The 113982-nt window shown below is 63.0% G+C and carries 103 protein-coding genes (2 of these 103 cut by a window edge); 30 read left to right on the forward strand and 73 right to left on the reverse strand.

Annotated features, from left to right (window positions below; genetic code table 11):
* From recA to J3A71_RS23155, 3 genes are all read right to left on the reverse strand, one after another.
* Positions 1–965 carry the 5' portion of a recombinase RecA gene (recA, locus tag J3A71_RS23145; protein ID WP_016485237.1) on the reverse strand. It extends 103 nt beyond the left edge of the window, so the window shows 965 of its 1068 coding nt (coding positions 1–965); its start codon is at positions 963–965; the stop codon falls past the left edge of the window.
* Between the two features lie 103 nt (positions 966–1068).
* The gene (locus J3A71_RS23150; protein ID WP_191087338.1) at positions 1069–1551 is read right to left on the reverse strand and encodes a CinA family protein; all 483 of its coding nucleotides are present in this window, start codon (positions 1549–1551) and stop codon (positions 1069–1071) included.
* 54 nt (positions 1552–1605) lie between these two features.
* Positions 1606–2673, reverse strand: coding sequence for a hypothetical protein (locus tag J3A71_RS23155; protein ID WP_209953323.1), 1068 nt, complete (start codon positions 2671–2673; stop codon positions 1606–1608).
* 187 nt (positions 2674–2860) lie between these two features.
* Here J3A71_RS23155 and mutS point away from each other — a divergent pair, with 187 nt between their 5' ends.
* Together mutS and fdxA are read left to right on the forward strand one after the other, a co-directional pair.
* On the forward strand, positions 2861–5434 hold the full coding sequence (gene mutS, locus J3A71_RS23160; RefSeq protein ID WP_024717685.1) for a DNA mismatch repair protein MutS: 2574 nt from the start codon (positions 2861–2863) through the stop codon (positions 5432–5434).
* A gap of 140 nt (positions 5435–5574) precedes the next feature.
* Positions 5575–5898: a ferredoxin FdxA gene (fdxA, locus tag J3A71_RS23165; protein ID WP_016485233.1), complete on the forward strand. Its 324-nt coding sequence runs from the start codon at positions 5575–5577 to the stop codon at positions 5896–5898.
* Positions 5899–6480: 582 nt separating this feature from the next.
* On the opposite strand, the gene rpoS is transcribed toward fdxA, so the two are convergent.
* The 8 genes from rpoS to J3A71_RS23205 all read right to left on the reverse strand — a co-directional run bounded on the left by rpoS (position 6481) and on the right by J3A71_RS23205 (position 13785).
* Entirely contained in the window at positions 6481–7488 is a 1008-nt protein-coding gene (gene rpoS, locus J3A71_RS23170) for an RNA polymerase sigma factor RpoS (RefSeq protein ID WP_003252351.1), read from the reverse strand.
* Positions 7489–7596: 108 nt separating this feature from the next.
* Complete coding sequence (locus J3A71_RS23175) at positions 7597–8454, reverse strand: peptidoglycan DD-metalloendopeptidase family protein (RefSeq protein WP_209953324.1); 858 nt, start codon at positions 8452–8454, stop codon at positions 7597–7599.
* Positions 8455–8693: 239 nt separating this feature from the next.
* On the reverse strand, positions 8694–9332 hold the full coding sequence (locus tag J3A71_RS23180; protein ID WP_015269209.1) for a protein-L-isoaspartate(D-aspartate) O-methyltransferase: 639 nt from the start codon (positions 9330–9332) through the stop codon (positions 8694–8696).
* Between the two features lie 35 nt (positions 9333–9367).
* Positions 9368–10117 carry a 5'/3'-nucleotidase SurE gene (gene surE, locus J3A71_RS23185; protein WP_016485231.1) on the reverse strand — a complete coding sequence of 250 codons (750 nt, stop codon included), beginning with the start codon at positions 10115–10117 and terminating at the stop codon, positions 9368–9370.
* Entirely contained in the window at positions 10105–11163 is a 1059-nt protein-coding gene (gene truD / locus J3A71_RS23190; protein ID WP_016485230.1) for a tRNA pseudouridine(13) synthase TruD, read from the reverse strand. Before truD ends, surE begins: the two co-directional genes overlap by 13 nt.
* Positions 11160–11633 (reverse strand): 2-C-methyl-D-erythritol 2,4-cyclodiphosphate synthase, encoded by a 474-nt coding sequence (gene ispF / locus J3A71_RS23195; protein WP_016485229.1) that lies wholly within the window; start codon positions 11631–11633, stop codon positions 11160–11162. Before ispF ends, truD begins: the two co-directional genes overlap by 4 nt.
* 176 nt (positions 11634–11809) lie before the next feature.
* On the reverse strand, positions 11810–12664 hold the full coding sequence (gene fghA, locus J3A71_RS23200) for an S-formylglutathione hydrolase (RefSeq protein WP_209953326.1): 855 nt from the start codon (positions 12662–12664) through the stop codon (positions 11810–11812).
* Positions 12665–12672: 8 nt separating this feature from the next.
* Positions 12673–13785, reverse strand: a complete 1113-nt coding sequence (locus J3A71_RS23205; protein WP_016485227.1) for an S-(hydroxymethyl)glutathione dehydrogenase/class III alcohol dehydrogenase — start codon at positions 13783–13785, stop codon at positions 12673–12675.
* Between the two features lie 107 nt (positions 13786–13892).
* On the opposite strand from J3A71_RS23205, the gene J3A71_RS23210 reads away from it, so the two are divergent.
* On the forward strand, positions 13893–14789 hold the full coding sequence (locus J3A71_RS23210) for a LysR substrate-binding domain-containing protein (RefSeq protein ID WP_023048356.1): 897 nt from the start codon (positions 13893–13895) through the stop codon (positions 14787–14789).
* A gap of 34 nt (positions 14790–14823) precedes the next feature.
* Here the strand turns inward: J3A71_RS23210 and ispD are convergent, their stop codons facing one another.
* The 23 genes from ispD to rpsB form a co-directional block, all read right to left on the reverse strand.
* Complete coding sequence (gene ispD, locus J3A71_RS23215; protein WP_023048357.1) at positions 14824–15531, reverse strand: 2-C-methyl-D-erythritol 4-phosphate cytidylyltransferase; 708 nt, start codon at positions 15529–15531, stop codon at positions 14824–14826.
* The gene (gene ftsB / locus J3A71_RS23220) at positions 15528–15809 is read right to left on the reverse strand and encodes a cell division protein FtsB (RefSeq protein WP_016485224.1); all 282 of its coding nucleotides are present in this window, start codon (positions 15807–15809) and stop codon (positions 15528–15530) included. Before ftsB ends, ispD begins: the two co-directional genes overlap by 4 nt.
* A 168-nt stretch (positions 15810–15977) precedes the next feature.
* Positions 15978–17267, reverse strand: a complete 1290-nt coding sequence (eno, locus tag J3A71_RS23225) for a phosphopyruvate hydratase (protein ID WP_016485223.1) — start codon at positions 17265–17267, stop codon at positions 15978–15980.
* Between the two features lie 153 nt (positions 17268–17420).
* A complete protein-coding gene (gene kdsA / locus J3A71_RS23230; RefSeq protein WP_209953329.1) occupies positions 17421–18266 on the reverse strand; it encodes a 3-deoxy-8-phosphooctulonate synthase in 846 nt (281 codons plus the stop codon).
* Positions 18267–18269: 3 nt separating this feature from the next.
* Positions 18270–19898: a CTP synthase gene (locus J3A71_RS23235; protein ID WP_016485222.1), complete on the reverse strand. Its 1629-nt coding sequence runs from the start codon at positions 19896–19898 to the stop codon at positions 18270–18272.
* Positions 19899–20168: 270 nt separating this feature from the next.
* Positions 20169–21452 (reverse strand): tRNA lysidine(34) synthetase TilS, encoded by a 1284-nt coding sequence (gene tilS, locus J3A71_RS23240; protein WP_016485221.1) that lies wholly within the window; start codon positions 21450–21452, stop codon positions 20169–20171.
* Positions 21453–21584: 132 nt separating this feature from the next.
* Positions 21585–22532, reverse strand: a complete 948-nt coding sequence (gene accA / locus J3A71_RS23245; RefSeq protein WP_024717683.1) for an acetyl-CoA carboxylase carboxyl transferase subunit alpha — start codon at positions 22530–22532, stop codon at positions 21585–21587.
* Positions 22533–22639: 107 nt separating this feature from the next.
* Positions 22640–26164: a DNA polymerase III subunit alpha gene (dnaE, locus tag J3A71_RS23250; RefSeq protein WP_191087335.1), complete on the reverse strand. Its 3525-nt coding sequence runs from the start codon at positions 26162–26164 to the stop codon at positions 22640–22642.
* A gap of 210 nt (positions 26165–26374) precedes the next feature.
* Positions 26375–26998 carry a ribonuclease HII gene (gene rnhB, locus J3A71_RS23255; RefSeq protein ID WP_209953331.1) on the reverse strand — a complete coding sequence of 208 codons (624 nt, stop codon included), beginning with the start codon at positions 26996–26998 and terminating at the stop codon, positions 26375–26377.
* 1 nt (position 26999) lies between these two features.
* Entirely contained in the window at positions 27000–28127 is a 1128-nt protein-coding gene (lpxB, locus tag J3A71_RS23260; protein ID WP_016485217.1) for a lipid-A-disaccharide synthase, read from the reverse strand.
* 1 nt (position 28128) lies between these two features.
* Positions 28129–28905 (reverse strand): acyl-ACP--UDP-N-acetylglucosamine O-acyltransferase, encoded by a 777-nt coding sequence (lpxA, locus tag J3A71_RS23265; protein WP_016485216.1) that lies wholly within the window; start codon positions 28903–28905, stop codon positions 28129–28131.
* Positions 28902–29342 (reverse strand): 3-hydroxyacyl-ACP dehydratase FabZ, encoded by a 441-nt coding sequence (gene fabZ, locus J3A71_RS23270; protein ID WP_008094893.1) that lies wholly within the window; start codon positions 29340–29342, stop codon positions 28902–28904. The genes lpxA and fabZ overlap by 4 nt, the downstream gene beginning before the upstream one ends.
* A 114-nt stretch (positions 29343–29456) precedes the next feature.
* Complete coding sequence (gene lpxD, locus J3A71_RS23275) at positions 29457–30512, reverse strand: UDP-3-O-(3-hydroxymyristoyl)glucosamine N-acyltransferase (RefSeq protein WP_016485215.1); 1056 nt, start codon at positions 30510–30512, stop codon at positions 29457–29459.
* 1 nt (position 30513) lies between these two features.
* Positions 30514–31017, reverse strand: a complete 504-nt coding sequence (locus J3A71_RS23280) for an OmpH family outer membrane protein (RefSeq protein ID WP_012270843.1) — start codon at positions 31015–31017, stop codon at positions 30514–30516.
* Positions 31018–31061: 44 nt separating this feature from the next.
* Positions 31062–33422: an outer membrane protein assembly factor BamA gene (bamA, locus tag J3A71_RS23285; protein WP_096425675.1), complete on the reverse strand. Its 2361-nt coding sequence runs from the start codon at positions 33420–33422 to the stop codon at positions 31062–31064.
* A gap of 73 nt (positions 33423–33495) precedes the next feature.
* Entirely contained in the window at positions 33496–34848 is a 1353-nt protein-coding gene (gene rseP / locus J3A71_RS23290) for an RIP metalloprotease RseP (RefSeq protein WP_016485213.1), read from the reverse strand.
* 70 nt (positions 34849–34918) lie between these two features.
* A complete protein-coding gene (ispC, locus tag J3A71_RS23295) occupies positions 34919–36109 on the reverse strand; it encodes a 1-deoxy-D-xylulose-5-phosphate reductoisomerase (RefSeq protein WP_209953333.1) in 1191 nt (396 codons plus the stop codon).
* Positions 36106–36921 carry a phosphatidate cytidylyltransferase gene (locus J3A71_RS23300; RefSeq protein ID WP_016485211.1) on the reverse strand — a complete coding sequence of 272 codons (816 nt, stop codon included), beginning with the start codon at positions 36919–36921 and terminating at the stop codon, positions 36106–36108. The genes ispC and J3A71_RS23300 overlap by 4 nt, the downstream gene beginning before the upstream one ends.
* Positions 36921–37676, reverse strand: coding sequence for a polyprenyl diphosphate synthase (gene uppS / locus J3A71_RS23305; protein ID WP_016485210.1), 756 nt, complete (start codon positions 37674–37676; stop codon positions 36921–36923). Before uppS ends, J3A71_RS23300 begins: the two co-directional genes overlap by 1 nt.
* 15 nt (positions 37677–37691) lie before the next feature.
* Entirely contained in the window at positions 37692–38249 is a 558-nt protein-coding gene (frr, locus tag J3A71_RS23310) for a ribosome recycling factor (protein ID WP_016485209.1), read from the reverse strand.
* Positions 38246–38989 (reverse strand): UMP kinase, encoded by a 744-nt coding sequence (pyrH, locus tag J3A71_RS23315; RefSeq protein WP_012270836.1) that lies wholly within the window; start codon positions 38987–38989, stop codon positions 38246–38248. Before pyrH ends, frr begins: the two co-directional genes overlap by 4 nt.
* 179 nt (positions 38990–39168) lie before the next feature.
* On the reverse strand, positions 39169–40032 hold the full coding sequence (gene tsf / locus J3A71_RS23320) for a translation elongation factor Ts (RefSeq protein WP_016485208.1): 864 nt from the start codon (positions 40030–40032) through the stop codon (positions 39169–39171).
* Between the two features lie 185 nt (positions 40033–40217).
* Entirely contained in the window at positions 40218–40955 is a 738-nt protein-coding gene (gene rpsB / locus J3A71_RS23325) for a 30S ribosomal protein S2 (protein WP_016485207.1), read from the reverse strand.
* Positions 40956–41300: 345 nt separating this feature from the next.
* Here rpsB and map point away from each other — a divergent pair, with 345 nt between their 5' ends.
* The 3 genes from map to dapC are packed head-to-tail and all read left to right on the forward strand — an operon-like array spanning position 41301 to position 46054.
* The gene (map, locus tag J3A71_RS23330) at positions 41301–42083 is read left to right on the forward strand and encodes a type I methionyl aminopeptidase (protein WP_016485206.1); all 783 of its coding nucleotides are present in this window, start codon (positions 41301–41303) and stop codon (positions 42081–42083) included.
* 41 nt (positions 42084–42124) lie between these two features.
* Positions 42125–44827, forward strand: a complete 2703-nt coding sequence (locus J3A71_RS23335; RefSeq protein ID WP_016485205.1) for a [protein-PII] uridylyltransferase — start codon at positions 42125–42127, stop codon at positions 44825–44827.
* 30 nt (positions 44828–44857) lie between these two features.
* Positions 44858–46054 carry a succinyldiaminopimelate transaminase gene (dapC, locus tag J3A71_RS23340; RefSeq protein ID WP_016485204.1) on the forward strand — a complete coding sequence of 399 codons (1197 nt, stop codon included), beginning with the start codon at positions 44858–44860 and terminating at the stop codon, positions 46052–46054.
* A 119-nt stretch (positions 46055–46173) separates the two neighbouring features.
* Here the strand turns inward: dapC and J3A71_RS23345 are convergent, their stop codons facing one another.
* The gene (locus J3A71_RS23345; protein WP_023047678.1) at positions 46174–47820 is read right to left on the reverse strand and encodes a Na+/H+ antiporter; all 1647 of its coding nucleotides are present in this window, start codon (positions 47818–47820) and stop codon (positions 46174–46176) included.
* A 333-nt stretch (positions 47821–48153) separates the two neighbouring features.
* Between J3A71_RS23345 and J3A71_RS23350 the strand changes: the two genes are divergently transcribed.
* The 4 genes from J3A71_RS23350 (at position 48154) to J3A71_RS23365 (ending at position 51257) form a co-directional block, all read left to right on the forward strand.
* Positions 48154–48501, forward strand: a complete 348-nt coding sequence (locus tag J3A71_RS23350; RefSeq protein ID WP_031311924.1) for an ArsC family reductase — start codon at positions 48154–48156, stop codon at positions 48499–48501.
* Between the two features lie 31 nt (positions 48502–48532).
* Positions 48533–49567 carry a 2,3,4,5-tetrahydropyridine-2,6-dicarboxylate N-succinyltransferase gene (gene dapD / locus J3A71_RS23355; protein WP_023047675.1) on the forward strand — a complete coding sequence of 345 codons (1035 nt, stop codon included), beginning with the start codon at positions 48533–48535 and terminating at the stop codon, positions 49565–49567.
* 77 nt (positions 49568–49644) lie between these two features.
* Complete coding sequence (locus J3A71_RS23360) at positions 49645–50850, forward strand: cysteine desulfurase (RefSeq protein ID WP_096425672.1); 1206 nt, start codon at positions 49645–49647, stop codon at positions 50848–50850.
* Positions 50847–51257 carry a SufE family protein gene (locus J3A71_RS23365; RefSeq protein ID WP_016485198.1) on the forward strand — a complete coding sequence of 137 codons (411 nt, stop codon included), beginning with the start codon at positions 50847–50849 and terminating at the stop codon, positions 51255–51257. Before J3A71_RS23360 ends, J3A71_RS23365 begins: the two co-directional genes overlap by 4 nt.
* A gap of 49 nt (positions 51258–51306) precedes the next feature.
* Here the strand turns inward: J3A71_RS23365 and tcdA are convergent, their stop codons facing one another.
* The gene (gene tcdA, locus J3A71_RS23370; RefSeq protein WP_161775553.1) at positions 51307–52116 is read right to left on the reverse strand and encodes a tRNA cyclic N6-threonylcarbamoyladenosine(37) synthase TcdA; all 810 of its coding nucleotides are present in this window, start codon (positions 52114–52116) and stop codon (positions 51307–51309) included.
* A 119-nt stretch (positions 52117–52235) separates the two neighbouring features.
* On the opposite strand from tcdA, the gene J3A71_RS23375 reads away from it, so the two are divergent.
* From J3A71_RS23375 to J3A71_RS23390, 4 genes are all read left to right on the forward strand, one after another.
* Complete coding sequence (locus J3A71_RS23375; protein WP_060517537.1) at positions 52236–54827, forward strand: glycosyltransferase; 2592 nt, start codon at positions 52236–52238, stop codon at positions 54825–54827.
* 201 nt (positions 54828–55028) lie between these two features.
* Positions 55029–56180, forward strand: coding sequence for a succinyl-diaminopimelate desuccinylase (gene dapE / locus J3A71_RS23380; protein WP_016485195.1), 1152 nt, complete (start codon positions 55029–55031; stop codon positions 56178–56180).
* A complete protein-coding gene (locus J3A71_RS23385; protein WP_016485194.1) occupies positions 56180–56992 on the forward strand; it encodes a putative RNA methyltransferase in 813 nt (270 codons plus the stop codon). Before dapE ends, J3A71_RS23385 begins: the two co-directional genes overlap by 1 nt.
* A gap of 17 nt (positions 56993–57009) precedes the next feature.
* Positions 57010–57387, forward strand: coding sequence for a hypothetical protein (locus J3A71_RS23390; protein ID WP_095115726.1), 378 nt, complete (start codon positions 57010–57012; stop codon positions 57385–57387).
* A 122-nt stretch (positions 57388–57509) separates the two neighbouring features.
* Here the strand turns inward: J3A71_RS23390 and J3A71_RS23395 are convergent, their stop codons facing one another.
* Positions 57510–57719, reverse strand: a complete 210-nt coding sequence (locus tag J3A71_RS23395; protein ID WP_003252255.1) for a cold-shock protein — start codon at positions 57717–57719, stop codon at positions 57510–57512.
* 232 nt (positions 57720–57951) lie between these two features.
* Between J3A71_RS23395 and plsB the strand changes: the two genes are divergently transcribed.
* The 3 genes from plsB (at position 57952) to J3A71_RS23410 (ending at position 61636) form a co-directional block, all read left to right on the forward strand.
* Complete coding sequence (gene plsB / locus J3A71_RS23400) at positions 57952–60438, forward strand: glycerol-3-phosphate 1-O-acyltransferase PlsB (protein WP_016485192.1); 2487 nt, start codon at positions 57952–57954, stop codon at positions 60436–60438.
* 76 nt (positions 60439–60514) lie between these two features.
* Positions 60515–60913 (forward strand): YbaY family lipoprotein, encoded by a 399-nt coding sequence (locus tag J3A71_RS23405; protein WP_016485191.1) that lies wholly within the window; start codon positions 60515–60517, stop codon positions 60911–60913.
* Positions 60914–60946: 33 nt separating this feature from the next.
* Positions 60947–61636: a DUF4197 domain-containing protein gene (locus tag J3A71_RS23410; RefSeq protein ID WP_016485190.1), complete on the forward strand. Its 690-nt coding sequence runs from the start codon at positions 60947–60949 to the stop codon at positions 61634–61636.
* A 134-nt stretch (positions 61637–61770) separates the two neighbouring features.
* Here the strand turns inward: J3A71_RS23410 and J3A71_RS23415 are convergent, their stop codons facing one another.
* The gene (locus J3A71_RS23415) at positions 61771–64836 is read right to left on the reverse strand and encodes an efflux RND transporter permease subunit (RefSeq protein WP_016485189.1); all 3066 of its coding nucleotides are present in this window, start codon (positions 64834–64836) and stop codon (positions 61771–61773) included.
* 6 nt (positions 64837–64842) lie between these two features.
* Positions 64843–65943: an efflux RND transporter periplasmic adaptor subunit gene (locus tag J3A71_RS23420; RefSeq protein WP_070086572.1), complete on the reverse strand. Its 1101-nt coding sequence runs from the start codon at positions 65941–65943 to the stop codon at positions 64843–64845.
* 166 nt (positions 65944–66109) lie between these two features.
* Here J3A71_RS23420 and J3A71_RS23425 point away from each other — a divergent pair, with 166 nt between their 5' ends.
* Entirely contained in the window at positions 66110–66751 is a 642-nt protein-coding gene (locus tag J3A71_RS23425) for a TetR/AcrR family transcriptional regulator (protein ID WP_209953335.1), read from the forward strand.
* A gap of 321 nt (positions 66752–67072) precedes the next feature.
* Positions 67073–68008, forward strand: a complete 936-nt coding sequence (locus J3A71_RS23430) for an IS110 family transposase (RefSeq protein ID WP_016489612.1) — start codon at positions 67073–67075, stop codon at positions 68006–68008.
* A 234-nt stretch (positions 68009–68242) separates the two neighbouring features.
* Here the strand turns inward: J3A71_RS23430 and J3A71_RS23435 are convergent, their stop codons facing one another.
* Positions 68243–69019, reverse strand: coding sequence for a class I SAM-dependent methyltransferase (locus J3A71_RS23435; RefSeq protein WP_016485186.1), 777 nt, complete (start codon positions 69017–69019; stop codon positions 68243–68245).
* 103 nt (positions 69020–69122) lie between these two features.
* On the opposite strand from J3A71_RS23435, the gene J3A71_RS23440 reads away from it, so the two are divergent.
* Positions 69123–69743, forward strand: coding sequence for a hypothetical protein (locus J3A71_RS23440; protein ID WP_016485185.1), 621 nt, complete (start codon positions 69123–69125; stop codon positions 69741–69743).
* A 2-nt stretch (positions 69744–69745) separates the two neighbouring features.
* On the opposite strand, the gene J3A71_RS23445 is transcribed toward J3A71_RS23440, so the two are convergent.
* The 7 genes from J3A71_RS23445 to ppc form a co-directional block, all read right to left on the reverse strand.
* On the reverse strand, positions 69746–70435 hold the full coding sequence (locus J3A71_RS23445; protein ID WP_209953337.1) for an extensin family protein: 690 nt from the start codon (positions 70433–70435) through the stop codon (positions 69746–69748).
* Positions 70435–71265, reverse strand: a complete 831-nt coding sequence (locus tag J3A71_RS23450; RefSeq protein ID WP_016485183.1) for an isocitrate lyase/phosphoenolpyruvate mutase family protein — start codon at positions 71263–71265, stop codon at positions 70435–70437. Before J3A71_RS23450 ends, J3A71_RS23445 begins: the two co-directional genes overlap by 1 nt.
* Positions 71266–71293: 28 nt before the next feature.
* Positions 71294–72163 (reverse strand): DUF72 domain-containing protein, encoded by an 870-nt coding sequence (locus J3A71_RS23455; RefSeq protein ID WP_023049120.1) that lies wholly within the window; start codon positions 72161–72163, stop codon positions 71294–71296.
* Positions 72164–72166: 3 nt separating this feature from the next.
* Positions 72167–72457 (reverse strand): hypothetical protein, encoded by a 291-nt coding sequence (locus J3A71_RS23460; protein ID WP_016485181.1) that lies wholly within the window; start codon positions 72455–72457, stop codon positions 72167–72169.
* A 131-nt stretch (positions 72458–72588) separates the two neighbouring features.
* Positions 72589–73263 carry a tRNA (adenosine(37)-N6)-threonylcarbamoyltransferase complex dimerization subunit type 1 TsaB gene (tsaB, locus tag J3A71_RS23465; RefSeq protein WP_060517544.1) on the reverse strand — a complete coding sequence of 225 codons (675 nt, stop codon included), beginning with the start codon at positions 73261–73263 and terminating at the stop codon, positions 72589–72591.
* 211 nt (positions 73264–73474) lie between these two features.
* Positions 73475–74125: an adenylate kinase gene (gene adk, locus J3A71_RS23470; protein WP_016485179.1), complete on the reverse strand. Its 651-nt coding sequence runs from the start codon at positions 74123–74125 to the stop codon at positions 73475–73477.
* A 257-nt stretch (positions 74126–74382) separates the two neighbouring features.
* Complete coding sequence (gene ppc, locus J3A71_RS23475) at positions 74383–77010, reverse strand: phosphoenolpyruvate carboxylase (protein ID WP_016485178.1); 2628 nt, start codon at positions 77008–77010, stop codon at positions 74383–74385.
* Positions 77011–77175: 165 nt separating this feature from the next.
* Between ppc and J3A71_RS23480 the strand changes: the two genes are divergently transcribed.
* The 3 genes from J3A71_RS23480 (at position 77176) to J3A71_RS23490 (ending at position 79052) form a co-directional block, all read left to right on the forward strand.
* Positions 77176–77520 (forward strand): pilin assembly protein, encoded by a 345-nt coding sequence (locus J3A71_RS23480; protein WP_102689602.1) that lies wholly within the window; start codon positions 77176–77178, stop codon positions 77518–77520.
* Positions 77521–77796: 276 nt separating this feature from the next.
* A complete protein-coding gene (locus tag J3A71_RS23485; RefSeq protein ID WP_014592166.1) occupies positions 77797–78210 on the forward strand; it encodes a DUF4398 domain-containing protein in 414 nt (137 codons plus the stop codon).
* 50 nt (positions 78211–78260) lie between these two features.
* On the forward strand, positions 78261–79052 hold the full coding sequence (locus tag J3A71_RS23490) for an OmpA family protein (RefSeq protein WP_016485176.1): 792 nt from the start codon (positions 78261–78263) through the stop codon (positions 79050–79052).
* A gap of 140 nt (positions 79053–79192) precedes the next feature.
* Here the strand turns inward: J3A71_RS23490 and J3A71_RS23495 are convergent, their stop codons facing one another.
* From J3A71_RS23495 to J3A71_RS23565, 15 genes are all read right to left on the reverse strand, one after another.
* Positions 79193–79519: a hypothetical protein gene (locus J3A71_RS23495; RefSeq protein ID WP_016485175.1), complete on the reverse strand. Its 327-nt coding sequence runs from the start codon at positions 79517–79519 to the stop codon at positions 79193–79195.
* On the reverse strand, positions 79516–80439 hold the full coding sequence (locus J3A71_RS23500) for an alpha/beta hydrolase (RefSeq protein ID WP_209953339.1): 924 nt from the start codon (positions 80437–80439) through the stop codon (positions 79516–79518). The genes J3A71_RS23495 and J3A71_RS23500 overlap by 4 nt, the downstream gene beginning before the upstream one ends.
* The gene (locus tag J3A71_RS23505; RefSeq protein ID WP_016485173.1) at positions 80411–81688 is read right to left on the reverse strand and encodes a flavohemoglobin expression-modulating QEGLA motif protein; all 1278 of its coding nucleotides are present in this window, start codon (positions 81686–81688) and stop codon (positions 80411–80413) included. Before J3A71_RS23505 ends, J3A71_RS23500 begins: the two co-directional genes overlap by 29 nt.
* Before the next feature lie 154 nt (positions 81689–81842).
* Complete coding sequence (locus tag J3A71_RS23510; protein ID WP_016485172.1) at positions 81843–82391, reverse strand: hypothetical protein; 549 nt, start codon at positions 82389–82391, stop codon at positions 81843–81845.
* A gap of 29 nt (positions 82392–82420) precedes the next feature.
* Entirely contained in the window at positions 82421–83125 is a 705-nt protein-coding gene (locus tag J3A71_RS23515) for a TetR family transcriptional regulator (RefSeq protein ID WP_016485171.1), read from the reverse strand.
* Positions 83126–83331: 206 nt separating this feature from the next.
* A complete protein-coding gene (gene lysS, locus J3A71_RS23520) occupies positions 83332–84834 on the reverse strand; it encodes a lysine--tRNA ligase (protein WP_012270790.1) in 1503 nt (500 codons plus the stop codon).
* 93 nt (positions 84835–84927) lie between these two features.
* Positions 84928–86023, reverse strand: a protein-coding gene (gene prfB, locus J3A71_RS23525) for a peptide chain release factor 2 (RefSeq protein ID WP_096425666.1) whose coding sequence is annotated in 2 segments (ribosomal slippage) — positions 84928–85950 and positions 85952–86023 — 1095 coding nt in all. Because the reading frame shifts where the segments join, the coding sequence is not laid out codon by codon here.
* Positions 86024–86146: 123 nt separating this feature from the next.
* Positions 86147–87151 (reverse strand): Wsp signal transduction system regulator diguanylate cyclase WspR, encoded by a 1005-nt coding sequence (gene wspR, locus J3A71_RS23530; protein ID WP_016485169.1) that lies wholly within the window; start codon positions 87149–87151, stop codon positions 86147–86149.
* 51 nt (positions 87152–87202) lie between these two features.
* On the reverse strand, positions 87203–88216 hold the full coding sequence (wspF, locus tag J3A71_RS23535; protein ID WP_095115735.1) for a Wsp signal transduction system protein-glutamate methylesterase WspF: 1014 nt from the start codon (positions 88214–88216) through the stop codon (positions 87203–87205).
* Positions 88213–90513: a hybrid sensor histidine kinase/response regulator gene (locus J3A71_RS23540; RefSeq protein WP_209953341.1), complete on the reverse strand. Its 2301-nt coding sequence runs from the start codon at positions 90511–90513 to the stop codon at positions 88213–88215. Before J3A71_RS23540 ends, wspF begins: the two co-directional genes overlap by 4 nt.
* Complete coding sequence (locus J3A71_RS23545; protein WP_016485166.1) at positions 90510–91175, reverse strand: chemotaxis protein CheW; 666 nt, start codon at positions 91173–91175, stop codon at positions 90510–90512. The genes J3A71_RS23540 and J3A71_RS23545 overlap by 4 nt, the downstream gene beginning before the upstream one ends.
* A complete protein-coding gene (locus tag J3A71_RS23550; RefSeq protein WP_070086569.1) occupies positions 91172–92446 on the reverse strand; it encodes a CheR family methyltransferase in 1275 nt (424 codons plus the stop codon). Before J3A71_RS23550 ends, J3A71_RS23545 begins: the two co-directional genes overlap by 4 nt.
* Positions 92443–92949: a chemotaxis protein CheW gene (locus tag J3A71_RS23555; RefSeq protein ID WP_016485164.1), complete on the reverse strand. Its 507-nt coding sequence runs from the start codon at positions 92947–92949 to the stop codon at positions 92443–92445. Before J3A71_RS23555 ends, J3A71_RS23550 begins: the two co-directional genes overlap by 4 nt.
* A gap of 5 nt (positions 92950–92954) precedes the next feature.
* Positions 92955–94577, reverse strand: coding sequence for a methyl-accepting chemotaxis protein (locus J3A71_RS23560; protein WP_209953342.1), 1623 nt, complete (start codon positions 94575–94577; stop codon positions 92955–92957).
* A 241-nt stretch (positions 94578–94818) separates the two neighbouring features.
* Positions 94819–95502, reverse strand: coding sequence for a tellurite resistance TerB family protein (locus J3A71_RS23565; protein ID WP_060517554.1), 684 nt, complete (start codon positions 95500–95502; stop codon positions 94819–94821).
* Between the two features lie 216 nt (positions 95503–95718).
* On the opposite strand from J3A71_RS23565, the gene ydcS reads away from it, so the two are divergent.
* The 5 genes from ydcS (at position 95719) to J3A71_RS23590 (ending at position 101183) form a co-directional block, all read left to right on the forward strand.
* Entirely contained in the window at positions 95719–96870 is a 1152-nt protein-coding gene (ydcS, locus tag J3A71_RS23570; protein ID WP_023049204.1) for a putative ABC transporter substrate-binding protein YdcS, read from the forward strand.
* Positions 96871–97000: 130 nt separating this feature from the next.
* Positions 97001–98032: an ABC transporter ATP-binding protein gene (locus J3A71_RS23575; RefSeq protein WP_096425660.1), complete on the forward strand. Its 1032-nt coding sequence runs from the start codon at positions 97001–97003 to the stop codon at positions 98030–98032.
* Between the two features lies 1 nt (position 98033).
* Positions 98034–98945 (forward strand): ABC transporter permease, encoded by a 912-nt coding sequence (locus J3A71_RS23580; protein ID WP_016485159.1) that lies wholly within the window; start codon positions 98034–98036, stop codon positions 98943–98945.
* Positions 98935–99741, forward strand: coding sequence for an ABC transporter permease (locus tag J3A71_RS23585; protein WP_016485158.1), 807 nt, complete (start codon positions 98935–98937; stop codon positions 99739–99741). The genes J3A71_RS23580 and J3A71_RS23585 overlap by 11 nt, the downstream gene beginning before the upstream one ends.
* 17 nt (positions 99742–99758) lie before the next feature.
* A complete protein-coding gene (locus J3A71_RS23590; protein WP_209953343.1) occupies positions 99759–101183 on the forward strand; it encodes a gamma-aminobutyraldehyde dehydrogenase in 1425 nt (474 codons plus the stop codon).
* 116 nt (positions 101184–101299) lie between these two features.
* On the opposite strand, the gene J3A71_RS23595 is transcribed toward J3A71_RS23590, so the two are convergent.
* From J3A71_RS23595 to J3A71_RS23605, 3 genes are all read right to left on the reverse strand, one after another.
* Positions 101300–102406 (reverse strand): NADH:flavin oxidoreductase/NADH oxidase, encoded by a 1107-nt coding sequence (locus J3A71_RS23595; RefSeq protein WP_209953344.1) that lies wholly within the window; start codon positions 102404–102406, stop codon positions 101300–101302.
* Positions 102407–102880: 474 nt separating this feature from the next.
* Complete coding sequence (gene recJ, locus J3A71_RS23600) at positions 102881–104590, reverse strand: single-stranded-DNA-specific exonuclease RecJ (protein WP_145913296.1); 1710 nt, start codon at positions 104588–104590, stop codon at positions 102881–102883.
* Between the two features lie 8 nt (positions 104591–104598).
* Entirely contained in the window at positions 104599–105141 is a 543-nt protein-coding gene (locus J3A71_RS23605; RefSeq protein WP_016485154.1) for a YaeQ family protein, read from the reverse strand.
* A 131-nt stretch (positions 105142–105272) separates the two neighbouring features.
* On the opposite strand from J3A71_RS23605, the gene J3A71_RS23610 reads away from it, so the two are divergent.
* The gene (locus J3A71_RS23610; RefSeq protein ID WP_023047322.1) at positions 105273–106472 is read left to right on the forward strand and encodes a CaiB/BaiF CoA-transferase family protein; all 1200 of its coding nucleotides are present in this window, start codon (positions 105273–105275) and stop codon (positions 106470–106472) included.
* 21 nt (positions 106473–106493) lie between these two features.
* On the forward strand, positions 106494–107369 hold the full coding sequence (locus J3A71_RS23615; protein WP_016485152.1) for a TIGR02285 family protein: 876 nt from the start codon (positions 106494–106496) through the stop codon (positions 107367–107369).
* 172 nt (positions 107370–107541) lie between these two features.
* Here the strand turns inward: J3A71_RS23615 and J3A71_RS23620 are convergent, their stop codons facing one another.
* From J3A71_RS23620 to rplS, 8 genes are all read right to left on the reverse strand, one after another.
* Complete coding sequence (locus J3A71_RS23620) at positions 107542–107823, reverse strand: DUF3509 domain-containing protein (protein ID WP_016485151.1); 282 nt, start codon at positions 107821–107823, stop codon at positions 107542–107544.
* A gap of 78 nt (positions 107824–107901) precedes the next feature.
* A complete protein-coding gene (locus tag J3A71_RS23625) occupies positions 107902–108321 on the reverse strand; it encodes a response regulator (RefSeq protein ID WP_023047323.1) in 420 nt (139 codons plus the stop codon).
* 131 nt (positions 108322–108452) lie between these two features.
* The gene (gene thrC, locus J3A71_RS23630; protein ID WP_095115749.1) at positions 108453–109862 is read right to left on the reverse strand and encodes a threonine synthase; all 1410 of its coding nucleotides are present in this window, start codon (positions 109860–109862) and stop codon (positions 108453–108455) included.
* Between the two features lie 60 nt (positions 109863–109922).
* Positions 109923–111227 carry a homoserine dehydrogenase gene (locus tag J3A71_RS23635; RefSeq protein ID WP_016485148.1) on the reverse strand — a complete coding sequence of 435 codons (1305 nt, stop codon included), beginning with the start codon at positions 111225–111227 and terminating at the stop codon, positions 109923–109925.
* Positions 111228–111310: 83 nt separating this feature from the next.
* Positions 111311–112054 (reverse strand): thioredoxin fold domain-containing protein, encoded by a 744-nt coding sequence (locus J3A71_RS23640; protein ID WP_016485147.1) that lies wholly within the window; start codon positions 112052–112054, stop codon positions 111311–111313.
* 153 nt (positions 112055–112207) lie between these two features.
* Positions 112208–113104 (reverse strand): site-specific tyrosine recombinase XerD, encoded by an 897-nt coding sequence (gene xerD, locus J3A71_RS23645; RefSeq protein ID WP_016485146.1) that lies wholly within the window; start codon positions 113102–113104, stop codon positions 112208–112210.
* 172 nt (positions 113105–113276) lie between these two features.
* Positions 113277–113687, reverse strand: a complete 411-nt coding sequence (locus J3A71_RS23650) for an acyl-CoA thioesterase (protein WP_016485145.1) — start codon at positions 113685–113687, stop codon at positions 113277–113279.
* 128 nt (positions 113688–113815) lie between these two features.
* Positions 113816–113982, reverse strand: the final stretch of a protein-coding gene (gene rplS, locus J3A71_RS23655; protein WP_003252148.1) for a 50S ribosomal protein L19. It continues 184 nt past the right edge of the window; the window shows 167 of its 351 coding nt (coding positions 185–351); its start codon lies beyond the right edge, outside the window; the stop codon is at positions 113816–113818.

The raw sequence follows: 113982 nt of genomic DNA on the forward strand, positions 1-113982 counted from the left end.
ATCTGCTTCTCGATCTCGGCACCAATAGCCGGGTTCTCGGCCAGGTATTTGGCAGCGTTGGCTTTGCCTTGACCGATCTTGTTGCCCTGGTAGGCGTACCAGGCACCCGACTTCTCGACCAGGCCTTGAGACACGCCCAAGTCGATGATCTCGCCGTTACGGTAAATACCTTTGCCGTAAAGAATCTGGAACTCGGCCTGACGGAACGGCGGCGAGACCTTGTTCTTGACGATCTTGACGCGGGTTTCGCTGCCGACCACCTCGTCGCCTTCCTTGACCGCACCGGTACGGCGGATGTCCAGACGCACCGAGGCGTAGAACTTCAGAGCGTTACCACCAGTGGTGGTTTCCGGGCTGCCGAACATCACGCCGATCTTCATACGGATCTGGTTGATGAAGATGACCAGGCAGTTGGCGTTCTTGATGTTACCGGTGATCTTGCGCAGCGCCTGGGACATCAGACGAGCCTGCAGGCCCACGTGCATATCACCCATTTCGCCTTCGATCTCGGCCTTCGGCACCAGCGCAGCCACGGAGTCGACGATAATCACGTCAACGGCGTTGGAGCGCACCAGCATGTCGGTGATTTCCAGGGCCTGCTCACCGGTGTCCGGCTGCGAGACCAGCAGGTCGTCGACGTTGACGCCCAGTTTGCCGGCGTACTCAGGGTCGAGGGCGTGTTCGGCGTCGACGAAGGCGCAGGTGGCACCGTTCTTCTGGGCTTCGGCGATAACCGACAGCGTCAGTGTGGTCTTACCCGACGATTCCGGGCCATAGATCTCGACGATACGACCTTTTGGCAGGCCGCCGATGCCCAGCGCAATATCTAGGCCCAGCGAGCCGGTGGAAATGGCAGGAATGCCTTGGCGCTCGTGATCACCCATGCGCATGACCGCGCCTTTGCCGAATTGGCGTTCGATCTGACCCAGGGCCGCAGCCAAGGCGCGTTTCTTGTTGTCGTCCATTGAAATCCTCACGTGTTCGACTTGGCCCTGATGGCCGGAATACCTGTATAAGTAGCCAGTATTATTCCACAGGCAGGCGCTCGCGCAAACCCCTGTCGTCGATTTACTCGGCGCCAAGCTGTAACAAGCCGTCTAACGCGGCGATCACCGTCTGTCGGCGCACGGCTTCGCGGTCACCGTCGAACTGGCGGCGCTCGCTGAACACGCGGTTGCCATCGCCCCAAGCCAGCCACACGGTACCTACCGGTTTGGCTGGCGAACCACCATCCGGCCCGGCCACACCGCTTACCGCCACGGCAAAGCGGGCGCCGCTGGCGGCCTGGGCCCCTCGGACCATGGCTTCGACCACTTCCTGGCTGACTGCACCAACCTGGCCGAACAAGGCGGGGGGCACGCCCAGCAGGCGGGTTTTCTGGGCGTTGGAATAGGTCACGTAGCCCACCTCGAACCAGGCCGAGCTGCCAGATATACGGGTGATGGCTTCGGCAATGCCACCGCCGGTGCAGGATTCGGCGGTAGCCACCTGTGCGTTGAAACGACGCAAGTGTTCACCCAGGCGGGTGGCAAGTGTGGTGATCGGGTCCATGTCAGGCTCCTGGAAGGCTACCCTCTACCCTATCACCGTGCCGCGGCCCGTGGCTCAGGAAACCTTCAGGCTCTCCCGGGCAATTTCGCTGAACGCACGCTCGTCACGCCGCCCCAGGCGCGGCAGCCCTGCTGGCCAATCCTGGTTCCAGTCGATACCACCTTGCTTGCGCATGTCATCAATCGCCGAACGCCACCAGATCACCTTGCAGGCACGCTGGTAGTCGTCGCCGCTCATCACACTGCCGTAAAGCAGCTTACGGCCGATGCCACGCAGCTCCCGAGGCACACGCTTGAGGCTCCATTTTACCGAGAGCCGCGCCAGCCACGAAGGGACAGGGCGATGTGCCGGCACCTTGAGGGCCAGCCTTGGCATCTGTGGATGGAAGCCTTCGCCGTGCCTGGCAAAGAAAATTTCCAGGATGGCATGCACGTACTGCTTCATCGCGAAGTAATGGCTGATCACGCCACGCGCTTCATTGACCTGCGCCCCGTGCAATTCGAAGGAAAAGGCAATCTGTTCGATGGTGTGGAGGTCACCGGTATAGGGTGTCCAGGCATCGATGCGCGGGATGGCGCGTTCAGCAATGCCGACATTGCAGCGGGTGAAGCCCATGACACCGCTGTTGCACAGCCGCAAATCATCGGCCGGCGCACTTCCTGCCTCGGCGAGCCCCGCGCTGAAGCGGAGGTAGTCGCTGCTGCGCAAAGCTTCGGCCCAGCTTGTTTCCACCTCGTCGACCAGAAATTGTCCGGCATCGACCTGACTGAACAGCTTCAGCGGCGATTGCAGGAACACCGTATCGGTATCGATAAACACAGTTTTTTCCGCCCACTGCCCCGCCTGGGCAATGGCGCAGGCCTTGCGCCGGTGGGTGTAGCCACCGTCACCGGTCCAGGCCTGCAGGGTCTGCTCATCCAGCGTGATCACTTCCACCGGCCAACCGACAAAGGCCTGTGGTTGGTCGGTAAGCACACGGATCACCGGCAGCTCTGCCGGGTTGCAGCGCGCCACGGCGGTGAGGATGCTGAGTTTGGCCTCCAGCTGATAGATCCGGCGCTCGCCGTACAGGAGGTAGATCAGCTGTTGCTTAACATAAGGGACAGGGCTGGACACATTCATCGTGCACGTCATGGCTACAGGCGTTCGTCGAGGGCCGCGCATTTTAGAGGCTAACGCCGCACAGCTCCACCATTGCCCGCCAGGCTGCGCGCACATGCCCCGAAGCCTGCGCCTGCATCGCAACAAAAAAGCCTGTACCATTGCCGGTTTACCATCGCCAACCAGATCACCCGCTGTAAGGCCCTGAATGTCAGATCTTTCCGCACACACCCCGATGATGCAGCAGTACTGGAAGCTGAAAAACCAGCACCCGGACCAGCTGATGTTCTACCGCATGGGCGACTTCTACGAAATCTTCTACGAAGACGCAAAGAAGGCCGCAAAACTGCTGGACATCACCCTGACCGCGCGCGGGCAGTCGGCCGGCCAGTCCATCCCCATGTGCGGGATTCCGTTCCATTCGCTGGAAGGCTACCTGGCCAAGCTGGTCAAGCTGGGCGAATCGGTGGTGATCTGCGAACAGATTGGCGATCCGGCCACCAGCAAGGGCCCCGTGGAGCGCCAGGTGGTACGCATCATCACCCCAGGCACCGTCAGCGACGAGGCGCTGCTGGACGAGCGCCGCGACAACCTGATTGCCGCGCTGCTCGGTGATGAACGCCTGTTTGGCCTGGCGGTGCTGGACATCACCAGCGGCAGTTTCAGCGTGCAGGAAATCAAAGGCTGGGAAAACCTGCTGGCCGAGCTTGAGCGCCTTAACCCTGTCGAACTGCTGATCCCAGACGATTGGCCACGTGACCTGCCCGCCGAAAAACGCCCCGGTGCCCGCCGCCGTGCGCCATGGGATTTCGACCGCGATTCGGCACGCAAGGCCCTGTGCCAACAGTTCGCGACCAAGGACCTCAAGGGCTTTGGCTGCGACAAGCTGACCCTGGCCATCGGTGCCGCCGGCTGCCTGTTGACCTACGCCAAGGAAACCCAGCGCACCGCCCTGCCGCACCTGCGCAGCCTGCGCCATGAGCGCCTGGACGACACGGTCATCCTCGATGGCGCCAGCCGTCGCAACCTGGAGCTGGACGTCAACCTGGCGGGTGGGCGTGACAACACCCTGCAATCAGTGGTCGACCGCTGCCAGACCGCCATGGCCAGCCGCCTGCTGAGCCGGTGGCTGAACCGCCCGTTGCGCGACCTCAAGGTTCTGCAAGCACGCCAGGACTCGATCCGCTGCCTGCTCGACAGCTACCGCTTCGAGAAGCTGCAGCCACAGTTGAAAGAAATTGGCGACATCGAGCGTATCCTCGCCCGAATCGGCCTGCGCAATGCCCGCCCACGCGACCTGGCGCGCCTGCGCGATGCATTGGGCGCCCTGCCCGAACTGCAAAACGCCATGACCGAGCTGGAGGCGCCGCACCTTGCGCGCCTGGCAGCCATTACCGGCACCTACCCGGAGCTGGCCAGCCTGCTGGAGCGGGCGATCATCGACAACCCGCCGGCGGTGATCCGCGACGGCGGCGTGCTCAAGGCCGGCTATGACAACGAGCTGGACGAGCTGCTGGCGATCAGCGAGAACGCCGGCCAGTTCCTGATCGACCTGGAAGCCCGGGAAAAGGCCCGCACCGGCCTTGCCAACCTCAAGGTCGGCTACAACCGTGTACACGGCTACTTCATCGAGCTGCCCACCAAGCAAGCCGAGCAGGCACCGGGCGACTACATCCGCCGTCAGACCCTCAAGGGCGCCGAGCGCTTCATCACCCCCGAGCTGAAAGTGTTCGAGGACAAGGCGCTGTCAGCCAAGAGCCGCGCTCTGGCCCGTGAGAAGATGCTCTACGACGCCCTGCTGGAAACCCTGATCAGCCACCTGGCGCCGCTGCAGGACAGCGCTGCCGCCCTGGCCGAACTGGACGTGCTCAGCAACCTGGCCGAACGTGCGCTGACCCTCGACCTGAACTGCCCGCGCTTCGTCGACGAGCCGTGCCTGCGCATCGAGCAAGGCCGTCACCCGGTCGTGGAGCAGGTACTGACCACGCCGTTCGTGGCCAACGACCTGGGCCTGGACAACAGCACGCGCATGCTGATCATCACCGGCCCGAACATGGGCGGTAAATCCACCTACATGCGCCAGACCGCCTTGATCGTGCTGCTGGCGCACATCGGCAGTTTCGTGCCGGCGGCCAGCTGCGAGCTGTCGCTGGTCGACCGCATCTTCACCCGCATCGGTTCCAGTGACGACCTGGCCGGCGGGCGCTCGACCTTCATGGTCGAGATGAGCGAAACCGCCAACATCCTGCACAACGCGACCGAGCGCAGCCTGGTGCTGATGGACGAAGTGGGCCGCGGCACCAGCACCTTCGACGGCCTGTCGCTGGCGTGGGCTGCGGCCGAGCGCCTGGCTCAGCTGCGCGCCTATACGCTGTTCGCCACTCACTACTTCGAGCTCACCGTGCTGCCGGAAAGTGAGCCACTGGTGGCCAACGTGCACCTGAATGCCACCGAGCACAACGAACGCATCGTGTTTCTGCACCACGTACTGCCTGGCCCTGCCAGCCAGAGCTACGGCCTGGCCGTGGCACAACTGGCCGGTGTGCCGGGTGTGGTGATCCAGCGTGCCCGGGAACATCTGGCGCGCCTGGAAACCACCAGCCTGCCGCATGAACAAGCCCCGGCGGAAAAGGCCAGGGATGTGCCACAGGTGCCGCACCAGAGCGATCTGTTCGCCAGCCTGCCACACCCAGCCATCGAGAAGCTGGGCAAGCTGCAACTGGACGACATGACCCCGCGCCAAGCTATCGAAATGCTATATCAACTAAAGAACCTGTTATAACGGCGCCCACTACAAGCTGGTAGAATCCGCCGCGGTTTGCTGGTGCTGCAGGTTATTAGCCTGGCCTGCAGCCACATACCTGTAAACCGCGCGGCCCTGAGAGGAAGGGCCGCCGCCGTCGCCTGAGGAGAGAACTAGAAATGACCTTCGTCGTCACCGACAACTGCATCAAATGCAAATACACCGACTGCGTGGAAGTCTGTCCGGTGGACTGCTTCTACGAAGGCCCGAACTTCCTGGTCATCCACCCGGACGAGTGCATTGACTGCGCACTGTGCGAACCGGAATGCCCGGCGCAAGCCATCTTCTCGGAAGACGAAATCCCTGCCGGGATGGAGAACTTCATCGAGCTGAACGCCGAGCTGGCGGAAGTCTGGCCAAACATCACCGAGCGTAAGGAAGCCCTGCCTGACGCTGAAGAGTGGGACGGCAAGACTGGCAAGATTGCAGACCTGGAGCGCTGATAGCGCCCGGACACGGAAAAGGCCCCTCGGGGCCTTTTCTGGTTTTTTACGGGCAAAAAAAAGGGGCGGTTTGACCCGCCCACATTTTTTCCGTAGTCCCTGCTTGTCCCTAACATCATCCTGATGAAATCGCTTCTTGCGACGTCCTTGGCCTTCGTCCTGAAAGCCTGTGCATGTCCCTGTGCACAGTTCGAATATTAGCGGGTTGCGCCGGCCGGGCAAGCGCGAAACCTCACAAGGTATTGCTGGGGACACATTTCCTCACAGCCGAATAAGTCATGTTTTTCAATGGCTTGGAAAAATGCACAGGCTGGAAGCGACAATGATGTACTGAGGCTTGCATAGATAGCTTACAAAACAAGTAAGAAAAGGCTTACACGCAATGTTACTGAGGTAGCGCAGTACACATTAGCTATCTGTTTACCCGGCAGATTTTGGGCCTGCTTTGCAGCCCATTCGCAGCACAAGGCTGCTCCCACAAGAGACCGTGATTGCCCGGATGATCGCGTATCCCAACATTTTCAAATGACACACACAAAAACGCCCCGAGGTCATCGGGGCGTTTTGGGTGACAGGCCTTCGCTACTGGAACAAAGACTCGCTGGACAGGCCGTTCTTCTCAAGGATCTCGCGCAAACGCTTGAGCCCCTCTACCTGGATCTGCCGTACCCGTTCCCGGGTCAGGCCGATCTCCAGCCCCACATCTTCCAGGGTGCTGCTTTCATGCCCACGCAGGCCAAAGCGACGCACCACCACTTCCCTCTGCTTGTCAGTCAACTCGCCCAGCCACTGGTCGATGCTCTGCGACAGGTCGTCATCCTGCAACAGTTCGCACGGGTCGGTGGGGCGGTCGTCGGTCAAGGTGTCGAGCAGGGTCTTGTCCGAATCCGGGCCAAGCGACACGTCCACCGAAGACACCCGCTCGTTCAGGCCAAGCATGCGCTTGACCTCGGCGACTGGCTTTTCCAGCAGCGTGGCGATTTCTTCCGGTGAGGGTTCGTGGTCGAGTTTCTGGGTCAGCTCGCGTGCGGCGCGCAGGTAGACGTTCAGTTCCTTGACCACGTGGATCGGCAGGCGGATGGTGCGGGTCTGGTTCATGATCGCCCGTTCGATGGTCTGGCGAATCCACCAGGTCGCATAGGTCGAAAAACGGAAACCACGCTCCGGGTCGAACTTCTCGACCGCACGGATAAGCCCCAGGTTGCCCTCCTCGATCAGGTCGAGCAGCGACAGGCCGCGGTTCACGTAACGACGGGCAATTTTGACAACCAGGCGCAGGTTGCTTTCGATCATGCGCTTGCGGCCAGCAGGATCGCCCTTCTGCGACAAGCGCGCGAAGTGCACTTCCTCTTCTGGCGAAAGCAGGGGCGAGAAGCCGATCTCGTTGAGATACAACTGGGTGGCATCAAGCGCCCGGCTGTAATCGATGTACTTGTGTTGCTTGAGTGAAGAGCCCGACTTGGCCCTCGTCCGAACCGAAGATACAGCAGGTTCGTCTGACACCACATCCGTTTCCAAAACGATACCCGTCTCCATCAGGAGGACGTCATCGTCGATGTCAAACTCCGGCACTTCTTTACTGAGAGCCATTGTTATAGTCCTTTGCTGAGTTCGAACTCAGACTCGAGCGGCACCTTTTTCCCTGGCAGCGCTGGAGCCTGTCCCCTCTACATCACAGGAACAGGCCGGGTACAACGATCAACGGCGTGGCAGGAACTGGAGTGGATCGACGGGTTTGCCCTGGCGGCGAATCTCGAAATGCAGCTTCACCCGATCTGTGCCTGTAGACCCCATTTCAGCAATCGACTGCCCTGCCTTGACCTGCTGCCCCTCCCGAACCAACAGCCTGCGGTTATGGCCGTAGGCACTGACGTAGGTATCGCTGTGTTTGATGATGATCAGCTCGCCGTAGCCCCTTAAACCACTCCCGGCGTACACCACCGCACCATCAGACGCAGCAAAAACAGGCTGTCCCAAATCACCGGCGATATCAATGCCTTTATTCAAACTACCGTTTGAAGCAAATTTTCCAATCAGCACACCGTTGGCTGGCCAGGTCCAGCCGCCTACCGCGCGCTCCGCAGCCGGCACGGTGGCAACCACCGGCGCACTGCTGGACGGGGCAGGCGTGGCCGGTTTGCCGGTGCTGGCAGGCGACGTGGACGTGCCCCCCACAGGCCGCCGCGTGACCGTGGTGCGGCTCGACGAGGACGGGTTGGACACCACCGTGGTACTGCTGCTAGAACCATTGCTGAAACGAATCGCCTGGCCTGGGCGAATGGTATAAGGCGCCGAGATGCCATTGCGTGCGGCCAGCTCCTTGTAGTCCCAGCCATAACGGAAGGCGATGGAGAACAGCGTGTCACCAGGCTTGACGATGTACTGCCCGGACGTCACCGCCGGGCGCTTGGGCACGGTGTTGTTGCGGTCGACCACCCGCGCGCTGGTATTACTGGTGCTCGAACAACCCACCAGTAGCGTGCCCATGGCCAGTGCAATCAACAGAAGCTTGAAACCCGACCCATCCTTGCGCTGCCGAATGACTGTGTGACCCACCCGCGCTCCCCTCATGGTGCCGAAAAACGATATGAAGACAAGAAATGCAATATTATTGCAATTATAACCAAGCCGGCCGGTAATGGCAGGCTGATGCAAAAGGCTGTAGCAAAGCCGCGGTGCGCGCTGTGTGCTAGCGCTTCGCTCCGCCAGATAGACAGGGCGCAGCTACAAGAATTCGCCACCGGCACAAAAATACCGTGCAGCTCATGCCCGCAGCACCCAGCTCGACGCTGCACTCAGGCCAGCGGGCCATTGAGCAGCGGCACGAAACGCACAGCACCCAGCACACGGCGGGAGAACCCATGCTCCTCGCGCACGATCAGCATCAGTTGCTGCGTTTCGCCGGCCGGCCCTACCGGTATGACCATGCGGCCACCGGGCGCCAGCTGGTCAAGCAGTGCCTGGGGGACTTCCGGCGCCACCGCAGTGACGATGATGCCGTTGTAAGGCGCCAGCGCCGGCCAGCCTTCACAACCATCGCCCCAGCGGAATACCACATTGCGCAGGTTCAGCTCCACCAGACGCTCCTTGGCACGGTCCTGCAGCACCTTGATACGTTCCACCGAGAAAACCCGCTCCACCAGCTGGGCCAGTATCGCCGTCTGGTAACCCGAGCCGGTGCCGATCTCCAGCACCTTGTCCAGCGGGCCGGCCTCTAGCAGCAGCTCGCTCATGTGGGCAACCATGAATGGCTGGGAGATGGTCTGGTTGTGGCCGATCGGCAGCGCGGTGTCTTCATAGGCACGATGCGCCAGTGCCTCGTCGACGAACAGGTGACGCGGGGTACGACGAATCACGTCGAGCACCTTGGTGTTCGACACCCCTTCTTCGCACAGGCGCTGGATCAGCCGCTCCCGGGTACGCTGGGAGGTCATGCCGATGCCACGCCGCAGCATATCGTCCTCGCGCATCAGAGCAGGCCCTCCAGCCAACCGTCGAGCTGCTCGAAGGCATCATTGAAGGTGCGGTCGAGCTGCAGCGGAGTGATCGAGACAAAGCCTTGCATCACCGCATGGAAGTCGGTGCCCGGGCCGCCATCTTCGGCATCACCGGCCACGGCGATCCAGTAGCCTTCCTTGCCGCGCGGGTTGACCACCTTGGTCGGTGCCGCCGCCCGCGCCCGGTGACCGAGGCGGGTCAGCTGGATGCCACGGATGTGCTCCAGCGGCAGGTTGGGGATATTGACGTTGAGTACGGTGCGTGGCGGCAGCACCAGGCGCGACTGTGCCTCGACCAGGCGACGGGCGATGTAGGCCGCCGTCGGCAAGTTGTCCGGCTGGCGCGACAACAGCGAAAACGCCAGCGACGTGCCACCAAGGAAACGGCCTTCCAACGCTGCGGCGACCGTACCGGAGTACAACACGTCATCACCCAGGTTGGCACCGAGGTTGATCCCCGACACCACCATGTCCGGCGCCTGCGGCAACAGCCCATTAAGCCCCAGGTGCACACAGTCGGTCGGTGTGCCGTTGAGGCTGATGAAGCCGTTGGCCAGGGTCTGCGGGTGCAGTGGCCGGTCCAGCGTCAGCGAACTGCTGGCGCCGCTCTTGTCTTGGTCCGGGGCAATCACCGCGCACTCGGCGTAATCCGCCAGCGCAGCGTGCAGCGCGGCGATGCCGGGTGCGGTGACACCGTCGTCGTTCGAAATCAGAATACGCATGGGCTGTCCGTCTGCCCTGCCGACACCAGATCCACGACCTCGCGCACCACCACGGTGGCGAAGCATCCGGCCGGCAGGACGAATTCCAGTTGCAGGATATCAGGCTCGGGATAATGCCATGTCAGGCCGCCAATAGGGAGCCGCAAAATACGCCGTTCGTGATCCATGCCCGCCTGGGCCAACCAATGACAAAGTGCCTGTTGCCGCTCGCCCACGGCATTTTCCAGCTGCGCGGTGGCGCCGCCTGCGGGCGAACTGCCCTCGCCCCACATCGGGCCGGTCGGATGCAGGTCGAGAATCGCCAGACGTGGGTCGGCGCATTCCGCCTCACCGGCCGGGAAGAAGCTACGGCTGTCGGTGAACGCCAGCAAGTCGCCGACCTGGGCCTGCGCCCAGCTACCTTCGGCGACACGTGCAGCCAGCACCTGATTGAACAGGTAGCTGCGCCCGGCCGAAAGCAACCGCGAACGCACGTTACGCTGCTCGGGCAACGCCTTGCGCGCGGCCCAGTCGAGGGCATCATGGACGTTGCCCCCGCCGTGGCCGAAACGCTGGGTGCCGAAATAGTTGGGCACACCGTGCTGCTTGAGCTGTGCCAGGCGGGCATCCACAGCCTGGTGGTCAGCAGCAAGGGCTGTCAGGCGCAGGGTGAAGCCGTTGGCCGAATGCGCGCCACGCTGCAGCTTGCGTTGGTGGCGCACCTGCTTGAGCACGCGCAGGCTGGCATCTTCAGCACGCGACAGGTCCGGGTCGGCCTTGCCCGGCAGGTGCAGGCTGAACCACTGACGGGTCAGGGCCTGACGGTCCTTGAGCCCGGCGTAGCTGATAGCGCGCGCCGGCACGCCTGCGGCGCGCGCCAGGCGACGGGCGGCCTCTTCAGTGTTCAAGTCGCGCTTTTCGACCCACAGCCACAGGTGCTCACCCTGGCCGGACAGCGGAATGTCCAGCACTTCGTCAACCTGGAAGTCTTCAGCCACTGCCTTGAGGACGGCGGTGCCCAAGGGTTCGCCCGATGCGCGCGGGCCCAGCAGTTCCTGCTCGGTCATGCTGGCAGCAGCAGGGCGACCGAATGCACGGCAATCCCCTCCTCACGGCCAGTGAAGCCCAGCTTTTCAGTGGTGGTGGCCTTGACGTTGACCTGGTCGCGTTCAACCTGCAGGTCTTCGGCGATCAGCTGGCGCATGGTTTCGATGTGCGGGGCCATCTTCGGCGCCTGGGCGACGATGGTGGCGTCGACATTGCCGACCTTCCAGCCCTTGGCCTTGACGATGCCGACCACATGGCGCAGCAGCACGCGGCTGTCGGCGCCCTTGAATTGTGGGTCGGTGTCGGGGAAGTGCTTGCCGATGTCGCCCAGCGCCGCAGCGCCCAGCAAGGCATCGCTCAGGGCGTGCAGCAGCACGTCGCCGTCGGAATGGGCCAGCAGGCCGTATTTGTGGGGGATACGCACCCCGCCCAGGGTAATGAAATCACCGTCGCAGAACCGGTGCACATCGTAGCCATGGCCAATACGCATAGAAAAACGCCCTGAATGAGTCAGGGCGTGATTCTACCTGCTTTTGCAGCATTGGGGCTGCTTCGCAGCCCATCGCCGGCAAGCCAGCGCCCACCTGGCCCCCATGGCCCTGGAGCCATGCACAGTACCCGTGGGCGCTGGCTTGCCGGCGATGGGGCAAACACCCCAGCTACGCCTTACACCCGCCCCAGTGCCACCGCATGATGGCGCAGGTGATCTTCGATGAAGCTGGCAATGAAGTAGTAGCTGTGGTCATAGCCCGGCTGCAAACGCAGGGTCATTTCATGGCCCCCTTTTCGCGCTGCCTGCTCCAGCGCTTCAGGCTTGAGCTGCTTCTCGAGGAAGTCGTCACGGTCGCCCTGGTCAACCAGCAAGGGCGGGCATTCGCCGGCCGGTGTTTCAGCCAGCAGGACGCTGGCATCCCACTCGCGCCAGCGCGCTCGGTCTTCACCCAGGTAGCGGCTGAAAGCCTTCTCGCCCCAGGCGCAATCCATCGGGTTGCTGATGGGCGAGAACGCCGACACCGAGCGGTAGCGCCCCGGGTTGCGCAAGGCGCACACCAGCGCGCCATGCCCACCCATTGAGTGGCCGCTGATGCTGCGCTCGCCCGAAGCCGGGAAGTGCGCCTCGATCAGCGCCGGCAACTCCTCCACCACATAGTCATGCATGCGGTAATGCTGGGCCCAGGGTTGCTGGGTGGCGTTGAGGTAGAAGCCGGCCCCCAGGCCGAAGTCCCAGGCGCCATCCGGGTCGCCCGGCACCTGTTCGCCACGCGGGCTGGTGTCGGGAGCCACGATGATCAGCCCAAGCTCAGCTGCCATGCGCTGGGCGCCGGCCTTCTGCATGAAGTTCTCGTCGGTGCAGGTGAGGCCGCTAAGCCAGTACAGCACCGGCAGCTTCTCGCCCTGCTCGGCCTGCGGCGGCAAGTACACGGCAAACACCATGTCGCAACCCAGCACCTTGGAGTGATGCCGGTAACGCTTGTGCCAGCCGCCAAAGCTCTTCTGGCAGGAGATGTTATCCAGGCTCATGGCACACCTCAGAAGTGGATCACGCTGCGGATGCTCTTGCCTTCATGCATCAGGTCGAAGGCTTTGTTGATGTCTTCCAGGCCCATGGTATGGGTGATGAAGGTATCCAGCGGAATCTCGCCCTTTTCGGACATTTCCACGTAGCTCGGCAGCTCGCTGCGGCCACGCACGCCGCCGAACGCCGAACCACGCCAGACGCGCCCGGTGACCAGCTGGAACGGACGGGTGGCAATTTCCTGGCCGGCACCGGCTACACCGATGATTACCGACTCGCCCCAGCCCTTGTGGCAGCATTCCAGAGCAGCGCGCATCAGTTGCACGTTGCCGATGCACTCGAAGGAGAAGTCCACGCCACCGTCGGTGAGGTCGACGATCACTTCCTGGATCGGGCGGTCGTAGTCTTTCGGGTTGATACAGTCGGTGGCACCCAGTTGGCGGGCAATCTCGAACTTGGCCGGGTTGATGTCGATGGCGATGATGCGCGCGGCCTTGGCCTTGACCGCACCGATCACCGCCGACAGGCCGATGCCGCCCAGGCCGAAGATGGCCACGGTGTCACCCGGCTTGACCTTGGCGGTGTTGAGCACCGCGCCGATACCGGTGGTGACGCCACAGCCCAGCAGGCAGACTTTTTCCAGTGGGGCTTCTTTCTGGATCTTGGCCACGGAGATTTCCGGCAGCACGGTGTACTCGGAGAAGGTCGAGGTGCCCATGTAGTGGAACAGCTGCTGGCCCTTGTACGAGAAGCGCGTGGTGCCGTCCGGCATCAGGCCCTTGCCCTGGGTAGCACGAATGGCCTGGCACAGGTTGGTCTTGCCCGACAGGCAGAACTTGCACTTGCCGCATTCCGGGGTGTACAGCGGGATCACGTGGTCGCCGACGGCCACCGAGGTCACGCCCTCGCCTACCGCTTCGACGATCGCGCCGCCTTCGTGGCCGAGGATCGACGGGAAGATGCCTTCCGGGTCAGCACCCGACAGGGTGTAGGCATCAGTGTGGCAGACACCACTGGCGACCACACGCAGCAGCACTTCCCCGGCCTTGGGCATGGCCACGTCGACTTCGACGATTTCCAAGGGTTTTTTGGCTTCGAAGGCTACAGCAGCACGGGACTTGATCATCAAAGCTCTCCAAATAGAGGGGCGATTCAGTCTCACAGTGTAATTCACCGCCTTTTGATGAATAATCCGGCCAAAGACAAAACATTATTGCCACACAGGGATAATCCATGAGCAGCCGCTGGGAAGGCATCGACGAATTTGTCGCGGTGGCAGAATCGGGCCAGTTCACTGCAGCCGCCGAACGCCTGGGGGTTTCGTCGTCGCACATCAGCCGGCAAATCGCCCGTCTGGAAGAGCGCCTGCAGACCCGCCTGCTGTATCGCAGCACGCGTCGGGTAACCCTGAGCGAGGCCGGGCAGACCTTTTTGCAGCATTGCCAGCGTTTGCAGGATGGCCGCGAAGAAGCCCTGCGCGCCATGGGCGACCTGGCCAGCGAGCCCAAGGGCTTGCTGCGCATGACCTGCGCGGTAGCCTACGGCGAGCGCTTCATCGTGCCGCTGGTGACACGGTTCATGGCGCTGTACCCCCAGTTGCGGGTGGATGTGGAACTGAGCAACCACACACTCGACCTGCTGCATGAAGGCATGGACCTGGCCATTCGCCTGGGCCGCCTTGCCGACTCTCGGCTAGTGGCCACTCGCCTGGCGCCGCGACGCATGTACCTGTGCGCCTCGCCGGCCTACCTGGAGCGTTACGGCCGGCCGCACAGCCTGTCGGAACTGGCGCGGCACAATTGCCTGGTGGGCAGTTCGGACTTGTGGGCGCTGCAGCAGGACGGCCGCGAGATCAGCCAGCGAATACAGGGCAACTGGCGCTGCAACAGTGGCCAGGCGGTGCTGGATGCGGCGCTGCAAGGGATAGGGTTGTGTCAGTTGCCGGATTACTACGTGCTGGAGCACCTGAACAGCGGTGCGCTGGTGTCCTTGCTTGAGGCGCACCAGCCGCCAAATACGGCAGTGTGGGCGCTGTATCCGCAGCAGCGGCACCTGTCACCGAAGGTGCGGCGACTGGTGGATTACCTGAAGGAAGGGTTGGCGGGGTTGCCGGAATATCGCGGGATCTGATGGCAAAGGGGGCCGCAGAGCGGACCCGGCGATTTCAGCGCCTACCCGCCCAGCGTTGGCGCAACCATTCCAGGTCTTCGGGCCGGGTCACCTTGATATTGTCACTGCGCCCTTCCACCAGCCGCGGCGCCTGGCCGGACCATTCGATGGCAGAAGCCTCATCGGTCACCACCACATCCGACACCAGGCACTCGGCCAGCGCCCGGTGCAACGCCCCCAGGCGGAACATCTGCGGGGTATACGCCTGCCAGATGGTACTGCGGTCCACGGTAGCGCTCACCCGGCCATTGCTGTCGGCACGCTTGAGGGTGTCACGCGCCGGCACCGCCAGCAGGCCACCCACCGGGTCGTCCGCCAGCTCCGACAACAACTTGTCCAGGTCGCTGCGCGCAAGGTTTGGCCGCGCGGCATCGTGCACCAGCACCCAGTCGCTGTCCGAGGCCCCCTGGGCATGCAGTAACAGCAAAGCGTTGAGCACCGAGTCGGCGCGCTCACGCCCGCCCGCCGCGCGCTGGATGCGCGAGTCGCTGGCACAACGCAGGGCCGGCCAGTACGGGTCATCTTCAGCTAGGCTGACCACCACGCCGTTGAGCGCCGAGTGGCCAAGAAAACAGTCGAGGCTGTGCTCGAGCAGGGTCCGCCCGGCCAGCTCCAGGTATTGCTTGGGGCGGTCGGCAGCCATGCGGGCACCTACGCCCGCAGCAGGAATCACGGCCCAGAAGGCCGGCAACGTATCGATCATTTCTGTGGCAACTGGAAGAGGGTTTCGCCCTCTTTGACCATTCCCAATTCGTGGCGAGCCCGCTCTTCAACGGTCTCCATGCCTTTTTTCAGCTCCAGCACTTCGGCATCGAGCACACGGTTACGCTCGAGCAGGCGCTCGTTCTCGGCATGCTGCTCGGCAATCTGCTGCTTCAGCTCGGTCACTTGCGCCAGGCTGCCACTACCCACCCACAGGCGGTACTGCAGGCCACCCAGCAGCAGGAGCAGGACGAGGAACAACCAATAAGGACTGCGCATCTAGGTATCCAGGTTAAAAAGACCGCCGCACACTATGCATTTCGGGGTCTCAAATAGCACGAAGCCTGGCCGAGGCCAGGCTTCGTAGACAGAAACCCGTTGGAACGCAGTAAAGTTCAGTAAGAACGTTCCTACAGCTCCGGCTGCTGTCTTTTTACCATCTCTTGCTTAGCCGCGAAACTCGGCACGACCACGGTAAACCGCTTTGGCACCCAGTTGCTCTTCGATGCGCAGCAGTTGGTTGTACTTGGAAACGCGATCGGAACGGCACAGCGAACCGGTCTTGATCTGACCGGCAGCGGTACCCACGGCCAGGTCGGCAATGGTCGAATCTTCGGTTTCACCGGAACGGTGCGAGATCACCGCGGTGTAGCCCGCAGCCTTGGCCATCTGGATGGCTTCCAGGGTTTCGGTCAGCGAGCCGATCTGGTTGAACTTGATCAGGATCGAGTTACCGATGCCCTTCTCGATGCCTTCTTTGAGGATCTTGGTGTTGGTCACGAACAGGTCGTCGCCAACCAGCTGTACCTTCTCGCCGATCTTGTCGGTGAGGATCTTCCAGCCAGCCCAGTCGGACTCGTCCAGGCCGTCTTCGATCGAGATGATCGGGAAGCGCTCGGTCAGGCCTTTCAGGTACTCGGCGAAGCCTTCGGCATCGAACGACTTGCCTTCACCAGACAGGTTGTACTTGCCGTCTTCGTAGAATTCGGAAGCCGCGCAGTCCAGGGCCAGGGTCACATCGGTGCCCAGCTTGTAGCCGGCCTTTTCAACGGCTTCAGCGATGGCGCCCAGGGCGTCTTCGTTGGATGCCAGGTTAGGGGCGAAGCCACCTTCATCACCTACGGCGGTGTTCAGGCCACGGGCCTTCAGCACGGCTTTGAGGTGGTGGAAGATTTCGGTACCCATGCGCAGGCCGTCGGAGAAGGTCTTGGCGCCAACCGGCTGAACCATGAACTCCTGGATATCGACGTTGTTGTCGGCGTGCTCGCCACCGTTGATGATGTTCATCATCGGAACCGGCATCGAGTACTGGCCTGGGGTGCCGTTCAGGTTGGCGATATGCGCGTACAGCGGCAGGTCCTGGTCCTGGGCAGCGGCCTTGGCGGCAGCCAGGGAAACAGCCAGGATGGCGTTGGCGCCCAGTTTGGCCTTGTTCTCGGTACCGTCCAGTTCGATCATGGCGCGGTCCAGGGCCTTCTGGTCCGAAGGGTCCTTGCCCAGCAGCAGCTCACGGATCGGGCCGTTGATGTTGCCGACGGCTTTCAGCACGCCCTTGCCCAGGTAACGGCTCTTGTCGCCATCACGCAGCTCCAGCGCTTCGCGCGAGCCGGTGGAAGCACCGGACGGCGCGCAAGCGCTGCCGATGATGCCGTTGTCGAGCAGTACATCGGCTTCCACGGTGGGGTTGCCACGCGAATCGAGAACTTCACGACCTTTGATGTCGACGATTTTTGCCATTGTTGTAAGCACTCCAGAATTGACGAAAACAACCTAGCTTAAGAAATTCTTGCCGTTCACCAGGCGGGTTTGCAGTGGGCAGGCCGGGTGAAGGGAGCCCCTGACCGATTGGTCAGGGGTGGATCGGGCGCTACTTTACCCGAGAAATGAGCTTTACGCGGTTTCTACCGTCGGAAAACTTTTTACCAGGTCATCCAGTTGCTTGAGCTGGGCCAGGAATGGCTCCAGTTTGTCCAGGCGCAGGGCGCATGGGCCATCGCACTTGGCGTTGTCCGGGTCGGGGTGGGCTTCAAGGAACAGGCCGGCCAGCCCCTGGCTCATGCCTGCCTTGGCCAGGTCGGTGACCTGGGCGCGACGGCCGCCGGCGGAATCGCTACGGCCACCCGGCATCTGCAGGGCGTGGGTCACGTCAAAGAATACCGGATACTCGAACTGCTTCATGATGCCGAAGCCGAGCATGTCCACCACCAGGTTGTTGTAGCCGAAGCTAGAACCGCGCTCGCAGAGGATCAACTGGTCGTTACCGGCCTCTTCGCACTTGGCCAGGATATGTTTCATTTCCTGGGGGGCGAGGAACTGGGCTTTCTTGATGTTGATCACCGCGCCGGTCTTGGCCATGGCAACCACTAGGTCGGTCTGCCGCGACAGGAAGGCCGGCAGCTGGATGATGTGGCATACCTTGGCAACAGGCTCGGCCTGGTAAGGCTCGTGCACATCGGTGATCACCGGCACGTTGAAGGTGCGCTTGATCTCTTCGAAGATCTTCAGCCCTTCTTCCATGCCCGGACCACGATAGGACGTTACCGACGAACGGTTGGCCTTGTCGAAACTCGCCTTGAACACGTACGGGATACCGAGCTTCTCGGTCACCCGCACGTACTCTTCGCAGACCTTCATTGCCAGGTCACGGGACTCCAGGACGTTCATGCCGCCGAACAGGACGAACGGCTTGTCGTTGGCGATCTCGATGTTACCGACGCGAATGATCTTCTGGGTCATTGATCAGGCCTTGTTCTTCTGAGCCAGGGCTGCCTTGACGAAACCACTGAACAGCGGGTGGCCGTCACGCGGGGTGGAGGTGAATTCCGGGTGGAACTGGCAGGCGACGAACCATGGGTGGTCCTTGGACTCGACCACTTCCACCAGCGCACCGTCTTCGGAACGACCGGAAACCACCAGGCCAGCATCGACCAGTTGCGGCAGCAGGTTGTTGTTCACTTCGTAGCGGTGACGGTGACGCTCGGTGATCACGTCCTTGTTGTAGCAGTCGTGCACCTTGGAGCCGGCGGCCAGTTGGCAATCCTGTGCGCCCAGGCGCATGGTGCCGCCCAGGTCGGAAGCCTCGGTACGGGTTTCGACGGCGCCGGTGGCATCTGCCCACTCGGTGATCAGGCCGACCACCGGGTGGCCGCTGTTGCGGTCGAATTCGGTGGAGTTGGCGTCTTTCCAGCCCATCACGTTACGGGCAAACTCGATCACGGCCACCTGCATGCCCAGGCAGATGCCCAGGTACGGTACTTTGTTCTCACGGGCATACTGCACCGCGGTGATCTTGCCTTCCACGCCACGCAGGCCGAAACCGCCCGGCACCAGAATGGCGTCGGCGCCCTCGAGCAGGCTGGTACCCTGGTTCTCGATGTCTTCCGAGTCGATATAGCGCAGGTTTACCTTGGTGCGGTTGGTGATGCCGGCGTGGCTCATCGCTTCGATCAGCGACTTGTACGCATCCAGCAGCTCCATGTACTTGCCGACCATGGCGATGGTCACTTCATGCTCCGGGTTGAGCTTGGCATCGACCACTTTGTCCCACTCGGACAGGTCGGCACCATTGCACTGCAAGCCGAAACGTTCGACGACGAAGTCGTCCAGGCCCTGAGCGTGCAGCACGCCCGGGATCTTGTAGATGGTGTCGACATCTTCCAGCGAAATTACCGCACGCTCTTCAACGTTGGTGAACAGCGCAATCTTGCGACGTGACGAGGCATCGACCGGGTGGTCGGAGCGGCAGATCAGCACGTCAGGCTGCAAGCCGATGGAGCGCAGCTCCTTGACCGAGTGCTGGGTCGGCTTGGTCTTGGTTTCGCCAGCGGTGGCGATGTACGGGACCAGGGTCAGGTGCATCAGCATGGCGCGCTTGGAGCCCACTTCGACGCGCAGCTGGCGGATCGCCTCAAGGAACGGCTGCGACTCGATGTCACCCACGGTACCGCCGATTTCCACCAGGGCCACGTCGGCATCGCCGGCACCCTTGATGATGCGACGCTTGATTTCGTCGGTGATGTGCGGAATGACCTGGATGGTCGCGCCCAGATAGTCACCACGACGCTCTTTACGTAGCACGTGCTCGTAAATGCGACCGGTGGTGAAGTTGTTGTTCTGGGTCATGGTGGTGCGGATGAACCGCTCGTAGTGGCCCAGGTCGAGGTCAGTCTCGGCGCCATCCTGGGTGACGAACACTTCCCCGTGCTGGAACGGGCTCATGGTGCCCGGGTCGACGTTGATGTACGGATCCAGCTTGAGCATGGTGACCTTCAGGCCCCGCGCTTCCAGGATGGCCGCCAGGGAAGCCGAGGCAATGCCTTTCCCCAATGAAGAAACAACACCGCCCGTGACGAATATGTAGCGCGTCATGAAAAACCCTAGAAGTCTGCGTTAAGGCGGCCAGCGCCGCCGGAGAAAGCGAAGGAAGGCCGAAGCCCCCGATCACCTGCGTCAATCACAGTGCATCTCGAAAAACTGTCGCGTCTGTACAGACCAGGGGTATCCCCGGCATGGAGCTCGCTCGTCATTTCCAGAATTCAGCCCAGCAAAAAACTGCTTGGTAATCGGCAACCCCTGTGTTTTCGCGGAAGCCACAGAAGTTGTATCAAGAAGGGAGGGTAGTCTACCGGAATGTACCCTTCATCTCAAACCTTGCGCGCTGGTCGGCAACTGCCAATGCAGCTGGCAATCCGCCTGCACCAGCCCGGGCAGGTTGGCCACCGCCAGCAGGCGCCCGCCCTGATAGAGCAATGGCAGGCGCGGACGCAGGAAATGCGGCACCTGCTGCTCATTGAGCAGGCGCTTGAGGTCGCGCTGGCCGCGCCCTGGGACCTCCAGCCTTTCGCCGCCCTGGCGGTAGGCAATGCGCAGGCCAGCCAGCGGCCCGGCGACATCAAGACGCACCCTGCCGTTTCCTGGCAGCACCAGGGCAGCAGCTGAATTGAGCCAGGCTAGTTCGCCGACAGGCTGCTGCAACCAGTCGCCGCTCAGCCACCAGATGCGACCTTGGCTGCGCACCAGCTCCCCATCGGCAAGCCGCCAGACGGGCTGGGCATCGGCGGCGGCATCGCGCAGGTCGCCCCAGCCAGCCCAATGCCGGGCGTCGGGCAGACGGGTGCGCCGGCTCAGCCAATATTGAACGGCATTACGCTGACGGGCCGGCGACAGCGTCACCAGGGCGGCCAGGTCGAGGGATTCCAGCCCCGACCAGGCAAGGGGCGCGCCTTCTTGCGCAGCCGCCAGGTCGCTCTGGGCCAGTTCGTCCAGAAGGCCCAGCGCTTCACCCAGGTGCTCGGCGGCACGAGCGAAGTTCTGGCCGGCCTGCGGCCAACGTTGCTGCAAGTGCGGGAACACCTCGCCACGCAGGTAGTTGCGGGCAAACTGTGTGTCGCTATTCGAAGGGTCTTCAATCCATGCAAGCCCGTTCACCCGGGCATAGTCATGCAGTTGCTGGCGTGAACAACCCAGCAACGGCCTGATCAGGCTGCCCTGCCCTAGCGCCCGCTGCGCAGGCATCGCCGCCAGGCCACGCAGGCCGGCGCCGCGCAACAGGCGGAACAACAGCGTTTCAGCCTGGTCGTCGCGGTGCTGCCCGGTAAACAGCATGTCGCCTGGGCCCAAGGCTTGCTCGAAAGCGGCATAGCGAGCGTTGCGGGCAGCCTGTTCGAGGCTGGCGCCGGGAGTGACCTGGACGTGAATGACCTGAAGTTCGATGCCAAAGTTGTCGCAGATGGCTTGGCAGTGGGCAGGCCAGGCGTCGGCCGCGGCTTGCAGGCCGTGGTGGATATGGATGGCGCGCAGCGGGGGGGAAGCGTGGTTGCGGGCGTGGGTGGCCAGCAGGTGCAGGAGGACGGTGGAGTCGAGACCACCGGAGAAGGCTATGTACCAGGTGGGGGCTTGCAGCCAGGGGGTGAGGTTGATCATGAGGGCCTCACATGGCTTGAGAGTGCCGGGGGGGCTTTGCACCCCATTCGCCGGCAAGCCAGGCTCCCACAAAGCTCACCGTGGGAGCCCGGCTTGCCGGCGAATGGGCCGCAGAGCGGCCCCTTGGGTATGTCAGAGGCCGTAGCTCATCAGGCGCTCGTAACGGCGAGCCAGCAGCGCGTCGTTGTCCAGCTTGCCGAGCATGTCCAGCTGCTGTATCAGGTCAGCGCGGATGCTTTCCGACACTTTCACCGGGTCACGATGGGCGCCGCCCAACGGCTCCTGGATGACCTTGTCGACGATGTTCAGGCTCTTCAGGCGCTCGGCAGTGATGCCCATTGCCTCGGCTGCGTCGCACGCCTTGTCGGCAGTCTTCCACAGGATCGAAGCGCAACCTTCCGGCGAGATCACCGAGTAGGTGGAGTATTGCAGCATGTTCAGCTGGTCACACACGCCGATCGCCAGTGCACCGCCAGACCCGCCCTCACCGATCACGGTGGCGATGATCGGGGTTTTCAGGCGCGCCATCACGCGCAGGTTCCAGGCGATTGCCTCGCTCTGGTTGCGCTCTTCGGCGTCGATGCCCGGGTAGGCACCCGGGGTGTCGATGAAGGTCAGGATCGGCATCTTGAAGCGCTCGGCCATTTCCATCAGGCGGCACGCCTTGCGGTAGCCCTCCGGGCGCGGCATGCCGAAGTTGCGGCGTACCTTTTCGCGCACTTCACGGCCCTTCTGGTGGCCGATGACCATGACCGGCTTGCCATCCAGGCGCGCGGTACCACCTACGATGGCGGCGTCGTCGGAGAAGTGGCGGTCACCGTGCAGCTCTTCGAACTCGGTGAAGATGTGCTCCAGGTAGTCCAGGGTGTAAGGACGACGCGGGTGACGTGCCAGGCGGGCGATCTGCCAGCTGGTCAGGTTGCCGAAGATGCTTTCGGTCAGTGTGTTGCTCTTGTCTTGCAGACGGGCAATTTCATCGCTGATGTTCAGCGAATTGTCGTTGCCTACCAGGCGCAGGCCTTCGATCTTGGCTTGCAGGTCGGCAATCGGCTGTTCGAAATCGAGAAAATTCGGGTTCATAGTCATCCGTCTTGGGTCTACGGCCAGGCGGCCGGCCGGTTGATCCGTTTGGCGCCATACCTTAAGGGATCAGGCGCATTCAGGTCGAGATTAAATTTTTGGTCGGTTCAACGATATTGCAGGAAGACGTTCTCACGCCCGAACTGGTCACGCAGCGCCTGAATCAGCCCGTCGGCCGGGTCGATCGACCACTGCTCACCGAACTGCAGCATGGCCTTGGCGTCGCTGCCGGTGTACTCCAGGGTAATCGGGCAAGCACCGCGATGGCGCGTGATCAGCTCGCCCAGCCACTTCAGCCGGTCGCCTTTCAGCGCCTCGTGTGCCACCTTCAGGCGCAGGCTCTCGGCCAGCTTGGTGCGCGCATCTTCCATGGTCATCACCTGCTTCACCCGCAGGCGCAGGCCACCCGAAAAGTCATCGTTGCTGACCTCGCCTTCGACAACCACCATGGCATCGGCCTGCAGCAAAGACTGTGCCGCCATGAAGGAATCAGCGAACAGGGAGGCCTCGATGCGGCCGGAACGGTCATCCAGAGTGACGAAGCCCATCTTGTCGCCCTTCTTGTTCTTCATCACCCGCAGGGCAATGATCATGCCGGCGATAGTCTGGGTCTCGCGCGACGGTTTGAGGTCAATGATGCGCTGACGGGCGAAGCGGCGGATCTCTGCCTCGTACTCGTCGATCGGGTGACCGGTGAGGTACAGGCCCAAGGTGTCCTTCTCGCCCTTCAGGCGCTCCTTGAGGGTGAGCTCGCGCACCTTGCGGTGATTGGCATAGACATCGACTTGCGCTTCATCGAACATGCTGCCAAACAGGTCGACATGGCCACTGTCCGCCGTATGGGCTGCCTGCTCGGCTGCCTTGATGGCTTCGCCCAGCGCCGAGAGCAAAGTTGCACGGTTGATGTCGATGTTGGCCTGGTAGGCCTTGATCTCGTCATGGAAGTGCGGGCCCAGGCGGTCCAGTGCGCCGCTGCGCACCAGCGCATCCAGGGTGCGCTTGTTCACCCGCTTGAGGTCGATGCGTTCACAGAAATCGAACAGGTCCTTGAACGGCCCGCCTTGGGCGCGGGCCTCGACAATGGCCTCCACCGGGCCTTCGCCGACGCCTTTGATCGCGCCCAGACCGTAGACGATTCGGCCGTCGTTGTTGACGGTGAACTTGAAGTCGGAGAAGTTCACGTCGGGCGCGTCGAGGCGCAACTTCATGCTGCGGACTTCTTCTACCAGCACAACCACCTTGTCGGTGTTATGCATATCCGCCGACAGCACGGCAGCCATGAACGGCGCCGGGAAGTGGGTTTTCAGCCAGGCCGTCTGGTAGGACACCAGGCCATAGGCGGCGGAGTGGGATTTGTTGAAGCCATACCCCGCAAACTTTTCCACCAGATCAAAGATGTTACCGGCCAGGTCGGCATCGATGCCGTTGTTGGCGCAACCTTCGATGAAACCACCACGCTGCTTGGCCATTTCCTCGGGCTTTTTCTTACCCATGGCCCGGCGCAGCATGTCCGCACCACCGAGGGTGTAGCCCGCCATCACCTGGGCGATCTGCATCACCTGTTCCTGGTACAGGATGATGCCATAGGTAGGCGCCAGCACCGGCTGCAGGCCTTCATACTGGTAATCCGGGTGCGGATAGGCCAGCTCGGCACGGCCGTGCTTACGGTTGATGAAGTCGTCCACCATGCCCGACTGCAACGGGCCCGGGCGGAACAGCGCCACCAGTGCGATAAGGTCCTCGAGGCAGTCGGGTTTGAGCTTCTTGATCAGCTCCTTCATGCCCCGGGATTCAAGCTGGAACACCGCCGTTGTTTCTGCTTTTTGCAGCAACTCGTACGTCTTGCGGTCATCCAGCGGGATGAAGTCGATGTTCAGATCGGGCAGGTTCTTCTTGGCCTGCTCGCGGTTGATGATCTCCATCGCCCACTTGATGATGGTCAGGGTACGCAGGCCGAGGAAGTCGAACTTGACCAGGCCGGCGGCCTCGACGTCGTCCTTGTCGAACTGGGTGACCAGGCCGCCGCCCTCTTCATCACAGGCGATCGGCGAAAAATCGGTGAGCTTGGTCGGCGCGATAACCACACCACCGGCGTGCTTGCCGGTACCCCGGGTGACGCCTTCCAGCTTCAGCGCCATGTCCCAGATTTCGCGGGCGTCCTCGTCACCCTTGAGGAAGTCGCGCAGAATTTCTTCCTGCTCGTAGGCCTTCTCCAGGGTCATGCCCACTTCGAACGGGATCATCTTGGACAGGCGGTCGGCCAGGCCGTAGGACTTGCCCTGCACCCGCGCCACGTCACGCACCACCGCCTTGGCGGCCATGGTGCCAAAGGTGATGATCTGGCTGACCGCATTGCGCCCGTAGGCATCGGCCACATATTCGATCACCCGGTCCCGGCCGTCCATGCAGAAGTCGACGTCAAAGTCGGGCATGGAAACACGTTCAGGGTTGAGGAAGCGCTCGAAGAGCAAGTCGTAGGCCAGCGGGTCGAGGTCGGTGATCTTCAGCACGTAGGCCACCAGCGAGCCTGCACCCGAACCACGGCCAGGTCCCACCGGCACGCCGTTGTTCTTGGCCCACTTGATGAAGTCCATCACGATCAGGAAGTAACCGGGGAAGCCCATCTGGATAATGATATCCAGCTCGAATTTCAGGCGGTCCAGGTACACCTGGCGCTTCTCTTCGTAATTGGGCGTGGTGTCTTTGGGCCACAGTACCGCCAGGCGCTCTTCCAGGCCTTCGTGGGAAACGTGACGCAGGTAATCGTCGATGCCCATGCCGTTCGGCGTAGGAAAGTCGGGCAGGAAGTGTTTGCCCAGTTGCACCTGGATGTTGCAGCGCTTGGCGATCTCGACGGTGTTGGCGATGGCATCAGGCAAGTCGCTGAACAGCTCGGCCATTTCCTCGGCCGATTTCAGGTACTGCTGGTCACTGTAGCCACGCGGGCGGCGCGGGTCATCAAGGGTCCAGCCTTCACCAATGCACACGCGGGTTTCGTGGGCGTCGAAGTCCGCTTGCTTGATGAAACGCACGTCGTTGGTGGCCACCAGCGGGGCACCAAGCTTGTCGGCCAGCGCCACCGCCGCGTGCACGTATTCCTCGTCGCGAGCGCGGTTGGTGCGCTGTACTTCAACGTAGAAGCGCTCGGGGAACATGCCCATCCAGTCTTGCAGCAAGGCCTGGGCTTCTTCGTCCCGGCCGGACAACAAGGCCATGCCGATATCGCCTTCCTTGCCCGCTGAAAGGGCAATCAGGCCCTCGCTGGCAGGGGCGATCCAGTCCCGCTGAAGAATGACCAGGCCGTTACGCTGGCCTTCGGTCCAGCCGCGCGAGATCAACTCGGTGAGGTTGCGGTAACCCTTGGGGTCCATGGCCAGGAAGCAGATGCGCGACAGCGGGGCTTCCGGGTCGGCACCGGCCAGCCACAGGTCGGCACCACAGATCGGCTTAATGCCCGCGCCCATGGCCGTCTTGTAGAACTTCACCAGCGAGCACATGTTGCTCTGGTCGGTGATCGCCACCGCCGGCATGTTCATCCCGGCCAGCGCCTTGGCCAGCGGTTTGATCCGCACCAGGCCGTCGACCAGCGAGAATTCGGAGTGGACGCGCAGGTGAACGAAGGGAACCGACATGGAAGATCCTGTAGCAGTGCTTAACGACAAGGGCGGGATTGTAGCTCAAATGGGGAAGAGATTTGGGGCTGCTTGCACCCTCCCTGCAGGAGCAGCCATGTGCTGCGAAGAGGCCAGTACCGGCGTAGCAACTGCATTTACCTGACTGGCCCTTTCGTAGCACAAGGCTGCTCCTACAAGAGCGAAAGGGCCGCGAAGGGCCCTGGCAGGTCAGATCAGGGAATCGGCGACGCCTTCGCGTGCTTCCCAGGCCGCCCGCACCGGGGCAAAGGAACGCCGATGAATGGGCGTAGGCCCCAACCGCGCCAACGCCTCAAGGTGCACCGGGGTCGGGTACCCCTTGTGCCCACCCATGCCATACCCGGGGTAGATCAGCTCGAACGCGCTCATCTCACGGTCACGGCTGACCTTGGCCAGGATCGAGGCAGCCGCAATAGCCGGCACCTGGCTATCGCCTTTGACCACCGGCGACGCCGGAACGGCCAGCTTCGGGCAGCGGTTGCCATCGATCAAGGCCAGTTTCGGCGTAATGTGCAGGCCTTCCACCGCGCGCTGCATGGCCAGCATTGTGGCCTGCAGGATGTTCAAGCGGTCGATTTCTTCGACCTCGGCACGGGCGATGCAGAAGCTCAGGGCCTTTTCACAGATCTCGTCGAACAACGCCTCGCGCTTGGCTTCGGTGAGTTTCTTCGAGTCGTTCAGGCCGAGGATCGGGCGCGCCGGATCAAGGATTACCGCCGCCGTTACCACCGCACCGCACAGCGGGCCGCGGCCGACTTCGTCGACGCCGGCGACCAGGTCCTCGACCAGGTTGAAGTCCAGTCCAATTTGCATGTCAGCGGTCCTTGAGCAAGGCCAGTACCGCCTCGGCCGCCTGGTTGGAGGCGTCACGGCGCAGGGTGCGGTGAATTTCGTCGAAACGTTCGGTCTGCTGGCTGCCATCGCGCACCAGCGGCGCGAGGGTGTTGGCCAGGGCATCGCTGGTGGCGGCGTCCTGCAACAATTCGGGCACCAGTTCGCGCTGGGCGAGCAGGTTCGGCAATGACACGTAAGGGCTCTTGACCAGGCGCTTGAGGATCCAGTAGGTCAAGGGCGCCAAACGGTAGGCTACCACCATGGGGCGCTTGTACAGCAGCGCTTCGAGGGTGGCGGTACCCGAGGCGATCAAGACCGCATCACAGGCTGCCAGCGCCTGGTGCGACTGGCCATCGAGCAGGGTCAGCGGCAGTTGCCGGCCTTCGAGCATGTGTTCAACCTGGGCACGACGCGCGGCGTTGGCGCAGGGCAGCACGAAGTGCACGCCCGGTACCTGCTGCTGCAGACGCTCGGCAGCGTCAAGGAACAACGCCCCCAGGCGCCCTACTTCGCCGCCCCGGCTGCCGGGCATCAGCGCAACCACCGGGCCCGCGCCCAGGCCAAGCGCAGCACGTGCTGCAAGGCGGTCGGCTTGCAGGGGTATGGTGTCGGCCAGCGGATGACCGACAAAACGCACCGGCACGCCCTGCTCTTCATAGAACCGCGCCTCGAACGGCAGCAGCGTCAGCATCAGGTCGCAGCCTTCGCGAATTTTCAGCACGCGCTTCTGCCGCCAGGCCCAGACCGACGGGCTGACGTAATGCACGGTCTTGATCCCGACCTGACGCAGTTTCAGTTCGATGTTGAGGGTGAAGTCAGGGGCGTCAATGCCGATGAAGACATCGGGCTTTGCGTCGATCAGTGTCTGGATCAGCAGCTTGCGGCGCTTGAGCAGCTCGCGCAGGCGCCCCAGCACTTCGACCAGGCCCATGACCGCCAGGCGCTCCATGGGGAAGTACGATTGCAGGCCTTCGGCTTCCATCAAAGGGCCGCCAACGCCAATGAAACGTACATCGGGGTGGCGCGCCTTGAGGGCACGCATCAAGCCTGAACCAAGGATATCGCCGCTGGCCTCACCCGCGACCAAGGCTACGCAAAGCGGGGCCATGTCAGCGGGTGATGCCGCGGGCGGAGTTCACGATCGACTGACGGAACAGTTCGACCTCAGGGTGCTTCGCAGCCATCTCGGCCAGCTCCTTGAGCGCGTCTTCGACGGTCAGGCTCTGACGATAGACAATCTTGTAGCAACGACGCAGTACGTGAATCACCTCGTCGCTGAAACCGCGGCGGCGCATGCCTTCGAAGTTCATGCTGCGGGCTTCGGCCGGGCTGCCGAACACGGTGACGAAGGCCGGGACGTCCTTGCCGATTGCCGTGCCCATGCCGGAAAACGCGTGGGCACCGATATGACAATACTGATGCACCAGGGTGTAGCCGGACAGGATCGCCCAGTCCCCCACATGCACATGGCCTGCCAGGGCCGTGTTATTGACCAGGATGCAGTGGTTGCCGATGACGCTGTCGTGGCCGATGTGGGCATAAGCCATGATCAGGTTATGGTCGCCCACGGTGGTTTCCGCACGGTCCTGAACGGTGCCGCGGTGAATGGTCACCCCTTCGCGGAACACATTGTGATCACCGATCACCAGGCGCGTCGGCTCCCCCTTGTACTTGAGGTCCGGGGTATCTTCGCCGATGGAGGAAAACTGAAAGATACGGTTGTGCTTGCCGATACGGGTCGGCCCTTTGAGCACAACATGCGGGCCGATAACGGTACCCTCCCCGATTTCCACATCGGGGCCAACGATCGACCAAGGGCCGACCTCGACACCATCGGCCAGCTTGGCCGACGGATCGATAATGGCCCGAGGATCAATCGAATTCATAGGGAGCGTTCCGCGCATGTGATCTGTGCCGAGCAAACCGGCTTGCCGTCCACCAGCGCGCGGCATTCGAATTTCCAGATCATGCTCTTGCGGCTCAGGAACTTGGCTTCCAGCACCAACTGGTCACCCGGCAGTACCGGCTGACGGAAACGCAGCTTGTCGGAACCGACGAAGTAATACAGGGTGCCATCAGCCGGCTTGGCATCGAGCATCTTGAAACCGAGGATGCCTGCCGCCTGGGCCATGGCTTCGATGATCAAAACGCCCGGCATGATCGGGTGCGCCGGGAAATGGCCGTTGAAGAACGGCTCGTTGATGCTGACATTCTTGTAGGCACGAATGCTCTGGGCCTCGAAGTCCAGATCCGTCACCCGGTCCACCAGCAGGAACGGGTAACGGTGAGGCAGGTATTCGCGAATCTCGTTGATGTCCATCATTTCGGGGGGGAAGCCTGTAATAAGAATAGGGAGCGCAGGTGCTGAACACACGCTCCTTTAGCAATCCAAAGAGGAGCCAGCTAGCGACTGTTCACTCTTGCTCAGGGAATGGTATCAGCCTTCTGATGTCGGCAGGCCACCTGAGGTCACGGTATCGACGCGTTTTTCCAGCTGCTGGAGGCGCTTGGCCATGTCATCAAGCTGGCGGATACGCGCAGCGCTCTTGCGCCAGTCAGCCAAAGGCTGCATGGCAGTGCCGGATGAATAGGAACCGGGTTCAGTGATCGAACGGGTTACCATTGTCATCCCGGAAATAAATACGTTATCGCAAATATCAATGTGCCCTACCAGGCCCACGCCCCCGGCCAGCATGCAATGCTTGCCGATACGCGTACTGCCGGAAATGCCCACACAAGCGGCCATGGCCGTATGGTCACCAATCTGCACGTTGTGGGCGATCTGGATCTGGTTGTCGAGCTTGACCCCGTCACCGATTCGCGTGTCGGACAGCGCACCACGGTCGACGGCAGTATTGACGCCGATTTCCACGTCATCACCAATGGTGACGCCACCGATCTGGGCGATCTTGCGCCAGATACCCTTCTCATTGGCAAAGCCGAAGCCCTCGCCGCCGATCACAGCACCCGACTGGATGACCACGCGCTTGCCGATGACGACGTCGTGATACAACGTAACACGCGGCGCCAGCCAGCCCCCTTCACCTACAACGCAACGTGCACCGACGAAGCAATGCGCGCCGATGCTGACATCAGCCTCGATGCGCGCACCGCTTTCGATCACCGCGAACGGGCCGATACTGGCGCTTGCGTCCACCTGCGCGTCCCCAGCCACCACGGCGCTGGGATGGATTCCCGCCACAGCCTTGGGTTTGGGGTCGAACAGGTGGGAAATACGCGCATACGCCTGGTACGGGTCGGCCACAATCAGGGCATTGCCAGCGAAGCTTTCGGCATCCGCAGCCTTGAGCAATACCGCACCCGCCTGGCAGTTATCCAGGTACTTGCGGTACTGCGGGTTGGCGAGGAAGCTCAATTGACCGGGGCCAGCCTCCTGCAAGGTGGCCAGCCCGGTAATCTGCAATGCCTCGGGCCCCTTGAGGGTGGCACCGAGGGCCTCGGCCAGCTGGCCTAGCGTCATGGTCACACTCATATCAACGGGCTTGGTTCATGCGCTCGATGACCTGGCGGGTGATGTCGTACTGAGGCTTGACATCGATGACCGCGCCACGCTCGAGGACCAGGTCGAAACCGCCTTTCTTGATCACTTCCTCGACAGCGCCATCCAGCTTCGGCTTCAGTTGCTTGAGCATGTCGCGATCAGCAACGGCCTTGGCTTCGTTCAGCTCCTTGGACTGGAACTGGAAGTCACGGGCCTTTTGCTTGAACTCGAGCTCCAGGCGCTCACGCTCCTGCTGCTGCATCTTGTCACCGCCTTTGATCAGGCGGTCCTGGATGCCCTTGGCGCTGCTTTCGAGGCTTTTCAGCTTGGTCAGTTGCGGGCCGAACTTCTTCTCGGCATCAACCGCGTATTTCTTGGCGGCATCCGACTCGAGCAGTGCCATCTGATAGTTCAGGACGGCAACCTTCATTTCGGCGAATGCCGGGGTGGCGACCAGCGCCGCGGCCACTACGGCCAGTTGAGCCAATTTACGCACGATGCACTCCTGGATAAACCGTTGTCGTTAAGCAAGGGCCGACCTTAGAAGGTCTGGCCCAGAGAGAATTGGAACACCTGGGTATCGGCATCGTCCGGCTTCTTGACCGGCATTGCCAGGCTGAAGCTCAACGGGCCCAGTGCGGTAATCCAGGTCACACCCAGGCCGACCGAACTGGCCATACCCGAGAAGCCGACCTTTTCGCAATCAGGTTTGTTGCCGCAGTTGGTGTCGAACACGTTACCCACGTCCCAGAACACGGAGGTGCGCAGCGAACGCTGGTCCTTGACGAACGGCAGCGGGAACAGCAGCTCGACACCGCCCTGTACCAGCACGTTGCCACCGAACGGCAGCGGATCCTGATCCGGGTCACGGATGGTGCCAGGTTTACCGCCTTCGTCTGCACCTTTACTCGGCGTGCTACGCGGGCCCAGGCTGCTGTCCTTGAAGCCGCGCACGGAGTTGAAGCCACCTGCGAAGTAGTTCTCGTAGAACGGCAGGCCCGAAGTGCTGCCATAACCATCACCATAGCCCAGCTCGGTGTGCAGGCGCAGGGTGTAGTCGTTGTTGATCGGCTGGAACAACTGGCCACGGTAGTCCAGCTTGAAGAACGACAAGTCGCTGCCAGGAATGGTGGATTCCAGGGTCAGGCTTTGCGAGTGACCACGGGTGGCCAGCACGCCTTTGTTCAGGGTCGACTCGGACCAGCCAATCGATGCCTTGAAGTTCAGGAAGTTTTCGCCCTCCTGATCGAGGAAGTCGAAGATCTCGTCAACGGTGTACTTGCCGGTCTTGATCTTGTCCTGCTGCACGCTCAGGCCGTATGTCAGGCGCGAGGTCTCGCTGATCGGGTAGCCCAGGCTGACGCCTGCACCCAGGCTGTCCACTGCGTAGCTGGCCACGTCGACGTCGAGGTCGTCGTAGTTGGTGCTGCGGTAGAAGGCGTTGTAACCCAGGCTGACGCCATCGGCAGTGAAGTAGGGGTCCACGAAGCCGAAGTTGTAGCGGGTCTGATATTCCGAGCGGGTCAGCCCGATGGACACCTTGTTACCGGTACCGAGGAAGTTGCTCTGGCTGATCGAACCCCCGAGGATCAGGCCGGCGCTCTGGGCGAAACCGACGCTGGCGGTGATCGAGCCGGAGGCTTGCTCTTCGACGCTGTAGTTGACGTCGACCTGGTCGTCAGTACCTGGTACTGGCGGGGTCTCGACGTTGACTTCCTTGAAGAAGCCCAGGCGCTCCAGACGGGTCTTGGACTGGTCGATCAGGTAGGTCGAAGCCCAGCCACCTTCCATCTGGCGCATTTCGCGGCGCAGCACTTCGTCTTCGGTCTTGGTGTTGCCGCGGTAGTTGATGCGGTTGACGTAGGCACGCTTGCCCGGGTCGACCACGAACATGATGTCGACCGTGTGGTCCTGGTCGTTGGGCTGCGGCACGCCGTTGACGTTGGCGAAGGTGTAGCCTTCGTTACCCAGGCGGCGGGTGATCAGCTCGGACGTGGTGGTCATCACCTTGCGCGAGAACACCTGGCCCGGCTGCACCAGCAACAGCGACTTGACCTGGTCTTCTGGCACTTTCAGGTCACCGGACAGCTTCACGTCGCGAACGGTGTACTTCTCGCCTTCGTTGATGTTGACGGTGATGTAGACGTGTTTCTTGTCCGGCGTGATGGACACCTGGGTGGAGGCGATGTCCATGTTGATGTAGCCGCGGTCCAGGTAGTAGGAACGCAGGCGCTCCAGGTCACCGGACAGTTTTTCGCGGGCATACTTGTCGTCGTTCTTGAAGAACGACAGCCAGTTGGTGGTCTTCAGCTCGAACAACTGGCCCAGGGTTTCATCATCGAACACGTTGTTGCCAACGATGTTGATGTGCTGGATGGCAGCAACGGTGCCTTCGTTGATCTTGATCTTCAGTGCCACACGGTTGCGCGGCTGCGGCACCACTTCGGCGTCAACCTCGGCCGAGTAGCGGCCTTGGGCCACGTACTGGCGCTGCAGCTCGTTACGCACACCTTCGAGGGTGGCGCGCTGGAAGATCTCGCCTTCGGCCAGGCCCGATTGCTTCAGGCCCTTCATCAGGTCGTCGGTGCTGATGGCCTTGTTGCCTTCGATCTCGATGCTCGACACCGACGGGCGCTCCACCACGTTGATGATCAGCACATTGCCATCGCGGTTCAGCTGGATGTCCTGAAAGAAGCCGGTCTTGAACAGGGAACGGGTCGAGTCCACCAGGCGGCGATCATCGGCCTGGTCGCCGACGTTCAGCGGCAAGGCACCGAAAACACTGCCAGCGGACACCCGCTGCAGGCCGTTGACGCGAATATCGGAGATGGTGAAGGACTCGGCGTGAACTTCAGCGATCATCAGTGCGGACATGACCGCAGTTAGCAGCAGACGTTTCATGAAGTCCTTTTATTCCAACTGGCAATAAACAACCTGCCGCGAAAAAGCGGCAGGTTCGCAATTGAGCGAAGCTTTATAGTCGACCCAGATCGTTGATCAGGGCGAGCAACATCACCCCTATGACCAAACTGATACCGATCTGGACCCCCCAACCTTGCACCCGATCCGACAGCGGACGACCGCGCGCCCACTCGACCAGGTAAAACAGCAAATGCCCCCCATCCAGTACCGGGATGGGCAGCAAGTTAAGAACCCCCAGGCTTATGCTCAGGTAGGCCAGGAAATTCAGGAAATCCCCCACGCCGGACTGGGCTGAAGCGCCCGCCACTTTAGCAATGGTTATCGGTCCACTCAAGTTTTTTACCGAGAGCTCCCCGAACAGCATTTTCTTCAGCGATTCGAGGGTCAGCACGCTCATGCTCCAGGTGCGTGACAAGCCCTCACCCACCGCTTCAAGCGGGCCGTAGCTGATTTCGCGGAGCATGCTGGCAGGCCATTCGCCACCTTTTACTCCGGCACCCAGATAACCACCGGCAGCCTTGCCCTCCCCCTTGCGCGCCAGGGTTACCCGCACGTCCAGGGCCGCACCGTCACGCTCGACACGCACTACCACATTGGCAGCCGGGCGGGCACGCACACTGTCGACCACCTGCTGCCATTGCGTCACGGCAACACCGTCGATGCTCAGCAGCTTGTCACCCGTCCTGAGGCCCGCAGCGGCAGCCGGCCCCTTCGGATCGATCTCGGCCAGCACCGGCTCAATCGCCGGCCGCCAAGGGTGCAGCCCCAGGGACTGGATAGGGTCCGGCTCGTCAGCGCCCTTTAGCCAGCTGTCCAGCTTGACCGGCAGCTGGCGCTCGGCAGACGCGCCTTCGTCGCGCACCCCAACCTGCAAGGTGCCGCTCTCGCCAAGGCGACGAACAAGCTGCAAATTGACCGCCGACCAACCGCTGGTCGGCTTGCCGTCGATAGAGACGATTTCCTGACCTGCGGTCAGCCCGGCCGATGCAGCCAGGCTGCCAGCATCGACTGCACCGATCACCGGCCGCACTTGCTGGGTACCCATCATTGCCAGCACCCAGAAGAACAGGATGGCCAGCAGGAAGTTGGCGATCGGGCCCGCCGCGACGATCGCGATACGCTGGCCCACGGGCTTTCGGTTGAACGACTGATCAGCCAGCGCTGGCGGTACATCACCCTCGCGCTCGTCGAGCATCTTCACGTAGCCACCCAGCGGGATGGCGGCGACCACAAACTCGGTGCCATGGCGATCGTGCCAGCGCAACAGCGGTGTGCCGAAGCCCACCGAGAAGCGCAGCACCTTGACGCCGCAGCGGCGCGCCACCCAGAAGTGGCCGAATTCGTGGAAGGTGACCAGCACACCCAAAGCCACAAGGGTGCCGATAATCATGTAGAGCGCTGTCATGTCCATCTCCGAATGATGTTCAGCGGGCCGGCTGTATGCCAGCCCCCTCAGAAACCTGGGTGGGTTTGCATCAGCGACCGTGACGCCTCAGCCACTCACGGGAAAGCTCCCGGGCACGCTGGTCGGCGGCGAACACCGCGTCCAGCGACGGCAGCGGCACGACGGGCTCCTGATCGAGCACCTGTTCGATCATACCCGCGATCTCCGGAAAGCGGATACGCCGCTCAAGAAATGCTTCGACCGCCACCTCATTGGCTGCATTGAGTACGGCGGGTGCGCTGTTGCCCGCCTCGGCAGCCTGCCGCGCCAGGCGCAGGCAAGGGAAGCGCTGTTCGTCGGGCGCATGGAAATCCAGACGGGCGATGGCGAACAGGTCGAGCGGGGCCACCCCGGAATCGATACGTTCAGGCCACGCCAGGGCATTGGCGATCGGCGTACGCATGTCCGGATTACCCAACTGCGCCAGCACCGAACCGTCCACATAATCGACCAGGGAGTGAATGACACTCTGTGGGTGCACCACCACCTCGACCTTGGCCGGAGGGGCATCGAACAACCAGCAGGCCTCGATCAGCTCGAGCCCCTTGTTCATCATGCTGGCCGAATCCACGGAAATCTTGCGCCCCATCGACCAGTTGGGATGCGCACAGGCCTGCTCCGGCGTCACATCCAGCAAAGCTTCGACCGGCGTTTCACGGAACGGGCCACCGGAAGCCGTCAGCAGTATCCGGCGCACGCCAACCGCGCTCAGGCCACGCGCGTAGTCGCCGGGCATGCACTGGAAGATCGCGTTGTGCTCGCTATCGATCGGCAACAGCACGGCACTGCTGCGCCGCACGGCCTCGATGAACAGCGCACCGGACATTACCAAGGCTTCCTTGTTGGCCAGCAGCACCTTCTTGCCCGCCTCGACGGCAGCCAAGGTGGGGCGCAGGCCGGCAGCGCCGACAATCGCTGCCATCACCGCATCCACTTCCGCTGCCGAAGCCACCTGACAAAGCCCGGCCTCACCTTCCAGCACCTCGGTGGTGCAGCCGGCAGCCGCCAGGTTTTCGCGCAGTCGCACAGCTGCTTCGGCACTCGGCACTACTGCGAAGGCCGGGCGATGGCGCATGCACAGGGCCAGCAACTCGTCGATGCGCGAATAACCGCTGAGGGCGAACACCTGATAGCGATCGGGGTGGCGCGCGATCACATCCAGCGTGCTCAGACCGATGGAGCCGGTGGCCCCGAGTACGGTAATACGTTGCGGACGGCTCACATCACACCCCATTCGGCAGCCCACAACAACACGGCAAAAATCGGGATCGCCGCAGTAAGGCTGTCAATGCGGTCGAGTACACCACCATGGCCGGGCAGCAGATTACTGCTGTCCTTGATACCGGAGCGGCGTTTGAACATGCTCTCTGTCAGGTCACCGACCACCGAGGACATGACCAGCAGCGCGGCACCCAGCAGGCCCAGCAGGATCTGACCGAAACCCCAGTCACGACTGATGCCAACCGCCAACGTAATCGCAAGGCTCACCGCCAGGCCGCCATACACGCCTTCCCAGCTCTTGCCTGGGCTGACCTGCGGGGCCAGCTTGCGCTTGCCGAAGGCCCTGCCAGAGAAGTAAGCGCCAATGTCGGCGGCCCACACCAGCACCATGACCGACAGGATCAGCCAATTGCCCAGCGGCCAGTGCTTGAGCAACACCAGCCCCTGCCAGGCAGGCAGCAATACCAGCAGGCCGATCAGCAACCGGCAGGCGGCACTGGCCCACAGCTCGCTGCTACGCGGGTAGGTAAGCACCAGCCAGGTGGCCAGCCCCCACCAGATCACTGCAGCACCCAGCACCCAGGGCGCCAGCTCCGGAAGGATGTACAGCAACATCAGCGCTCCGGCGACCACCGCGGCATAGGCGATACGCAGCGGCTGGGCCATCAACCCGGCCAGACGTGCCCACTCCCAGGCGCCAAGGGTCACCACGAAGCCGATGAACAGGGCGAAATCCCCGCCGTTGAGCAGGAAGAAGCCACCCAGCGCGATCGGCAGCAGGATCAGCGCAGTCATGATGCGTTGTTTAAGCATTAAGCACGAGCTCCAGCCTCGACCTGCTCGCTGGTCTTACCGAAGCGGCGCTGGCGCGAAGCGAAATCGGCCAGGGCATTGCGCATGGCCTCGTGTTTGAAGTCCGGCCAGTACAGGTCGGAGAAATACAGCTCGGCGTAGGCCAGCTGCCACAACAGGAAATTGCTGATGCGGTGCTCGCCACCGGTGCGAATGCACAGGTCCGGCAGCGGTAGCTCGCCGGTTGCCAGGCATGTCTGCAGCAGGCCCGGGGTAATGTCTTCCGGGCGCAGGTGCCCGGCTTGCACTTCCCGCGCCAGCCGCTGAGCGGCCTGAGCGATGTCCCACTGGCCACCGTAGTTGGCCGCAATCTGCAGGATGAAGCGGTTGTTGCCGGCGGTCAGCGCCTCGGCCTCGCGCATGGCAGCTTGCAGTTCGGGATGGAAACGCGAACGGTCACCGATGATGCGCAAGCTGATGTTGTTCTCGTTGAGGCGCTTCGCCTCGCGGCGCAGGGCCGAGAAGAACAGCTCCATCAGCGCACCGACCTCTTCGGCGGGGCGCTGCCAGTTTTCGCTGGAGAACGCGAACAGGGTCAGTACCTCGACCCCGGACTTGGCACACACTTCGATGACCGCGCGAACGGCGTCTACACCCGCCTTGTGCCCGGCAACGCCGGGCAGCAGGCGTTTTTTCGCCCAGCGGTTGTTGCCATCCATGATGATCGCGACGTGACGCGGCACCGAGGACGGCGCCACTGGCTTGGTCTTTTCCATTAAGAAACCCCGGCCTTAGACGGCCATCAGGTCCTTTTCCTTGGCTTTGAAGGCAGCATCGACTTCGGCAACGAACTTGTCGGTCAGCTTCTGGATCTCGTCAGCGGCGCGACGTTCTTCGTCTTCGCTGATTTCCTTGTCCTTGGTCAGCTTCTTCAGGTCGGCAAGGGCGTCGCGGCGTACGTTGCGCACGGCAACCTTGGCATCCTCGCACACGCCACTGGCCTGCTTGGTATAGCCCTTGCGGGTTTCCTCGGTCAGGGCTGGCATTGGCACACGAATGGTAGTGCCGGCGCTGGACGGGTTCAGGCCCAGGTCAGAGGTAAGAATGGCCTTTTCGATGGCAGCGCTGAGGTTTTTGTCATGAGCGACAATTTTCAGGGTGCGGGCATCTTCGACGCTGATCGCAGCCACCTGGTTCAGCGGCATTTCGCTGCCCCAGGCAGTGACCTTGACGCTATCCAGGATGCTTGGGTGGGCACGACCGGTGCGGATCGCCGCCAGGTTACGGCTCAGGGCCTCAAGGGACTTGGTCATGCGCTCCTGCGCGTCTTTCTTGATGTCGTTGATCATGCTTGGCCTTCCTCGATCAGAGTACCTTCAGCGCCACCCACCACGATGTTCAGCAGGGCGCCAGGCTTGTTCATGTTGAATACCCGCAATGGCATCCCGTGGTCGCGGCACAGGACGATTGCGGTCAGGTCCATCACACCCAGCTTGCGATCCAGGACCTCATCGTAGGTCAGGTGATCGAACTTCTCGGCGTGTGGGTCCTTGAATGGATCGGCAGTGTACACACCATCGACCTTGGTCGCCTTCAGCACGACGTCGGCATCGATTTCGATGGCGCGCAGGCAAGCGGCGGAGTCGGTGGTGAAGAACGGGTTGCCGGTACCGGCGGAGAAAATTACCACATCCCCGGAGTTGAGGTGGCGAATAGCTTTGCGGCGATCATAATGATCGGTGACGCCGACCATGGAGATGGCGGACATGACCAGGGCCGGGATGTTCGAGCGCTCCAGCGCATCGCGCATGGCCAGGCCGTTCATCACGGTGGCCAGCATACCCATGTGGTCACCGGTGACGCGGTCCATGCCGGCTGCGCTGAGTGCAGCGCCACGGAACAGGTTGCCACCGCCAATCACCAGGCCGACCTGGACACCAATCCCTACCAACTGGCCAACTTCAAGGGCCATGCGATCCAGCACCTTCGGGTCGATCCCGAAGTCTTCCGAGCCCATCAGGGCCTCGCCGCTAAGTTTGAGCAAAATGCGTTTATAGCGAGGTTGGCGACCACTCACCTGCTGAGCCATTGCGAGTCTCTCCTGCGGCGTACTTTAGAAAATTCGTGCGGGCTGTTTTCAGCCTGCTAACTGTAGCGTGGCACCGCTTTGGTGCCAGCGGCGGCGGGTTTCATAAACCCTTCGCCGTTTTGACAAAGAGGCTGCGCGCGTGAGCGGGCAGCCTCTTTGGGGCGACAGACGGGGCTGTCTTACTGCTTGGCGGCAGCTACCTGAGCGGCAACTTCAGCAGCGAAGTCGTCGACTGGCTTCTCGATGCCTTCGCCTACTTTGAAGTAGGTGAAGGAAACGATTTCAGCGCCGGCTTTCTTGGCCAGCTCGCCAACCTTGACTTCTGGGTTCATGACGAAGGCCTGCTCTTTCAGCGAAGCTTCAGCCTTGAACTTGGTGATACGGCCGTTGATCATGTTCTCAACGATGTTTTCCGGCTTGCCGGCAATCTTGTCGGCGTTCAGCTGCAGGAAGACATTCTTCTCGCGCTCGATGGCCTCGGCGGAGATTTCCGACGAATCCAGGAACTCAGGGTTCGACGCTGCAACGTGCATGGCGATGTTCTTCGCCAGCTCGACGTCACCGCCTTTCAGAACGACGACTGCGCCGATCTTGTTGCCGTGCAGGTAGGCACCGACAACGTCACCTTCAACGCGCACCAGGCGACGGATGTTGACGTTCTCGCCACACTTGGCAACCAGGGCTTCACGAGCTGCTTCACGCGAGGCGATCAGCGGAGCGGCGTCGGTCAGTTTCTGGGCGAAGGCTTCTTCAAGGCTTTCGGCAACGAAGTTCTTGAAGTCGTCTTGCAGGGCCAGGAAGTCGGTCTGCGAGTTCACTTCCAGCAGAACGGCGGATTTACCGTCGGTCTTGACGGCGATAGCGCCTTCAGCAGCGACGTTGCCAGCCTTTTTGGCGGCCTTGATGGCGCCCGAGGCACGCATGTCGTCAATGGCTTTCTCGATGTCGCCGCCAGCCTTTTCCAGGGCTTTCTTGCAATCCATCATGCCTTCGCCAGTACGCTCGCGCAGTTCTTTTACCAGCGCTGCAGTAATTGCTGCCATTTCAAAATCCTCTTGGAAAGTTTTTCAACCATTCCACCCGTTCGTCACGGGCGTTAAATTCTGCGAATCCGCTGTTGTTATCTCAGCCAACCCATAATGCGGGGCCCTTGCTGACAGCAGGATTTCAAGGTGGCAAAAAGGGGGCAAAGCCCCCTTTTTGCGTGCCAAGTAGACGCTAGCGCCTATTACTCAGCAGCAGGTGCAGCCGCTTCTTCAACATAGACTTCGGTGCCGCCAGCAACGTTGTTGCGGCCGCGGATGATGGCGTCAGCCATCGAAGTCATGTACAGCTCGATGGCGCGGATGGCGTCGTCGTTGCCTGGGATGATGTAGTCAACACCTTCCGGGCTGCTGTTGGTATCGACAACGCCGATAACCGGGATGCCCAGCTTGTTAGCTTCGGTGATAGCAATGCGCTCGTGGTCAACGTCGATCACGAACAGGGCATCAGGCAGACCGCCCATGTCCTTGATACCACCCAGGCTGCGGTCCAGCTTTTCCAGATCGCGCGAACGCATCAGGGCTTCTTTCTTGGTCAGCTTGGCAAAGGTGCCGTCTTCGGCCTGGGCTTCCAGGTCGCGCAGACGCTTGATCGAAGCGCGGATGGTCTTGTAGTTGGTCAGCATGCCGCCCAACCAGCGGTGGTCAACGTATGGCGAACCGGCACGAGCAGCTTGCTCGGCGACGATCTTGCCGGCGGAACGCTTGGTGCCGACGAACATGATCTTGTTCTTGCCCTGAGCCAGACGCTCTACGAACGCCAGGGCGTCGTTGAACATTGGCAGGGTTTTTTCCAGGTTGATGATGTGGATCTTGTTACGCGCGCCGAAAATGTACTTGCCCATTTTCGGGTTCCAGTAACGGGTCTGGTGGCCGAAGTGCACACCGGCCTTCAGCATATCGCGCATATTGACTTGGGACATGATAGTTCCTTGGTAAGTCGGGTTGGGCCTCCACGCGTCCCAATGACCAACCCGCAAATTCGAGAATCCGGGGCACCCAGGTCATCGTGTCGACACGTGTGTGGGTTTAGGCTTACGGGGTCGTCCCCGAAAGCGGCGCATGTTATACCACAGACCGCCAGCGAACGAAACCCGAATGAGGTTGCGTCTGTCAGCGGTTTTTGCAGCGCCCCGCCAAACAGGCCAGAATGCCTCCTGTAGACCGCAGCATGGCCGCCTTTATCCCGACAGAATGCCGCCCTGCTCTGCTAGAATCCGGCCTTTCCCGTTTGTTCGCGCCGCGTGCGGCGCCGTAGAGAGCCTGTAATGACCGTCAACATCAAGACCGCAGAAGACATCGAGAAGATGCGCATCGCCGGCCGCCTGGCCGCCGAGGTGCTGGAAATGATCGAGGAGCACGTCAAGCCCGGTGTTACCACCGAAGAGCTCGACCGCTTGTGCCACGACTATATCGTCAACGTCCAGCAGGCCATCCCGGCGCCGCTCAACTACAAGGGCTACCCGAAGTCGATCTGCACCTCGATCAACCATGTGGTCTGCCACGGCATCCCCAACGACAAGCCGCTCAAGGACGGTGACACGCTCAACATCGACGTCACCGTGATCAAGGACGGCTACCACGGCGATACCAGCCGCATGTTCCACGTGGGCAACGTGCCGGTGTGGGCCGAGCGCCTGTCCAAGGTTACCCAGGAGTGCATGTACAAGGCCATCGAGCTGGTCAAGCCGGGCTGCCGCCTGGGCGATATCGGCGAAGTGATCCAGAAGCACGCGGAAAAGAACGGCTTCTCGGTGGTACGCGAGTTCTGCGGCCACGGCATCGGCAAGGTGTTCCACGAAGAACCGCAGATCCTGCACTACGGCCGCGCCGGCACCGGCATGGAGCTTAAAGAAGGCATGACCTTCACCATCGAGCCGATGATCAACCAGGGCAAGGCCGACACCAAGGTGCTGGGCGACGGCTGGACCGCCATCACCAAGGACCGCAAGCTCTCGGCCCAGTGGGAACACACCCTGGTGGTGACCGCGACCGGCTATGAGATCTTCACCCTGCGCAAGGACGACACCATCCCGCGCACCTCGGCCTGACCGCACTCCCACAGGCCACCCGACGACAGGAACGTGACGCGATGCCCCAGGTGGACCCCGAGCTGTTCGACCGCGGCCAGTTCCAGGCGGAACTGGCCCTCAAGGCGAGCCCCATCGCCGCCTTCAAGAAAGCCATCCGCCAGGCCGGCGAGGTGCTCGACAAGCGTTTCCGCAGTGGCGACGATATCCGTCCACTGATCGAAGCCCGCGCCTGGCTCGTCGACAATATCCTGCAACAGGCGTGGAACCAGTTCGACTGGGGCGACCAGAATGGCATCGCCCTGGTCGCGGTGGGTGGCTACGGGCGCGGTGAGTTGCACCCGCATTCAGACATCGACCTGCTGATTTTGCTGGGCGCCGCCGAGCACGAACAATACCGCGACGCCATCGAACGCTTTCTCACCCTGCTGTGGGACATCGGCCTGGAAGTGGGCCAGAGCGTGCGCACCGTCGACGAGTGCGCCGAACAGGCCCGCGCGGACCTGACGGTGATTACCAACCTGATGGAAAGCCGCACCATCGCCGGCCCCGAGGCCCTGCGTCAGCGCATGCTGGAGGTGACCAGCACCGCGCACATGTGGCCGAGCAAAGACTTCTTCCTGGCCAAACGCGCCGAACTCAAGGCCCGTCACCACAAGTACAACGACACCGAGTACAACCTCGAACCTAACGTCAAGGGCTCGCCAGGCGGCCTGCGCGACATCCAGACGGTACTGTGGGTGGCCCGCCGCCAGTACGGCACCCTGAACCTGCACGCCCTGGCCGGCGAAGGTTTCTTGCTGGAAAGCGAGAACGAACTGCTGGCCTCGTCCCAGGATTTTCTGTGGAAGGTACGTTACGCCCTGCACATGCTGGCCGGTCGCGCCGAGGACCGCCTGCTGTTCGACCACCAGCGCAGCCTCGCCGCGCTGCTTGGGTACAGCGACGACAACCCCAAGCGGGCAATCGAGCAGTTCATGCAGCAGTACTACCGGGTGGTGATGAGCATCAGCCAGCTGTGCGACCTGATCATCCAGCACTTCGAAGAGGTCATCCTCGCCGACGAAGACAGCGGCACCACCCAACCGCTGAATGCACGCTTTCGCCTGCACGACGGCTATATCGAGGCCACCCACCCGAACGTGTTCAAGCGCACACCGTTCGCCATGCTGGAAATCTTCGTGCTGATGGCCCAGCACCCGGAAATCAAGGGCGTGCGCGCCGATACGGTGCGCCTGCTGCGTGAGCACCGCCACCTGATCGACGACACTTTCCGCACCGATATCCGCAACACCAGCCTGTTCATCGAGCTGTTCAAGTGCGAAATCGGCATCCACCGCAACCTGCGGCGGATGAACCGCTACGGCATCCTTGGCCGCTACCTGCCGGAGTTCGGCCTGATCGTCGGGCAGATGCAGCATGACCTGTTCCACATCTATACGGTCGATGCACACACCCTCAACCTCATCAAGCACCTGCGCAAGCTGCAGTACACACCGGTGTCCGAGAAATTCCCGCTGGCCAGCAAGCTGATGGGGCGCCTGCCCAAGCCCGAGCTGATCTACCTTGCCGGCCTTTACCACGACATCGGCAAAGGTCGCCAGGGCGACCATTCCGAGCTGGGCGCGGTGGATGCGAAGAAGTTCTGCGAGCGACACCAGTTGCCGGCCTGGGACAGCCGGTTGATCGTCTGGCTGGTGCAGAACCACCTGGTGATGTCGACCACAGCCCAGCGCAAGGACTTGTCCGACCCGCAGGTAATCAACGACTTTGCCCTGCACGTGGGCGACGAGACGCGCCTGGACTACCTGTACGTGCTGACCGTGGCCGACATCAATGCCACCAACCCCAGCCTGTGGAACTCGTGGCGGGCCAGTCTGTTGCGCCAGCTCTACAGCGAGACCAAGCGCGCCCTGCGCCGCGGCCTGGAAAACCCGCTGGACCGCGAAGAGCAGATCCGCCAGACGCAGTCCTCAGCACTGGATATTCTGGTGCGCGAGGGTACCGACCCGGACGACGTCGAGCAGCTGTGGTCGCAACTGGGTGATGACTACTTCCTCAAGCACACCGCCGCCGACGTAGCCTGGCATACGGATGCGATCCTGCAGCAACCGGCTGATGGCGGGCCGCTGGTGCTGATCAAGGAAACCACCCAGCGGGAGTTCGAAGGCGGCACGCAGATCTTCATCTACGCCCCCGATCAGCACGATTTCTTTGCCGTGACGGTGGCGGCCATGTCGCAGCTGAACCTGAACATCCATGACGCGCGGATCATCACGTCGAGCAGCCAGTTCACCCTCGACACCTACATTGTGCTGGACAACGACGGCGGCTCGATCGGCGACAACCCGCAGCGGGTCAAGCAGATTCGCGATGGCCTGACCGAAGCGCTGCGCAACCCTGAAGACTACCCGACCATCATCCAGCGCCGGGTGCCGCGCCAGCTCAAGCACTTCGACTTCCCGCCGCAGGTGACCATCCTCAACGATGCCCAGCGGCCAGTGACCATCCTCGAAATCACCGCACCCGACCGCCCGGGCCTGCTGGCCCGGCTGGGGCGCATTTTCCTGGAGTTCGACCTGTCGCTGCAGAACGCCAAGATCGCCACTCTGGGCGAACGGGTGGAAGACGTGTTCTTCATCACTGATGCCGACAACCAGCCGCTGTCCGACCCGCAGCTGTGCAGCCGCCTGCAGGAGGCCATCGTGCAGCAGCTACAAGCCGGCCAAGGTAGCGACACCAGCCCGACCCGCGTGACCATTTAACGATTAGACGATTGACGAGACCTTGCGCCGATGAACCATGCCTTGACCCAGCTTCAGCCCTACCCGTTCGAAAAGCTCCGCGCCCTGCTGGGCAGCGTGAAGCCTGCGGCGGACAAACGCGCCATCGCCCTGTCGATCGGTGAGCCGAAGCATGAATCGCCGGCGTTCGTGGCCCAGGCCATGGCCGACAACCTTGACAAGCTGGCGGTGTACCCCAGCACCATCGGCGTGCCGGCCCTGCGCCAGGCCATCGGCCAGTGGTGCGAGCAGCGTTTTGGTGTGCCGGCCGGCTGGCTGGATGCCGAGCAGCACATCCTGCCGGTCAATGGCACCCGTGAAGCGCTGTTTGCCTTCACCCAGGCGGTGGTCAACCGTGCAGATGACGGCCTGGTAATCAGCCCAAACCCGTTCTACCAGATCTACGAAGGCGCAGCACTGCTGGCCGGGGCAACACCGCACTACCTGCCCTGCCTGGAAAGCAACGGTTTCAACCCCGATTTCGATGCCGTAACGGCGGACGTGTGGAAGCGCTGCCAGATCCTGTTCCTGTGCTCGCCGGGCAACCCCACCGGTGCATTGGTGCCGATGGACACCCTGAAAAAGCTGATTGCCCTGGCTGACGAACACGACTTCGTGATCGCCGCCGACGAGTGCTACAGCGAGCTGTACTTCGACGAAGATGCGCCACCACCGGGCCTGCTGACCGCCTGCGCCGAGCTTGGCCGTAGTGATTTTGCCCGCTGCGTGGTGTTCCATAGCCTGTCCAAGCGCTCCAACCTGCCGGGCCTGCGTTCGGGCTTTGTGGCTGGCGACGCCAAGATCATCAAGCCGTTCCTGCTGTACCGCACCTACCACGGCTGTGCCATGCCGGTGCAAACCCAGCTGGCCAGCATTGCCGCGTGGCAGGACGAGGCGCATGTGCGCGAGAACCGCGACCAGTACCGCGCCAAATACGATGCCGTGCTGGACATCCTGCAGCCGGTGCTGGACGTGCAGCGCCCGGATGGCAGCTTCTACCTGTGGGCCAAGGTGCCGGGCTGCGATGCCGAATTCACCCGCGACCTGTTCGAAGCCCAGCATGTGACCGTGGTACCAGGCTCGTACCTGTCGCGTGAAGTGGAGGGTGTGAACCCAGGCGCCGGGCGCGTACGCATGGCGCTGGTTGCACCGCTGGCCGAGTGCATCGAGGCGGCAGAGCGGATTCGTGCCTTCCTGCAAAACCGCTAATTGAGCTGGGGGCGCTGTGCGCCCCATTCGCGGGACAAGCCCGTGCCCACAGGCCTCCAGCAACCTCAAATGGAGGACCTGTGGGAGCGGGCTTGTCCCGCGAATGGCAACAAGGAGATCTACTTGACCTGCCCCAGGTTGGCCTCACTCATATCCAGCTCCCCAAGCACCTGCCGCACCACCTCATCGCCCACCTGGTGCTGGCGATGCAGGTTATACAGCTCCAGCCGCTGCGCCCTCAGCGCACGCAAGCGCAAACGCCGCTCCAGCAAGTCCATCTGTTCGGCCAGGGCCTTGGCCTCGGCACTGTCGTTGTAGCTGTCCAGTTCATCCCGATACTCAGCCATCAACCGTGCCTTCAGCTCGGTCGCCAGGGTCGCCTGCGCAGCATCTTGCGGGGCATTGGCGTCGATCACCTCCTCTGCTTCCAGGGCATGAATCGCTGCCTCGGCCGTGCGCCGCCAGGCTTCCTGCACCTCCTGGTGCAAGCGTTCGTCCGGGCTCTTGGTCACCCCGCGCAGCAATATCGGCAGCGCGATGCAGGCGCTGATCAACGACAGCAGGATCACCCCGGCGGCAATGAAAATCAGCAAATCACGCTCAGGGAAGGCCTTGCCCGCCCCCATCAGCAACGGCACCGACATCACACCCGCCAGGGTCACCGCCCCGCGCACACCGCCCAAGGTCAGCAGCCAGCAGGAGCGCGCCGTAGGCATCAGCACCAGCGCCGGTTTGCCGCGCCAGCGGCGCACCACGCCGATCGACCGCCAGATGCTCTGCACCCAGATGAACCGCAGCAGGATCAGTGCAGCAAAGATCGCCACCACGTCCAGGCAGCGGTAGGCCAGGGTCGGCCACACGGTGGCTTCGTGGCTGACCACCGCCTTGATGATGTCTGGCAACTGCAGGCCCAACAGCAGGAAGATCAGGCCATTGAAGGCGAACTCCAGCAACGACCAGACGCTCCGGTTAAGCAGGCGGGTGCTGGTCTGGCGTGGCAGCAGGTCGAGCCAGCTTTGCATCATGCCGGCCGCTACCGCCGAAAGGATGCCCGAAACGCCCAGGCGCTCGGCCAGCACGTAGGCCGCGAACGGCAGCAGCAGCATGAACACCACGTGGGTGGCCGGGTCGTCCCAGCCGCGGGCGATCATCCAGGCGCGCAGGCGGCCGACCAGCCAGCTCAGGCCCACCCCCACCGCCAGACCGCCAAGCGCGACCAGCACAAAGCTGAAGCTGGCATCGGCCAGCGAAAACACCCCGGTGATCGCCGCCGCAAGGGCGAACTTGAAGGTCACCAGGCCCGATGCATCGTTCATCAGGGCCTCCCCCTGCAGCATGTGCATCAGCGGGGTGGGCAGGCGGTCCTGGGCGATGGCCGAAACCGCCACGGCATCGGTCGGCGACAGCACCGCCGCCAAGGCGAAAGCCACCGGCAGGGGGATGCTCGGCAGCAGCCAGTGAATGAAATAGCCGGCCCCGACCACAGTGAACAGCACCAACCCTACGGCCAGCGCCACCACTGGCCCGCGAATGCGCCACAACTCACGCTTGGGGATGCGCCAACCGTCGGCAAAGAGCAGGGGCGGCAAGAACAGGAACAGGAACAACTCGGGGTCCAGGGCCACATGCAGCCCCAGTGTCGGCAGGGCCAGCAAGGCACCGGCAGCGATCTGCACCAGCGGCAAGGGCAGCGGGATCATGCGGCCGACCAGCTTCGACAGGCTGACCAGCGTCAGCAGGATGAGGACGGTGTAGGCGGACTGCATCCGGGAAAGCTTCCTTTGTGAACCAGAAACGGTAGCAAGGCGAACCATCGCCATTGAAACAATATGTTAGCGGCGACCGACGGTTCGGGGCCGCTGCACGATAGTCGCAGGTGACCGCGGAATATGTAACATGATGATACTTCAGAAGGTGCAGGCCTTGATTCTTGCAGCGCCCATGAGATCGAGCACCGCCCGCGCGGTGCTCGATCTCATGGGCGCTGCAAGGCTCAAGGCAAGTACACCCGTGGCGCTCACTGTTTCGTTCCCGCATAATCCCGCGACTGACATCGAAAGACGGAGAGATTGGGGCGACTTGTAACCCCAATGTACACAATGACCTACACGCTCTACGGCATCAAAGCCTGTGACACCATGAAAAAAGCGCGTACCTGGCTCGAAGACAAAGCCATCGCCTACGAATTTCACGATTACAAGACCCAAGGCATCGACCGCGACCGCCTGAACCGCTGGTGCGACGAACACGGCTGGGAAGTCATCCTCAACCGTGCCGGCACCACCTTCCGCAAGCTGGACGACGCCAGCAAGGCAGACCTCGACCAGGCCAAGGCCGTCGAGCTGATGCTGGCCCAGCCGTCGATGATCAAACGCCCGGTGCTGGACCTTGGCGCGCGCACCCTGGTCGGCTTCAAGCCGGACCTGTACGCCGCTGCCCTGGCCTGAGCCCCCACCCTATTTCGCACGAGGTAATCACATGTCCAATACCCTGTTCAGCCTGGCCTTCGGTGTCGGCTCCCAGAACCGCCAGGGCGCCTGGCTGGAAGTGTTCTACGCGCAACCGCTGCTCAACCCGAGCGCCGAGCTGGTTGCCGCTGTAGCCCCTGTTCTCGGTTACGAAGGTGGCAACCAGGCCATCGCCTTCAGCAACGGCCAGGCCTTGAAATTGGCCGAAGCCCTGAAAGGCGTGGATGCGACCCAGGCCGCCCTGCTGACCCGCCTGGCCGAAAGCCACAAGCCGCTGGTCGCTACCCTGCTGGCCGAAGACGCTGCCCTGACCTCCACCCCAGAGGCCTACCTCAAGCTGCACCTGTTGTCGCACCGCCTGGTCAAGCCACACGGCCTGAGCCTGGCTGGCATCTTCCCGCTGCTGCCGAACGTAGCCTGGACCAACCAGGGCGCGGTCGACCTGGCCGAACTGGCCGAGCTGCAACTGGAAGCGCGCCTGAAGGGCGAGCTGCTGGAAGTGTTCTCGGTGGACAAGTTCCCGAAGATGACCGACTACGTGGTCCCGGCCGGCGTGCGCATCGCCGATACCGCCCGTGTGCGCCTGGGCGCCTACATCGGCGAAGGCACCACCATCATGCACGAAGGCTTCGTCAACTTTAACGCGGGCACCGAAGGCCCGGGCATGATCGAAGGCCGCGTGTCCGCCGGCGTATTCGTTGGCAAAGGTTCCGACCTGGGCGGCGGTTGCTCGACCATGGGTACCCTGTCCGGTGGCGGCAACATCGTCATCAAGGTGGGCGAAGGCTGCCTGATCGGCGCCAACGCTGGTATCGGCATTCCGCTGGGCGACCGCAACACCGTTGAAGCCGGCCTGTACATCACCGCTGGCACCAAGGTGAACCTGCTGGACGAGAACAACGAGCTGGTCAAGGTGGTCAAGGCCCGCGACCTGGCCGGCCAGACCGACCTGCTGTTCCGCCGCAACTCGCTGAATGGCGCGGTAGAATGCAAGACCCACAAGTCGGCCATCGAGCTGAACGAGGCGCTGCACGCTCACAACTGAGCATGCTTGGCGTTTGAAATGTTAAGATCGGGTCTGGCACCACGCCAGACCCGATTTTCATTCCAGGCCCCGTGAACATGTTCCAGCCCTCCCCCTGGCGTGCCGACTTCCCCGCCATCGCCGCCCTGCAACGGCAGCACCAGACCTACCTGGACAGCGCCGCTACCACCCAAAAGCCGCAAGCCCTGATCGATGCCTTGAGCCATTACTACAGCCATGGCGCGGCCAACGTACACCGTGCCCAGCACCTGCCCGGTGCACTGGCGACCCAGGCTTTCGAAACCAGCCGAGACAAGGTCGCCGCCTGGTTGAATGCTGCGGACTCACGGCAGATCGTGTTCACCCACGGTGCCACCTCGGCCTTGAACCTGCTGGCCTACGGCCTTGAGCACCGCTTCGAAGCCGGTGACGAAATTGCCATCAGCGCGCTGGAGCACCATGCCAACCTGCTGCCCTGGCAACAGCTGGCACGCCGGCGCAACCTGCGCCTGGTGATACTGCCGCTGGATGCCTTTGGCCGCATCGACCTGAACCAGGCACTGCAACTGATAGGCCCGCGCACCCGGGTTCTCGCCGTCAGCCAGCTGTCCAACGTACTGGGTACCTGGCAACCGCTGCCGGCCCTGCTTTCCCATGCCCGCGCACAAGGCGCGCTGACCGTGGTCGACGGTGCCCAGGGCGTGGTGCATGGTCGCCACGATGTGCAGCAACTGGGCTGCGACTTCTATGTGTTCTCCAGCCACAAGTTGTACGGCCCGGATGGGATTGGCGTGCTGTACGGCCACACTCGGGCGCTGGAGCTGCTGCGCCATTGGCAGTTCGGTGGCGAGATGGTGCAACTGGCCGAGTACCAGAGCGCCAGCTTTCGCCCTGCACCGCTGGGGTTCGAGGCGGGTACGCCGCCAATCGCCGGGGTGATAGGCCTGGGGGCGACCCTGGATTATTTGGCCAGCCTCGACGTCCAGGCTGTCGAAGCCCACGAAACCAGCCTGCACCAGCGCCTGCTGCGCGGCCTGGCTGACCGTGAGGGCGTGCGGGTATTGGGGGCACCGCAGACGGCGCTGGCCAGCTTCGTCATCGAGGGCGTGCACAACGCAGATATCGCCCACCTGCTCACCGAGCAAGGGATAGCCGTGCGTGCCGGACACCACTGCGCCATGCCGCTCTTGCAAGGGCTGGGGCTGGAGGGCGCAATCCGCGTATCGCTGGGCTTGTACAACGACAGCGACGACTTGCAGCGCTTCTTCGCTGCGCTTGATCAGGGCCTGGAGTTGCTGCGATGAGCATGCCGGAACAGGCGCGCCAGGCGCTGGAAGCGTTTGAACAGGGCAAGGGCTGGGAACAGCGCGCCCGGCTGCTGATGCAGTGGGGCGACCGCCTGGAGCCGCTGGCCGAGACTGACAAGACCGAAGCCAACCGGGTGCATGGCTGCGAAAGCCTGGTGTGGCTGATGGCCGAACTCGTCGATGGGCAGTGGCGGTTCAAGGCCAGCAGCGATGCACGCTTGTTGCGCGGGCTGCTGGCGTTGTTGCTGGTGCGGGTGCAGGGGCTGACCAGTGAAGAGCTGGCCAGGCTTGATCTGCGCGAGTGGTTCACCCAACTGGGGCTAGAGCGCCAGCTGTCCCCGTCACGCAGCAATGGGCTGCATGCGGTGTTGCAGCGAATGGCGGAGTTGGCGTCCAACCACTAAATCCAAGGCATACACTGCTCCCTGTAGGAGCGAGGTGGCCTGTGCATGATTACTCAGGCTTGATCCGCTCCGAAGGCCGCCGCGCACCCGCCACCAATTTCTCGATCGCCTTGCTCGCCGCCACCATGCCAAAGGTCGCGGTCACCATCATCACTGCACCAAAGCCACCCGAGCAGTCCAGCCTTACCCCCTCCCCTACAAAGCTTTTTTGCAGGCAAACGCTGCCATCACCCTTGGGATAACGCAGCTGTTCGCTGGAGAACACGCACGGCACACCATAGTTGCGGCTGACATTGCGCGAGAAGTTGTAATCGCGGCGCAAGGTGGAGCGCACCCGCGAGGCCAGTGGGTCGTTGAAGGTCTTGTTCAGGTCGGCGATCTGGATCTGGGTCGGGTCGATCTGCCCACCAGCGCCACCCGTGGTAACGATGGCAATCTTTCGCCGCCGGCACCAGGCAATCAACGCCGCCTTGGCCATGACGCTGTCGATGCAGTCGATCACACAGTCCAGGTGCTCGTGGATATGCTCGGCCATGGTTTCACGGGTAACGAAGTCCGCTACCGCATGCACCGTGCATGCCGGGTTGATCGCACGCAAGCGTTCAGCCATGACGTCGACCTTGGGCCGCCCCACCTGGCCTTCCAGGGCATGGGCCTGGCGGTTGGTGTTGCTGACGCAGACGTCGTCCAGGTCAAACAGGCTGATTTCGCCCACGCCGCTGCGGGCCAGCGCTTCAGCCACCCAGGACCCTACCCCGCCAATACCGACCACAGCCACATGGGCCTGCCCCAGGCGCTGCAGCCCCTGGTCGCCATACAGCCGGGCAACGCCGGCGAAGCGTGGATCTTCTGTGCTCATGTTCATACCCCAAAAAACCGGCGCGCATTATATGCCAGCGGGCCCATGGCCTGCATCGTTAGGAAAGAGACTACTAACCCTGCTTTAATGTCCTATCACTTCGACACAAATGGACGACAATGTCTTCACGTAAATTCGGCCTGAACCTGGTTGTGGTGCTGGCCATCGCCGCGTTGTTCACCGGGTTCTGGGCACTGATCAACCGCCCGGTCTCCGCCCCTGCCTGGCCAGAACAGATCTCTGGCTTTTCGTATTCGCCGTTCCGCCTGGGTGAAAGCCCGCAGAAGGGCCAGTACCCCACTGACGACGAGATGCGCCAGGACCTGGAGCAGTTGAGCAAACTGACCGACAGCATCCGAATCTATACCGTGGAGGGCACCCAGGCCGACATCCCGCGCCTGGCCGAGGAGTTTGGCTTGCGGGTGACGCTGGGGATCTGGATCAGCCCGGACCTGGAACGCAACGAGCGCGAAATCGCCACGGCCATCCAGTTGGCCAACACCTCGCGCAGCGTGGTGCGGGTAGTGGTCGGCAACGAGGCGCTGTTCCGTGAAGAAGTCACCCCGGAAAACCTGATCAAATACCTGGACCGGGTACGCGCAGCCGTCAAGGTACCGGTGACCACCAGTGAACAATGGCACATCTGGAAGGAAAACCCGGAGATCGCCAAGCACGTCGACCTGATTGCCGCGCACATCCTGCCCTACTGGGAATTCGTCCCGATGAAGGATTCGGTCGAGTTCGTGCTCGACCGCGCCCGGGAGCTGAAGCACCAGTTCCCGCGCAAACCCCTGCTGTTGTCCGAGGTCGGCTGGCCGAGCAACGGCCGCATGCGCGGTGGTGCCGATGCCAGCCAGGCCGACCAGGCCATCTACCTGCGCACCTTGGTCAATACCCTCAATCGCCGTGGCTACAACTACTTTGTCATCGAAGCCTATGACCAGCCGTGGAAGGCTAGCGACGAAGGCTCGGTAGGCGCCTATTGGGGCGTGTACAACGCCGAGCGTCAGCAAAAATTCAACTTCGATGGGCCCGTGGTGGCGATCCCGCAGTGGCGAGCCCTGGCGGTGGCCTCGGTGGTGCTGGCGATGATTGCGCTGATGGTGCTGTTCATCGACGGCTCGGCCCTGCGCCAGCGCGGCCGCACATTCCTGACCTTCATCACCTTTTTGTGCGGGTCGGTACTGGTGTGGATTGCCTACGACTACAGCCAGCAGTACAGCACCTGGTTCAGCCTGACCGTGGGCGTACTGCTTGCTCTTGGCGCGCTGGGCGTGTTCATCGTGCTGCTTACCGAGGCCCATGAACTGGCCGAGGCCGTATGGATACACAAGCGCCGACGCGAGTTCCTGCCGGTACAGGCCGACAGCGCCTACCGGCCCAAGGTATCGGTGCATGTGCCGTGCTACAACGAGCCACCTGAGATGGTGAAGCAGACCCTCGACGCCCTGGCCGCGCTGGACTACCCCGACTACGAAGTGCTGGTGATCGACAACAACACCAAGGACCCGGCCGTGTGGGAGCCGCTGAAGGCTCACTGCGAGAAGCTCGGCGAGCGCTTCAAGTTTTTCCACGTCGCGCCACTGGCCGGCTTCAAGGGCGGCGCGCTCAACTACCTGATCCCGCACACGGCCAAGGACGCTGAGGTGATTGCGGTGATCGACTCGGACTACTGCGTCGACCGCAACTGGCTCAAGCACATGGTGCCGCACTTCGCCGACCCGAAAATTGCCGTGGTGCAGTCGCCGCAGGACTACCGCGACCAGCACGAAAGCGCCTTCAAGAAGCTGTGCTACAGCGAGTACAAGGGCTTCTTCCACATCGGCATGGTCACCCGCAACGACCGTGACGCAATCATCCAGCACGGCACCATGACCATGACCCGGCGCACGGTACTGGAAGAGCTGGGCTGGGCCGAATGGTGCATCTGCGAGGACGCCGAGCTGGGCCTGCGCGTGTTCGAGAAAGGCCTGTCGGCCGCCTACGCCCACAACAGCTACGGCAAGGGCCTGATGCCTGACACCTTCATCGATTTCAAGAAGCAGCGCTTCCGCTGGGCCTACGGCGCCATTCAGATCATCAAACACCACGCCAGTGCCCTGTTGCGCGGCAAGGGCAGCGAGCTGACCCGTGGCCAGCGCTACCACTTCCTGGCCGGCTGGCTGCCGTGGGTCGCCGACGGCATGAATATCTTCTTTACTATCGGTGCGCTGCTGTGGTCAGCGGCAATGATCATCGTGCCGCACCGCGTCGACCCGCCGCTGATGATCTTCGCCATCCCGCCGCTGGCGCTGTTCTTCTTCAAGGTCGGCAAGATCATTTTCCTTTACCGCCGTGCGGTGGGGGTCAACCTCAAGGACGCCTTCGCCGCAGCGCTGGCCGGCCTGGCGCTGTCGCATACCATTGCCAAGGCGGTGCTTTACGGCTTTTTCACCAGCAGCATGCCGTTTTTCCGCACGCCCAAGAATGCCGACAGCCATGGGCTGTTGGTGGCACTTTCCGAAGCGCGGGAAGAGCTGTTCATCATGTTGCTGCTGTGGGGCGCGGCGTTGGGTATCTACCTGGTGCAAGGGCTGCCGAGTTCGGACATGCGCTTCTGGGTGGCGATGTTGCTGGTGCAGTCGTTGCCTTATGTGGCAGCGCTGGTGATGGCGTTGCTGTCTTCGCTGCCCAAGCCAGTGGAGAAGGCTGCCGAAGCGCAGCAGGCGTGAGATTGCCGGGGCTGCTTTGCAGCCCATTCGCGGCACAAGGCCGCTCCCACAAGGATGACCGCAGCCCATCAGGGATGTGCATGACCTGTGGGAGCGGCCTTGTGCCGCGAATGGGCCGCAACGCGGCCCCACTGCCACATCGGTTTGATATAAGATAACGCCCCTCAGATTTCCCCGCCTTGCCTTGCCCCGGAGTCCCCCATGACGGCCCCTGCCGAGCTCTCGCCTACCCTTCAACTGGCCTGCGACCTGATCCGTCGCCCCTCGGTCACCCCTGTCGACGCCGACTGCCAGGCGCAGATGATGAAGCGCCTGGGCGCCGTGGGCTTCGCGCTCGAGCCGATGCGCATTGAAGACGTAGACAACTTCTGGGCCACCCACGGCAGCCAGGACGGCCCGGTGCTGTGCTTTGCCGGCCACACCGACGTGGTGCCCACCGGCCCGGTGCAGCAATGGCAGCACGAACCATTCGAAGCGCTGATCGACGCTGACGGCATGCTCTGCGGCCGTGGCGCCGCCGACATGAAAGGCAGCCTGGCCTCCATGGTGATCGCCAGCGAGCGCTTCGTGCACGACTACCCGAACCACCGCGGCAAGGTCGCCTTCCTGATCACCAGCGACGAGGAAGGCCCGGCCCACCACGGCACCAAGGCAGTGGTCGAGCGCCTCAAAGCACGCAACGAACGCCTGGACTGGTGCATCGTCGGCGAACCCTCCAGCACCACCCTGCTGGGTGACGTGGTCAAGAACGGCCGCCGTGGTTCGCTGGGTGCCAAGCTGACCGTGCGCGGCAAGCAGGGCCACGTGGCCTACCCGCACCTGGCACGCAACCCGATCCACCTGGCCGCCCCGGCCCTGGCGGAACTGGCAGCCGAGCACTGGGACGAAGGCAACGCGTTCTTCCCGCCGACCAGTTTCCAGATCTCCAACCTCAATTCCGGCACCGGCGCCACCAACGTGGTACCGGGCGAGCTGACCGCGCTGTTCAACTTCCGCTTCTCCACCGAGTCGACCGTCGAAGGCCTGCAGGCGCGAGTGTCGGCGATTCTCGACAAGCATGAACTGGACTGGTCGATCGACTGGGCGCTTTCAGGCCTGCCGTTCCTCACCGAACCGGGCGAACTGCTCGACGCGGTCGCACACAGCATCAAGGGCGTCACCGGCCGCGACACCCAGCCGTCTACCAGCGGGGGTACCTCCGATGGCCGCTTCATCGCCACCATGGGTACCCAAGTGGTCGAGCTTGGCCCGGTCAACGCCACCATTCACCAGGTGGACGAGCGGATTCTGGCCAGCGACCTCGACCTGCTGACCGAAATCTACTACCAGACCCTGGTTCGGTTGCTCGCCTGATGCTCGCCTGCCCTCTTTGCCAGGCGCCGCTGAGCCGGCTCGACAACAGTGTGATGTGCCCGGCCGGTCACCGCTTCGACCGAGCGCGCCAAGGTTACCTGAACCTGCTGCCGGTGCAGCACAAGAACAGCCGCGACCCGGGTGACAACCAGGCCATGGTCGAGGCCCGCCGCGACTTTCTCGACGCGGGCCACTACGCCCCTGTCGCCCACCGGCTGGCCGAGCTTGCCGCCGAGCGCCGGCCCGGCGCCTGGCTGGACATCGGCTGCGGCGAGGGCTACTACACCGCGCTGCTCGCCCAGGCGCTGCCAGCTGCCGAGGGCTATGCCCTGGACATCTCCCGCGAGGCGGTCAAGCGTGCCTGCCGCCGCGCGCCACAGGTCACCTGGATGGTCGCCAGCATGGCCCGCGTGCCGCTGGCGGACGCCAGTTGCCAGTTCATCGCCAGCGTGTTCAGCCCGCTGGACTGGGCCGAAGCCAAGCGCCTGCTCAGCCCCGGCGGCGGCCTGATGCGGGTCGGCCCGACCAGCGGCCACCTGATGGAGTTGCGTGAGGTGCTCTACGATGAAGTACGCCCTTACGCCGACGACAAGCACCTGGCCCTCGTCCCCGAAGGCATGGCCCACGCCCATAGCGAAACCCTCGAGTTCCGCTTGAACCTGGCCGTGCCCAAGGCGCGCGCCGACCTGCTCGCCATGACCCCGCACGGCTGGCGCGCCAGCGCCGAAAAACGCGCCCGGGTGATCGACCAGCCCGAGCCGTTCGAGGTTACGGTTTCCATGCGTTATGACTATTTCGTGCGCCAAGACTGAGCACACCCGGAGCCCTTATGCGCCAACCAGATATCGAGATTTACCTGAAGGACGCCGACGTCGACCACAAGCAGATTGCCCAGTGGCTCGCCCAGGCGATTGGCCCATGCAGCGACTGGCAGCAGAAAGGCCAGACATTCAAATGCAAGGTCGGTAACATTCCGGTCACCTGGTTACCCAAGGCTGTAGGGAAATGGAACAGCCTGTACCTGGAAAGCGACCAGACGCCATGGGCCGATGATGTCGCTTGCGCCCGCGCTGCATTTGCCGCACTGGGTGTGGAAGTGCGCTGCGCGCCGGGTGGCTGGGTAGAGGAAGACGGCGAAGAAGATGCCGACCGCTGGGTGCGCATAAGCGCCGACGGTGAAGAGGAAATCACCTGGCGCACAACCTGAAAATACAGCGTTGCTCGTTTCTGTAGGAGTGGGCTTGCCCGCGAACACGGGCCATGCCCGTGGCAGCCACCGTGGTGGCTGCTTCGCGGGCAAGCCCGCTCCTACGGCTTGAAACTAGAGGCTCAGAGCCCTACTACGTCTTCGGCTTGCAGGCCTTTCTGGCCCTGCACGCAGGCGTATTCCACCCGCTGCCCTTCGACCAGGGTACGATGCCCCTCACCGCGGATCGCCCGATAGTGGACGAACACATCCGCACCACCTTCGCGCTGAATGAAGCCATAACCCTTGGCATCGTTGAACCACTTTACATTCCCAGTCTCACGAGACGACATCTGAACTACTCCGGATTTTTATTGTGAAGATCGCCTTGCAGGCACGAGCTCACGGCCCCGTGCCAACGCCGCTTGCTGAAATATCCTGCAAGTGGCAGGCCGAGTATATGACACAGAACAAAAAAAATTGATGACGGTCCCGCAGTTGGCCGATTTTTGCTGAACTTACGCCGATACGGCAGACTAAATAGCTGGATACTCACCTGAAAATCACACCCAGGGCACACACCCCATGACCCGTTCCCCCCTGCGCCGCCTGATCTTCGGCGCCCTGCGTCGCCTGTTGTACCTGTGGGTGCGCTCCGAGACCATCAACCAGTCTTCCATGACCCTCAACCTCGACCGCAGCCGGCCGGTGTTCTATGCGCTGCCCTCGCCCGCGCTCACCGACCTGGCCGTGCTCGACCACGAGTGCACCAAGGCGGGGCTGCCGCGCCCGGTGCTGCCGGTGGCGGTCGGCCAACTGCAGGAGCCGGCCGGGTTCTTCTACCTGACCCCCGACCCTGACTGGCTCGGCCGCCAGGACAAAAGCGGCGCCCCGCCCACACTTGAGCGCCTGGTAGCTGCCGTCAGCCAGCATGCCGAAGAAGATGCGCAGATCATTCCGGTCAGCGTGTTCTGGGGGCAGACCCCGGCCAGCGAATCCAGCCCATGGAAGCTGTTGTTCGCCGACAGCTGGGCGGTGACCGGGCGCCTGCGCCGGCTGCTGACCGTGCTGATCCTGGGGCGCAAGACCCGGGTGCAGTTCTCCGCCCCCATCCACCTGCGCGAACTGGTGCAGCACAACAAGGGCCACGAGCGCACCGTGCGCATGGCCCAGCGCCTGATGCGCGTGCATTTTCGCAACCTCAAGACCGCCGTCATCGGCCCGGACATCTCGCACCGGCGCAACCTGGTCAAAGGCCTGATCCATGCCCCGCAGGTGCGCCAGGCCATCGCCGACGAGGCCCAACGCGAGAACCTGCCGTTGGCCAAGGCCGAAGCCCAGGCACTGCGTTATGGCAACGAGATCGCCTCGGACTACACCTACACGGTCATCCGCTTTCTCGAAGTGGTGCTCAGCTGGTTCTGGAACAAGATCTACGACGGCATCAAGGTCAACCATATCGAACAGGTTCAGGGCATAGCTCCCGGCCACGAAGTGATCTACGTGCCGTGCCACCGCAGCCACATCGATTACCTGCTGTTGTCGTACCTGCTGTTCCGCAACGGCCTTACCCCGCCGCACGTGGCGGCAGGCATCAACCTCAACATGCCGGTGGTGGGTAACCTGCTGCGCCGTGGCGGTGCCTTCTTCATGCGCCGCACGTTCAAGGGCAACCCGCTGTACACCGCCGTGTTCAACGAGTACCTGCATACTCTGTACACCAAAGGTTTTCCGGTCGAGTACTTCGTCGAAGGTGGCCGCTCGCGTACCGGGCGCATGCTGCAGCCGCGTACCGGGATGCTGGCCATTACCTTGCGCAGCTTCCTGCGCTCGTCGCGCACGCCGGTGGTGTTCGTGCCGGTGTACATCGGCTACGAGCGCGTGCTCGAAGGCCGCACCTACCTGGGCGAGTTGCGCGGTGCCAGCAAAAAGAAGGAGTCGGTGTTCGACATCTTCAAGGTGTTTGGCGCGCTCAAGCAGCGCTTTGGCCAGGTCTACGTCAACTTCGGCGAACCGATCCGCCTGGCCGGGTTCCTCGATGAGCAACAGCCCGGCTGGCGTGAACAGGATCACGGCCCCCAGTACCGCCCGGCCTGGCTCAACGACGCCACCACCCGCCTGGGCGAAACCGTGGCCCGTCACCTCAACGAGGCGGCCGCCATCAACCCGGTCAACCTGGTGGCCCTGGCGCTGCTGTCCACCAGCCGCCTGGCCCTGGACGAACGCGCCCTGACCCGTGTACTCGACCTGTACCTGGCCTTGCTGCGCCAGGTGCCGTACTCGCCGCACACCACCCTGCCGGACGGCGACGGCCAGGCACTGATCGAGCACGTGCGCAGCATGAACCTGGTGGCCGAGCAGAAGGACGCCCTGGGCCGCATCCTCTACCTGGATGAAGGCAATGCGGTACTGATGACCTATTACCGCAACAACGTGCTGCACATTTTCGCCCTGCCGGCGCTGCTGGCCAGCTTCTTCCTCAGCAGCTCGCGCATGAGCCGCGAACTGCTGGGCCAGTATGTGCACGCGTTGTACCCGTACCTGCAGGCCGAACTGTTCCTGCGCTGGACGCCAGAGCAACTGGACGAGGTGATCGACCAATGGCTGGCCGCGCTGGTTGAACAAGGCCTGCTACGCCAGGACAACGACGTATACGTACGCCCGGCGCCCAGTTCGCGGCAGTTCGTGCTACTGACCCTGCTCGCCCGCACCATCACCCAGACCTTGCAGCGCTTCTACATGGCCACCTCGCTGCTGCTCAACAGCGGACAGAACAGCCTCAGCGCCGAAGGGCTGGAAGACCTGTGCGTGATGATGGCCCAGCGCCTGTCGATCCTGCATGGCCTGAATGCCCCAGAGTTTTTCGACAAGACGCTGTTCCGCCACTTCATCCAGACCCTGCTCCAGCAAGGCGTGCTGCATGCCGACGGGCAAGGCAAGCTGGGTTATCACGACAAGCTTGGCGAGCTGGCCGAGGGCGTGGCCAAGCGTGTGCTGTCGGCCGAACTGCGGCTGTCGATCCGCCAGGTGGCCCTGCACCGTGACGACGGCCTGGAAACTTCGACCCTCTGACGGTTCATCACGGGGGAAAATCCGCTAAAGTCCCTGGGGTTGGCCACAAGCCAGCCCCAAGGACACCGGAGATTCCATGAAAAAGCTCTTTATGCTGTGTTGCGCATCCCTGCTTGCAGCCTGTTCCAGCCAAACCCCATCCAACCAGGCCAGCCTGGACGGTGAAGTCTTCTACCTGCAGCGTATCGCCCTGCCGCCTGCCGCTACCCTGAGCGTGGAGCTGCAGGACGTTTCGCTGATGGACGCCCCCGCCGTGACCCTGGCCCGCCAGGCCGGCCCGGTCAAAGGCAACGTACCGCTGCCATTCCACCTCATTTACGACCCCGCCCAGGTCAAACCCGGCCACCGCTATGCGGTGAGCGCGCGCATCGAGCTGGAGGGCAAGCTGCTGTTCATCAATACCGAACACCATGGTGTCATGCTCGACGGCAGTGACCCGAAATCTGTACGCATCAAGGTCGACCAGGTTCGCTGACACCCGTATTCATCTGTTTACAAGGAAAGCTTCATGATCCGCACTTCCCTGCGTTTTTCCACCCTGTGCGCCGGCCTGCTGCTATCGGCCAGCGCACTGGCCCTGTCGCTGGGCGACCTGAGCCAGAAAGACGCCACTGGCGGCCTGAAAGATACCCTGACCCAGGGCGCGCAGCTCGCCGTCAAGCAGTTGAGCGCCCCGGGTGGCTTCAGCAACAACCCGGACGTGCGCATCGAATTGCCGGGCAAGCTGGGCAAGGCGGCCAAGGCCATGAAAATGTTCGGCAAAGGTGAACAGGTCGATGCCCTGGAAGCCAGCATGAACAAGGCCGCTGAAGCCGCCGTGCCGCAGGCACAGGCGATTTTGGTCGATGCCGTGAAGAACATGAGCGTGACCGATGCCAAAGGCATCCTCGCCGGCGGTGACGACTCGGCCACCCAGTACCTGAACAAGAGCAGCCGCGAGCAGATCCGCGCCAAGTTCCTGCCGATCGTCAAACAGGCTACCGACAAGGTTGGCCTGGCTCAGCAGTACAACAACTTCGCCGGGCAGGCGGTGGCACTGGGCGTGGTCGACGCCAAGAGCGCCAGCATCGAGAACTACGTGACCGAGAAGGCGCTGGACGGCCTGTTCGAGATGATTGGCAAGCAGGAGCAGAGCATTCGCCAGAACCCGGCGCAGGCCGCTACCAGCCTGGCCAAGAAGGTCTTCGGCGCCCTCTGATCCGCAACGCGGCCGCAGTACCCTCGTAGGCGCAGCCTTGTGCTGCGAAGAGGCCGGTGCAGCAAATGAAAATTCATCTTGCTGTCCCGGCCTCTTCGCAGCACAAGGCTGCTCCTACAGGGCGGTGAGGTCAGTCAGGTTTTCTTCACCCTGAACCACGCCGCATACAACGCCGGCAGGAACAACAGCGTCAACGCCGTAGCCACGATCAACCCCCCCATGATCGCCACCGCCATCGGCCCGTAGAACACGCTGCGTGACAACGGGATCATCGCCAGCACCGCCGCCAGCGCAGTCAGCACGATTGGCCGGAAGCGCCGCACCGTGGCTTCGATGATCGCCTGCCAGCGCTCCATCCCCGCTGCAATATCTTGCTCGATCTGGTCCACCAGAATCACCGAGTTGCGCATGATCATGCCCGCCAGGGCAATGGTGCCCAGCATGGCGACAAAGCCGAACGGCTGGCGGAACACCAGCAGGAACAGGGTCACGCCAATCAGCCCCAGCGGTGCGGTGAGGAACACCATGACCGTGCGCGAGAAGCTGCGCAGCTGGATCATCAGCAGGCTCAGCACCACCACCACGAACAGCGGCATGCCAGCGTTCACCGACTTCTGCCCACGCTCGGAGTCTTCAACCGTACCGCCCACTTCCAGCAGGTAGCCATCCGGCAGCTTGGCGCGTATCTCGTGCAGGGTCGGCTCGATCTGTTTCACCAGCGTGGCCGGTTGCTCCTTGTCGTAGATATCGGCGCGCACGGTCACCGTCGGCAGGCGGTTGCGGTGCCAGATAATGCCCTCCTCGAAGCCGTACTCCAGGGTCGCTACCTGCGACAGCGCCACGCTCTGGCCGTTGTCGGTCGGCAGTGCCAGGCTGCCGAGGTTACCCAGATCACCGCGCTCTTGCTGGGTGCCGCGCAGCAGGATCTCGATCAGCTCGTTGTCCTCGCGGTACTGGCTGACTGTGGTACCGGTCAACGAGCTTTGCAGGAAGCTGGCCAGATGCGCGGTGCTCACGCCCAGGGCGCGGGCGCGGTCCTGGTCGATTTGGAGGAACACGGCCTTGCTGGGCTCTTCCCAATCCAGGTGCACGTTCACCACATGCGGGTTCTCGCGCACCTTGTCGGCCACTTGGCGGGCCAGCGCACGGGCCTGCTCGATGTGCTCGCCGGTGACCCGGAACTGCACCGGGTAACCCACGGGTGGGCCGTTTTCCAGGCGCGTGACCCGGGCACGCAGGTCAGGGAACTGCTGGTCTACAGTGCTGATCAGCCAGCTGCGCAGGCGCTCGCGGTCCTCCATCGACTTGGCCAGGACCACGAACTGGGCAAAGCTGGCTGCCGGCAGTTGCTGGTCCAGCGGCAGGTAGAAGCGTGGCGAACCGGTGCCCACATAGGCCACATAGTTATCGATGCCGTCCTGCTGCTTGAGCAGTGCCTCCAATTGCTTGACCCGCTCGGCAGTATTGGCCAGCGAGGCACCTTCGGCCAGCTTCAGGTCAACCATCAGCTCTGGGCGCCCGGAGGCCGGGAAGAACTGCTGGGGCACGAAGCGGAACAGCAGGATGCTGCCGACAAAGGCCGCGATGGTCAGCAGGATCACCGTCTTGCGTCGCCGTACGCACCACTCCACCACCCGCCGCACGCGCTGGTAGAACGGCGTGGCGTAAGGGTCGGGCGCGTGGCCGTCCTTGCCATGGCGCGCAGCATGCAGCTTGGCCAGGTCTGGCAGCAGGCGCTCGCCCAGATAGGGCACGAACACCACGGCCACCACCCATGAGGTCAACAGGGCGATGGTCACCACCTGGAAGATCGAGCGGGTGTATTCGCCGGTACTGGAGGCCGCAGTGGCGATAGGTAAAAAGCCTGCCGCAGTGATCAGGGTACCGGTCAGCATCGGGAACGCAGTGCTAGTCCAGGCATAGCTGGCCGCCTTGAGCCGGTCATAACCCTGCTCCATCTTGATCGCCATCATCTCCACGGCAATGATCGCGTCGTCCACCAGCAGGCCCAGCGCCAGCACCAGGGCCCCAAGGGAAATCTTGTGCAAGCCGATGCCGAAGTAATGCATGGCAGCGAAGGTCATGGCCAGCACCAGCGGAATGGCCAACGCCACCACCAGGCCGGTGCGCAAGCCCAGCGAGAAGAAGCTCACCAGCAGCACGATGACCAGCGCCTCGACCAGCACCTGGACAAACTCGCCCACACCGGCCTTGACCGCCGCAGGCTGGTCCGAGACCTTGCGCAGCTCCATGCCGGCTGGCAGGGTGCGCGCCACCCGCTCGAACTCGTCTTCCAGGGCTTTGCCCAGGACCAGGATGTCGCCGCCGTCCTTCATCGACACGGCGAGGCCAATGGCATCTTCGCCCATGAAGCGCATGCGCGGGGCGGGTGGGTCGTTGAAGCCACGGTGCACTTCGGCCACATCGCCGATGCGGAACGTGCGGTCACCCACGCGAATGGGGAACTGGCGAATCTGCTCGACACTGTCGAAGCGCCCGCTCACCCGCAGTTGCAGGCGCTCGCTGGGCGTCTCGAAGAAGCCGGCGGTGCTTACCGCATTCTGCTCTTGCAGGGCCTGCTGCACGGCCTCGAGGGGTACGCCAAGGGTGGCCAGCTTGAGGTTGGACAGCTCGATCCAGATTTTTTCGTCCTGCAGGCCCACCAGCTCGACCTTGCCCACATCCTTGACCCGCTGCAGCCGGATCTGGATACGGTCGGCGTAGTCCTTCAGCACCGCGTAATCGAAGCCCTTGCCGGTCAGCGCATAGATATTGCCGAAGGTGGTGCCGAACTCATCGTTGAAGAACGGGCCCTGGATCTCCGGTGGCAGGGTGTGGCGAATGTCCGCGACCTTCTTGCGGATCTGGTACCACAATTCAGGTATGTCCCTGGAATGCAGCGAATCGCGAGCCATGAAGGTGACCTGCGACTCACCGGGGCGAGAGAACGAGACAATCCTCTCGTACTCGCCGGTTTCCATCAGCTTCTTTTCGATACGCTCGGTGACCTGCCGCGACACTTCCTCGGCGCTGGCGCCCGGCCACAGGGTACGGATGACCATGGCTTTGAAGGTGAATGGCGGATCCTCGCTCTGGCCGAGCTTGGTGTAGGACATGGCGCCAATGGCCGCCAGCAGGATCATCAGGAACAGGACGATCTGGCGGTTGCGCAGCGCCCAGGCAGAAAGGTTGAAACCCATCGGGACTTACTCCTTGGCCGTCAGGTTCACTACACGGTTGCTGCGGTCCACAGGGCGGATTTCCTGGCCCTCACGCAGTACATGGCCACCGGCGGCGACCACCCAGTCCTCTGGGGCAAGGCCTTCGAGTACGGGCACACTGTCGCTGCCATACGCCCCCAGGCGCACCACGGCCCGCTCCAGGCGGCTGTCCTTGTTGACCCGCCACACATAGGCCTGGCCGTTTTCCGCAGTCACCGCTGACAGTGGCACCGCCAACGGGATCACGCCCTCATGCGCGATGAACACCCGGGCGCTCTGGCCCAGCTCCGCCGGCGTGGCGGCCGAGGTGAAGGCAATGCGCGCAGCGAAGGTGCGCGAGCGTGGGTCGGCGGCCGGTGACAGCTCGCGGATACGCCCCTCGAAGCGCGCTTGCGGATGTGACCACAGCTCCACACTGACCGATTGCCCCACGGCAAAGCGGGCGAACTGCTGCTCCGGCAGGCTGATGAGCACTTCTCGCTCGCCATCCGTGGCCAGGGTGAACACGGTTTGCCCGGCGGCAACCACCTGGCCTACTTCAACCTGACGCTTGGCCACCACCCCGGCCTGGGGCGCACGCAGTACGGCATAGTCGGCCTGGTTACCCGCCACATCGAACTCGGCCTTGGCCTGCTTCAGCCGGGCAAGGCCGGCGCGGTAGAGGTTTTCAGCATTGTCGAACTGCGAGTGGCTGACCATCTGCCGCTCCAGCAGCTTCTGGTAGCGATCACGCTCGGCGCGCACCAACGCCAGGTTCGCCTCGGCACCCGCCAGCTGGGCACGGTTGGCTTCAAGCTGCAGACGCACGTCCTGCGGGTCCAGCTCGGCCAGCGGCTGGTCGGCCTTGACCCGCTGCCCCTCCTCCACCAGGCGCTTGCTGACCTTGCCGCCAATGCGGAAGGCCAGCTCCGGCTCGAAGCGCGCACGCACTTCACCAGGGTAACTGTCGGCAGCGGCTTCGGCCGGCTGCGGCTGCACCACCAGCGCCGGGCGCGGCGCGGCAGGCGGGGTGGCTTCCTGACCGCATGCCGTCAGTAACAACGCGGCAACGGCGGGCAAGGCGATGGACAAGGCATGGCGCAACATGATGAATCCTTTCGCGGAGGGCACTTCGAATATGTGTACTGACGGGTATATTAAGTCACGGAACTGCTGCCGAGAAGCCAGCATCGATAAGAAATTCACTTAAACGATGGCGACGATCACTGCTGTCTACCTCTCCAGCCGGTAAGATGGGAGCTTGATCAACCAGATGCAGACCACAATGTCCAACGACGCACCCATCGGCCCGGGCCGGCCCAAGGACCTGGCCAAGCGCGAGGCGATTCTCGAAGCGGCAAAGTCGCTGTTCCTCAGCCTTGGTTATGCCAACACCAGCATGGATGCGGTCGCTGCGGCGGCAGGTGTTTCAAAACTCACCGTGTACAGCCACTTCACCGACAAGCAGACCCTGTTCTGCTCGGCGGTCATGGCCACTTGTCAGCTACAGCTGCCCGACCTGTTGTTCGAGTACCCCGAAGGGGCGCCGGTGGAGGAGGTACTGCTGACCATTGCCCGTGGTTTCCAGGCATTGATCAGTAGCGATGAGGCGGTGAAGCTCAGCCGCCTGATCATGGCCCAAGGCAGCCTGGACCCAAGCTTTGGCGAATACTTTTACGAAGCCGGGCCCAAGCGCGTGCTGGCAGCGATGGAAGCGCTGCTGCGGGGTGCAGATGAGCGGGGGTTGTTGCGCATCGACAACCCGCTGCATGCGGCCGAGCACTTCTTTTGCCTGGTCAAGGGGGCGCCGGATTACCGCTTGCTGCTGGGGTGCGCGGCGCCGCTGGAGGGGGACGAAGCCGAGACGCATGTGCGCGAGGTGGTGGGGGTGTTTTTGCGGGCGTTCAAACCCTGAGCGCTGCCAGGCAGAGAACAGTGGTCATTGTGAGAGCGGGCTTGGCCCGTGAATGGGGCCACGCGGTGCATGGCACCGGCTTCGCCGGTGTTCGCGGGACAAGCCCGCTTGTGTCTTGAGAGGGGATTAGAATTAGGAGTGAGAGCGGTGAATGGCAAGCTGAATGCCGAAGGTGCCTTGAGCACGTGTGGGAGCACAAGCTGCCATTCACCGTTCCACTTTGGCGAGAGCCCGAACAGTTGGATGAGGGCCTAATCTCGAACCACAAGCGTGGGCCAAGCCAAAGCTCTCTCACACTGTTAAGTCTAGGAGGTTTTGGTGATGGCTTCCTTCTTGGGTATCGATGTATCCAGTCTTTCCCTTGATGCACTGGTGCGGCCCCAGGGCATCAAGATCAGCGTGCGCAATGATCCAGCGGGCTTTGAGGAACTGGTGAAGAGCCTTCGAGGGCTCAGCATCAAGCGCGTCTTGCTGGAAGCTACAGGCGGCTACGAGCGTGATGTCATGCGCTTTCTCCAAGACGCCAGCTACAAGGTCATACGCGTAAACCCCACACGAGCCAGATCGTTCGCGGATTCCTTGGGTATCAAGGCCAAGACCGATGCCATCGACGCCGCAGTGCTGGCCCATTTCGCTGAGGTCATTCCAGACAAGCCAACCCTGAAGACAAGCCCTGAAAGGGCCCTGTTACGGGAACTCCTTCAGCAGCGTGATCGCCTAGTCCAACAGCGAGATGACGACCGGCGGCGCCTGAAGCAGGCTCAGTCAGCGATGGTCGCCATTTTCCTGAACACCAATCTCCAGCACTTTGCCTCGCAGATAAAGTTGGTGGAGCAAGCGATCAAGCAGCAGGCCACAGTGCTCAACGATGAACGGATTGCCAAATTGGACGAAGTCAAAGGCATCGGGATGGTAACCGCGACCAAGCTGGTAGCGCTCTTGCCGGAACTGGGGCATGTGGAGTCCAGGGAAATAGCCTCTTTGGTCGGTGTGGCCCCCTTCAATCACGACAGCGGAAAGTCCGTGGGCAAGCGCTTTATTTCAGGAGGCCGATTTGAGGTCAGGCGTGCGCTGTACATGGCGTGCCTGGTGGCGGTGAAACATAATCCAACGCTCAAAGCCCGATATGAAGCGCTGCGTGGGCGGGGGAAACTTGCCAAGGTTGCGATTGTGGCCTGCATGAGAATCTTCATCGTGCGCCTCAACGCGATGCTCAGATCGGGCACGCCGTGGCGGGATGACTTACCGCAGCCATGAAAACATAGCGCAGCTCAAATCAGGGTGGGAGCAGGTTTACCCGCGAAGAAGACACCGTGTGGATGGCACGGGCTTCGCCCGTGTTCGCGGGGCAAGCCCGCTCCCACAGGGATCGCGCCAGCTTTTAGAAGTTGAGCAAGACAGTTGCTCCCACAGTAATCGCGCAACGTTTCAAAATTCAAGCAAGCCAGTTGCTCTCACAATGACCGCGCTAGCCGGCCAGTTGGGGGAAAATCAGGCCTTCAAGGCTTTCTTCGGGTAAATGTCATACCGGCTCGACTTGCCTTCCAGGCTATGGCTGGGCTTGGGCCCGTCGATGATCGGTGCCTTGCGCGGGCGCTTCACCACCACCCGGTGGCTGGCCAACGCCAGGGCAGCTTCGAGTAGCGCTGGGGCATCCAGGTCGTCGCCCACCAAAGGCCGGAACACGCGCATTTCCTTTTTCACCAGTGCGCTCTTGTCGCGGTGCGGGAACATCGGGTCGAGGTAAATCACCTGCGGCGCCTCGCCTTCCCAGGTGTGCATGCGCTCGATGGCATTGCCGGTCAGCAGGCGCATGCGCCCGACAATCGGGCCCACTTCGTCGTCCGAACGCGCCCGCGCCAGGCCATCTTCCAGCAGCGCAGCAATCAGCGGCTGGCGTTCGATCAGGGTCATCTGGCAGCCCAGGCTGGCCAGCACAAACGCATCTTTGCCAAGCCCTGCCGTGGCATCCAGCACTTGTGGCCGCACGCCTTGGGCAATGCCCACGGCCTTGGCGATCATCTGCCCGTTGCCACCCCCAAACTGGCGCCGGTGGGCGGCCTGGCCCTCGACAAAGTCCACCCGCACCGGCCCCGGTGCCTGCGGCCCCAGCTGCTGGATCTGCAAACCCTCGGCGCCCACCTGCACGGCGAAGCCGGCGCTCTCGTCCTGTAGCGGCAGGCTCAGGCGTTCAGCCCACACCTTGGCCTGCTCCGCATACTCAGCCGACATCGCCTCGACCCTGATACCCGTGCCTTGCTCTTCCATCGTCCACACCTAAAAAATCAAACCAAGCCTTAATGAATCAGCAGCCACGGCCGATACAGGCAATATCCCGCTATTCTGCCAGAGCACAACGCGCGCGACTGCCATGTCAGATACTCTTCCTATCGGCTTGACCTATTTGTCGCCTGTCGGCAACTACAGTCAGCACAACACCCAGGCACTCGGGGGCGTCAGCCACCTGTGGCAGGATTTCTTTGCCCGGGCCATGGCCGAGCAGCAGGAAGAGCCCGCAGACAGCGTCAGCCAATCGTTCGTGCAGTACGACCAGGACAGCGGCGAACCCATCGGCGGCGCTCGAGCACTGGCGCTGATCGACGCCCAGCGCGCCTGCCCGGTGCACGACACCGAGGTAGCACCGCCCGAGCCGCTGTTTCTGCCCAAGGCCGAGCTTGAAGCCAACCTGCTGCCGCCTGCGCCTGAGCCGTTCAGTGCCATGGAGCTGATCGAACAACAGCGCCAGCTCGACACCAGCAACAGCTGGATGCGCCCGGTGGTGATGAACCAGGGCCAACCGATTCCAGAGCCCGGCCCAGGCCCTGCCCCGCGGTCGTTGTTCCTGCCCATTGCCGAGTTCGAGACCAACCTGCTGGACCCGGCCCCGGAGCCGTTCGACGACGCCACTTTGGCCAGGCAGCAGAATGACCTGGAATTCGACATCCACTGGGCACGCCCGGTGGTGCTGAACAACGTGCGCGCGCACGCCTGAGGTTAGCGGCACACCTGCCAGCGGCCCATGTCCAGATGAAAGTGATTGTGGTGTGCTGCATTGTAGGCCGGCCCCAGTACTGTGCTGAAGCTCTCGCAAGCCGCCTGCTGCACCTGCCGTAAAAATTCGGCCTTCTGCCCACCCGCCTGCCGGTCACGCGCCAGGACGATACGCTGGCCGTCCTGCATGCGAAAACCGCTGATGTCCAGCGCATTGGCGGTCGCGTGCTGACTCAGGCGCCCCTGCTTGCGGTGATAGACATTGCGGCAGGCGAAGCTGCCCAAGTGATCGACCTGCGCAACGGCTTGGCCCAGCACCCGCTGCGCCACGGGCTGCAAACCATGGTTTTCGAACAGTGCATAGGCTACCGCCAGCGGGCAACTGGCCAGAAAACTGCTGCTTAGCCGTGCCTGGCCGCCCTCGATACGCCAAACGTTGCGCAACGGGCAGTTGGCCGAAGCCGGGCTGTCGGCTTGCGCCCGGTAGCGCAGCTGGCTGGTTTCCAGTGCCTGACGGCACAAGGCCGGGTCATCGCGCAGGCGTGAAAGCTTGTACGGCGTCAGCAGGTTGGGCGGCTGGCGGACGTCCAGCGGCGCCCAAGGGTTCCACACGGCAGGCAGGCGCCAGCCGAAGTGCCAGGCCAGACCGGCCAGCACCAATAGGCTGGCCAGCAGCGCCAGCATTGCCCGCATCAGCGGCGGAACAGGTCGTTGAGCTGGGCAAACGGCAGTGCCTGCTCACCGTAGCCGAACGTACCCTCGTTGCGAATTTCCAGCGCGGCACGGTGGAACGCCCCCAGCGCAGCACGGGCCAGCGACGAGCCGACGCTGATGCGGCGCACGCCCAAGTCCTGCAACTGGTTCACGCTCAGCGGCACCCCCGCCATGCCCATCAGCACATTCACCGGCCGCGGTGCGACCGCCTGCACCACCGCACGCACTTCCTCTACGGTGCGCAGCCCCGGCGCATACAGCACATCGGCGCCGGCCTCGGCATAGGCTTGCAGGCGCAGGATGGTGTCGTCCAGGTCCATGCGGCCGTGCAGCAGGTTTTCTGCCCGGGCGCACAAGGTGAACGGGAACGGCAGGCTACGCGCAGCCTGCACGGCGGCGCGCACGCGCTCCACGGCCAGCCCGAGGTCATAGATGGGCGCATCACTGCGGCCACTGGCATCTTCGATGGAGCCACCTACCAGGCCGATTTCGGCAGCACGCAAGATGGTCTGGGCACAATCTTCAGGCATGTCACCGAAGCCGTTCTCAAGGTCCGCGGCCACCGGCAAGGCAGTGGCATCGACGATCTCGCCGGCATTGTCCAGGGTATCGTCCAGGCTCAAGGCGCCTTCGGCGTCTGGCCGGCCCAGGCTGAAGGCCAGGCCGGCACTGGTGGTGGCCAGCGCCTCGAAACCCAGGCTGGCAAGCAGCTTGGCGGAGCCGGCATCCCACGGGTTGGGGATGACGAACGCGCCTTCGCGCTCGTGTAAAGCCTTGAAGGCTTCGGCTCGCAGGGTTTGCACATCCATGGTTCAACCTCCGGCAGTCAGGGAAAGGTCAGAGTAAGCCCAGTTGTTCGACCTCGGGCGCGCGCGGCAATTCCGGCAATGGTGCAAGACCTGGCAAGCGTGCCATCAGGCGTTGATGGAAATGCTGGGCCAACGCCGCAGCCAGGCGATTGTCCGAGGTGTGCAGGAAAATGTAGGGGCTGCGCCCTTCTTCGATCCAGCCGGCGACTTTCTCTACCCAGGGGCTGAGGAAGGTGTGATTGGCCTCCAGCTGCGGATGGCCGATGAAGCGAACCTGTGGGTGCTGGCTGAAGGCCGCCGGGCGCGGTGGTACCTTGGGCTTCTTGGATTGCGCGTGCAGCACGGCAGGGTCGCGCGAGGTGCAGCTGAACAACGCACGCGGGTCCAGGCAAATACGCTCCACGCCGCGTTCGTGCAGCAGGCGGTTGAGCAGGCGTTCTTCTTCACCCTTGGCGAAAAAGGCCTGGTTGCGCACCTCCACGGCCACCGGCAGCCCGATTTGGTCGAGGAAGTGGCAAAGCTCGCCCAAGCGCGCCGGGCCGAACTGGGCCGGCAATTGCAGCCAGTACGGTGATACGCGCTGGCCCAGCGGGGCCATCAGCCGCGTGAAGTCGAAGGCAGGCTCAAGCTGATCACGCAGGTCACCCTCATGGCTGATGTCGCGGGGAAACTTGGCGGTGAAGCGGAAATGCTGGGGCATCACCTGCGCCCAGCGGGCAATGGTGCCGGGGGCGGGGCGTGCGTAGAACGTGGTGTTGCCCTCGACGGCATTGAACACCTGGCTGTAGAAGCCAAGCATTTCATTGCTGCTGGCGTCGGCGGGATACAGGTACTCACGCCAGGCGTTTTCGCTCCAGGACGGGCAACCGAGGAAATAAGGCAGTGGTGGTGGACTCATCCACTAAATGTACAGGTCGAGCCCCAGTACTTCCATGTCCCAGTCAGTGAAACCGGCGGTGCTCAGGTAGCTGGCCAATGCGGTGGCGGTGCGGCGGTCACGGGCGCGGGGGAAGATCATGTCTTGCTGGCGGGCTGGCAGGCCACCGCTGCGTCGGCGGGCGGTGGCTTCCACGGGCGCGGGCTGGCTGTCTTCTATCAGCTCGGCATCATCGATGGCCTCGTCACGCGCCGGTGCCTTGCGCGGGGTGCGCTTGACCGGGTAGGACTGCGATGAGAAACCGTCGATACGCATGGCATGAGCACTCAGGACCAATGATGGCAATTTAGCAGCATCAGAGATCCGTCGCTAATGCTTGAGTGATAACTGGACCACAGATCGCGCAAAAGGTTTTAGAGTGAACGGCGATAACCGACGAACAGCACTCAGTGCTTCTTGGGCGTGGCTACATTATCGCGCAGATAAACCGGTTGCGCCTGTTCGGCAGCAATTGCCTCACCTCGGGCCCAGGCGAAGGTGGCCAGGCTGAGAATGTCGAGGGCACTGGGCAAGGCGCCAGGGTTACTGGCCGCCACCTTTACCGCCAGGCGCTCGGCGTAGCCCCAGCCGGTACCGGCACCGAACCACTCGCCGTTGCTGCCGGCCGGCAGCGCTACCTGCTCGGGCGGCAACACCGCTTCGCGGCCGACCAGGCGCATTTCGCCTGCCGTGGCTTGGTAGCAGCCCCAGTACACTTCGTCCATGCGCGCATCGATGGCAGCCGCCACCTGCTGCACACCCTGCTCGCGCAAGGCCCCCTGGGCCAGCGCGGCCAGGTTGGACACCGGCAGCACCGGGCGCTCCAGCGCGAAGGCCAGGCCCTGGACCACACCAATGGCAATGCGCACGCCAGTGAATGCACCCGGGCCTCGGCCGAAGGCGATGGCATCCAGTGCATTCAGCGCAACGCCGGATTCGGCCAGCAACTGCTTGATCATCGGCAGCAACTTCTGCGCGTGCTGACGTGGGATCACCTCGTAATGGCTGGTTACCTTGCCGTCATGCAGCAGCGCGACGGAACAGGCTTCGGTGGCGGTATCCAGGGCCAGCAGGGTGGTCATCGAACGGGTATCCAGGTGCGAATGAAAAGAGCGGCAGTATAGAGCAGCGGCGACGTTGTGTCCCGAGGGGGGCGCTGTGCGGCCTTTGCAGGTGGCCTGTACAACATGGCCTTGACGCAATCCCTGTAGGAGCGGGCCAGGCCCCGTGGGTTGCAGCCCTGGAACGACAACGGCCCGCTAGCGGGCCGTTGTCGGGGGCGTCAGGCGCTGATCAGCTCAGGGCTGCCAGGACCTTGGCGGTGATGGCGTCGACCGAACCGACACCTTCGATGTGGCTGTACTTCGGCTTGCCGGCATTGGCGGCCGACAGCTTTTGGTAGAACTCTACCAGCGGCTTGGTCTGGGTGTGGTAGACCGACAGGCGATGACGAACGGTTTCTTCCTTGTCGTCGTCGCGCTGGATCAGGTCTTCGCCCGTCACGTCGTCCTTGCCTTCCACTTTCGGCGGATTGTACTGAATGTGGTAGGTGCGGCCCGAGGCCAGGTGCACGCGGCGGCCCGCCATGCGGCCGACGATTTCTTCGTCGTCTACGGCGATTTCGACCACGGCGTCGATGTCGACACCCGCCGCGACCATGGCTTCTGCTTGCGGGATGGTGCGTGGGAAGCCGTCGAACAGGCAGCCATTGGCGCAATCAGGCTGGGCGATGCGCTCCTTGACCAGGCTGATGATCAGCTCGTCGGAGACCAGCTGGCCGGCATCCATGACTTTTTTCAGCTCCAGGCCCAGTGGGGTACCTGCCTTGACGGCGGCACGCAGCATGTCACCGGTGGAGATTTGTGGAATACCGAACTTTTCGGTGATGAACTTTGCCTGAGTACCTTTACCGGCCCCGGGAGCTCCCAGCAGAATTACGCGCATCTCGTGCTCCTCAAATTTTTTTATGAAATTCAATGGATTCGGCAACCAGGGCCAAGTCCGGAAAATCGGGTATGACCATAAAACGGTCAGAAGGCTGCTCAAGATACACAGCGCCCGGCAGCCATACAAGCGTCCCAAAGTTGCAGGAAAGCGCCACTTGTGGCCGACCGGGCAGGTGGTTGCGCCAGGCGCAACCAGCCACGCCTCACCCGTGCATGGCCTGCATGCCATTAACCCCGACAGGCCTGGATAACCTCTTAGCCGGTATTGCGCAGCCCGGCAGCAATACCCGCTACGGTCACCAGCAAGGCCTGCTCCAACGGGCTGTCCAGAGCGGCTTCGCGGCCGCGCGAGCGGGCCAGCAACTCCGCCTGCAGGCGGTGCAGCGGGTCCAGATAGGTGTTGCGCAGGCTGATGAATTCCAGCGTCTCGGGGCTGTGCGCCAGTAGCACCTGCTGCCCGGTCAGGCCCAGCACCACCTGGCAAGACTGCGACAATAGGTCGCGCAGGTGCGCACCTAAAGGAAGCAGGTGCGGTTGCACCAGACGTTCGTCGTAGGCCTCGGCAATTTGCGCATCGGCCTTGGCCAGCACCATTTCCAGCATGTCGATGCGGGTGCGGAAGAACGGCCATTGCTCGCGCATCTGCGCCAGCAACTCACCCTGGCCACGGGCCAAGGCGTTGCTCAGCGCGGTTTCCCAGCCCAGCCAGGCCGGCAGCATCAACCGGGTCTGGGTCCAGCCAAATATCCACGGGATGGCCCGCAGGCTCTCGATCCCCCCGGCGCGGCGCTTGGCCGGGCGGCTGCCCAGCGGCAGGCGCCCCAGTTCCTGTTCTGGCGTCGACTGGCGGAAATACTCGACGAAATCGGGGTTGTCGCGCACTACGCTGCGGTAAGCCTTGACGCCATCGGCAGCCAGCTGGTCCATCACCTCGCGCCAGGCCGGCTGCGGGGGCGGTGGTGGCAACAGCGTGGCTTCGAGCACAGCGGCCAGGTACAGGTTCAGGTTTTGCTCGGCGATGCCCGGCAAACCGAACTTGAAGCGGATCATTTCGCCCTGCTCGGTGGTGCGGAACCGCCCCGCCACCGAACCCGGTGGCTGCGACAGGATCGCTGCGTGGGCCGGGCCACCGCCGCGCCCTACTGTTCCGCCCCGGCCGTGGAACAGCAGCAGTTCGACCTGGTGTTCGGCGCAGATGCGCACCAGGTTTTCCTGGGCCCGGTACTGCGCCCAGGCCGCCGCCGTGGTGCCGGCATCCTTGGCCGAGTCGGAGTAGCCGATCATCACTTCCTGCGGGCCGCGCAGCCCGGCCCGGTAACCCGGCAGGCCGAGCAGGCGCTGCATTACCGGGCCGGCATTGTCCAGGTCGGCCAAGGTTTCGAAGAGCGGTACCACACGCATGGGGCGGGTCAGGCCGGCTTCCTTGAGCAGGAGCTGCACCGCCAGCACATCCGAAGCAGCACCGGCCATGGAAATGACATAGGAGCCCAGCGAGGCCGCTGGCGCGGCGGCAACTTCACGGCAGGTTGCCAGCACCTCGGCGGTATCTGCCTGTGGCTTGAAGTGCGCGGGCAACAGCGGCCGGCGGTTTTTAAGCTCGGCCTGAAGGAATTCGATGCGGCGATCTTCATCCCAGTCGGCATAGCGCCCCAGGCCCAGGTAGTCGGTGATTTCGGTCAGCGCATCACGGTGGCGGGCAGCGTCCTGGCGCACGTCCAGGCGGCCGAGGAAAAGCCCGAAGGTGACGGCGCGGCGCAGGCAGTCGAGCAACGGGCCTTCGGCGATAACGCCCATGCCACACGCGTGCAGCGACTGGTAGCAGAGTTCCAGCGGCGCAATCAGGTCGCGGTTATCCACCAGTACTTCAGCGCTGGCCGGTTGGCTGCCGGTTAACGCCGAATGTGCCCAGGCACGCGTCGCCCGCAGGCGGTCGCGCAATTGCTTGAGCACGGCGCGGTAGGGTTCGGGACTGTCCCCTACCCGTTCGCGCAAGGCGTCGCTGGCCTGCTGCATGGACAACTCGGCGGCCAGTGCATCGATGTCGCGCAGGAACAGGTCAGCAGCCATCCAGCGCGCCAGCAACAGCACTTCCCGGGTGACAGCGGCGGTCACATTGGGGTTGCCATCACGGTCACCGCCCATCCACGAGGCAAAGCGGATCGGCGCGGCTTCCAGCGGCAGGCGCAGGCCGGTGGCTTCCAGCAGGGCTTTGTCGACTTTGCGCAGGTGGCTGGGGATAGCGTGCCACAGCGAATGTTCGATTACCGCGAAGCCCCACTTGGCTTCGTCTACCGGGGTAGGCCGGGTGCGGCGGATTTCTTCGGTGTGCCAGGCCTCGGCAATCAGCCGGCGCAGGCGTTCACGTACCTGCTGGCGTTCGTCCGGGGTCAGGTCGCGGTGGTCCTGGGCAGCGAGCTGGCCGGCGATGGCGTCGTACTTCTGGATCAAGGTGCGGCGCGCCACCTCGGTGGGGTGCGCGGTGAGCACCAGTTGGATGTCGAGCTTGGCCAGTTGCCGGGCCAGGGCATCGTTGCTGTGGCCGGCCTGCTTAAGGCGCGCCAGCAGCTCGGGTAACACCCGCGCCTCGAAAGGTTCGGCTTGATCGGCGTCGCGGCGGCGGATCAACTGGTACTGTTCGGCCATATTGGCCAGGTTGAGGAACTGGTTGAAAGCCCTGGCCACCGGCAGCAGATCGTCTTCGGCAAGGTCGGCCAGGGTAGAGGTCAGTTGCTCGCCAGGGCCACGGCGGTCGGCCTTGGCGCTGTGGCGAATGTCCTCGATTTTCTGCAAGAACGCATCGCCATGCTGCTGGCGAATGGTTTCGCCGAGCAGCTCACCCAACACATGGACATCTTCACGCAAACGCACATCGATATCGGTCATTGGCCCTCTCTTTGGCGCGGCACTGGCGCACTCCTGTATACAGCTCTACCGAAGAGTGCCCCCAGCCGAGCGGCAATGGCAAGCCGAGATCAGCCAAAGCAAACTAAAGTGAAAGCACAGCACTCCCATGCAATGCAGCCTGTAAAGGCGTCAACAGAGGTCATCATGAAAATCCGTGAACTCGCCCAGCACTGGGAACAAAATGCCGCCGGTACGCTCAGCCCCACGGGCCATGTGTTGCATCTGGACCTGGAGTCCGAGGCGCGCCTGGCCGCGCTGATCGACATGTACCCCAAGCGCACCGCCGAAGAACTGCTTGGCGAACTGGTGGCGGCCGCCCTTGAAGAGCTTGAAGCAAGCTTCCCCTACGTGCAGGGTCGCCAGGTCATTGCCACCGATGAAGAAGGCGACCCGCTGTACGAAGATATCGGCTCTACGCCACGTTTTCTGTCCCTCTCGCGACAGCACCTGCATAGCCTGAGCACCCACGGCGACGACAGCGAACAATAACCACCTGCCCCAACGTTCCGGGCCTCGCCAAGGCCCGGAATACCGCTCCAGCCCGCGAAAGTTCACACCATCCCTCACTGACCAATCAGTCAGAAATAATTCCTCGTTTAGCGCACTTTTTTCTGAACCATTCTGAAAACGTTCGAGTCGGAGCCAATAGCCATCACGCTAAAACCCTGCACACTGCCATCGTGCACCGTTCAGCTGAAGCGCACGGTTTTGTCAGGGATTGAGCGATGGACTGCTACGGACATCGTCGTTATCAGGAGTGATCCAATGGAGCTGACCACCATGAAGACCCGCACTAGCAAACTGTCATCTACTCATGTGCGCGGGTTCAAGCTGGCCGCGCTGGCCCTGGGCAGTAGCCTGGTCCTGGCCGGCTGTGCGGGCAACCCGCCCACCGAGCAGTATGCCGTTACCCAGTCCGCCGTGAACTCTGCCGTCAGCGCGGGGGGCACCGAGTTCGCCGCCGTGGAAATGAAAGCGGCCCAGGACAAGTTCAAGCAAGCCGAAATCGCCATGCACGACAAGAAGTACGACGAGGCCAAGCGCCTGGCCCAACAGGCCGAGTGGGACGCACGCCTCGCCGAACGCAAGGCCCAGGCGGCCAAGGCCCAGAAGGCCGTGCAGGATGCCCGCCAGGGCGTTCAGGACGTACGTGAGGAAGGCCTGCGCAGCGCTCAGTGAGCCCTGCCCCGCCAACCTTAGCCTTCGCACTCGATCAAAGGATGAACACTATGCGCAAACACGTCATGATTCCCGCCCTGCTGGCCCTCAGCGTCGGTCTTGCTGCCTGCTCGCACGACCCGAATGCCAATCTGGAAGCGGCCCGTACCAACTTCTCCTCGCTGCAGAGCGACCCGCAAGCAAGCAAAGTCGCCGCACTGGAGACCAAAGATGCCCAGGATTGGCTGAACAAAGCCGACAAGGCTTACATGGACCGTGAAGACGAGAAGAAGGTCGACCAACTGGCCTATCTGACCAACCAGCGTGTCGAAGTGGCCAAGCAGACCATTGCCCTGCGTACTGCCGAAGGTGAGTTGAAGAACGCCTCGGCCCAGCGCGCCCAGGCCAAGCTGGACGCCCGCGACGCGCAGATCGCCAAGCTTCAGGACAGCCTGAATGCCAAGCAGACCGACCGCGGTACGCTGGTGACCTTCGGCGACGTGCTGTTCGACTTCAACAAAGCCGAACTCAAGAGCAACGCCTACCCGAACATCACCAAACTGGCCCAGTTCCTTCAGGAAAACCCGGAGCGCAAGGTGATCGTAGAGGGCTACACCGACAGCGTCGGCTCGGCCAACTACAACCAGAGCCTGTCCGAGCGCCGTGCCAACAGCGTGCGCATGGCACTGGTACGTGCAGGCGTAGACCCGGCGCGCATCGTCGCCCAGGGCTATGGCAAGGAGTACCCGGTCGCGGACAACGGCAGCAATTCGGGCCGCGCGCAAAACCGTCGGGTGGAGGTGACCATCTCCAACGACAACCAGCCAGTGGCACCGCGCTCGATGAGCCAGGTTCAGCGTTAAGGCTGGCTAGCTGAACAGAAAGCCCCGCGATCGACGCGGGGCTTTTCTTTGTCCGCCGATGGCGTTCTGGCGCCTGCGAGATCGAGCGCCGCCCGCGCGGCGCTCGATCTCGCAGGCGCCCAAAATGCTGCGCCGAACACTCACTTCACCTGCTTCGGGGTTTCCTCGCCCATGCAGCGCACCGCACGCTTGCGGTTGTCCACCAGCACCCCGGTCAGGCCTTTCTGCTCGGTGTCGAACAATACCAGCACGCCATCGACGCACTGGGCCACTTGCGGTGCCGGGTCCAGCGAAACCTTGTAGTCCTCGCCCGGAATCGTCTTGAGCATGGTGAAGTCCTGCAACAACAGGGCATCCTCCGGTTTGGCAAAATGCAGGTAACCGTAGTACCACAAGGCCCCCACCGTCACGATGATGCTGCCGACGCCGGTCAGGATCAGCGGGATGGCGTTGCGTTCTTCACTCATTGCTTGTTGTTCTCGTCAGGGTAATTGGGCACTTCGGCCAGGCGCCGCAGGCCGTTGAAATGGCTGGGGTCATCAAGAAAACGCAGCATCACCTGGCGCCACGTGGGGTCGGCGAAGGTCTGTACGTGGCCACCACGGGTCAATTGCAGCACCCGCGGCGGTGGCGCGTGCTGGTACAGGCGGATGCCGTTGTCCATCGGCACCAGGTTATCGTCAATGCTGTGGAAGAACAGCTTGGGCGGGCTGCTGAGCTGCTCGATCGAACGGATTGCGCTGTCGCCGTCCGGCACCAGCCACGACAGCGGCACCTGTAACGGCCAGGTCATCCACGAAGTGCTGAGGGCAAAACGCCCGACTGAACGGTAACTGGCTGGCACCCCATCAAACACCAGCGCACTGAACCGCTGACGCTGCTCGGGATGGGCCGCCAGGTAGTGAATGGCCATGGCCCCGCCTAGGCTTTGCCCCAGCAGCACCAGTGGCTTGCCCTTTACCTCGGGGGCCTGGTCCAGCCAGGCCATGGCAGCGGCGATATCTTCGTACACGTTTGGCAGGCTCGGCGTGCCCTGCGACAAGCCATACCCGCGGTAATCGATCATCAGCACCTGGTAACCCTGCTCCGGCAGCCAGTAGCTGCCCCCCAGGTGCCCGGGCAGGTTGCCGCCGTTACCGTGCAAATGCAGCACCGTACCCTTGACCTCGATGCCGGCCTTGGCCGGCAACCACCAGCCATGCAGCCGCAGGCCGTCCGACGTCACAAGGGTGACATCGCGGTAGGCGAGTTTGGCGCGCTCGGGGGTAAACGCCTGACCGCGCTCGGGGTAGAACAGCAAGCTGCTGCAGCCACTCAGCCCCAACAGCAGCAAGCCAAGCGCCAGCAGGCGGCAGCGGTCAGAGAATGTTCGCGTAGTCGGCTTCAATACGGTCCAGGCTCAGGTGGTTGAGGAAGTTGGAGAAGCACATCCAGGCCGACAGCGCGTTAAGGTCGCGGAACTGCTCGGGCAGGTACTTGGGCGGCTCGACCAGGCCCTCCTCCACCAGTTGGCGCAGGGTGCGCATGTCTTCCAGGGTGGTCTTGCCACAGAACAGCAACGGGATCTGTTCGAGCTTGCCTTTTTTCACGGCCAACTGAATGTAGTTGTAAACCATGATGAAGCCCTTGAGGTAGGACAAATCCTTGGTGAATGGCAGGCCATTGGGCACCGAACCGCGGAACACCCGGCTGGCATTGCTGTAGCTCTGCGCGATCTCGAAGCCTTGCTCACGGAAGAAATCGAACACCTGGAGGAAATCGGCGCCCTCCTCGACCATGTGGATGGCGCGGGTGCGGTTGGTGAGCTTGCGCAGACGGCTAGGGTAGGAAGCAAAGGCAATCACCTCCATGAGGATGGCCAGGCCTTCCTGGGTAACCGTCGACGAGGGCGGCCCCTTGGCCAGGAAGGTGCAGATCGGCTGGTTCAGGCCATTGAGCGTGGTGCCGACATGCACCAGCCCTTCGTGTACCTCCAGGGCGCGCACGTCGCGCGCGTTGAACATGGCATCGGCGCGCACCTTGATGTAGTCGGCACCGGCCGCCGCATCGGCGACGATACCGTCGGACTCGAACACGCGGATGGTTCCCTCGGCCTCGCCGAACACCTTGTTCAGCCGGTGCTGAAGGATCTCCACGGCCTCCTTGGCGGTGAGGTTTTTCGGTTCGTCCTTCAGGTCGCCACGGCCATCGATGTTGTTCAGGTAGTCCGACAGCATCAGGCCGAGGTCGGCCAGGGTCGGGTCACCGGCATGGAAGGCATCGGAGGCAGCACCATACAGCTCCTGGGAGATAAGGCCAAAGTCCTCGGTACCGCGCGCTTCGAGCATACGCACCACCATGCGGTATTCGCGGCACATGCGCTTCATGATCTGCCCGACCGGGTTGAACTGGCCAAGCTGGCGGATGATGTCGCGCTCGATGCCCTGGAACTCGGCCTTGACCGCGCCGGAGTCGAACGACAGCGGGCGCGACTGGTAATAGGCACGGTCGACGGCCGGCGGCTCCTTGCCCTTGCCCTTGAGGAAGCCCTGACGAATGTTGTCGTCCCACTTCACCGCGTCCAGCACCCGGATCGGGGTCTGTGCCGCCACGATGCGGTCAGACAGGGCACGGATGGTTTGCTGGTATTCGTCCACTGGGGACTCCTTATTGCAACAATGAGCCAAGCCTTGTGTTGCCTGTACTGGCCTCTTCGCGGCTAAAGCCGCTCCCACGGGGACCGCACAGGTCTCAAGCCTGATGCAGTACCTGTGGGAGCGGCTTTAGCCGCGAAGAGGCCGGCACAGGTCACTACTTGCCAGTACGCTGGAACCGCGCCACTTCGACGAACAAATCGGAGTTGGCCGGGTCGTCCAGGTAGGCCAGCACACGCGCCGACGGGCTGTCGATCAGCACGCCGTCACCGTTGTCTTCCGGCACCTCGGTACTGCGCCCGGTCAGTTCCTTTTTGTCCACCGCCTGCTGCACCTGCTCGACATCCAGGTTGTAGACCACCAGCTCCTTGCCCTCGACGATGTCGAAACCGCCGATCAGGAAGTTGCCCCCCAGGCGCTTGGGCACGCCTGCCGACAGGTACCAGCGGTTACCGTGGCGCGAAACGGTGAACACGTATTCCTCAGGCGCCTTGCCCTTGGCCGTGGCCACCGCCTTGTAGGCACCGCCGCCGCTGCGGCTGATGGTCAGCTTCAACGGCTCGCCCCAGGCGTCCTTGCTGCTCCACTTGCCGAGCAGGGCCTTGGGCGCCGCCTGGTTGCTGGGCAAAGGCTCATGGAAGGTCACCAGACAACCGCCCAGCAGCAGGAATGACAGAGTCAACAACACCACACGCCAGGCTTTCATCAGGTTCTCCTTGAAAAATCGGTCTCGGCTCAGGCCGATGCCAGCACCAGCTGCAGGTATCGGGTAAGCATAGCGAGCATCTGCCCATCGGCTTGCGCGTTCGCATCCTTGAGCAGGCCCTGATATTCCATCTGCTCGATAATCGCCGTCAACATCTGGGCGTCCTGTTCCGGTTGCCGCGATCCCACCACCTGCAACAATTGCCGGGTGCCGTGCAGCAGGATCTGCTCGTGGGCACGTACCAGCTCAGCCAGGCGTGGACACAGCAGCGCTTCCTGGCGAAAGGCCTGTTCGGCCATCAGGAAATCGCGGCGGTTCAGCAGTTGCCGCTGCACATAGTCGGCAGTCATGCGCGCCACTTCGTCAGCCAGCCGCGCCCGTGCCTGCGGGCTGCCGTCGCCCTGGGCCAGCAACTGGCGCAACACCACCTCGGTGTTGGCCCACAGTTTGGCCATGTAGGCGGCACTGCGCTCGACATATTGGGCGAAGGTGTCGGTGAGCAGGTCCTCGATGTCCTTGAAGTAGTAGGTGGTGGCCGACAGCGGCACAGCGGCCTCGGCGGCCACCGCACGGTGGCGCACACCGCGAACCCCATCGCGCACAACGATGCGCATGGCGGCGTCGAGGATCAGCTGGCGGCGCTGTTCGCTGCCTTGGCGGGCAGTCTTGCGACCTTGGTATTGCACGTTTTCGGCGACGGCGGTAGCGATGCCGGCGGCGCCTTGATCAGGCATGGCGGGTGTCACGGGGGATACCTCATGGGCAGTGTTTCATCAGTGCCGGCCTCTTCGCGGGCACGCCCGCTCCCACAGGGACCCCGCATCATTCAGGGTATTTGCAAGACCTGTAGGAGCGGGCGTGCCCGCGAAGAGGCCAGTACAGCCAACATAAAGCTTCAGGCAAGAAAAAGCCGCCTCGAAAGGCGGCTTGTTCAATTCACTCAGGCCTGTGGACGCATGTGCGGGAACAGGATCACGTCGCGGATCGACGGCGAGTTGGTCAACAGCATCACCAGCCGGTCGATACCGATGCCTTCACCGGCGGTCGGCGGCATGCCGTATTCCAGCGCACGCACGAAGTCGGCGTCGTAGTGCATGGCTTCGTCGTCACCGGCGTCCTTCTCGGCCACCTGGGCCAGGAAGCGCTCGGCCTGGTCCTCGGCATCGTTGAGCTCGGAGTAGGCGTTGGCGATTTCGCGGCCACCGATGAACAGCTCGAAGCGGTCGGTGACAGCCGGGTTGTCGTCGTTACGACGGGCCAGCGGCGACACTTCGAACGGGTACTCGGTGATGAAGTGCGGCTGCTCCAGCTTGTGCTCGACCAGCTCTTCGAAAATCATCACCTGCAGCTTGCCCAGGCCTTCGTGGCCCAGCACCTTGGCACCGGCCTTCTTGGCGATGTCGCGGGCGCGGTCAACGTCCTGCAGGTCGGCAGCGGTCAGTTCCGGGTTGTACTTGAGGATCGAGTCGAACACCGACAGGCGCACGAACGGCTCGCCGAAGTGGAACACCTTGTCGCCGTACGGCACGTCGGTAGAGCCCAGTACAAGCTGTGCCAGCTCGCGGAACAGTTCCTCGGTGAGGTCCATGTTGTCGCGGTAATCGGCGTAGGCCTGGTAGAACTCGAGCATGGTGAATTCAGGGTTGTGACGCGTCGAAACACCTTCGTTACGGAAGTTGCGGTTGATCTCGAACACCTTTTCAAAGCCACCGACCACCAGGCGCTTGAGGTACAGCTCCGGCGCGATACGCAGGAACATGGCCATGTCCAGGGCGTTGTGGTGGGTTTCGAACGGCTTGGCCGCCGCGCCGCCCGGGATGGTCTGCAGCATTGGCGTTTCAACTTCGAGGAAGTCACGCTCGATGAGGAACTTGCGAATGTGCGAGATCACCTGCGAACGCACACGGAACGTGTGGCGGGTTTCTTCGTTGACCATCAGGTCGACGTAACGCTGGCGGTAGCGCTGCTCGGTGTCGGTCAGGCCATGGTGCTTGTCGGGCAGCGGGCGCAGCGACTTGGTCAGCAGGCGCACGTTGGTCATTTCGACGTACAGGTCGCCCTTGCCGGAACGGGCCAGTGTGCCTTCGGCGCTGATGATGTCGCCCAGGTCCCAGGTCTTGACTGCGGCCAGGGTTTCTTCTGGCAGGGTCTTGCGGTTGACGTAGACCTGGATACGACCGGTCATGTCCTGGATCACCATGAACGAGCCACGGTTGAGCATGATACGGCCGGCAACCTTGACCGGGATCGCGGCTGCTTCCAGCTCTTCCTTGGTCTTGTCCGCGTACTGTTTCTGCAGGTCGTTGCAGTAGCTGTCGCGACGGAAGTCGTTGGGGAAGGCGTTGCCTTTGGCGCGCTCGGCGGCAAGTTTTTCCTTGCGCAGGGCGATCAGGGCATTTTCTTCCTGTTGCAGGTCTTGCGATTCGGTCTTGAGGTCGCTCATGTCGTCATTCTTTCCATCAGGTATTCGTTGCCCTATTCGGGCAGGGCACGCGATACCGGCGGGTAGCCAGGTATCGCGGCAGTGGAGTGCGGCTTACAGCCCTTGCTTGAGGCTTGCTTCCAGGTACTGGTCCAGGTCACCGTCCAGCACTTTCTGGCAGTCGCTGCGCTCTACGCCTGTGCGCAGGTCTTTGATGCGCGAGTCATCCAGTACGTAGGAACGGATCTGGTGGCCCCAGCCGATGTCCGACTTGCTGTCTTCCAGCGCCTGCGAAGCAGCATTGCGCTTCTGCATTTCCAGCTCGTACAACTTGGCCCGCAGCATTTTCATGGCGGTGTCTTTGTTGGCGTGCTGGGAGCGTTCGTTCTGACAGGCCACCACGGTGTTGGTCGGCACGTGGGTAATACGTACGGCCGAGTCGGTGGTGTTCACGTGCTGACCACCGGCACCGGAGGAACGGTAGGTGTCGATGCGCAGGTCGGACGGGTTGATCTCGATCTCGACCTTGTCGTCGATTTCGGGCGACACGAATACCGCCGAGAACGAGGTGTGGCGACGGGCACCGGAGTCGAACGGGCTCTTGCGCACCAGGCGGTGCACACCGATTTCGGTACGCAGCCAGCCGAAGGCATACTCGCCCTTGATGTGCACGGTGGCGCCCTTGATGCCGGCGACTTCACCTTCGGAAAGCTCGATGATGGTGGCGTCAAAACCACGCTTGTCGGCCCAGCGCAGGTACATGCGCAGCAGGATGTTGGCCCAGTCCTGCGCCTCGGTACCGCCGGAGCCGGCCTGGATATCCAGGTAGGCGTTGTTCATGTCCATTTCGCCGCTGAACATGCGACGGAACTCAAGCTGCGCCAGGGACTCTTCCAGGCCCTGCAGCTCGGTCTCGACGTCGCTGACAGCGCTTTCGTCCTCTTCCTCGACAGCCATGTCGAGCAGGTCCTTGCAGTCGGACAGGCCATTGGACAGCTTGTCCAGGGTCTCGACGACCTGTGCCAGCATGGCACGCTCGCGGCCCAGGGCCTGGGCGTACTCGGGCTTGTTCCAGACGTTGGGGTCTTCCAGCTCGCGGTTGACTTCGATCAGGCGGTCATGCTTGTGATCGTAGTCAAAGATACCCCCGAATGGACTGGGAACGCTCGGTGAGGTCCTTGATGGTGTTCAGGATCGGTTGGATTTCCATGGGCTGGCTACTCGTGCGAATTCGGTGAAAAGCCTGCGAGTATAACCGAGTCCGCTGCACGACGGCAGACCCGCCGGGCGACCGGAGCGCCGTATTTACCCCATGGCAGCGGCGTACCTGCCGTCAGGCAATGCCAACCTGGTTCCGCCCGCTGTTCTTGGCCTGGTACAAGCCTTTGTCCGCCGCCGAGATCAACAGCCGGCAGTGGCTGCCGACGGCCGGGGTCTGGGTGGCCAGGCCAATGCTCACGGTCAGGCGGGCATCGGCAGCCGGAGCGGTGTGCGGGATGCCCAGGGCCAGCACGGTCTGGCGCAGCTTCTCGGCCACCAGGCGTGCCCCGCCGGGCGACGTATTGGGCAGCACCAGCGCAAACTCCTCGCCACCATAGCGGGCCGGCAGGTCGGTCGGCCGCGAGCACGAGCCACGGATCGCCTCGGCTACCTGACGCAAAGCCTCGTCGCCGGCAAGGTGACCGAAGCTGTCGTTGTAGGCCTTGAAATAATCCACATCGATCATCAGCAACGACAGCTGCTGCTGTTCCCGCATGGCGCGGCGCCATTCCAGCTCCAGGTACTCGTCGAAGTGGCGGCGATTGGACAGCCCGGTCAGGCCATCGGAGTTCATCAGCCGCTGCAGCATCAGGTTGGAATCGAGCAGCTGCTGCTGGCTGACGCGCAAGGCGCGGTAGGCCTCGTCGCGTTGCAACAGCGTGAGGTAGGAGCGTGAGTGGTAGCGAATACGCGCGACCAGTTCGATGGTATCCGGCAGCTTGACCAGATAGTCGTTGGCCCCGGCGGCAAACGCCGCGCTCTTCACCAGCGGGTCTTCCTTGGTCGACAGGACGATGATCGGGATGTCCTGAGTGGCCGGGTTGTTGCGGTATTCGCGCACCAGGGTCAGACCGTCAAGACCAGGCATGATCAGGTCCTGGAGGATTACCGTGGGCTTGATGCGCATGGCCTGTAGCACCGCCTGGTGCGGATCGGCACAGAAGTGGAAGTCGATGTTGTCTTCATTGGCCAGCCCCCGCCGCACCGCCTCGCCGATCATGGCCTGGTCGTCGACCAGCAGCACCATCGCCGAGTTCTCGTTGGTGGTGGGAAAACCCTCGATCGGTAATTCATTCATACCTGTTCACCCGATCACTGCCGGCCTGGCGGCGTGATTCATTACATTTCGTCATTTTGCGAAAAAGTCCGTCAAGCGCCCGGCGATGCGTTCAAGCGGGCGAATTTCCACCGCGGCATCAATGGCCGCAGCAGCCTTGGGCATGCCGTACACTGCGCTGCTGGCCTGGTCCTGGGCAATGGTCAGAAAGCCCTGCTGACGCATCAGCTTCAGGCCCTGGGCGCCGTCGCGGCCCATACCGGTGAGCAGCACGCCCACCGCATCGCCATTCCAGTAACGTGCCACGCTTTCGAAGAACACATCGATCGATGGCCGATAGATTTCATTGACAGGCTCGGCAGTGTAGGCCAGTTGGCCATTCTGTAGCAGGCGAATGTGGTGGTTGGTGCCTGCCAGCAACACCTGGCCCGGCTGCGGCGGCTCGCCTTCGCGGGCCAGGCGCACCGGCAGGCCTGCTGCGCTGCTGAGCCATTCGGCCATCCCTGCGGCAAACACCTGGTCCACATGCTGGACCAGCACGATGGCCGCCGGAAACGCTGCCGGCAAACCCTTGAGCAGCACTTCGAGGGCCGCCGGGCCACCCGCAGACGAGCCGATCGCCACCAGCCCGCGACGCTGGGAAGCCTCGCGCACGGGCGCGGCAACCGGCTTTGCGGCAGGGCTGCGCTGCTGGCCGACCAACCAGCCGATATTGAGGATCTTGCGCAGCAGCGGTGCCGCCGCTTCGCGGGCATCGCCAGCGCCCAGCGCCGGGGTATCGACCACGTCGAGGGCACCATGTCCCATGGCCTCGAACACCCTGTGCACATTCTGTTTGCGGTCCACCGTGACGATGACGATGGCGCACGGGGTTTCGGCCATGATCCGCCGGGTGGCCTCCACGCCGTCCATTACCGGCATGATCAGGTCCATCAGGATCAGGTCCGGCAATTGCTCGGCGCAGCGCTGCACCGCCTCGGCGCCGTTGCTGGCCACCCACACCACCTGGTGAGCAGGCTCCAGGGCGACCGCCCGGCGCAGCGCCTCGACGGCCATGGGCATGTCATTGACGATGGCGATCTTCATCCCTGAGCACCTCCGATCAGCTCCACCACAGCATCCAGCAACGCATCGTCGTGGAAACTGGCCTTTGCCAAATAGTAGTCGGCGCCTGCATCCAGGCCACGCCGTCGGTCTTCCTCACGGTCTTTATAGGACACCACCATTACCGGCAGCGACTGCAGGCGCTGGTCGCGGCGAACCAGGGTGACCAGCTCGATGCCGTCCATGCGCGGCATGTCGATGTCGGTGATCAGCAGGTCGAAGTCCTCGCCGCGCAGGGCGTTCCAGCCGTCCATGCCATCTACCGCCACCGCCACATCGTAGCCGCGGTTGCCCAGCAGCTTGCGCTGCAGCTCGCGCACGGTCAGCGAGTCGTCGACCACCAGGATGCGTTTACGGACCACGCCGCGGGCACCGCTGCTGCCGCGCTCGACGCGTTCCAGGCTGCCGGTGCTGAGCAGTTTTTCCACCGAGCGCAGCAAGTCTTCGACATCGACGATCAGTACCACCGAGCCATCATCGAGCAAAGCGCCAGAGGAAATGTCCTGCACCTTGCCCAGCCGTGAGTCGAGTGGCATCACCACCAGCACCCGCTCGCCCACCAGCCGCTCCACGGCCACGCCATACAGTTGCTCGCGCTCGCGGATCACCACCACGCGCAGGCTGGCTTCGTCGCTTTGCCCGGCCGGGCGGTTGAGCAACTGGCTGGCTGCCACCAGGCCGATATGCCGGCCTTCATGCCAGAAATGCTGGCGCCCTTCGATCTGTACGATCTGCTCGGCGGTCACCTCCAGCGTGCGTTCGATATGGGCCAGCGGGAAGGCGTAGGCTTCACCGCCCACCTCGACAACCAGGCTACGTACCACCGACAAGGTCAGCGGTACCTGCAGGTGGAAGCGGCAGCCCTGCCCCGCCACCTGGGTCAGCTCTATTGAGCCGCGCAGCTCGCGGATCATGTGCTGCACCGCATCCAGCCCCACACCGCGCCCGGACACCTCGGTGACCGTGTCGCGCAGGCTGAAACCAGGCAGGAACAGGAACGTCAGCAGTTCCGCCTCGCTCATGCGCGCCACAGTGTCGGCGGGCGACAGGGCACGCTCGACGATGCTGCTGCGCAGGCGCTCCAGGTCGATACCGGCGCCATCGTCGATCAGCTCCAGGCTGAGCATGCCGGCCTGGTGCGAAGCCCGCAGGCGGATCACGCCTTCGTCGGGCTTGCCCGCCAGCAGGCGCCGCTGGGGCAATTCGATGCCGTGGTCGACGGCATTGCGCAACAGGTGCGTCAGCGGTGCTTCGAGCTTTTCCAGCACATCGCGATCGACCTGGGTTTTCTCCCCTTCCACCACTAACCGCACCGGCTTGCCCAGCGAACGGCCCAGGTCGCGGACCATGCGGCTCTGCCCGGTCAGCACGTCGGCAAACGGCCGCATGCGGCAAGCCAGGGCCGTGTCATACAGCAACTGCGCACGCTGGCTGGCCTGCCAGCCGAACTCGTCCAGGTCGGCCGCCTGCTGCTGCAGGATCTGCTGGGTTTCCGCCAGCAGACGCTGGGTTTGCGCCAGGGCTTCGAGCACCTCGCTGCTCTGGCCACTGTCCTCGAGTTGCAGGCGCAAGCCGTCGAGCGCCTGCATGCCTTGGCCGTGCATGCGTTTGAGGCGTTGCAGGGTGGCCAGGTAAGGCTTGAGCCGCTGGGTTTCCACCAGCGACTTGCTGGACAGGTCGAGCAGACTATTGAGGCGGTCGGCGGTGACACGCAGTACCCGCTCGGCACCTTCGCCTGCGCGCTTGCCAGCCTTGCGCTGCAGAATCGGCTCGGGCTCTGCCTCTGACTCCGGCGGTTCGGCTGGCAATACCGGGGGGGCAGACGGCAAGCTTGCCAACGGCGGCTCTGGGACCACGGGTGCAGCCAGCGGCGGTGCAGGCATCGCAGCGCCCGGGTCGAGCAGGCTGGCCATCTGCGCAAGAAACACCGGCAAGGTCGCCTGCGCCGCGGCATCGCCTGGCGTGGCGATACGCATCAGCAGGTCGGTCCCCTGCAACAGTGTGTCAATGTGCTCGGCGGTCAGCCGCAGCCGACCTTCCTGCGCCGCCACCAGGCAATCTTCCATGACGTGGGCAACGCTGACACCAGCATCCACCCCGACGATGCGCGCGGCCCCCTTGAGCGAGTGAGCAGCACGCATGCACGCCTCAAGCTGGTCAGCCTGGGTGGGGTTGCGTTCCAGTGCCATCAAGCCAGCACTCAGCACCTGGGTCTGCGCCTCGGCCTCCAGGCTGAACAGTTCGAGCAACGATGCGTCGCGCATTTGCTCTGGGGTCATGACAGGCTCCGCTGCACGGCAGACAGTAGGTGTTGATCGTCCAGCACCCGCACGCTGCGGCCGCGCCACTGCAGGACAGCAGCGGTGAAGCGTGAGGCGTCCTGGCCGCTGCCCAGCAGCAATGGGTCGAGCCGGTGGATACCGTCGATTTCCTCGACGGCCATCACTACAGGCCCACCTGCGGCAGCCAGAATCAGCATGCGGGGCATGGCCCGACCGCTCCGTTGCTCGGCGGTGCCGGCCTGCACACCCAGCAAATCAGCCAGCGACAGGCATGGGACCAACGCACCGCGCACATTGGCAACCCCCTGCAGCAGCCGCGAGCGCTGGTGCGGCAGCGAATGCACAGCCTGTAGCGGGGCGATTTCGGCCAGGCTGGCAGTGGCCAGCGCCAGCCATTCTTCGCCCAGTCGAAATAGCAGCATGGAGCGGCCGGTGTTTTCTTCGACCTGTTGTACCGCTGCTGCCTGGTGATCCGGCATCAGCGCATAGCGGTCGAGCAAACGCGTAGCCGCAGCGGCATACACCTCGCAATTGCGGCAATGAACATGCCGCTCCAGCAGCGGGCACTGCTTGTCGCCGTGCACGCCAATACGGTTCCAGCAGTCGTCGATGTGCGCGTCATCCTCGGCGAGCAGTTGCAACGCGGATTCAGTGTTCATCGTTCAGGCTCCCGACCAGCCCGCACTGCGCGATCCTGCAGGCGCCGGGCGCCGGCCAGATCGCCCTGGGCCGCCAGCAAGGCGGCCAGGTGCACCAGCGCTTCGGGGTGCTGTGGTTCCAGGTACAGGGCCTTGCGATAGTGGGTCAGCGCCTGCTGCGCATCGCCCTCGGTATCACTGAGCAGCCCCAGCCAGTAGTACACCTGGGCGGACGGCGGATACTGCTTCAGGTAGCGCTGGCATTCTTCACGCGCCTGTTCGCTGGCGCCGGCATTGGCCAGCCGGGCAATGCTGGCCAGCAACTCGCTGGCGGCCTCGGGCTTGTGCTCACGGGCTGGCGCAGGACGGGTCACCGCCGGCAGCACCCGCAGCGGGCGCCGCATCGGCACGCCGGGCGGCGGATAACCTGATGCGGGTAAAGTCGCCAGCGTCCGCCTCGCGGGCTGGGCGGGTGTCGCCGGCAACGGGGTGCTGTTACCTTGCTGGCGCACATAGGCAAACGACTGGGCGATCCCTAGCGGACGCATGCCCAGGCGCGCCAACAAGCTGCCTTCGGCCGGGCCGATGAACAGCACACCCTGTGGATGCAACAGGCGCTTGAGCACTTCGAACACACGCTGTTGGGTAGGCACGTCGAAATAGATCAACAGATTGCGGCAGAACACGAAGTCATACAGCCCATCGCGGCTGGCCAACGCCGGGTCAAGCACATTGCCCACCTGCAGGCTGACCTGCTGGCGTACCCGTTCATGCAGGCGGTGGCCTTCGTCCAGCGCATCGAAATAGCGTTCGCGAAAGCCCAGTTCGCTGCCACGGAAAGCATTGCGGCCATACACAGCCTGCCCGGCCTTGGCTACCGAGTTGGGGCTGATGTCCATGCCATCAATGATGAATGCGCCCGGCGCCATGCCGGCGTCGAGCAAGGCCATGGCCAGCGAATAGGGTTCCTCGCCGGTTGAGCAAGGCAGGCTGAGCAATCGCAGTGGCCGCGCGCCCGCCAGTTGGGCCTGGCGTTTGTGGGCCAGGCTGCCCAGTGCCGTGAAGGATTCGGGATATCGGAAAAACCAGGTTTCCGGGACGATCACCGCTTCGATCAGCGCTTGTTGCTCATCCGTCGACTGCTGCAGACGCAGCCAGTAATCTTCCAGGTCCGCCGCGCCCACGGCAACGCAACGCTGGCGCAGTGCGCGTTCGACCATGGGCGCGCCCACCGACTCCACGTCCAGGCCGATACGCTCACGCAGGAAGCGGAAAAAACGCTGCTCGTTCATGTAAGCATCCCTGTCGGGTCTTGCGTGTACAGCAATTGGTGCACGGCGTCGGTCAGCAGGTCATTGACTTCGATGCGCTGCAGCAGGCCCAGAGCATCCTGGCGCACCGGGCCCAGATATGGCGCTTCGCCCGTGTCCACGCCATAGGGCTGGAACTCGTCGGGTTGGCAACGCAGGGTTTCAGTGGCCTGTTCCAGGATCAGGCCAAGCTGCAGGCTGCCACGGTAGTGCACCAGCACCAGGCGCGTACTGGTGCGTTGCGCCGCAGGTTGGCCAAAACTCAGCGCGGCAAGGTCGATCACCGGGACCAGTTGGCCGCGATGGGCGAGGATGCCCGCGACCCAGGCAGGTGCCTGGGCAATCGGCTTGAGCGGCTGGCGCGGCAGCACCTCGATCACCTCGTGCACGCTCAGGGCAAAGCGCTGCTCCCTGAGGCGAAACTGCAGGTACAACTCACCCTTGACGTTGTGCACGGGTGCGGCGCGCGGTTGCAAGTCGTTCATCGCGGTCAGACTTTGAAACGCGACACGCCGCCACGCAGGCCGGCGGCCACCTGGCTCAGTTCATCAATGGCAAAACTGGCCTGGCGCAGCGACTCGACGGTCTGGGTACTGGCATCGCTGAGCTGGGCCAGCGCCTGGTTGATCTGCTCGGCACCGGTGGCCTGGGCCTGCATGCCTTCGTTGACCATCAGCACGCGCGGCGCCAAGGCCTGCACCTGATGAATGATCTGGCTGAGCTGCTCGCCCACCTGCTGCACTTCGAACATGCCACGGCGTACTTCTTCGGAGAACTTGTCCATGCCCATGACCCCGGCCGATACCGCCGACTGGATTTCACGCACCATCTGCTCGATGTCGTAGGTGGCCACGGCGGTCTGGTCGGCAAGGCGGCGCACTTCGGTGGCCACCACAGCAAAGCCACGGCCGTACTCGCCGGCCTTTTCCGCTTCGATGGCGGCGTTCAGCGACAGCAGGTTGGTCTGGTCGGCAACCTTGACGATGGTTACCACCATCTGAGTGATGTTGCTGGCCTTCTCGTTGAGGATACCGAGCTTGGCGTTGACCAGGTCGGCGGCGCCCATCACCTGATGCATGGTCTCTTCCATGCGCGCCAGCCCCTGCTGGCCGGAGCCGGCCAGGCTGGAAGCCTGATCAGCGGCGGAGGTGACTTCGGTCATGGTCCGCACCAGATCACGTGAAGTGGCCGCAATTTCCCGCGAGGTGGCGCCGATTTCGGTGGTAGTAGCTGCCGTTTCGGTGGCAGTGGCCTGCTGTTGCTTGGACGTGGCGGCAATTTCGGTAACCGACGTGGTCACCTGCACCGACGAACGCTGTGCCTGTGCCACCAGGTGGGCCAGTGCCTCGGCCATTTCGTTGAACCCGCTTTCGATGGCGCCGAACTCGTCCTTGCGGTCCAGGCTCAGGCGCATGCTCAGGTCACCCGAGCGCAACCTGTCGAGCGCATGGACAATGCGCTGCATGGGAGCGGTGATGGCACGCATCAGCAACAGGCCACAAATGGCGGCCGCGACGATGGCCAGCAGCAGCGAAACCACCATGCTGCCTTTGGCCGTGCTCACGGCGCTGACAATCTCGCTGGTGGCGGAGGCGGCAGACGCCCGATTGAATTCGATCACTTCATTAAGGTGCTTGCGCCCTTCCACCCAGGCCGGCGTCAGCACCTCCATGATCAGCCGTTCAGCTTCGGCGTAGTTGTGCTGGCGATATGCATCCAGCACCTGATTGACGATCCTGAGGTAGTTCTCTTCCAGTTGCACGAAGCTCTCGAAGCGGGTCTGGTCGTCCTTGTCCTGGATGGTAGCCTGGTAGCTGGCCATGTGCTGCTTGAGCCGGTCTTCGAAGCTTTTGAACAGCTCCATGTCGGCTGAAGTGATCTCACGGTGGTTGGACAGGCCCACCAGTTGCTGGCTGGTGACGTAGCTGTCGACCCAGGCGCTGCGGATCATCGAGCTGTAATAGACCCCGGGAATGCTGTCGGTCCCCACCGCCTGTTCGGCAGTTTCGATGGCCACCAACCGCGAGTAGGCGGCCACGATCATCAGCAGCATGATGGCGATGATCACGGCGAAACTTGCCAGGATCCGTTGGCGCAAGGTCCAGTTTTTCACATTCAGCCCTCAGGAATTCACAACGAGCGGGAAAAATCGCCGAAGTATAGCCCAGAGGCCTTACAGATTTGCGGGTGAAGTGAGGGCTAAACAGGCATACCTGCTGATGGACATGTCACTGGGGCTGCTGTGCAGCCCTTCGCGGCCACGCCCGCTCCCACAGGTATCAGCGAAATGTCGAAGGTTGTGATAACCCTGTGGGAGCTGGCTTGCCGGCGATGGGCTGCGACGCAGCCCCCAGTTATTGGCCCGCAGCAAGCCGTACCTGGCTTTCCAGCTCCTGACGCAAGCCTGGGTCCAGGCGCAGTTGGCGGGCCAGTTCGTCGAGGTAGGCACGTTCCATGTAGTTTTCCTGGTCGACCATCATCACGCTGGCCAGGTACATCTCGGCGGCCATTTCCGGCGTTTGCGCGGCGCGGGCCACTTCGGCCGGGTCCAGCGGCTTGTTCAGCTCGGCGTGCAGCCAGTGCTGCAGCTCGCGGTCGCTGTCCAGGCGGGTGAACTCGCCCTCGATCAGCGCCCGTTCGCGCTCGTCGATATGGCCATCGGACTTGGCCGCCGCCACCAGCGCCCGCAGCACCGCCTGGCTGTGCTGCTCGACCTGTGCAGGCGGCAGGCGGTCGACGGTTTGCGGCTCGGCTGCGGCCCCGCGCTGATTGGCCTGCCAGTTGCCGTAGGCTTTGTAGGCGAGCACTCCCAGCGCGGCCAGGCCACCATAGGTCAGGGCTTTGCCGCCGTATTTTCGGGCTTTCTTGCTGCCCAGCAACAAGCCCAGAGCGCCGCCACCCAACAGGCCGCCACCGGCACCGGACAACAGCCCGCCAAGCCCACCGCCAGCGCTGCTGGACGTGTTGGCGCCCCCCTGTTTTTCGAGCATCTGCTGGCCGGATTTGAGGAGTTGATCAAGCAAGCCCCGAGTGTTCATTCATGTGTCTCCACGCAAGAAGATTCAACCGCCAGAGTAAGGCTTGCCCGAACGCACGCCATCGCGGATTTGCTTCCGGATGTTGCATTGGCTGGCAAAAAGCCAACTAGACTCGATATCGCCAATACCTCGCGCGATCGCACTACGCTTATAACAATTGCTTCACGGCTTGCTTGATGACTGCCCCGAACAAGATCTCCAAAAAGAGGGAACACCATGTCAGTGCACAAGACCGCATTGCTCGGCGCCATGACCGGTGCCGTGCTGGCCAGCGCCAGCCTGCAGGCTGCCGAACCGCCCAAGGCCCTGGGGCCTGGCGAGGGGCGCCTGGATATCGTCGCCTGGCCCGGCTATATCGAGCGCGGTGAAAGCGACAAGGCCTACGACTGGGTGACCGGCTTCGAGAAGGAAACCGGCTGCAAGGTCAGTGTGAAGACCGCCGCCACCTCGGACGAGATGGTCAGCCTGATGACCAAGGGCGGTTATGACCTGGTCACCGCCTCGGGCGATGCCTCGCTGCGGCTGATCGTGGGCAAGCGCGTGCAGCCGATCAACACCGCCCTGATCCCCAACTGGAAGAACATCGACCCGCGCCTGCAGAACGGTGGCTGGTACGTGGTCGACAATCAAGTGTACGGCACGCCATACCAGTGGGGGCCGAACGTGCTGCTTTACAACACCAATACCTTCAAGCAGGCCCCCACCAGCTGGGGTGTGGTGTTCGAGCCGCAGAACCTGCCCGACGGCAAGCCCAACAAGGGCCGCGTGCAGGCCTACGACGGGCCGATCTATATCGCCGACGCGGCGCTGTACCTGAAGTCCACCAAGCCCGAACTGGGCATCAAGGACCCCTACGAGCTGAACGAGGAGCAATACAAGGCCGTGCTGGAACTGCTGCGCCAGCAGCAACCGCTGATCCATCGTTACTGGCATGACGCCACGGTGCAGATGAGTGATGTGAAGAACGAAGGCGTTGTCGCCTCCAGCTCCTGGGGTTACATGGTCAATGGCCTGAAGGGCGAAAACCAGCCGGTGGCCTCGACCATTCCCAAGGAAGGCGCGACCGGCTGGGCCGACACCACCATGCTGCACAGCGAAGCCAAGCACCCCAACTGCGCCTACAAGTGGATGGATTGGTCATTGCAGCCGAAGGTGCAAGGTGATGTGGCGGCCTGGTTCGGCTCGTTGCCGGCGGTGCCGGCGGCATGCACCGGCAGCGAACTGTTGGGGGCCGAAGGTTGCAAGACCAACGGTTTCGACAATTTCGACAAGATTGCCTTCTGGAAGACCCCGCAGGCCCAGGGGGGCAAGTTCGTGCCGTATAGCCGCTGGACCCAGGATTACATTGCGATCATGGGTGGGCGCTGAGGTTGCCTGAATGCCTGTACTAGCCCCTTCGCGGGCAAGCCCGCTCCCACAGGCTGATCACCGCCTGTAGGAGCGGGCTTGCCCGCGAAGGGGCCGGAACAGGAGAAACATCGATGTCCGGAGCCCACGCATGCCCCTAGCCGTCCAGTTCACCCAGGTTTGCCGCACCTTCGGCGAGGTCAAGGCCGTCGACCAGGTCAGCATCGACATCATCGATGGCGAGTTCTTCTCCATGCTCGGCCCTTCAGGTTCGGGCAAGACCACCTGCCTGCGCCTGATCGCCGGCTTCGAGCAACCCACCAGCGGCTCGATCCGCATCCACGGTGTCGAGGCCGCTGGGGTGCCGCCCTACCTGCGCGACGTCAACACCGTGTTCCAGGACTACGCCCTGTTCCCGCACATGAATGTCCTGGACAACATCGCCTACGGCCTGAAGGTAAAAGGCGTGGCCAAGGCCGAACGCCACAATCGCGCCGAAGAAGCATTGGCCATGGTGGCCCTGGCCGGCTATGGCGCGCGCAAGCCAGCGCAGCTGTCTGGCGGCCAGCGCCAGCGCGTGGCCCTGGCCCGCGCCCTGGTCAACCGCCCACGGGTACTGCTGCTGGATGAGCCGCTGGGCGCACTGGACCTTAAGTTGCGCGAACAGATGCAGGGCGAGCTGAAAAAGCTGCAACGCCAGCTGGGCATCACCTTCATCTTCGTCACCCACGACCAGACCGAGGCCCTGTCGATGTCCGACCGGGTCGCGGTGTTCAACCGCGGCCGTATCGAACAGGTCGACACACCGCGCAACCTGTACATGAAGCCCGCCACCCCCTTCGTCGCAGAATTCGTCGGCACGTCCAACGTAGTGCGTGGCGAGCTGGCCATGCAGCTCAACGGCAGCCCGGCGCCCTTCTCCATCCGCCCCGAGCACATCCGCCTGGGCGACCTTGTGGTGACCAGCCACGAAGTGCAGGTAAGCGGCCTGTTGCGCGATATCCAGTACCAGGGCAGCGCCACCCGCTACGAGCTGCAACTGGACAGTGGCCAGCTGTTGGCGGTAAGCCAGGCCAACGACCGCTGGCAAGCACAAGCCCACCCCTGGCAGCCCGGGCAACGGGTGCGGGCACACTGGCCCCGCGAGGCCATGACGGTGCTGCAGGAAAACGAGGCCCACTGAAATGAGCACACTGCGCAGCCTGGCCAACCTGCTGTACCGGCGCCCAAACCTTTACCTGGCACTGCTGCTCATACCCCCGCTGACCTGGTTCGGCGCAATCTACCTGGGCTCGTTGCTGAACTTGCTGTGGCAAGGCTTCTATACCTTCGACGACTTCACCATGGCGGTGACCCCGGACCTGACCCTGGGCAACTTCGCCGCGCTGTTCAACCCGTCGAACTTCGACATCATTCTGCGCACCCTGGGCATGGCGGTGGCAGTGTCGCTGGCCAGCGCGGTACTGGCCTTCCCCATCGCCTATTACATGGCGCGCTATACCAGCGGCAAGACCAAGGCATTTTTCTACATCGCGGTGATGATGCCGATGTGGGCCAGCTACATCGTCAAGACCTACGCCTGGACCCTGCTGCTGGCCAAGGGCGGCGTGGCCCAGTGGTTTGTCCAGCAGTTGCACCTGGATGGCCTGCTGCAAGCGCTGCTGGCCGTGCCCGGTGTGGGCGGCAGCACGCTGTCGACCTCCCACCTGGGGCGCTTCATGGTATTCGTGTACATCTGGCTGCCGTTCATGATCCTGCCGATCCAGGCCGCGCTGGAGCGCCTGCCGCCTTCGCTGCTGCAAGCCTCGGCAGACCTTGGCGCACGGCCTGGGCAAACCTTTTTGCAAGTGATCCTGCCGCTGTCGATCCCGGGCATCGCCGCCGGCTCGATCTTCACCTTCTCGCTAACCCTGGGTGACTTCATCGTGCCGCAGCTGGTCGGCCCGCCCGGCTACTTCATCGGCAGCATGGTCTATGCCCAGCAAGGGGCGATCGGCAACATGCCGATGGCCGCCGCGTTCACCCTGGTGCCCATCGTGCTGATTGCGGTGTACCTGTCCATCGTCAAGCGCCTGGGGGCCTTCGATGCACTCTGAAAAAGCGTCTACAGGGCTGCGCCTGGCGGCCTGGGGCGGGCTGCTGTTCCTGCATTTCCCGATCCTGATCATCTTCCTGTACGCCTTCAACACCGAAGACGCGGCATTCAGCTTCCCGCCCAAGGGCTTCACCCTGAAATGGATTGGTGTGGCCTTCGCCCGGCCCGATGTGCTGGAGGCGATCAAGCTGTCGCTGCAGGTGGCCTGCCTGGCCACGCTGATTGCCCTGGTGCTCGGCACACTGGCGTCAGTCGCACTGTATCGGCGCAACTTCTTCGGCAAAGAGAGCATTTCGCTGATGCTGATCCTGCCCATTGCCTTGCCCGGCATCATCACCGGCATCGCCCTGCTCTCGGCGTTCAAGACCTTGGGGATAGAGCCCGGGGTGTTCACCATCGTGGTCGGCCACGCCACGTTCTGCGTGGTGATTGTCTACAACAACGTGATCGCCCGCCTGCGGCGCACCTCGCAAAACCTGATCGAAGCGTCGATGGACCTGGGCGCCGATGGCTGGCAGACCTTCCGCTACATCATCCTGCCCAACCTCGGCTCGGCGCTGCTGGCCGGCGGCATGCTGGCTTTTGCCCTGTCGTTCGATGAAATCATCGTCACCACCTTCACCGCCGGCCACGAACGCACCCTGCCGATCTGGCTGCTCAACCAGCTGAGCCGACCGCGCGACGTGCCGGTGACCAACGTGGTCGCCATGCTGGTGATGCTGGTGACCATGCTGCCAATCCTTGGCGCCTATTACCTGACCCGCGGCGGCGAGAGCGTCGCGGGCAGTGGCAAATGACACTGGAGGAGCCCCCGATGCAAACGCAGATGCTGATCAATGGCCAGCTGGTCGCAGGTCAAGGCCCGGCCTGGACCGTGCTCAACCCGGCGCTGGGTACGGCCCTGGCGCAAATCAACGAAGCCACCGAGGCCCAGGTGGACAGCGCCGTGCGCGCCGCCGACCAAGCCTTCGACAGCTGGTCGCAAACCAGCCCCAAGGACCGCTCGCAAACCTTGCTGGCGCTGGCGGACGCCATCGAAGCCCATGGCGATGAACTGGCCCGGCTGGAATCGCAGAACTGCGGCAAGCCCCTCAGCGCGGCGCTGAACGACGAAATCCCGGCGATTGCCGATGTGTTCCGCTACTTTGCCGGTGCGGCGCGCTGCCTGGGCGGCTCGGCGGCCGGCGAATATCTGCCGGGCCACACCTCGATGATCCGTCGCGACCCGTTGGGTGTGGTGGCCTCCATCGCACCCTGGAACTACCCGTTGATGATGCTGGCCTGGAAGATCGCGCCGGCCTTGGCAGCCGGCAACACGGTGGTGATCAAACCCTCCGAACTGACCCCGCTGACCGCCTTGCGACTGGGTGAACTGGCCCAGGACCTGCTGCCGCCGGGCGTGCTGAACATTCTCTTTGGCCGCGGCCAGACCGTCGGCAACCCGCTGGTCAGCCATCCCAAGGTGCGCATGGTGTCGCTGACAGGCTCCATCCCCACGGGCGCGCACATCATCAGCGCCACCGCCGACAGCGTGAAACGCATGCACATGGAGCTGGGTGGCAAGGCGCCTGTGCTGGTGTTTGATGATGCTGACATCGACGCCGCCATCGACGGCATCCGCACGTTCGGCTTCTACAACGCCGGCCAGGACTGCACCGCAGCCTGTCGCCTTTATGTGCAGGACGGTATCTACGAGCGCTTCGTCGAGGGCCTGGGTGCAGCAGTAGCGAGCCTGAAACCTGGCCTGCAGGAGGCCGAGGGCACCGAACTGGGGCCGCTGATCAGTGCCCAGCACCGCGACAAGGTCGCCGGGCTGGTGCAGCGGGCCATCGCCCAACCGCACATTCGCCTGGTGACGGGTGGCAAGGCGATTGAGGGCAATGGTTTCTACTTCGAGCCGACCGTGCTGGCCGACGCCCTGCAGGACGACGAGATCGTGCGCAACGAAGTATTCGGCCCAGTGGTCTCGGTCACGCGCTTTAAAGACGAAGCGCAGGCGCTGGAATGGGCCAACGACTCCAACTACGGCCTTGCCTCATCGGTGTGGACCCGCGACACCGGCCGCGCCCACCGCCTGGCGGCGCGCTTGCAGTACGGCTGCACCTGGGTGAATACCCACTTCATGCTGGTCAGCGAAATGCCCCATGGCGGGCAGAAGCATTCAGGGTATGGGAAGGATATGTCGATGTATGGGCTGGAGGACTACACCTGCGTGCGGCATGTGATGATCAAGCATTGAGGAAAGCGTTGGAGTCTGTCGTTAGAGTTGTGGCGCCTACGAGATCGAGCGCCGCGCGGGCGGCGCTCGATTTCTGCCCTGCACAAAATTTCGCAAATCACCCGCAGGCCGGTACGCTAGTCGCGCAAATCGGACTCGTGAATCGGGTTGGCGCGGCTGGTCGCGCGCTGGTACTGCGCAGGCCAGGTGGCCTTGTTGCCGCCCAGGTCGTCGTCGGCGTGCAGTGGCCAGTACGGGTCGCGCAGCAGTTCGCGGGCGAGGAAGATGAGGTCGGCCTGGCCAGTGCGCAGAATGTGTTCGGCCTGGGCCGGTTCGGTGATCATGCCCACGGTGCCGGTGGCAATTTCCGATTCCTTGCGCACACGTTCGGCGAAGCGGGTCTGGTAGCCGGGGCCGGTGGGGATCTCGGCGTTTACCGAGGTGCCCCCAGAGGACACATCGATAAGGTCCACACCCAACCCTCGCAAGCGACGAGCCAGTTCGACGGTTTCATCCGGATTCCAGCCATCCTCGACCCAATCGGTTGCCGAAACCCGCACCAATAGCGGCAATTCGGCAGGCCACACCGTGCGCACGGCCTCGACCACCTGCAGGGTCAGGCGGATACGGTTTTCAAAGCAACTGCCGTACTCGTCGCGGCGCTGGTTGCTCAACGGTGACAGGAACTGATGCAGCAGGTAACCATGGGCGGCGTGTATTTCGACCACCTTGAAACCGGCCTTCAAGGCGCGCTCAGTCGAGGCGACAAAGGCCGCGATTACGCCCTGGATCTCGTCCTGGGTCAGCTCGTGTGGCGGTGTGTGTTGCGGGTCGAAGGCGATCCTCGATGGGCCTACTGGCTGCCAGCCTCCCTCTTCGACTTTCACACTGCCCTGTTTGCCCAGCCATGGGCGGTAGGTACTGGCCTTGCGCCCGGCGTGCGCCAATTGTATGCCCGGCACGGCCCCCTGAGCGGTAATGAAACGGGTGATGCGTTGCAGCGGTGCAATCTGGGCATCGTCCCACAGGCCGAGGTCTTCGGCGGTGATGCGGCCATCGGCAGTAACCGCCACGGCTTCCGTGATCACCAAACCCGCGCCACCCACCGCACGGCTGCCTAAATGGACAAGGTGCCAGTCGTTGGCCAGGCCATCGATGGCGGAATACTGGCACATCGGCGATACGGCGATGCGGTTGGGCAGGGTCAGCTGACGCAGGGTGTAAGGCTCGAGCAGCAGGCTCATGAGGGCACCTCCCAAGAACTCCAATGGTGATCCGGCCCGGGCACTCAATTGCACGTCCCTGGCCCAGGTCCGGTCATAACTTCAGACTAGACCAGAATGGGTGGGGGGGAGGTTCCATGGGATTTTGGGTGGGGTGCGGGTGGGGTGCGGGTGTCAGGCTCGAAAGTGATGTCGCCGGTGAGATCGAGCGCCGCCCGCGCGGCGCATCGCGACGCAAGGCCGCTCCCACATTTGTTGCAACGTGGCCATGTCTGTGAGGCCATGGTTGTCAGCCTTGGCGCATGACGGAAGGCTGGTGGAGCGATAACAGCGTCAGCGCACAGGCATCGTCAGACCAACAAGGCGCGCAACCATGGCCTTGCAGGTTTGGCACGTTGCAACAAATGTGGGAGCGGCCTTGCGTCGCGATGCGCCGCGCGGGCGGCGCTCGATTTCCGCCACACCAAACAACTCAAGGCAAGCCCAGCGACCCCGTCAGCGCGGCTCCATGTGGGCAATCATCAACTGCACACTTTCGTTGCCACGAAACTCGTTCACATCCAGCTTGTACGCCAGTTCGACCCAGCGCACGGTCGGGTTCGGCCACACTTCGCGGTCGACGCCGAAGGCAATGCCATCCAGTCGCACCGAGCCACATTCGCTCTTGAGCACCACCTTCAGGTGCCGCTCGCCCACCACCCGCTGCTCCACCAACTGGAACACGCCGTGGAACAGCGGCTCGGGGAAATGCTGGCCCCAGGGCCCGGCGTGGCGCAGGGCCTTGGCCAGGTCGAGGTGGAATTCCTCCACGGCCAGGTTGCCGTCGGACAACAGCCGGCCGGTCAGGTCTTCTTCGCGCAGCTGGCGACGCACTTCTTCGTCAAACGCCTCGGCAAAGGCCGGGAAATTACCCTCAGGCAACGATAAGCCCGCAGCCATGGCGTGGCCGCCGAACTTGCTGATCAGTTGTGGGTGGCGCGCCGCCACGGCATCCAGTGCATCGCGGATGTGGAAGCCTGGTACCGACCGCGCCGACCCTTTGAGCATGCCTTCACCGGCATCGGCGAAGGCGATGGTAGGCCGGTGGTAACGCTCTTTCAGCCGCGAAGCCAGAATACCGATCACGCCCTGGTGCCAGTCGGCATCGAACAGGCACAACCCATACGGCATGGACTCCACCGGCAGGTCCTTGAGCTGGGCCAGGGCCTCGCGTTGCATGCCCTGCTCGATGGACTTGCGGTCCTGGTTCAACTCGTCAAGCTGCTGGGCCATGTCCTGGGCCAGCGCCGCGTCTTCGCACAGCAGGCACTCGATGCCCAGGCTCATGTCGTCCAGGCGACCGGCGGCGTTCAGCCGCGGGCCGAGGATGAAGCCAAGGTCAGTCGAGGTGATACGCCGGTGATCGCGGCGGGCCACTTCGAGAATTGCTTTAAGCCCTGGGCGGGCGCGACCGGCGCGGATGCGCTCAAGGCCCTGATGCACCAGGATGCGGTTGTTGGCATCCAGCGGTACCACGTCGGCAACGCTGCCCAACGCGACCAGGTCGAGCAGCTCGCCGATGTTCGGCTGTGCTTGCGTCTCATAGCGCCCCAGGCTGCGCAGGCGCGCGCGCAGGGCCATCAGCACATAGAAGATCACCCCTACCCCGGCCAGCGCCTTGCTCGGGAACGTACAGCCAGGCTGGTTGGGGTTGATGATAGCGTCGGCATCGGGCAGTTGCTGGCCTGGCAGGTGGTGGTCAGTGACCAGCACCTTGAGCCCGGCGGCCTTGGCTGCCGCCACACCCTCGACGCTGGAAATACCATTGTCCACGGTGATCAGCAGTTGCGGCTGACGCTGCAGCGCCACCTCGACGATTTCCGGGGTCAGGCCATAGCCGTATTCGAAGCGGTTGGGCACCAGGTAATCGACGTGGGCCGCACCCAGCAGCCGCAGGCCCAGCACCCCGACGGTGCTGGCCGTGGCGCCATCGGCATCGAAATCGCCAACGATAAGAATGCGCTGGCGCTGGTCCAGCGCCTCGACCAGCAGGTCGACACCGGCCTCGATGCCCTTGAGTTGCTGGTACGGCAGCAGGCGCGCCAGGCTTTTGTCGAGCTCGGCCTCGCACTGTACGCCGCGCGCGGCGTACAGACGGGTCAGCAAGGGTGGCAAGTTACCCAGAAATGGCAGTGTCGGCGGCAGGGGGCGAGGTTCGATACGCATAGGTCGCTTCAGCCACGCTCACCGAGCAGCCACTGCAGTTGCACCTCGTGCTGGCCACGGTCATCGGTCACGAACACCGTACCTTCACTGATCATCACGTCCCACTTGATGCTGCGCGGCATATCGGTAGCCAGCGTCTCCAGCACCTCCTGAGGCACGGCAGCGATGTTCAGGTTTTTCAGGTTCTTCACGGCACCTACCACCTTGCCTTCCCACACACGCAGGCTGCCATAGGCCAGCAGGCTGGTGCGTTCGGTACGGCGCGAGCACCAGGTCAGGCGGTCGGCGTCTGGCTGGCCAACTTCGATCCAGTGCAACACGCGATCATCCAGGCTCTTTTCCCACAGCGCCGGCTCATCGACATCCGAAAGACCGCGGCCAAACGACAAGTTCTCGTTGTACCAGAGCGCGTACGCCAACAGACGAACCGCCATACGCTCTTCCGTTTCCGAAGGATGGCGGGCAATGGTCTGCTTGACGCTTTCGTAGACATTGCGATCAAGGTCGGTCAGATTCAATTCGAACTTGTAGGTGGTGGACGGCTGGGCCATGGTCGACGGGCTTCGTGCAAAAGAAAAGTGGCACAGTCTAACCCATCCGCTCCCTCCATGCGCCGCAGCAGTACCCGGCGAAACCGACGTGTGATAAAACCACGGCTCTGCCCAGCTGCCACGGATACCCCATGTCGACGCCCAGCAAACCCCTCGCCGGCCTCAAAGTTGTCGAACTTGGCACCCTGATTGCCGGGCCGTTTGCCTCGCGCATCTGTGCCGAATTCGGCGCCGAGGTGATCAAGGTCGAATCCCCCGACGGCGGCGACCCGTTGCGCAAGTGGCGCAAGCTGTACGAGGGCACTTCGCTGTGGTGGTTCGTGCAGGCGCGCAACAAGCAATCGCTCACCCTCAACCTCAAGCACCCCGAGGGCCGCGAGATTCTGAAGCGCCTGCTGGCCGACGCCGACATCCTGATCGAGAACTTCCGCCCGGGCGTGCTGGAAAAGCTCGGCCTGGGCTGGGATGTGCTGCATGCGCTGAACCCGGGCCTGGTGATGGTGCGCCTTTCGGGCTTTGGCCAGACCGGGCCGATGAAAGACCAGCCGGGCTTTGGCGCCGTGGGCGAGTCGATGGGCGGTTTGCGCTACATCACCGGCTTCGACGACCGCCCGCCGGTGCGCACGGGCATTTCCATCGGTGACTCGATTGCCGCCTTGTGGGGGGTAATCGGCGCGCTGATGGCGCTGCGCCACCGTGAAGTCAATGGCGGCCAGGGCCAGGTGGTGGACGTGGCGCTGTACGAGGCGATTTTCGCCATGATGGAAAGCATGGTCCCGGAATTCGATGTGTTCGGCTTTATCCGCGAGCGCACCGGCAACATCATGCCGGGTATCACGCCCTCCTCGATCCATACCAGCGCCGACGGCAAGCACGTGCAGATCGGCGCCAACGGCGATGCAATCTTCAAGCGCTTCATGCAGGCCATCGGCCGTGCCGACCTGGCAGAAGACCCGACCTTGGCCAGCAACGATGGCCGTGACCTGCGCCGAGACGAACTGTACGGGGTGATCGACCGCTGGGCCAACAGCCTGCCCCTGGAGCAATTGATGCAGGTACTGACCACGGCCGAAGTGCCCGCCAGCCGTATCTATTCGGCCGAGGACATGTTCAAGGACCCGCAGTACCTGGCGCGGGAGATGTTCTTGCAAGCCAAGCTGCCGGACGGCAAGCCGTTCCGCATGCCGGGCATCGTGCCCAAGCTGTCGGATACGCCTGGTTCCACCGAGTGGGTCGGCCCGGCGCTGGGCGAACATACCGAAGCACTGCTTACCCGCCTGGGCTATGACGCGGCGGCCATTGCCGGCCTGCGCGAAGCCGGCGCGGTCTGACGCCTGCCGCCGCCCTCGCCCATGCGCGCTGCCCGCGGGTTACGCCACCTGATCCTGCTGTGCGGGCTACTGCCCGCATTGCTCCTGCAGCCGGTCAGTGCCAAAGAACGCATCGTCTGGCTGGTACGTGACCTGCCGCCCTTTACCATTTTTCACGGCACGGAAAAAGGCCAAGGGGTAATCGACCAGTTGTTGCCGCTACTCATCGGGCAGATGCCTGAATACGACCACAGCATCGTACGGGTCAACCGCGCCCGCGGCATCCAGATGCTGCAAGACCGCAACAGCTTCACCTGCGACCCGACACTGCTATGGACCGCGGAACGTGCCGAATATGTGCGCTTTTCCATGCCATCGCTGGGCGTGCTCAGCGGTGGCCTGGTGCTGCGCCAGGAAAACCAGGCGCTGGTGGCACCCTACCTCGACGGGCAGCAGGTAGACCTGCATGGCCTGCTGAGCAACGACTCGCTGAAGCTCGGAATTGTTGCCGAGCGCAGCTACGGCACCCAGATTGACGCCATCCTGCGCCAGTTGCCCGACAGCGTGCTCAGCCGCCATTACGGCAATGATGCCACCGCCAACCTGCTGCAGATGCAACAGCTGGGGCGCCTGCGCATGGTGCTCGGGTACTGGCCGGAAGTGCGTTATCTGATTCAGCAGCAAGGGGGCTCACTGGCGGATTACCAGTTTCATCCTGTGCAGGGGGTGGCGCGCTACCAGTTTTTGCATGTAGGTTGCTCGGACAGCCCGCTAGGGCGCGCAGCGATCGCGCATATCGACCAGCTCTTGCCTGCACTGCGCCGGAATGTGTTGCCACAGTGGTATGCGCGCTGGCTGGACCCGGCGCTGCATGAAGACTACCTGGAAGAAAGCAAGCACTTCTTCGAAGACCAATAGCCGGTTGATCAGCATGCCTGGGCCCTGTAAAAGCCTGCCCGGAAAAAAGAAACCCCGGACGCTGGGGAAGACGCCCGGGGCCAAGCGAAAGCCATTGAGGCTTCCCGAGGTAGCCTTGCCAGCACCGGAGCAAAGCACTGGCTGGCTACCCTTACACTGTCTGATGAGCTACTCAGGCAAAGGTTCCCCTCGGTTCCTGACGCTGCTGCAGCGCCGCGATCACACAGGGCTGCAAACGCCCTTCGGCGATCTGCAAGTCACGGTGCAGGCCATCTACCAGATCGATCAACAGGCGCTGCTCTTGCAACTGACGCTCGCTGACCGTGCGCCGTAGCGTAATGCCGGCGACACGGTCGTGCAGGGTCAATTGGCGATTACCGCTGGCATCAGCAACGCCGAGCTGGGCCTGGTAAGGCGTCAGGGCTTCGTTGAGCAGTTTGCAGATTCTTTCCATCCGGGTCACTCGCTGCGTGGTGGGATCTAAAGGAACTGACCAACAAGCGCAGCGCAAAGTTCGTCATGCCGCGCAGTTTCAGTGAGCATGCGTGGCAGACGTGACAGTTTGAATACGCCGCCACGGGCGGGCTTGCAGCGCTTGCAAGGCACGCTGCAGGCGTGTGGTAGAAAGCGGCCAGGGGAGTTCGGCAAGCACCCAAAGGCCCCGGTTTCTTGCCGCCTGAGCAAGGTCCTGGTGTTTGGGAGTGGCTTGGCCGACGAACAACAGCGCACGTGATCGATGCTGCCGTGCGAGCAAGGCAAGGCCCGCCCGGGTTGGCATGGCATGGTCAAGAATCAGCAGATCGGGCCCACGTTCAGCGGCCAGGCAGGCGTCCAGGTCGGTTGCGTTTGCGCTGATGCGCACGTTGAACATGCCTTGGGCATTGAGGGCCTGGTGCAGGATGATCTGGTGTGATGGGCGAGCCTGGTGGATCAACACGTAGGGCTGGTGCATATGCCGCTCCTGGTGAGAGGACCGGCTAATTTAGGCTACGCGTTGAGGCGCCTGAATAGGACTATTCTGAAACGCTTGAGGGAAGATTCCGAGCTTCTGGGGCCGCGTTGCGGCCCCAGAAGACAACGCAGTTACAGCGGCTTGCCGCGGTTACCGTGCTGGCTGACAAAGCCCTGGACTGCTTTCAGGTCATTGGCCAGCACCGTGCAACGCTCTTCACGGCTGAACAAGTCGCTGAGGTGCGCCGGCAGTTCCAGCGCCTTGCCTACACCCGCCTTCTCTACCGCTTCCGGGAACTTGACCGGGTGCGCGGTACCCAGCACCACCATTGGCGTATCCAGGCTACGGCGGCACTCACGGGCAGCCTTGACCCCGATCGCGGTATGCGGGTCGAGCACTTCACCGGTGGCGGCGAAGACCTCGGCAATGGTCTCGCAAGTCTGCTCGTCACTCACGGCCAGCGAGTCGAACAGCTTGCGGGCTTCGGTCCAGCGGCCTTGCTCGACGCTGAAGCCGCCACCTTGTTTGAAGCTGTCCATCAGCTCGGCAATCGCCCCACCGTTGCGACCGTGCAGGTCGAACAGCAGGCGCTCGAAGTTGGACGAGACCATGATGTCCATCGACGGCGACAGGGTCGCGTGCAGGGTTTCCTTGACGTACTGATTGCCGCTCATGAAGCGGTGCAGGATGTCGTTGCGGTTGGTGGCGACGATCAGCTGGCTGACCGGCAGGCCCATGTTGCGCGCCAGGTAACCGGCGAAGATATCGCCGAAGTTGCCGGTTGGCACCGAGAATGCCACCGAACGCGCCGGGCCACCCAACTGCAGGGCTGCATGGAAGTAGTAGACGATCTGGGCCATGATGCGCGCCCAGTTGATCGAGTTGACTGCCACCAGGCGGGTGCCCTTGAGGAACGACTGGTCAGCGAAGCTGGCCTTGACCATTTCCTGGCAGTCATCGAAGTTGCCTTCGATGGCGATGTTGTGGATGTTGTCGCCGAAGAGGGTGGTCATTTGGCGGCGCTGCACTTCAGACACGCGCTGGTGCGGGTGCAGGATGAAGATGTCGACGTTGTCGCAACGGCGGCAGCCTTCGATGGCGGCGGAACCGGTATCACCGCTGGTGGCACCGATGATCACTACGCGCTCGTTACGCTTGGCCAACACGTGGTCAAGCAGACGGCCAAGCAGTTGCAGGGCGAAGTCCTTGAACGCCAGGGTCGGGCCGTGGAACAGCTCCAGCACCCACTCGTTGCTGTTCAGCTGACGCAGCGGGGCGACCGCAGCGTGAGCGAACTCGCCGTAGGTTTCTTCGAGGATCTTCTTGAAGTCGGCGTCGGCGATGCTGCCTTCAACAAACGGGCGCATCACACGGAAGGCCAGCTCGTGGTACGGCAGGCCAGCCCACGAGGCGATTTCTTCCTGGGTAAAGCGTGGCAGGTTCTCGGGGACGTACAGGCCGCCGTCACTGGCCAGGCCAGCCAGCAGCACGTCTTCGAAATTCAGGGCCGGTGCCTGGCCGCGGGTACTGATATAGCGCATGGGTGCAAACCTTCAATGCTGGGGCCGGGGCCGCACTGGCGGCCCGACGGCACTCGTTTGTTAGTTGAGCTGTTCGACGCGGATGCGCACGACCTTGCCGACCACGTCCTGCAGGGCTTCCAGGGCGACGATGGCGTCGTTGATGCTCTGCTCGACCACGCCGTGGGTCAGGAGGATCATTGGCACCAGGCCGTCCTGCTCCTCGGCTTCCTTCTGCATGATCGACTCGATGTTGATGCCACGCTCCGACAGGATGCTGGCCACCTGGGCCAGTACGCCTGGGTGATCCTTGGCCTGGATGCGCAGGTAGTAGGCGCTTTTGCAGGCTTCGATCGGCAGGATCGGGTGGGCCGACAGCGAGTCTGGCTGGAAGGCCAGGTGCGGTACGCGGTTTTCCGGGTCGGAGGTCATGGCGCGGACCACATCGACCAGGTCGCCGACCACCGACGAAGCGGTGGGCTCCATGCCGGCGCCAGCACCGTAATACAAGGTGGAACCGGCAGCATCACCGTTGACCATGACGGCGTTCATCACACCGTTGACGTTGGCGATCAGGCGGTCGGCCGGGATCAGCGTCGGGTGCACGCGCAGCTCGATGCCTTCGGCGGTGCGGCGCGCCACGCCCAGGTGCTTGATGCGGTAACCCAGGGCCTCGGCGTAGTTCACGTCAGCGGTGGTCAGCTGGGTGATGCCTTCGGTGTAGGCCTTGTCAAACTGCAGCGGAATGCCGAAAGCGATCGACGCCAGGATGGTCAGCTTGTGCGCGGCATCGATGCCTTCGACGTCGAAGGTCGGGTCGGCTTCGGCGTAACCCAGCGCCTGGGCTTCGGCCAGCACGTCCGGGAAGGCACGGCCCTTCTCACGCATTTCGGTGAGGATGAAGTTGCCGGTGCCGTTGATGATGCCGGCCAGCCAGTTGATACGGTTGGCCGACAGGCCTTCGCGGATGGCCTTGATCACCGGGATGCCACCCGCCACGGCCGCTTCGAAGGCGACGATCACGCCCTTTTCGCGGGCCTTGGCAAAAATTTCGTTACCATGCACGGCAATCAGCGCCTTGTTGGCGGTGACCACATGCTTGCCGTTTTCGATGGCCTTGAGCACCAGATCACGGGCGATGGTGTAGCCACCGATCAGCTCGATGACGATATCGATCTCCGGGTTGCTCGCAACTTCGAACACGTCAGCGGTAATGGGGGTACCGGTAATCTGGCAGTTCGGGTTCTGCGAGCGCATGGCGATCTGGGCCACTTCAATACCGCGCCCGGCACGGCGGGCAATCTCCTCGGCGTTGCGCTGAAGTACATTGAAGGTTCCGCCACCGACGGTCCCCAACCCACAGATGCCTACTTTGACCGGTTTCACTGTGAACTCCCCATTGAACGGCCGACACCTTCGCCGACCGTGAAACATGCCGTCACCCCATGACGACGGCGTACTGAATTGGATTACTTGGCAAGTGCCAGCTTGGCGACCTGCGGTGCCGGCTGGTAGCCCGGAATGACCTGGCCGCTTTCGAGGACGATAGCCGGCGTGCCGTTGACGCCGATCGACTGGCCCAGCTGGAATTGCTTGCCGACCGGGTTGGCGCACTTGGCGGCCTTGATCTCTTCACCTTCGACCATCTTGTCCATCGCCCCGCGGCGGTCACTGGAGCACCACACCGCCTGCAACTGCTGGTCACCCGGCGAGCCGAGCCCTTGGCGCGGGAAGGCGACATAGCGCACTTCGATACCGCGACGGTTCAACTCGGGCACTTCGGCGTGCAATTTGTGGCAATACGGGCAGGTGGTGTCGGTGAACACGGTGATGTGCGACTTGGTCTCGCCTTTGGCAGGATAAACCACCATCTCGGCGGCTGGAATGCCGTTGATGAGTTTGGCAACCCCTTGGCGTTCGGTCTTCTCGGTGAGGTTGACCGGCTTGCCGTCCTGGATCTGGAACAGGTAGCCCTGCATCACGAACTGGCCGTCGGCGCTGGCATACAACACGCGGCCGCCCTGCAGCTTGACTTCATACAGGCCGTTGAGCGGGCTGCTGGCCACGCTTTCTACTGGTACTTCCAGCTCGAGGTTCTGCAGCGATTTGCGGATGGCCTGCTCGGCCACGGCATTGCTGTCGGTTGCCGCGGCAACGGCAAAGGTACTGGCCAGCGCCAACGCGGCGGCGGCGAAAAACTGGGTCACGCGCATGGGAACTCCTGAAGGCGGACAGGGGCCGGAGGGCGCCACCTGCGGAAAATACGCGGTGGCCGTGCGGCCCTTGGTGCAAACCGCCCAAGCCTACCACATCACACCACCGGTGAAGGGGCTTGCAAGGACCAGTCGGCGGAACATGAAAAACATTCATCCACGTGGGTGGTGCTGTGCATGCAACTGCTGCAGGCGGGCTTTGGCCACGTGGGTGTAGATCTGAGTGGTCGAGAGGTCGCTGTGGCCGAGCAGCATCTGGACCACGCGCAGGTCGGCCCCATGGTTGAGCAGGTGAGTGGCAAAGGCATGGCGCAGCGTGTGTGGCGACAGCGGTTTGTCGATACCTGCCACCCGGGCATGGTGCTTGATGCGGTGCCAGAAGGTCTGGCGGGTCATCTGTTCGCCGCGCTGGCTGGGGAACAGCACGTCGCTGGGGCGGCCATTGAGCAACTCGGCGCGGCCATCGCGCTGGTAGCGCTCCAGCCACACTACTGCCTCTTCGCCCATGGGCACCAGGCGCTCTTTGCTGCCCTTGCCCATCACCCGAAGCACACCTTGGCGCAGGTTGATCTGGTCAAGGGTCAGGCTGACCAGTTCGGTGACACGCAGACCGCAGGCATACAGCACTTCGAGCATGGCGCGGTCACGCTGGCCGATGGCTTCACCCAGGTCCGGGGCCTGCAGCAAGGCTTCAACGTCAGCTTCGGACAACGACTTGGGCAGCGGCTTGCCCAGTTGCGGCATCTCGACCTGCAGGGTCGGGTCAATCGCCACCAGCTTCTCGCGCAGCAGGTAGCGGAAGAAACCCCGCAGGCCGGACAGAAAGCGCGCCGTGGAGCGTGGCTTATAGCCCTGATCGAGGCGCCAGGCGAGGTGGTCGAGGATCAGGTCACGGCCGGCGTCGGGCAGGGAAACCGAATGCTCCTGCAGCCAGCCATTAAACAGCGCCAGATCGCTGCGATAAGACACGCGGGTGTTGTCGGACAGGCCTTTTTCAAGCCACAGGGCGTCGAGAAACTGGTCGATCAGGGGGTGGTCTAGGGCGGGCATTCGGGGCTGCTGGGTGTTGGACGTTGGCTTAGTGTTTCACAGCAGCTGACAGGTTGTCTGTACTGGCCTCCTCGCGGCTAAAGCCGCTCCCACAGGGTTTGCCACAAGATCAGGAATTGTTTTACCCCTGTGGGAGCGGCTTCAGCCGCGAAGAGGCCGGTGCAGGAAAAGCTCAGGCCTGGGGCAAAACGGGCACAGGGCGCTTGTCCTCATCGATGGCGACGAAGCTGAAGACACCGTGAATCGCCCGCTCGCGGCCGTCCAGGTACATGTTCTCGACAAACACGTCCACCTGCACCTGCAGGCTGGTATTGCCAACCTTGACCACCGAGCCCACCAGTTCAACGATAGAGCCCGCCGGGATCGGGTGCTTGAAGTCGATGCGGTCGGTGGACACGGTCACCAGCGGCAGGCGGCAGAAACGCGTGGCGGCGATGAACGACACTTCGTCCATCCAGGCCAGGGCGGTACCGCCGAACAGTGTGTTGTGATGGTTGGTAGTGTTGGGGAACACCGCCTTGGTCACGCGGGTCACCGACAACTCGGTGCGGCGCTGGATTTCCTGGTCTCGGGTAGTGCTCATGGGTTACTCCATCATACAGCGGGCGGGCCATTGCGCGCCCTTCGCGGGTAAACCCGCTCCCACAAAAAAAGCAGCCCGAAGGCTGCTTTTTTCTCGCTAGGCGGCCTTGGCCACCGGGCAAACTGTACTCAGGACAGTTTTTCCTTGATGCGAGCGGCTTTGCCGGACAGGTCGCGCAGGTAGTACAGCTTGGCTTTACGCACGTCACCACGACGTTTCACGGCCAGGCTGTCGATTTGCGGGCTGTAGGTCTGGAAGGTACGCTCTACGCCAACGCCGCTGGAGATCTTGCGCA

The sequence above is a fragment of the Pseudomonas sp. PvP089 genome, from assembly GCF_017875165.1.
GTDB classification, from domain to species: domain Bacteria; phylum Pseudomonadota; class Gammaproteobacteria; order Pseudomonadales; family Pseudomonadaceae; genus Aquipseudomonas; species Aquipseudomonas fortuita.

What these genes read in the sequence shown, in the direction of transcription:
- J3A71_RS23375 (WP_060517537.1), top strand. Translation starts at nt 52,236, where the DNA reads ATGTCTTCACGTAAATTCGGCCTGAACCTGGTTGTGGTGCTGGCCATC.
- J3A71_RS23405 (WP_016485191.1), top strand. Translation starts at nt 60,515, where the DNA reads ATGAAAAAGCTCTTTATGCTGTGTTGCGCATCCCTGCTTGCAGCCTGT.
- dnaE (WP_191087335.1), bottom strand. Translation starts at nt 26,164, where the DNA reads ATGTCGGTTCCCTTCGTTCACCTGCGCGTCCACTCCGAATTCTCGCTG.
- J3A71_RS23650 (WP_016485145.1), bottom strand. Translation starts at nt 113,687, where the DNA reads ATGAGCACTACCCGAGACCAGGAAATCCAGCGCCGCACCGAGTTGTCG.
- J3A71_RS23350 (WP_031311924.1), top strand. Translation starts at nt 48,154, where the DNA reads ATGACCTACACGCTCTACGGCATCAAAGCCTGTGACACCATGAAAAAA.
- J3A71_RS23345 (WP_023047678.1), bottom strand. Translation starts at nt 47,820, where the DNA reads ATGCAGTCCGCCTACACCGTCCTCATCCTGCTGACGCTGGTCAGCCTG.
- truD (WP_016485230.1), bottom strand. Translation starts at nt 11,163, where the DNA reads ATGACCGAGCAGGAACTGCTGGGCCCGCGCGCATCGGGCGAACCCTTG.
- J3A71_RS23485 (WP_014592166.1), top strand. Translation starts at nt 77,797, where the DNA reads ATGGAGCTGACCACCATGAAGACCCGCACTAGCAAACTGTCATCTACT.
- J3A71_RS23365 (WP_016485198.1), top strand. Translation starts at nt 50,847, where the DNA reads ATGAGCATGCCGGAACAGGCGCGCCAGGCGCTGGAAGCGTTTGAACAG.
- J3A71_RS23590 (WP_209953343.1), top strand. Translation starts at nt 99,759, where the DNA reads ATGCAAACGCAGATGCTGATCAATGGCCAGCTGGTCGCAGGTCAAGGC.
- J3A71_RS23540 (WP_209953341.1), bottom strand. Translation starts at nt 90,513, where the DNA reads ATGACCCCAGAGCAAATGCGCGACGCATCGTTGCTCGAACTGTTCAGC.
- J3A71_RS23395 (WP_003252255.1), bottom strand. Translation starts at nt 57,719, where the DNA reads ATGTCGTCTCGTGAGACTGGGAATGTAAAGTGGTTCAACGATGCCAAG.
- J3A71_RS23445 (WP_209953337.1), bottom strand. Translation starts at nt 70,435, where the DNA reads ATGCGGGCAATGCTGGCGCTGCTGGCCAGCCTATTGGTGCTGGCCGGT.
- J3A71_RS23435 (WP_016485186.1), bottom strand. Translation starts at nt 69,019, where the DNA reads ATGGAAGAGCAAGGCACGGGTATCAGGGTCGAGGCGATGTCGGCTGAG.
- thrC (WP_095115749.1), bottom strand. Translation starts at nt 109,862, where the DNA reads ATGCGCTATATCAGTACCCGCGGCCAGGCACCGGCCCTGAATTTCGAA.
- J3A71_RS23235 (WP_016485222.1), bottom strand. Translation starts at nt 19,898, where the DNA reads ATGACGCGCTACATATTCGTCACGGGCGGTGTTGTTTCTTCATTGGGG.
- J3A71_RS23625 (WP_023047323.1), bottom strand. Translation starts at nt 108,321, where the DNA reads ATGCACCAGCCCTACGTGTTGATCCACCAGGCTCGCCCATCACACCAG.
- J3A71_RS23180 (WP_015269209.1), bottom strand. Translation starts at nt 9,332, where the DNA reads ATGACCTCCCAGCGTACCCGGGAGCGGCTGATCCAGCGCCTGTGCGAA.
- plsB (WP_016485192.1), top strand. Translation starts at nt 57,952, where the DNA reads ATGACCCGTTCCCCCCTGCGCCGCCTGATCTTCGGCGCCCTGCGTCGC.
- J3A71_RS23610 (WP_023047322.1), top strand. Translation starts at nt 105,273, where the DNA reads ATGTCGACGCCCAGCAAACCCCTCGCCGGCCTCAAAGTTGTCGAACTT.
- J3A71_RS23460 (WP_016485181.1), bottom strand. Translation starts at nt 72,457, where the DNA reads ATGCGTATCGACGGTTTCTCATCGCAGTCCTACCCGGTCAAGCGCACC.
- lpxB (WP_016485217.1), bottom strand. Translation starts at nt 28,127, where the DNA reads ATGGCCCCGCTTTGCGTAGCCTTGGTCGCGGGTGAGGCCAGCGGCGAT.
- J3A71_RS23640 (WP_016485147.1), bottom strand. Translation starts at nt 112,054, where the DNA reads ATGCGCGTGACCCAGTTTTTCGCCGCCGCCGCGTTGGCGCTGGCCAGT.
- J3A71_RS23575 (WP_096425660.1), top strand. Translation starts at nt 97,001, where the DNA reads ATGCCCCTAGCCGTCCAGTTCACCCAGGTTTGCCGCACCTTCGGCGAG.
- J3A71_RS23595 (WP_209953344.1), bottom strand. Translation starts at nt 102,406, where the DNA reads ATGAGCCTGCTGCTCGAGCCTTACACCCTGCGTCAGCTGACCCTGCCC.
- J3A71_RS23620 (WP_016485151.1), bottom strand. Translation starts at nt 107,823, where the DNA reads ATGGAAAGAATCTGCAAACTGCTCAACGAAGCCCTGACGCCTTACCAG.
- ispF (WP_016485229.1), bottom strand. Translation starts at nt 11,633, where the DNA reads ATGCGTATTGGCCATGGCTACGATGTGCACCGGTTCTGCGACGGTGAT.
- J3A71_RS23420 (WP_070086572.1), bottom strand. Translation starts at nt 65,943, where the DNA reads ATGTTGCGCCATGCCTTGTCCATCGCCTTGCCCGCCGTTGCCGCGTTG.
- J3A71_RS23440 (WP_016485185.1), top strand. Translation starts at nt 69,123, where the DNA reads ATGTCAGATACTCTTCCTATCGGCTTGACCTATTTGTCGCCTGTCGGC.
- J3A71_RS23550 (WP_070086569.1), bottom strand. Translation starts at nt 92,446, where the DNA reads ATGAACGAGCAGCGTTTTTTCCGCTTCCTGCGTGAGCGTATCGGCCTG.
- J3A71_RS23385 (WP_016485194.1), top strand. Translation starts at nt 56,180, where the DNA reads ATGCTCGCCTGCCCTCTTTGCCAGGCGCCGCTGAGCCGGCTCGACAAC.
- fghA (WP_209953326.1), bottom strand. Translation starts at nt 12,664, where the DNA reads ATGAGCCTGGATAACATCTCCTGCCAGAAGAGCTTTGGCGGCTGGCAC.
- xerD (WP_016485146.1), bottom strand. Translation starts at nt 113,104, where the DNA reads ATGCCCGCCCTAGACCACCCCCTGATCGACCAGTTTCTCGACGCCCTG.
- J3A71_RS23415 (WP_016485189.1), bottom strand. Translation starts at nt 64,836, where the DNA reads ATGGGTTTCAACCTTTCTGCCTGGGCGCTGCGCAACCGCCAGATCGTC.
- J3A71_RS23580 (WP_016485159.1), top strand. Translation starts at nt 98,034, where the DNA reads ATGAGCACACTGCGCAGCCTGGCCAACCTGCTGTACCGGCGCCCAAAC.
- map (WP_016485206.1), top strand. Translation starts at nt 41,301, where the DNA reads ATGACCGTCAACATCAAGACCGCAGAAGACATCGAGAAGATGCGCATC.
- J3A71_RS23300 (WP_016485211.1), bottom strand. Translation starts at nt 36,921, where the DNA reads ATGCTTAAACAACGCATCATGACTGCGCTGATCCTGCTGCCGATCGCG.
- tsaB (WP_060517544.1), bottom strand. Translation starts at nt 73,263, where the DNA reads ATGACCACCCTGCTGGCCCTGGATACCGCCACCGAAGCCTGTTCCGTC.
- J3A71_RS23565 (WP_060517554.1), bottom strand. Translation starts at nt 95,502, where the DNA reads ATGAACACTCGGGGCTTGCTTGATCAACTCCTCAAATCCGGCCAGCAG.
- eno (WP_016485223.1), bottom strand. Translation starts at nt 17,267, where the DNA reads ATGGCAAAAATCGTCGACATCAAAGGTCGTGAAGTTCTCGATTCGCGT.
- ppc (WP_016485178.1), bottom strand. Translation starts at nt 77,010, where the DNA reads ATGACCGATATCGATGTGCGTTTGCGTGAAGATGTCCATGTGTTGGGT.
- rpsB (WP_016485207.1), bottom strand. Translation starts at nt 40,955, where the DNA reads ATGTCCCAAGTCAATATGCGCGATATGCTGAAGGCCGGTGTGCACTTC.
- J3A71_RS23480 (WP_102689602.1), top strand. Translation starts at nt 77,176, where the DNA reads ATGAAAATCCGTGAACTCGCCCAGCACTGGGAACAAAATGCCGCCGGT.
- J3A71_RS23150 (WP_191087338.1), bottom strand. Translation starts at nt 1,551, where the DNA reads ATGGACCCGATCACCACACTTGCCACCCGCCTGGGTGAACACTTGCGT.
- kdsA (WP_209953329.1), bottom strand. Translation starts at nt 18,266, where the DNA reads ATGACCCAGAAGATCATTCGCGTCGGTAACATCGAGATCGCCAACGAC.
- tilS (WP_016485221.1), bottom strand. Translation starts at nt 21,452, where the DNA reads ATGATCAACCTCACCCCCTGGCTGCAAGCCCCCACCTGGTACATAGCC.
- J3A71_RS23545 (WP_016485166.1), bottom strand. Translation starts at nt 91,175, where the DNA reads ATGAACACTGAATCCGCGTTGCAACTGCTCGCCGAGGATGACGCGCAC.
- wspF (WP_095115735.1), bottom strand. Translation starts at nt 88,216, where the DNA reads ATGAAGATCGCCATCGTCAATGACATGCCCATGGCCGTCGAGGCGCTG.
- adk (WP_016485179.1), bottom strand. Translation starts at nt 74,125, where the DNA reads ATGCGCGTAATTCTGCTGGGAGCTCCCGGGGCCGGTAAAGGTACTCAG.
- accA (WP_024717683.1), bottom strand. Translation starts at nt 22,532, where the DNA reads ATGAACCCGAATTTTCTCGATTTCGAACAGCCGATTGCCGACCTGCAA.
- J3A71_RS23515 (WP_016485171.1), bottom strand. Translation starts at nt 83,125, where the DNA reads ATGCCTGATCAAGGCGCCGCCGGCATCGCTACCGCCGTCGCCGAAAAC.
- uppS (WP_016485210.1), bottom strand. Translation starts at nt 37,676, where the DNA reads ATGGAAAAGACCAAGCCAGTGGCGCCGTCCTCGGTGCCGCGTCACGTC.
- lpxD (WP_016485215.1), bottom strand. Translation starts at nt 30,512, where the DNA reads ATGAGTGTGACCATGACGCTAGGCCAGCTGGCCGAGGCCCTCGGTGCC.
- J3A71_RS23210 (WP_023048356.1), top strand. Translation starts at nt 13,893, where the DNA reads ATGAGCAGCCGCTGGGAAGGCATCGACGAATTTGTCGCGGTGGCAGAA.
- dapC (WP_016485204.1), top strand. Translation starts at nt 44,858, where the DNA reads ATGAACCATGCCTTGACCCAGCTTCAGCCCTACCCGTTCGAAAAGCTC.
- J3A71_RS23455 (WP_023049120.1), bottom strand. Translation starts at nt 72,163, where the DNA reads ATGAGTCCACCACCACTGCCTTATTTCCTCGGTTGCCCGTCCTGGAGC.
- J3A71_RS23410 (WP_016485190.1), top strand. Translation starts at nt 60,947, where the DNA reads ATGATCCGCACTTCCCTGCGTTTTTCCACCCTGTGCGCCGGCCTGCTG.
- J3A71_RS23585 (WP_016485158.1), top strand. Translation starts at nt 98,935, where the DNA reads ATGCACTCTGAAAAAGCGTCTACAGGGCTGCGCCTGGCGGCCTGGGGC.
- J3A71_RS23605 (WP_016485154.1), bottom strand. Translation starts at nt 105,141, where the DNA reads ATGGCCCAGCCGTCCACCACCTACAAGTTCGAATTGAATCTGACCGAC.
- J3A71_RS23205 (WP_016485227.1), bottom strand. Translation starts at nt 13,785, where the DNA reads ATGATCAAGTCCCGTGCTGCTGTAGCCTTCGAAGCCAAAAAACCCTTG.
- rnhB (WP_209953331.1), bottom strand. Translation starts at nt 26,998, where the DNA reads ATGCAAATTGGACTGGACTTCAACCTGGTCGAGGACCTGGTCGCCGGC.
- J3A71_RS23555 (WP_016485164.1), bottom strand. Translation starts at nt 92,949, where the DNA reads ATGAACGACTTGCAACCGCGCGCCGCACCCGTGCACAACGTCAAGGGT.
- J3A71_RS23615 (WP_016485152.1), top strand. Translation starts at nt 106,494, where the DNA reads ATGCGCGCTGCCCGCGGGTTACGCCACCTGATCCTGCTGTGCGGGCTA.
- dapE (WP_016485195.1), top strand. Translation starts at nt 55,029, where the DNA reads ATGACGGCCCCTGCCGAGCTCTCGCCTACCCTTCAACTGGCCTGCGAC.
- bamA (WP_096425675.1), bottom strand. Translation starts at nt 33,422, where the DNA reads ATGAAACGTCTGCTGCTAACTGCGGTCATGTCCGCACTGATGATCGCT.
- tcdA (WP_161775553.1), bottom strand. Translation starts at nt 52,116, where the DNA reads ATGAGCACAGAAGATCCACGCTTCGCCGGCGTTGCCCGGCTGTATGGC.
- dapD (WP_023047675.1), top strand. Translation starts at nt 48,533, where the DNA reads ATGTCCAATACCCTGTTCAGCCTGGCCTTCGGTGTCGGCTCCCAGAAC.
- tsf (WP_016485208.1), bottom strand. Translation starts at nt 40,032, where the DNA reads ATGGCAGCAATTACTGCAGCGCTGGTAAAAGAACTGCGCGAGCGTACT.
- J3A71_RS23335 (WP_016485205.1), top strand. Translation starts at nt 42,125, where the DNA reads ATGCCCCAGGTGGACCCCGAGCTGTTCGACCGCGGCCAGTTCCAGGCG.
- rseP (WP_016485213.1), bottom strand. Translation starts at nt 34,848, where the DNA reads ATGACAGCGCTCTACATGATTATCGGCACCCTTGTGGCTTTGGGTGTG.
- J3A71_RS23155 (WP_209953323.1), bottom strand. Translation starts at nt 2,673, where the DNA reads ATGAATGTGTCCAGCCCTGTCCCTTATGTTAAGCAACAGCTGATCTAC.
- ftsB (WP_016485224.1), bottom strand. Translation starts at nt 15,809, where the DNA reads ATGCGCAGTCCTTATTGGTTGTTCCTCGTCCTGCTCCTGCTGCTGGGT.
- lpxA (WP_016485216.1), bottom strand. Translation starts at nt 28,905, where the DNA reads ATGAATTCGATTGATCCTCGGGCCATTATCGATCCGTCGGCCAAGCTG.
- pyrH (WP_012270836.1), bottom strand. Translation starts at nt 38,989, where the DNA reads ATGGCTCAGCAGGTGAGTGGTCGCCAACCTCGCTATAAACGCATTTTG.
- rpoS (WP_003252351.1), bottom strand. Translation starts at nt 7,488, where the DNA reads ATGGCTCTCAGTAAAGAAGTGCCGGAGTTTGACATCGACGATGACGTC.
- J3A71_RS23495 (WP_016485175.1), bottom strand. Translation starts at nt 79,519, where the DNA reads ATGAGTGAAGAACGCAACGCCATCCCGCTGATCCTGACCGGCGTCGGC.
- wspR (WP_016485169.1), bottom strand. Translation starts at nt 87,151, where the DNA reads ATGAATGAATTACCGATCGAGGGTTTTCCCACCACCAACGAGAACTCG.
- surE (WP_016485231.1), bottom strand. Translation starts at nt 10,117, where the DNA reads ATGCGTATTCTGATTTCGAACGACGACGGTGTCACCGCACCCGGCATC.
- ispD (WP_023048357.1), bottom strand. Translation starts at nt 15,531, where the DNA reads ATGATCGATACGTTGCCGGCCTTCTGGGCCGTGATTCCTGCTGCGGGC.
- ydcS (WP_023049204.1), top strand. Translation starts at nt 95,719, where the DNA reads ATGTCAGTGCACAAGACCGCATTGCTCGGCGCCATGACCGGTGCCGTG.
- J3A71_RS23390 (WP_095115726.1), top strand. Translation starts at nt 57,010, where the DNA reads ATGCGCCAACCAGATATCGAGATTTACCTGAAGGACGCCGACGTCGAC.
- J3A71_RS23430 (WP_016489612.1), top strand. Translation starts at nt 67,073, where the DNA reads ATGGCTTCCTTCTTGGGTATCGATGTATCCAGTCTTTCCCTTGATGCA.
- mutS (WP_024717685.1), top strand. Translation starts at nt 2,861, where the DNA reads ATGTCAGATCTTTCCGCACACACCCCGATGATGCAGCAGTACTGGAAG.
- J3A71_RS23450 (WP_016485183.1), bottom strand. Translation starts at nt 71,265, where the DNA reads ATGGATGTGCAAACCCTGCGAGCCGAAGCCTTCAAGGCTTTACACGAG.
- frr (WP_016485209.1), bottom strand. Translation starts at nt 38,249, where the DNA reads ATGATCAACGACATCAAGAAAGACGCGCAGGAGCGCATGACCAAGTCC.
- J3A71_RS23360 (WP_096425672.1), top strand. Translation starts at nt 49,645, where the DNA reads ATGTTCCAGCCCTCCCCCTGGCGTGCCGACTTCCCCGCCATCGCCGCC.
- J3A71_RS23510 (WP_016485172.1), bottom strand. Translation starts at nt 82,391, where the DNA reads ATGAAAGCCTGGCGTGTGGTGTTGTTGACTCTGTCATTCCTGCTGCTG.
- J3A71_RS23490 (WP_016485176.1), top strand. Translation starts at nt 78,261, where the DNA reads ATGCGCAAACACGTCATGATTCCCGCCCTGCTGGCCCTCAGCGTCGGT.
- lysS (WP_012270790.1), bottom strand. Translation starts at nt 84,834, where the DNA reads ATGAGCGACCTCAAGACCGAATCGCAAGACCTGCAACAGGAAGAAAAT.
- fdxA (WP_016485233.1), top strand. Translation starts at nt 5,575, where the DNA reads ATGACCTTCGTCGTCACCGACAACTGCATCAAATGCAAATACACCGAC.
- fabZ (WP_008094893.1), bottom strand. Translation starts at nt 29,342, where the DNA reads ATGATGGACATCAACGAGATTCGCGAATACCTGCCTCACCGTTACCCG.
- J3A71_RS23425 (WP_209953335.1), top strand. Translation starts at nt 66,110, where the DNA reads ATGCAGACCACAATGTCCAACGACGCACCCATCGGCCCGGGCCGGCCC.
- recJ (WP_145913296.1), bottom strand. Translation starts at nt 104,590, where the DNA reads ATGCGTATCGAACCTCGCCCCCTGCCGCCGACACTGCCATTTCTGGGT.